The organism is Mesorhizobium sp. WSM4836 (assembly GCF_055811815.1).
Genome location: NZ_JBVVQF010000002.1, coordinates 1 through 115343, shown reverse-complemented (window position 1 = coordinate 115343; position 115343 = coordinate 1). Strand labels below are relative to the sequence as shown.

The window sequence follows — 115343 nt, the reverse complement described above, 5'->3', positions numbered from 1 at the left end:
AAGGGCGATCTCAACGGCATCGTCAGGGCGAGGACGCTGGCCCGCGCGACGATCCGCAACATCCGCCAGAATCTGTTTTTCGCTTTCCTCTACAATGTGCTCGGCGTGCCGGTTGCTGCCGGCGTGCTTTATCCGCTCACCGGCACGCTGCTGTCGCCGATGATTGCGGCGGCGGCGATGAGCCTGTCTTCGGTGTCGGTGATCGCCAACGCATTGCGGCTCAGGACGGTGAAACTCTGAGTAAAACTTCCAAATAGACCCTGTTCAAAAAAGGAGATGATGAATGACCTTGGCCAAGAAGATCGTGCTGATGATGATGATGGCGGGAATGCTGCTTGCCGTTTTCCTCGAAAGCGTTCCGGCGCAAGCCGAGGAGATGAAGCACGACATGGGCGCAATGGGCGCACAGAGCCCCTCGACCGAGGGCTACAAGGCGGCGATGGACAAGATGCATACCGACATGACGGCAATCGAATATTCCGGCAATGCCGATGTCGATTTCGCCCGCGGCATGATCCCGCACCACCAGGCGGCCATCGACATGGCCAAGGTCGAGCTCGCCAATGGCAAGGATCCGGAAATGCGCAAGCTGGCCGAAGCAGTAATCGCCGCGCAGGAAGCCGAGATCAAGCAGATGCAGGACTGGCTTGCCGCCCATCCGGTGAAGTAGGCGTCACGTTGTCGGGGAATCCAGGCGGGAGGCTTCGCCTGGATTTCTGCTTCACCTGTATTTCCCTTGGCGGCTATGGTGCTATCCGGGCCTCGGACTGGAGCATGCCATGCCATCGACGATAAGAACGACCACCCTGCCCTGCGGCGAAGCTGTGCCGGTGCTCGGCCAGGGCACCTGGAAGATGGGCGAAGATGCTCGCCGCCGTCGCGACGAGGCCAATGCCCTGAAGCTCGGGCTGGATCTCGGCATGACGCTGATCGACACCGCCGAAATGTATGCCAGCGGCGGTGCCGAAGAGGTGGTGGCGGAGGCCATCGCCGGGCGCCGCGACGAGGTTTTCCTGGTCTCCAAGGTGCTGCCGTCCAACGCCTCGCGCACCGGCGTGAAACGGGCCTGCGACAACAGCCTGAGGCATCTCGCCACCGACCGTATTGATCTCTATCTGCTGCATTGGCCGGGCAGCGTGCCTTTGATGGAAACGGTAGAGGCGTTCGAAGCGTTGAAGGCAGCCGGCAAGATCCGCCATTGGGGCGTCAGCAATTTCGATACCGATGAGATGCAAGAGCTCACCCGATTGCCGGCCGGCGGCAATGTCCAGACCAACCAGGTGCTCTACAATCTGTCGCAGCGCGGCGTCGAGTTCGACCTCGCCCCGTGGAGCCGGCAACGCGGCATGCCGCTGATGGCCTATTCGCCGGTCGATCAGGGCGTATTGGCGCGCAACGCCATGTTAGACGCCATCGCCGCCCGCCACGGTGCGACGCCGGCGCAGATCGCGCTTGCCTGGGTGATGGCGCAGGGCGGGGTGATCGCGATTCCCAAAGCTAGCCGCCCGGAGCATGTACGCCAGAATGTCGCGGCGTTGGACATCGAGCTCACGAGCGAAGATTTCGCCGAAATCGACCGCGGTTTTCCGCCGCCGAGGCGGAAGTCGGGCCTGGCGATGATTTGAGGGTGAAGCTGCCAATCTCCCCCCACGAGGGGGGAGATTGGCTGTCATCCCCGCTTTCGCCAATCTCGAACGTTGGAACGCCGGCCGGCATTGGGGCAGCAACAATTACCTCCCAACTATCCCCTTCAGCCGGTACAGCGCCTCCAGTGCTTCCCTTGGCGTCATCTCGTCGGGATTGATCTCCGCTAGCGCTTCACCCAGCCCATCACTCCTTGCCGGCTTCGACGCTTCCCGCTTCGCTGCCACGGAAAACAGCGGCAGGTCGTCGACCAGGCGGTTGGCCTTGCCCGAAACCTCGCCGGCTTCAAGCTGGTGCAGCACTTCCTTGGCCCGGCCGACGACGGCTTCCGGCAGGCCGGCCAGCCGCGCTACCTGGACGCCGTAGGAACGGTCGGCAGCACCCTTGCCGACCTCGTGCAGGAAGACCACGTCGCCCTCCCATTCCTTGACCCGCATGGTGACGTTGGAGAGCCGCGGCAGTTTTCCGGCGAGCGCCGTCATCTCGTGGAAATGCGTGGCGAAGATCGCCCGGCAGCGGTTCTTCTCGTGCAAATATTCGACCGCCGCCCAGGCGATCGACAGGCCGTCGAAGGTGGCGGTGCCGCGGCCGATCTCGTCGAGGATGACCAGTGCGCGCTCGCCGGCCTGATTGAGGATCGCCGCCGTCTCGACCATCTCGACCATGAAGGTCGAGCGGCCGCGCGCCAGGTCGTCGGAGGCACCGACACGCGAAAACAGCCGGTCGACGACGCCGATATGGGCTGATGCCGCCGGCACGAAGGAGCCGGTCTGGGCGAGGATGGCGATCAGCGCGTTCTGCCTGAGGAAGGTCGATTTGCCGCCCATATTGGGGCCGGTCAGCAGCCAGATCGCGCCGTTTTTGGCATCGCCCTCTGGTGACAGGTCGCAATCGTTGGCGACGAACGGTCCTTCGCCCGAACGCCGCAGTGACTGTTCGACCACCGGATGGCGCCCGCCCGAAATCGCGAAGGCGAGGCTCGCATCGACCAGCGGCCGGCACCAGGCCTCGCTTTCGGAAAGCAAGGCAAGTGCGGCCGAAACGTCGAGCACGGCGAGCGCTTCGGCGCCGGCGCGGATCGTGTCGGCCTGGCCGACCACTTCCGCCGTCAGCGCCTCGAAAGCGGCAAGCTCGATCGCCAGCGCCCGGTCGGCGGCATTGGCGATCTTCGATTCCAGTTCGGCGAGTTCGGTGGTGGTGAAGCGCATGGCGTTGGCCATGGTCTGGCGATGGATGAAGCGCGCCTTGGCGCCGTCGCTGCCGGTCATGATCGCATGGTGGTTGGCGGTGACTTCGATGTAGTAGCCAAGCACATTGTTGTGCCGGATTTTCAGCGAGCGGATGCCGGTTTCATCGATCAGCGAGCGCTCCAGCCCGGCGATGACCTTGCGCGATTCGTCGCGCAGCGCTCGCATCTCATCGAGTTCAACATCGTAGCTGGAACGGACGAAGCCGCCGTCGCGTTTGAGCAGCGGCAGCTCGTCACCGAGCGCCTGCGTCAGATGCTCGGCCAGCGGGCGTGGCAGCGCCTCGATCGCCACCAGCGCCGCCGCCAATTCTTGCGAAAGGGCGGTTGTCCCAAACAGTTCGGCAATAATGCCGGCTGCCTCGAACCCGGCACGCAGCGCGCCGAGGTCGCGCGGGCCACCGCGGTTGAGCGCCAGCCGCGACAGGGCGCGCGGCATGTCGGCCACGCTCTTCAGGTTCGCCCGCACCGCCTGGCACAGTCGTGTCTCGGACCGGAAGAACGACACCGAATCCAGCCTTGCGACAATTGCCGCCGGGTCGGTCAGCGGCGCCATCAGCCGGTCGGCCAGCAGCCGCGCCCCACCGCCGGTCACCGTGCGGTCGATGGCCTTGAACAGCGAACCCTCGCGGCTGCCGGACAGGGTGCGCAGCAGTTCCAGATTGGCGCGTGTCGCCGGATCGATGAACAGCGTCGAACCCTGCTCCTCGCGCTCGGGCCGCGACAGCGGCGGCCGCTCGGCCTTCTGCGTCTTTTCGACATAGGCGATGGCGCCTGAGATCGCCGACAGCTCGGCGCGGGAAAACGTGCCGAAACTGTCCGGCGTCGCCACCTCGAAGAAACGGGCGATGCGCCCCGCGGCCGACGCCGAGTCGAACAGGCTCGGCGGCTGCGGATTGGCGACCCGGCCGAGCACGTCGAACACCGGTTTCAGCTCCGGATCGTAAAACACCGGCTCGGCGACGATCAGCTCGCGCGGGTCGACGCGAAAGACATCGGCGAGCAGCCGGTCGGCGGTGGTCTCGGCAACACGGAAGGCGCCGGTCGAAATCTCGATCCAGGCCAATGCAAAATTTCCTTGATTCCCTGTGGCGCTGCCGCGCTCCCCGCCTCTTGGCTCGGCCCCGCCCTTGACCCGGCCAAGCGCCATCAAGAAACTCGATTCCGACGGCGCCAGCAATTTGTCCTCGGTGATGGTGCCGGGCGTCACCAGCCGCACCACGTCGCGACGCACCACCGATTTGCCGCCGCGCTTCTTGGCCTCGGCCGGATCCTCGATCTGCTCGCAGACGGCGACGCGGAAACCCTGGCCGATCAGCTTCTGCAGATAATCATCGGCGGCATGCACCGGCACGCCGCACATGGGGATGTCGAGCCCCTGGTGCTTGCCGCGCTTGGTCAGCACGATGCCGAGCGCCCGGCTTGCCTTCTCGGCATCGTCGAAGAACAGCTCGTAGAAATCGCCCATGCGGTAGAACAGCAGCGAATCCGGGTTCGCCGCCTTGATCTCGATATACTGCTCCATCATCGGCGTCGCCGGCGCGAAGGCCGGCGTGGCGGTGTCGCTTCGAATGGGCGTCTCGTCGTTCACGAAGCTGCTTCCAAAATTTTGCAAGCCATGCTTGGCGGTTTACAGCGGCGAAGTGTAGCCTTAATCCCGAACCTTCCACAAAAGAAAGCATTGCACCCGTCTCAGGCGGTGCCGCACGGGTGAGGAAATCGAAAACATCATGGCCAGGAAAACCGAAAACCCCGGACCCTCCGTCAGTGCCCAGGAGGCGCTGGAATTCCACGCCATGGGCCGCCCCGGCAAGCTGGAGATCGTCGCCACCAAGCCGATGGCGACCCAGCGCGACTTGAGCCTCGCCTATTCGCCAGGCGTCGCCGTCCCCGTCCTCGCCATCGCCGAGGATCGCAGCCGCGCCTTCGACTACACGGCGCGCGGCAACATGGTCGCCGTCATTTCCAACGGCACCGCCATCCTCGGCCTCGGTAATCTCGGCGCACTGGCCGCCAAGCCGGTGATGGAAGGCAAGGCGGTCCTGTTCAAGCGCTTCGCCGATGTCGATTCCATCGACCTCGAGGTCGACACCGAGGATGCCGACGAATTCATCAACTGCGTGCGCTTTCTCGGGCCCTCCTTCGGCGGCATCAACCTCGAGGACATCAAGGCGCCGGAGTGCTTCATCATCGAGCAGCGGCTGCGCGAGCTGATGGACATACCGGTCTTCCATGACGACCAGCACGGCACTGCCATCATTTCGGCCGCCGGCCTGATCAACGCGCTGGAAATCACCGGCCGCGACATGAAGACGACGAAAATGGTCTGCAACGGCGCCGGTGCTGCCGGCATCGCCTGCATCGAATTGATGAAGGCGATGGGCTTTGCGCCAGAAAATATCATCCTTTGCGACACCAAGGGCGTCGTCTTCCAGGGCCGCACCGAAGGCATGAACCAGTGGAAATCGGCGCATGCCGTGAAAACCGGCGCGCGCTCGCTGGCCGAGGCGCTGGACGGCGCCGACGTGTTCCTCGGCCTCTCGGCCAAGGGCGCGTTGACCACCAGGATGGTGCAGTCGATGGCCGAGAAGCCGATCATCTTCGCCATGGCCAATCCCGATCCCGAGATCACGCCGGAGGAAGTCGCCGAAATCCGCACCGACGCGATCATGGCCACCGGGCGTTCGGACTATCCGAACCAGGTCAACAACGTGCTCGGCTTCCCCTACATCTTCCGCGGCGCGCTCGACGTACGGGCCACCACCATCAATGACGACATGAAGATCGCCGCGGCGCTGGCGCTCGCCGAACTGGCGCGCCAGGACGTGCCCGACGACGTCGCCGCCGCCTACCAGGGCATGCGGCCGAAATTCGGCCCCAACTACATCATCCCAGTGCCGTTCGATCCGCGCCTGATCTCGGCGATTCCGATCGCCGTCGCCAAGGCAGCGATGGAGTCCGGCGTCGCGCGCAAGCCGATCCTCGACCTCGACCGCTACGCGCAGGAGCTTTCCGCCCGCCGCGATCCGATCGCCTCGACGCTGCAGCGCATCTACGACCGCGTGCGCCGCCAGCCCAAGCGCATCGTCTTTGCCGAGGGCGAGGAGGAGCAGGTGATGCGCGCCGCCGTCTCCTATGTGAACCAGCGGCTCGGCACCGCCATCCTGCTCGGGCGCGACGACATCATCAAGGAAAACGCCAGGAACGCCGGCATCGACCTCGGCAAGCAAGGCATCGAGATCATCAACGCGCGGCTGTCGCGGCGCAACTCGGTCTACACCGACTATCTCTACGAGCGCATGCAGCGCAAAGGCTTCCTGTTCCGCGACTGCCAGCGGCTGATCAACACCGACCGCAACCATTTCGCCGCCTGCATGGTGGCGCTGGGCGATGCCGACGGCATCGTCACCGGCGTTACCCGCAACTATTCGACGGCGCTCGGCGACATCCGCCGCGTCATCGACGCAAGGCCCGGCCACTGCGTCATCGGCGTGTCGATCGTGCTCGCGCGGGGTCGCACCGTCCTCGTCGCCGACACCGCCGTGCACGACATGCCGAATGCTGAACAGATCGCCGACATAGCCGAGGAGGCCGCCGGCTTCGCCCGCCGCATGGGCTACGAGCCGAGGCTCGCCATGCTCGCCTATTCGACCTTCGGCCATCCGCAGGGCGAACGCTCCGAGCGCGTCCAGGAAGCGGTGCGCATCCTTGATAAGCGCCGCGTCGATTTCGAGTATGACGGCGAGATGGCCGCCGACGTGGCGCTCAACGCCCGCGCCATGGCGCAGTATCCGTTCATCAGGCTGACCGGCCCCGCCAACGTGCTGGTCATGCCGGCTTTCCACTCGGCCTCGATCTCGACCAAGATGCTGCAGGAGCTCGGCGGCTCCACCGTCATCGGCCCGCTGCTGGTCGGCCTGAACAAGCCGGTTCAGATCGTCTCGCTGAACGCCAAGGACTCAGACATCGTCAATATGGCGGCGATCGCGGCGTATAGCGCGGGGGCTTGAAAGAGCGGGGCAGCGGCACCTTCCTTCTCCCCTTGTTGTGGGAGAAGGTGGCCGAGCGAAGCTCGGTCGGATGGGGGGTGCTCCAGCTTGGCGCCGGCAGCACTCCGTCCAACACCCTCAACCGTCTCGGCGCTGCGCGCCGATCCACCTTCTCCCACAACAAGGGGAGAAGGTAAGAAGCGTCCCTACAACAACTCCGCCTGCTCGGCCTCGCGGCGCAGATTCTGGCGTGGCCTTGGGCCGATTTGCTGGATGACCAGCCCGGCCGCCAGCGAGCCGAGATCGCCGCACTGCTTCAGGCTGCGTCCTTGCGTATAGCCGTAGAGGAAGCCGGCGGCGTAGAGGTCGCCGGCGCCGGTCGTGTCGACCAGTTCGCGGATCGTGGTCGCCTCAATGGTGACGGTCTCGCCGCCGCGCACGATGACCGAGCCCTTTTCCGAACGGGTAACCGCGGCGATCTTGCAATCCTTGCGGATCTGCGCCAGCGCCTCGTCGAAGGACGCGGTCTGGTAGAGCGACTTGATCTCGTGGCTGTTGGCAAAGACGATGTCGACGGTGCCGGAGCGCATCAGGTCGAGGAACTCGTCGCGGTAGCGGTCGACGCAGAACGAGTCCGACAGGGTCATCGATACTTCGCGCCCGGCCGCGTGGGCGAGCTTGGCCGTCTGCCGGATCGCTTCCTTGGCGCGCGGCGGGTCCCACAGATAGCCCTCGAAATAGGTGACCGCCGCGCCCGACGCCTTGTCGGCCTCGACGTCCTCCGGGCCGAGCTCGACGCAGGCGCCGAGATAGGTGTTCATCGAGCGCTCGCCGTCCGGCGTGACGAAGATCATCGAGCGCGCCGTCGGCGGTTCGCCGTTGAGCGGTTTTGTGTCGAAGGCGACGCCTTGGGCATGGATGTCATGCGCGTAGATTTCGCCGAGCGCGTCGTTGCAGACCTTGCCGAAGAAGGCGGCGCGACCGCCGAAGGAGGCGACGCCCGCCGCCGTGTTGCCGGCACTACCGCCCGAGGCTTCGATGGCCGGGCCCATGCGGCTGTAGAGCAGTTCCGCGCGCCTCGTATCGATCAAATTCATCGCGCCCTTGATGATGCCGTTGGTCTCCAGGAACGCCTCGTCGCATTGGGCGATGATGTCGACGATGGCATTTCCGATACAAAGCACGTCATAGTCCGGCATCAATTCATGTCTCCGCCAAAAACCCACCGGCTTTCTGCCACGCCGGGCGCGGGCGGGTCTAGCCGTTTGATGCGGCTTTGCCTAGTCGACAATGCGGCGATCCGACGAATGTCAGCATAGCGACCATCGTTGGATGACGACCGAAGCATTTCCCGTGTGCCTGGCTTAGAAGCATGGCCGAGATGAGCGATGCCCAGAGGTTCCAGCCGGCCATGTCCATGAAAACCGACACGAGGATCGAGCTGGCGCTGCTCGTCGTATTGGCGGTGCTGTGGGGCGCATCCTACAGCTTCATCAAGATCGGCGTCGCGACGATCCCGCCGGTGACGCTGATCGCCGCGCGAACCCTGATCGCGGGTGGCATCCTGTTCGCGCTGATCCGCTGGCGCGGGCTGGCCTTGCCGGGCGATGCCGCAAGCTGGCGCCGGTTTGCATTCCAGGCTTGCCTCAACAGCGTCGTGCCGTTCACGCTGATCGCTTCGGCCGAGCGCTCGCTGGACGCCGGGCTGGCCACCATCCTGAATGCGACCTCGCCGATCTTCACCTTCTTGCTGACCGCCCTCATCACCCGCCACGAACCGGCGACCATGCGCAAGCTGTTCGGCGTCGCGGCGGGAATAGCCGGAATATGCCTGGTTGTCGGCGCCCCGGCGCTTGGCGGCTTCGGACAGCAATTGTTGCCGCAACTTGCTGTGGTCGCGGCGACGATCTGCTATGCCGGCGCGGCCGTTTTCGGCCGCGGCTTCAGGGGGGCTCGACCCGATGCTGCCGGCCGCCGGTTCGATGCTCTGCGGCGCCGCGATGCTGATCCCGTTGAGCCTTGCGTTCGACCGGCCATGGACCCTGGCGCCATCGACAGCTTCGGTCCTTGCGCTGCTCGGGCTTTCGGTGTTTTCAACCGCGCTTGCCTTCTCAATCTATTTCCGCCTCCTCCATACGCTGGGCTCCGTCGGCACCACCTCGCAAGCCTATCTGCGGGTGCCGATCGGCGTCGCTATCGGAGCCGTGTTCCTTGGCGAAAGCCTTGCTCCGAGCGCGTGGTGGGGAATGGCACTGGTCGTCGGCGGCGTGGCGGCGATGACCATTCCCCAGGCGAAGGTCGCGCCCTAGGAAGCCGCGCTTGCGACTTGGGCAGTCTCCGCCTATTCCGGAGGTATCAGCCACGGATACGTTTGACATGGAACTGGAAACGCCGTGATCCTCGACGCCGCCCGCGCAGCCTTGAGCCGGCTGTTCTCGCCCGAATTCCGTTCCGTGTTCCTGAAGACGCTGGGGCTGACTTTGCTGGCGCTGGCGGCGCTTTGGTTCGGGATAAAGAACCTGTTCGAATGGCTGGCCTGGCCATGGATCGATGCATGGTTGCCAGCGCTTCCTTCCTGGGCCGGATGGCTGGGCGCTGTCGTCGCCGGGATCGGCCTTGCGCTAGGTTTGGCGCTTTTCATCGCGCCGGTGACGGCGATCATCGCCGGCCTGTTCCTCGACGACGTCGCCGAGACCGTTGAGCGAACCGACTATCCCAACGATCCGCCCGGTCGCGCCGTGCCGGCGCTGCGCTCGCTGGTGCTGGCGATCCGCTTCAGCGGCGTCGTCGTCCTCGGCAATATCATCGCCCTGCTGCTTCTGCTGGTGCCGGGCATCAACATTGCCGCCTTCTTCATCGTCAACGGCTACCTGCTCGGGCGCGAGTTCTTCGAGTTCGCCGCCATGCGCTTCCGCGCGGAGGCCGAGGCCAAGGCGCTGCGCAGAAAACACGCGGTCACCGTGTTCCTGGCCGGGCTGGTGGTCGCCGCCTTCCTCGCCGTGCCGCTGCTCAACCTTTTGACGCCGCTGTTTGCCGCCGCCATGATGGTGCACCTGCACAAGGCGATCTCGGCGCGGGAAGGGGTTTAGAGCCTGTTCCATCCCGATACAGTCGGGATGGGGCTCTACCTTTTTTGTTTGATCATGATCTCTTCCGAAAACCGGCTTCCACTTTCGGGATCATGATCTAGCGCAGCAGAAAGCCGCGCCCCAGTTCATCGTCGTCTTCGACAATGAATTCGGCTCGGCCTGAGTAATAGGCGCGGCCGCCGACGCGGGCGATGATGGCGTCATGCGGTCCGGCTGTGGCCGTGCGTACGACCGCACCGGAAAAGCGCGAGCCGGCGATGCTCTCGAACAGCCGTGTCCGGCCAATCTCGATCTGGCCCTTGGCGTGCATGGCCGCCAGCCGCGCCGTGACACCCGAGCCGGTCGGCGAACGGTCGACCTCGGCATCGGCGAAGACGCAGATGTTTTTGGTCGGCGTATCGGAGAACGCATCCTGTCCGTCGGTCAGGATGGCGCCGTAGAGGAAGGCGAGATCGGCATGGTCGGGATGCGACAGCGGCAATTCGGCCTTCAGCTTATTGGTCAGCGCGGTCGCCGCATCGACGAAATCGCGCAAGCGGTTCCTGCCGAATTCGAGCCCGAACTCGCGGCAGTCGGCGAGCGCATAGAAGGCGCCGCCATAGGCGATATCGAAGCCGACCGGACCATAGCCCGGCAGCTCGATCCGCTGGCCGCGCGCAAGCAGAAACGCCGGCACGCTTTCGAAGGACACCGCACCGGCCTTGCCATCCCTTACCTCGACCGCAGCCGAAATCAGCCCGCATGGCGCCTCGATGTTGACGGTCGTCAGCGGCACGCGTAGCGCCACCAGCCGCTCGTCGACGGCGTAGCGGCCGAGCGCGACGATGGCGTGGCCGCACATCGTCGAATAGCCCTCATTGTGCATGAACAGCACCGCGAGGTCGGCGCCCGGCAGGTCGGGCTCCACCAGCAGCGCACCATACATGTCGTAATGGCCGCGCGGCTCGAACATCAGGATCTTTCTGAGATGATCGAGATGGTCGCGCACATAGGCACGCTTTTCGAGGATCGTGCCCTTGGGAATATCGGGGTAGCCGCCGGTGACGATCCGCAGCGGCTCGCCGCCGGTGTGCATGTCGACGACGGTGAGCGTCATTCGCCGGGCCCGACCTAGGCTGAAGATTTGGCAAACAGCGCCTGCAGCTTGCCGAACGGCATGGCGGCGCGGGTGAAACCGAAGGTGCCGTCCTGCTGGATCTCGCGCGCCGCGGTCTCCAGCATGCCGAAGGCGAAATTGGTGAGCCATGGGCCGAGCGAGACGCGCTTCACCCCCGCCATGGCAAGGTCGGCGATGGTGAAGCCGGGCCTGGCCATGACGTTGACCGGCTTGGTCAGTGACGAGCAGACGGTTCGCACCATCTCGATGTCGCGCAGCCCCGGTGCATAGAGCACGTCGGCGCCGGCCTTCTCGAAGGCCTGCAGCCGCTTGATGGTATCATCGAGGTCGGGCTTGCCCCACAGGAAATTCTCGGCCCGCGCGGTGAAGACGAAATCGCGTTTCAGCGCCCGTGCCGCTTCCGCCGCCGCGGCGACGCGCTCGACCGCATGCGCAAAATCATAGATCGGCTTGTCGGGCTCGCCGGTATGGTCCTCGATCGAGCAGCCGGCAAGGCCAGCCGCCTCGGCGGCGAATATGGTCTCGCCGGCACTTGTCGCGCTGTCGCCCTTGCCCTTTTCGAGGTCCGCCGAAACCGGCAGCACGGTCGCCGCCGACACTTCACGGCAATGATGGATCATCGCCTCGAACGTCACCGCGCCATCGGGCAGGCCGCGCGAAAAGGCAAAACCGGCGCTGGTCGTCGCCAGCGCCTTGAAGCCGAACGAAGCCAAAAGCTTGGTCGTGCCGACGTCCCAGGAATTGGCCATGACGAAGATCGAGGCATGCAGCTCGCGAAAAATCTTGCCCTTATCCATGGATGCTCCCCTCCAATGCAGAATGTGAGGCAATTCTAGCCCGGCGGAAGGCGCCGGGCAAACAATTGCGGTTGGCTCAGAAGCGTTTGGCGTTCCCTTCTGCCAATTGGTCCAGCGCGTCGGAATCCTTGACATAATGCGAAGCATTTTTGTCCCAATGATAGGTGACGGAAATGTCGCGCGACGACGCCTCCGGCGGCGGCTGGCCGTCGCAGCTTTCTTCGCCCGGCAGCGTCGCGTCTGTCACCGTGACCTTGATGGCTGCATAGGGCTGGCCGCCGGCGATCGCCTGGAACGCCGCATTCTGCGTCCTCCTATGGGTGCAGAGGTTTTCGTCGAACGTATAGATCATGTCGATCAGCTCGAACCTGTCGTTGCGGACCATGATCAGCGGCGTGATCCCATAGCCCTGGCTCGAATTGAAATGCATGCTCATGGTGATGATGGCGTCGTCACCAGGCCCGATCGGCAGCTTGCCCGGATCGCGAAGATAGGTGATGCGGTCGACGGCGACATTGACCGCGTCGAGCAGGGCCGGCTTGCCGGTGATATCGTAGAGCGCCAGCACGGCATAGCCCTCGGCGCTGTCGGGCGAGTCGCCGAGGTCGAACAGCATGGTCAGCCGCTCCTTGCCGCCGGCCTTGATGCCGAGCACGCCGGCATTGGAAAGACCCGACGTCGCCGGCGGCGAGCCGCCGTAGTCCGGTCCAGCGATGTGACGCATCTCGATCGGCATCGAACCCCGGTACAAGCCGTCCTTGTCCGCGGCCAGATCGGGAATGACCATCCTTGCGAGATCGATATAGGTGACATCACCGTGGCCGGAGACGGCGCTGCCGAGTTCCGGGAAGCTGACAGCCTCAGCGCTGGCCATCGTCCAGAGACAGGGCAGCAGCAGGCAGGCGAAGAGGAAACGAGGGAAGGTCATGCGCGCGCTCGTTGTGTCGGGCGCGCGCAAGCTAGAGTATTTTGCGGCCAAGAGGAAACACTTGGCGTTGCGTCACTATGTTGCTTCGGCTTGGCTCGCCAAGGTCTGCTGGAAAACCGGCACCAGCTGATCCATGGCGGCTGCGAGCCACGTGCCGAGTTCGTCGGGCAGAGTGTCGTGGACCCAGACCAGACGGCTGCGGCCCTCGCCCTCGGCAAAGACCTGCATGGAGGTATTGTCGTGGGTAACCTCGTCGCCGAGCCATCCCCACACGATCCGCCGGTTCTGCTCGTCGCGGGCGATCAGCCGCTCCCGCACAATCTTGCCGTCGGCGAACATAAGCGCCCGCACGTCGCCCTCCTCCACCCGGCAGTCGACGAAAACGCCTGGGGCTATCCGTTGCGCGCCGCCAGCGAAGTCGCCCACCGTCGCCCATACGCTTTCCGGTGAAGCATCTACGATGATTTCCCTGACTATCGAAGCCATGTTCGCCTTCCCTCTAACAGGTAGACCTGTCTGTCTACATATGGATGTATACAGACCTGTCTGCTATACGGTCAAGGGATGTCCGCAGCCCGAATCAACCATCGCCCCGAAAGCCTTGCGCGCCGTCGCATCCTCGATACGGCGACCGTGCTGTTTTCTCTGGAGGGGGTGCGCGCAATCGGCATCGACCGCATCATCGCCGAGGCCGGCGTTGCGAAGGCGACGTTCTATCATCACTTCGCGGCCAAGGACGATCTCGTCCGCGCCTACATCGAGGAGCTCAGCAAGCGAGGACGGGCGGCAATCGCGAGCCTTGGCCGGCGGCCACATCGCCAGATAATCCTTGCTATATTCGATCTTATTGCCGACGCGGCGGATCAGCCGGGCTATCGCGGCTGCCCGTTCCAGAATGCCGCTGCCGAATATCCCGACCGCAGCAGCCCGGTTCGCCAGGCGATCGATCAGCATCGTCACTGGAAGTGGGGTATCCTTAGGGATCTGCTGATCGCGGACGCAAATCCCGATCCGGACCGCACCTCGGACGCGCTAACGGTGGCGGCCGACGGCCTCCTTGTCGTCAGTCATCTCGACAGGCCGGCCAATCTGCGCAGCCTCATACGCGACACGGTCGACCGGGTACTTGGAGCCCCACGTACGGTCTGAGACCAGGCCCGTATGCAGCCTGCGCAAAGCGATCAGTGGATCGGCACCAGCCCGGCCAGTTCACGCATGTCGTCGAACAGGATGCCGCCGGCTTCGATCAGTCCATCGCGGTCGGAAAGCGGGTCGCCATGGTAGGAGTAGACGCGCATGCCGGCAGCGGTGCCGGCTGCAGTCCCTGCGACGCTGTCCTCGATGACGATGCAGTCGGCGGGGGCGAAGCCCATCGTCGCTGCCGCATGCAGGAAGAGGTCGGGGAACGGCTTGCCGCGCGAGACCATGGTCGAGCTGAACAGCGCATGCTCGAATAGCGGCAGCAGCCCGGTCTGGCCGAGCGTGATGTGCATTTTGGACACCCGTGCCGACGAGGCGACGCAGGTGGCGATGCCGGCGGCGTGTACGGTTTCGATGAACTCGCGAACGTAGGGGACGGCCTCGACGCCATGCGCGAACAGGTCCGGCAGGCCGGCGTTCCAGCGCTCGACGAACTCGGCGCCGAGGCTGACGCCGGTCGCCTCGACTTCCTTCTGCACCGAGACCATGCTGCGGCCGGAAAAATTCTTGCGGCAATATTCGAAGCTGGCCGGAAAGCCGGCCGCGGTCAGCCATTCGGCGAGGCGTCGGTTGGCGAGGTTCTCGGTGTCGACCAGAACCCCGTCGCAATCGAAGATCACGAGTTTGGGTATCTTCATTTTCGATGCGCTCATCAGCCCGTGCCGGTCGATCCGAAGCCGCCCGAGCCGCGCGTTGTGCCGCCTGCCAATGTGCGCTCCTCGACGGTCGCCTGCGTCACCGGGGCGAAGACGATCTGGGCGATCCGCATGCCGCGCGTCACCGCGAAATCCTCGTCGCCGAGATTGATCAGCAGCACCTTGACCTCGCCGCGATAGTCGCTGTCGATGGTGCCGGGCGTGTTGAGGCAGGTGAGTCCGTGCTTGAAGGCGAGGCCGGAACGCGGCCGGACCTGGCCTTCGACGCCCTCCGGAATTTCCAGGACCAGCCCGGTCGGCACCAGCGCGCGCTTTCCCGGCAGAATCAAGAGCGGCCTGTCGTCCGGGACGGCGGCGCGCAGGTCCATGCCGGCGGCGCCCGAGCTCTCATAGGCAGGAAGCGGCAATCCCTCGCCATGCGGCAGCCTGACGAAGCCGACAGCCGGACCGATGACGGAGGTAGGATAAAGTGCTGCGCGCATGAGGCTGATCCTATCGTCGCGAACGCCGGTTCAGTCAACTCGGCGGCAATGCTATCAACGGCTTTCTTTCAGCACAGTTCCGCTTCAGCGCAGTTCCATCGGAACGACCGTGGTCTCCTTGATCTCCTCCATGACGAAGGAGGCCGAAACGTCCGACAGCGCCACCTTGGCGATCAACCGTTGATAGAGCCGGTCGTAGGCTTTGACGTCGGCGACACGGGCGCGCAGGACATAGTCGAGATCGCCGGACATGCGGTAGGCGCCGGTGATCTCGGCAAAGCCGGTCACCGCCGCCCGGAATTTTTGCAGCCAGTCGGGATCGTGGTTCGAGGTGCGGATCAGGATGAACACGGAAAGGCCGAGCCCAAGCTTGTCGGCGTCGACCAGCGCCACCCGGCCGGTGATGACGCCGTCTTCCTCCAGCCGCTTGACCCGGCGCCAGCAGGCATTGCGCGACAGCGATATTCTTGCCGAGAGCTGGTCGACGGACAGCGTGCCGTCTCGTTGCAGCTCGGCCAGCAGTCTCCGGTCTATTTCGTCGATTCCCGGCGTCATGTGGGATGTTTGTCCCAAAATCTGGCTTGAGACAAGGACAATTTGGGACCGATGAACCGAACGCCCGTGCCAGGATATTCATCGTCGGCTCTTCATGCCGGCAGGAGGGATCGACATGACCGCACGGCTCGCAAGACTTTTCACCTCTCACCCGGCCGCAGTCGGCGAGAGCTATTTCGGCCATATGGCTTTCGCCGCATGGTTCTCGTCGCGATTGTTCATGGCGGCCTTTGCCGCGCTCATTCACGCTTTCTTGCCGTTTTTGTTCGAGACCACGGCCAGCGGTATCATCCGTGAGCTCTACGAACGGACGCACAACAGGGGCACCCACGCGGCCAAAGAGCCTTCCGCTCTCATGGATCGCGTTTAGAGAACAGTAGACGCAATGTGCCGGTGGGCGGCCTATCTCGGCGAAGCAGTCTTTCTCGAAGACATCGTCACCGCGCCCAGCCACTCGCTGATCGCCCAGAGCCATTGCGCCCAGGAAGCCAAATCGCCGACCAATGGCGATGGTTTTGGTTTGGCCTGGTACGGCGATCGGCCGGAGCCCGGCCTCTATCGCGACATCCTGCCGGCCTGGTCGGATCCCAATCTGAAGAGCCTCTGCCGACAGATAAAATCAAGCCTGTTCCTCGCCCATGTCCGGGCGTCGACCGGTGGCGCCACCAGCCGCATGAACTGCCACCCGTTCATTTCGGGCCGCTGGTCGTTCATGCACAATGGCCAGATCGGCGGTTTCGAAAAGATCCGTCGCGCGCTGGAAAATTCGCTCTCTGACACCGCCTTCGACCAGCGCGAGGGCACCACCGATTCCGAGCTATTTTTTCTGCTGATGATCGACGAGGGTCTCTCGGATGACCCCGAAGGTTCGATGTCGCGCGCCACTAGCCGCGTCATCGACGCCTCGCGCCACGCCGGCTTTGAGCCGACGCTGAAAGTGACAGCGGCTTTTTCCGACGGACAATCGCTTTACGCGGTGCGCTATACGAGCGACGGCCACGCGCCGACGCTCTACACGTCCGTTTTTCGCAATGGCGGAGGCCGTTGCGTCGTGTCGGAACCCTTCGACCGCGACGGCGGCGACTGGCAGGCGATTCCCCCCTCGAGCTTCGTCACTATTGGCAGCGACGGCATGAGCATTCGTCCGTTTGCGCCAGCCACAACCAGGCTGGCGTTGGCAGGCTGAATGTCGAGCCAGGCTTGAAGCCGCGCCGCAATCCGCCATTTTCAGGATCGCGGCGCGATAGCCCGGAGCATTTACGATGAATATCGTCTTTTCCTCGACCACCAAGCTGGCCGCGGCCATGCGCGACCGTACGGTCTCCGCAATAGAGGTGCTGGACGCGCATCTGGCGCAGATCGACAGGCACAATGCGGCGATCAACGCCGTCGTAACCCTCGATCGGGACGGTGCGCGGCAACGCGCCGGCAAGGCCGACGAGGCGCAAGCGCGCGGTGAGGCCCTTGGGCCGCTCCACGGCGTGCCGTTCACGCTGAAGGACACGCATGAAACCGCCGGCATGAGAACCACCGTCGGCTTCCCGGCCTTTGCCGACTATGCTCCGAGGGCAGACAGTCCGGTCGTTGCCCGGCTGAAGGCGGCAGGTGGGATACTGGTCGGCAAGACGAACGTGGCGACAATGCTCGGTGACTGGCAGTCGAGCAATCCGCTATTCGGCCGCACCGGCAATCCCTGGAATCTCCAGCGCACCGCCGGCGGCTCCAGTGGCGGTGCGGCGGCGGCGCTCTGTACCGGTATGACGCCGTTCGAGGTCGGCACCGACATGCAGGATTCGATCCGGCTGCCCGCTGCCTTTTGCGGCGTCTACGGCCTCAAACCGACCGAGCACCGCGTCTCGCTCGCCGGCGCCTTCCCCGATCCAGGCGGGGCGCCGCGCAGCGTGCGGCTAATCTCCTGCCTCGGACCGATGGCGCGCAGCGTCGAGGACCTGGCGCTGATCCACAGCCTCATTGCCGGGCCGGATGGAAGCGACACCGATCTTCCGCCGATACCGGTCGAAACCATGCCGGAGCTGGATCTCAGGAATTTGCGCATTGCCGTCGCGCCGTCCTTTCCAGGCTTGCCGGTGGCCGGCGAGATCAGCGCGGCGGTCGAAAGCCTGGCAAAAGAGCTTCAGGCGGCGGGCGCCATCGTCGAGGAAGCCGAATTGCCGGAGCTCGACCTGCATGACGACCTGAAGCAAGGCGGAGCGCTGATCGGCATGATGCTGGAGGCGGCGCAGCCCGAACCACCGGAGAAGCCGACGCCGGTCTCGCGCTGGTTCGAGGCGCTCGCCCGTCGCGACCGCGCCGTCCTGGCGTGGGAACGGTTCTTTGACGGCTGCGACGCCTTGCTGTGCCCCGTCGCCATGGTTCCCGCATTTCCGCATTGCGAGCCGGGAACGCCGATCGAGGTCGACGGCAGCGAGCAAAGCTACTGGATGCTGCCGGCCTATGGCGCGGTGTTCAATTACAGCGGCCACCCGGCACTGTCGCTGCCCTGCGGACACGACAGCAATGGCCTGCCCATCGGACTACAGCTTGTTGGCAAACGCTGGTCGGAGTCGCGCCTGCTCGGGATCGCCAGGGCAATCGAGCCGCTAACCGGCGGCTTTCGCCGCCCGCCCGGTTATTGGGTAAACCGCCCCAGCCCGTAGGGATCAAGCAGCGGATCGCGCTCGCCGTCGAGGACTTCGCGGGCGGCGAACAGGCCGACGGCTGGGGCCAGCGTGATGCCGGAATGCATGACCGCGACGTAGACGCCGCGCACGCTTTCGGCGCAGCCGATGATCGGCAAGCCATCGACCGGCGTCGGCCGGTAGCCAATAGTGTGGAAATCGAGTTCCAACCCGTCCGCGCCGCGCAGCATGGCCTTCATCTTCGCAAACAGGTCGCGGGCAGTCGCCGCGGCGTCCATGCCGGGATCGGCGCCGCCGAAATCCGAACCGGCGATGACGCGGCCTTCCGCCGTCTGGCGCATATGCAGTCGGTCGCCCATCACCAAGCCGTTGAGCAGCTTTTCGGTGGGGCGCGAATGCACGATCAGGCCGGGTGGCGTCTCGATCGGCAGTTCTATCCCGGCTGTTGCCGCTAATGCCGGAGAGCCGGCTCCGGCCGCGATCACCACCTCGTCGGCAGCAATCCGCCCGCCGGATGTATCGACGCCGGCAATCCTGCCGTTGGCCTGCACAAGCGCGGTCGCGGTAACTCCCGTCAGCAGCCGTGCGCCGCGCCCTTCGGCGCCGGCCAGCAGTGCTTGCGTGGCGGCGACCGGCTCGGCGACACCTTCCTCGGCGACATAAAGGGCGAAATCGGGAAGCTCGGTTACGTTAGGCTCGATGCGCACCGCCGTGGCATGGTCGACACGCTCGATGCCGTAGCCCCAGGCGGAATGCTCGGCCGCATAGGCTTCGAGCTCAGCACGTGGCAGGTCCCAGCACAGGCCACCGCACCATTGCAACGGGATGCTGCGCACCTCGTTCGCCAATCGCGACCATTCGGCCATCGACCGAGTGCGCAGGCGGAAATAGACCTCCGGATTGCCCCAACTGGCATTGATCCAAGCAAAGGAATTCGGTGTCGCGACACCGCCAGTGCCGCCGTCGGCAATGACCGTCACCTTCGCTCCAGCCCTGGTCAGGTGCCAGGCGATGGAGGCGCCGACGATGCCGGCGCCGATGACGATCACTTCTTTCGCCGCTGTCATGCTTCACTCCTCGTTCCAACGTCACCACTGCGATGCCATTGCCCGTGGGTTCTGCCAAGAGCGCGCGGTACCAAATATGCTTCTTGACTTTAATACGTACGTACGTATTATACCGGCATGGCCAGACATTCACTTCGCGAAAAACTTCTCGACGCCGGTTTCAAAACCATCTGGAGTTCCGGCTATTCGGCCGCCGGTGTGCGCGACATCGTCGCCGCGGCCGATGCCCGCCCGGGGTCCTTCACCAATCATTTTGCCTCCAAGGAGGCGTTCACCGGCGAGGTGCTGGACCGCTATTTCGCCTATGTGAGCGGTTTGGTGGAGCAGGCCCTCGCCCGGGACGGCACGCCCCCGGTCGGGCGCTTGCGCCGCTATCTCGAAATCATCACGTCGAAGCTGGAGGCGCATGATTGGGCACGGGGCTGCATGATCGGCAATCTAAGCCTCGAGACGGCGGCTCACAGCGAGGCGCTGAGGCTGCAACTCGTCGCCGTTTTCGAACGCTGGCGTAAGCCCTTCGCCGAATGCATCGCCGAGGGCCAGGCGGCCGGCGACATCACCGACGCGTTCGATGCCGAGGATCTCGCCGATTTCCTGTTGAGTTCCTGGCAAGGCGCGATGCTGCGCATGAAGGTGGAGCGCAGTCCCGAACCGCTCGAGCGTTTCAAGAATATCGTCTTCAAAACAGTCTTCGCAAAAAAGGAGCTGATCCGATGAACCCGAAACTCGAAAAGCGCACAATGTTGCCGCGCTCGCAAGTCGCGGTACTCGATTCCACCATCTCTTATGTCGAGGCAGGTACTGCCGGTCCGACTGTGCTCTTCCTGCACGGCAACCCGACATCGTCCTACATCTGGCGCGACATCATCCCGCATTTGGCGCCGTTCGGCCGCTGCATTGCGCCCGACCTGATCGGCTATGGCCAATCCGGCAAGCCTGACATCGACTATCGCTTCTTCGACCACGTCCGCTATCTCGACGCTTTCATCGAGACGCTTGGCATCACCGACATGGTTGTCGTCGCGCAGGACTGGGGCACCGCACTCGCCTTCCATCTCGCGGCAAGGCGGCCGCAGCGGATCCTCGGCCTCGCCTTCATGGAATTCATCCGCCCTTTCGAGAGCTGGGACGATTTCCACCAGCGTCCGCAGGCGCGCGAATTGTTCAAGGCAATGCGCACGCCCGGCGTCGGTGAAAAGCTTGTCCTGGAAGACAACGTCTTCGTCGAAAAGGTATTGCCGGCCGCTGTGCTGCGCACCATGAGCGATGAAGAAATGGCCGCCTACCGGGCGCCGTTCCCGACGCCGCAATCGCGCAAGCCGATCCTGCAGCTGCCGCGGGACCTGCCGATCGAAGGCCAGCCTGCCGATGTCACCGCGATCAGCGAGCACGACCATCGGGCGCTCCGGCTTTCCTCCTACCCGAAGCTGCTTTTCTCAGGCGATCCGGGCGCCCTGGTCTCGCCGCAGGCGGCACGGGACTTCGCGGCGGGCCTGAAGAACTGCCGGTTGATCGATCTCGGACCCGGCGCGCATTATCTGGAGGAGGACCATGCCGACAGGATCGGCTCCGCAATTGCCGAGTGGATTCCCGAGATAGCCTTCGAGAGCCATACGGCCGAACCGGCCTGACGTCGGGACGTGAACCGGCGGCTGCGGCAGCCGGAGAGGTCGACAGCTCAGCACTCCGCTGCTAGAAGCCCGGCCTCACACGGAAATCCTGAAAATGTCCGAAATGATTACAGAAGCGGTATCGCGCCGCCGCACATTCGCGATCATTGCCCACCCCGACGCCGGCAAAACGACGCTCACCGAAAAACTGCTTTTGTTCGGCGGCGCCATCCAGCTTGCCGGGGAGGTCAAGGCCAAGAAGGACCGCATCCAGACCCGGTCGGACTGGATGAAGATCGAGCGCGAGCGCGGCATTTCGGTGGTCACCTCGGTGATGACCTTCGAATATGAGGACACAGTGTTCAACCTGCTCGACACGCCCGGCCACGAGGATTTCGCCGACGACACCTATCGCACGCTGTCGGCGGTCGACAGCGCGGTGATGGTCATCGACGCCGCCAAGGGAATCGAGCCGCGCACCCTGAAACTGTTCGAGGTCTGCCGGCTGCGCGATATTCCGATCATCACCTTCGTCAACAAGATGGACCGCGAAAGCCGCGATCCGTTCGACATCCTCGATGAGATCGAGCAGAAGCTGGCGCTTGATACCGCACCGATCACCTGGCCGATCGGCCGCGGCAAGACCTTTTCCGGAACCTACCATCTGGCGTTGAACGCGGTGCGCAAGGGCGACGCCGAAAAGGAGCGCACGCCGGTCAACGGCCCCGATTCCAACCGCGTCGCCGGCCTGTTGCCGGAGAACGAGCGGGAGACCTTCATCGAAGAGCTGGAGCTGGCGCGCGAGGCCTGCCGCCCGCTCGATCTCGAAGCCTTTCGCGAAGGCCATTTGACGCCGGTCTATTTCGGCTCGGCGCTGCGCAATTACGGCGTGCGCGACCTGATCGAGGCGCTCGGCGCCTATGGGCCGCCGCCGCGCGCGCAGGAAGCCGACAGCCGCAAGGTTGAGGCGACCGAGGACAAGATGACCTCCTTCGTTTTCAAGATCCAGGCCAATATGGACCCCAACCACCGCGACCGCATCGCTTTCGTCCGCGTCTGCTCCGGCAAGCTCGAGCGCGGCATGAAGGCCAAACTGGTGCGCACGGGCAAACCGATGAGCCTGTCGGCGCCGCAATTCTTCTTCGCCCGCACCCGCGTGACCGCCGACGAGGCGTTTGCCGGCGATGTCGTCGGCATCCCCAACCACGGCACGCTGCGCATCGGCGACACGCTGACTGAGGGCGAGGAGATCCTGTTTCGTGGCGTGCCGAATTTCGCGCCTGAAATCCTGCGCCGCGTCCGCCTCGGCGATGCCATGAAGGCCAAGAAACTCAAGGAAGCGCTGCACCAGATGGCCGAGGAAGGCGTCGTGCAATTGTTCTCGCCGGAGGACGGCTCGCCGGCCATCGTCGGCGTCGTCGGGGCGCTGCAGCTCGACGTCTTGAAAGAGCGCCTGAACTTCGAATACACGCTGCCGGTCGATTTCGAGATGTCGCGCTTTTCCGTCTGCCGCTGGATATCGGCCGACGACAGGGCCGAGCTCCAGCGCTTCATCGAGGCGCATCGCGGCGACATTGCCCGCGACCTCGACAACGATCCGGTATTCCTCGCCCAGCACGCCTTTTCGCTCAACTACGAGGCCGAGCGCTGGAAGGCGATCCGCTTCGCGGCGGTCAAGGATTATCAGGTCCGCGACAGAGCGGCTTGACGCGGCGCTTTCCTTCTCCCCTTGCGGGAGAAGGTGTCGCCGAAGGCGACGGATGAGGGGTGTTCCAGGAAACACCAACGCTTCAATCCGCTGGAACACCCCTCATCCGTCTCGACGCTGCACGCCAATCCACCTTCTCCCACAAGAAGGGGAGAAGGCAAGATCGCCTTCATTCACCCCTTGGCCGCCTCTTCGATCTTGGCGATGTCGATCTTGCTCATCTGCATCATCGCCTGCATCACGCGGCCGGCCTTTTCCCTGTCGGGGTCCAGCAGCAGCCTGGGCAACTGCTCGGGAACGACCTGCCAGGAGAGGCCGAATTTGTCCTTCAGCCAGCTGCACTGGCTGGGCTCGCCACCGCCCGCGATGAGCCTGTCCCAGAAATAGTCGACCTCTTCCTGCGTCTTGCAGTCGATGGAGAGCGAGACTGCCTCGGTGAACTTGAATTGCGGGCCGCCGTTGAGCGCCTGGAACTGAACGCCGTCGAGCTCGAACGAGACCATCAGCACCTTGCCCTCATTATCGCCGCTGCTTTTGGGCCAGCGCATCACACTCAGCACCTTCGAATTCTTGAAGATAGAGACGTAATGCTTCATGGCCTCCTCGGCCTGGTCGTCGAACCACAGGCAGGTAGTGATCTTTTGCATGTCTTGTTCCTCGGGCTGGTTTTGGCTTTGCTTTCACTCGTGAAACGGCTGGCTGGCAATTGATGCTCCTCCCTGCCGTCTGCCCAAGGACGCTCGAGCAAACCACGATCCGACAACACCTCTGACTTTTACGGTCTGGACCGGCTGCGTCTTTGGCTGGCCGCTCGTTCCGCTCCCTGGCGCAGCGCAAAATTGTGGCCAGACCAGAGCGTGGCGTCTATAAGACCTGCGGCTCAATTCCGGTTTTCCGCGCCCCCGGCTGGCGTGACGCAGACAGCAAGGACAGTTCAATGCCCGCCTACCGTTCCCGCACCACCACCCATGGCCGCAACATGGCCGGCGCTCGCGGCCTGTGGCGCGCCACCGGGATGAAGGATTCGGATTTCGGCAAGCCGATCATCGCCGTGGTCAATTCCTTCACTCAATTCGTGCCCGGCCATGTCCATCTGAAGGATCTCGGCCAGCTGGTTGCCCGCGAGATCGAAAACGCCGGCGGCGTCGCCAAGGAGTTCAACACCATCGCCGTCGACGACGGCATCGCCATGGGCCATGACGGCATGCTCTATTCGCTGCCGTCGCGGGAGTTGATCGCCGATTCCGTCGAATACATGGTCAACGCGCATTGCGCCGACGCCATGGTCTGCATCTCGAATTGCGACAAGATCACGCCGGGCATGCTGATGGCGTCGCTGCGCCTCAACATCCCGACTGTCTTCGTCTCCGGCGGCCCGATGGAGGCCGGCAAGGTGGTGCTCGCCGGCAAAAGCCAGGCGCTTGACCTGGTCGACGCCATGGTTGCGGCTGCCGACGACAAAGTCTCCGACGAGGACGTCAAGACCATCGAACGCTCGGCCTGTCCGACCTGCGGTTCCTGCTCGGGCATGTTCACCGCCAATTCGATGAACTGCCTGACCGAGGCGCTCGGCCTGTCGCTGCCCGGCAATGGCTCGACGCTGGCGACACATGCCGATCGCAAGCGCCTGTTCGTCGAGGCCGGTCACCTGGTCGTCGATCTTGCCCAGCGCTATTACGAGCAGGACGACCACACCGCGCTGCCGCGCAGCATCGCCTCAAAGGGCGCCTTCGAGAACGCCATGACGCTCGACATCGCCATGGGCGGCTCGACCAACACGGTGCTGCATATCCTTGCCGCAGCACATGAGGGCGAGGTCGACTTCACCATGGAGGACATCGACCGGCTGTCACGGCGGGTTCCGGTGCTGTGCAAGGTGGCGCCGGCCAAGGCCGACGTCCATATGGAGGACGTGCACCGCGCGGGCGGCATCATGGCGATTCTCGGCCAGCTGGATAGCGCCGGACTGATCAACCGCGACCTGCCGACGGTGCACACGGCAAGCCTCGGCGAAGCGCTCGACCATTGGGATATCTCGCGCACGAGCAGCCAGAATGTCCGCGATTTCTTCCTGGCCGCACCTGGCGGCGTGCCGACGCAAGTCGCGTTCAGCCAGGACCGCCGCTGGGACGATCTCGACACGAACCGCGAAACCGGCGTCATCCGCTCGGCCGAACATCCTTTCTCCAGGGATGGCGGCCTTGCGGTGCTGAAAGGCAATCTGGCGCTCGACGGCTGCATTGTGAAGACCGCCGGCGTCGATGAATCGATCCTGAAATTCACCGGTCCGGCAAGACTGTTCGAAAGCCAGGACGCCAGCGTCAAGGCGATCCTGTCGAACGAGATCAAGGCCGGCGATGTCGTCGTCATCCGCTATGAAGGGCCGCGTGGCGGCCCCGGCATGCAGGAAATGCTCTACCCGACCAGCTATTTGAAGTCGAAAGGCCTCGGCAAAGCCTGCGCGCTGATCACCGACGGGCGTTTTTCCGGCGGCACCTCCGGCCTGTCGATCGGCCATGTCTCGCCGGAAGCAGCGGAAGGCGGGCTGATCGGGCTGGTCAGGGAAGGCGATACGATCGAGATCGATATCCCCAACCGCACCATCAGGCTTGCTGTCGACGACGCGGAACTCATCGCCCGTCGCGCGGCGATGGAGGCCAGGGGAACAGCTGCCTGGAAGCCCGAGGAAAAGCGCAAGCGCAAGGTGACGACGGCCTTGCGCGCCTATGCGGCGATGGCGACAAGTGCCGCCAAAGGGGCGGTGCGGTATGTGCCGGAATAAGTGTGCTTCTTCAAGGGGATGACGGCGGATGGATTTTGACCTTGTGGTGCGCGGCGGGACGCTGCCCGACGGCAGGATCGCCGATATCGGCATCATCGGCGAAAAGATCGCGGCTATAGAGCCCGAGCTGAACGTCAGCGCCGGCACGGCGATCGATGCCCATGGCAATCTGGTCTCGCCGCCTTTCGTCGATCCGCATTTCCATATGGACGCGACGCTTTCGCTCGGCATTCCGCGCATCAATGTCTCGGGCACGCTGCTGGAGGGCATTTCGCTGTGGGGCGAGCTGAAGCCGCTTCTGACCCACGAGGCGGTGCGCGACCGAGCGCTCGCCTATTGCGATTGGGCGGTGTCGATGGGCCTGCTCGCCATCCGGACTCATGTCGATGTCTGTGATGACCGCCTGCTGGCGGTGGAAGCGCTGCTCGACGTGAAGAAGACGGTCGCCCCCTACATCGACCTGCAACTGGTCGCCTTCCCGCAGGACGGCCTCTATCGCTCGCCGACTGCGCGCGAAAACACCGTCCGCGCGCTCGACATGGGCGTCGATGTCGTCGGCGGCATTCCGCATTTCGAGCGCACCATGACCGACGGCACGCGCTCCGTCACCGAGCTCTGCGAGATCGCGGCGAAGCGCGGCCTGATGGTCGACCTGCATTGCGACGAGACCGACGATCCGCTGTCGCGCCACATCGAGCAGCTTGCCTTTGAGACGTGGCGGCTTGGGTTGCAGGGCAGAGTGGCCGGCTCGCACCTCACCTCGATGCATTCGATGGATAATTACTACGTCTCGAAGCTGTTGCCGCTGATTGCCGAGGCTGGCGTTTCGGCGATCCCCAATCCGCTGATCAACATCATGCTGCAGGGCCGCCACGACACCTTTCCCAAGCGCCGCGGACTGACGCGGGTCAAGGAGATGCTGGCGCAAGGCATCCGCGTCGGCTGGGGCCAGGATTGCGTGCTTGACCCCTGGTATTCGCTGGGCACCGCAGACATGCTCGACGTCGCCTTCATGGGCCTGCATGTCGCGCAGATGTCGAGCCCTGCCGAGATGGCGCGTTGTTTCGACATGGTCACCAACGTTAATGCCGCCATCATGGGCCTCGACCACCTTGGCCTGGCGGTCGGAAAGCGCGCCAGCCTGGTCGTTCTCGACGCCGGCAACCCGCTCGAAGCGCTGCGCCTGCGCCCAGAGCGTCTCTGCGTCATTGCCAAAGGCAAGGTGGTGGCCGAGCGGAGCCGCCAAGACACGCGGCTTTCGATCGCCGGAAGGCCGGGCACGGTGAACCGGCGCCACGCTTAAAGCGCGTCGCATTTGAACGGACCCATGCGACGCGCTTTGAGGTTTTGTTTTAAGCATGTCGTTATCGCAAAACCGCTGCACACCCTCGGGTCAAGTCCGAGGGCATGCTTTTGCGCGACATGCATTAGACCAGCCGATTTCCGGCGCTGGTCTTACCGAATTCTCGATTTTCGTCTCGTCATGGCCGACGCTTGCGACTACGACGCGCGTCACCGTACGACGGCGAGGAACCGGTAAGGGAATGGCGCAGCCCGCAGCCCAGAATTCGAGGATCAGGAACGTGCTGCTGGCCGGCATCCTGCTGATGCTCGCCGGCGATTTCCTGTTTGCGCTGAACGACGCGATGGGCAAGTGGCTGGTCGCCAGTTTTTCCGTCGGCCAGGTCGTGCTGATCCGCTCGATCGGCGCGTTTTTCATACTCGGGCCGATGATTGCACATCAGGGTGCGGCCAAGCTGTTTCACATGGAGCGGCCGGAACTCCAGATCCTACGCGTGGTGATGACGACGCTCGACACGGCGCTGTTCTACGCGGCGGTCGTCTATCTGCCGCTCGCCGATGTGATGAGCTTCTACATGGCCGGGCCGATTTATGTGGCGGCGCTGTCGCACTTTTTGCTCGGCGAAAGGGTCGGCTGGCGCCGCTGGGCGGCGATCCTGGTCGGCTTCTGCGGCGTGCTGATCATGCTGAAGCCGTCCTCGGCGGCGTTCTCGTTGTCGTCGATGTTCGCCCTCGCCGGCAGCATTTCCTTTGCCTTCGCCATCATCCTCAATCGGCGGCTGCGTGGCACCAGCGACACCTCGCTGGTCACCTGGCAAACCATCGGCACGCTGCTGGTCGGCGCTGCCTTGACCCTCGGCACCTGGAAGACGCCGTCCTCGCTCGATTTCGGCGCCATGCTGCTTCTCGGCATCGTCTCCTGCGGCGCGCATCTGATGATCACCAGGGCGTTGAAGCTGGCGCCGGCCTCAACCTTGGCGCCGCTGCATTACAGCCTGCTGTTGTGGGCAGTGGTCTTCGGGCTGGCCTTCTTCGGCGACGTGCCTGGGCCGCGCATCCTGGTCGGCTCGGCCATCGTCGTGCTGGCCGGCCTGTTCATCTTCCACCGCCAGAAAGTGGTCGACACCGTGCGGCCCGAAAACGTGCCGAAGGGCGTGAATTAACCCCGGCGCACCGCCGCGAGATGGCGCGAAAACTCCGGCGTCTCCATCAGCGTCTTGCAGCGTGCAAACCGGCCGTCGGCATAGGCGCGGAAATCGTCGGCCGGATTTTTGTTGGCAAGCTGGATCAAGCCCCACAGCGTCCACAGCAGGTCGCACATCGCCTTGTAGATGACGATGCGGCCGCGCTCCGCCGGCCTCGGCTCGCCGCCGAAATAGGCCAGCATCATCTCTTCTTCCTGCGCGGCGTCGAATTGCCCTTCGACGCTGAGGTCGCCAAGGTCCCAGAGCGGATCGTTCATGCCGGAATATTCCCAGTCGACGATCCACATCCTGTCGCCGGTATCGAGAAAGTTTTCGCAGAGCGGGTCGCAGTGGCAGGCGACGATCGGCAGAGGATGAGCAGCAAGTGCCGAGCGTACGGTTTCCGCCTCGCGGACCACATCATGGTAGCCGGCAGGCAGGGCGACATCCTTGGTCGATAGCACTTTCAGATAGTCGTCGATCATCGCGAACAGCTCGAAACGGAATGGGAACACCGCGCCGGATGTGTGAAGTTTGCGAAAGGCCTTGCCGGCGCGTGTCGGGCTGCCCGGTCGGGTCTTGAATTTTTCCGGCGACATCGTCTCGGCGCCGGCAATGAAGCGGGTCACCAGCACGCCGGTCTCGGCATCGACATGCAGCACTTCCGGGCTGACGCCGGCCTTCGCCGCTTCCCGCGCCGCCACTGCCTCGTTGGCGCGGTTGATGTATTCCTCGGTACCCTTGCCGGGGATGCGCAGGCAGAAATCCTTCCCCCTGAAGACGAGGTTGGTGAGACCGCCGAGCCGTTCCACCGGGCCGTCATAGCCGGCCAGCATCGGAATGGTTGCAAGTGCGGCGCGTGCTTGGTCATCCGCCACGGCTTTCGCTCCTTTCCCCGTATTATTGCGACGACGACGGTTCCACAGTTTTCGCCGTTTGGCTATGATCGCGTTGCGGATCGATACCAGGCGACGGAAAGCGATGACGGACAGCAAACAGCAGAGCGCACTCGTCGCAGCCTATGCGGCGAAGCGGCCGGAAGACGTCGCGGCGCTCTACGACAGGTGGGCGGGCACCTATGACGCCGATATGTCGGCGGCCGGTTATCGCCATCCGACGATCTGTCTTGCCTTGCTGGCCCGCCATCTGCCGCGCGGCGCCGCACCTCTACTCGATGCCGGCGCCGGTACCGGGCTCATCGGCGAATGGCTTGCCATCACCGGCTATCCGCAGGTCGAGGCGCTCGACATCTCGGAAGGCATGCTGGCGCAAGCGGCGCGCAAGGGCGTCTATTCAGCGCTGCACTGCCTGGCGCTTGGCGGACCGCTGCCCTTCGTCGACGACGCCTACGCCGGGATCATCTCAGCCGGCGTCTTCACGTCCGGCCATGTCGGAGCCGAGGGGCTGGACGAGTTGATCCGCATTTGCTGGCCGGGCGGGGTAATCGTGCTGACCGTGAAGAACACGCTGTGGGACACGGGTTTTGCCGCACGGATCGCCGAGCTCGAGGCGCAAGGCACCGTCACCCGCGCCGAGGAGACGCCGCCCTATGTTTCGATGCCAGGCGAGGCCGATACCGTGCCGAGCCGGGGGCTGGTGCTCATCGTGAGGTGAGGCTGAAACCGGAAGGCTCTACGCCTTCACCTTTGCTCCTGCCGGATCGTAAAGCGGCTCGAGGTGGATCTTAGCCGGCGTCCGTTCCATTGCCATCACCAGCTCGTAGTCACCGGAGGTGAGGAAATCATCGCTGACGCCATCCGCAATGCGCACATAGCCGTAGCCGATGTTCTTGCCAATGGTGTAGCCATAGCCGCCGCTGGTGAGATAACCGACCGCCTCGCCGTTGCGCAGGATGGTCTCGCGCCCGAGCAGGACGACATCTGGATCGTCGACGGTGAAGCCGGCAAAGCGTTTCCTGAGCGTCGAGCCATCGAGCTTTTCGAGCGCCCGCCGGCCGAGGAAATCGGTGTTTTTCCTGAGCTTCACCGCCCAGCCGAGGCCGGCCTCCTGCGGCGTGTCGTTGGGCGTGATGTCAGCGCCCCAGGCGCGGTAGCCTTTTTCCAGTCGCAGCGATTCCAGCGCTCGGTAGCCGACCGGACGGATGCCGTGCTTCTCGCCTGCCGCCATCAGCGCGTCGAAAACCTCGCCCGTCGCCGCGATCGGCGCATGCAATTCCCAGCCGAGCTCGCCGACATAGGTGACGCGCAGCGCCCGCACGGCGTGGCCGGCAATGGCGATCTCGCGAACATGGCCAAACGGAAAGGCGGCGTTCGAGACGTCGGCATCGGTCACCGCTGACAGCACGTCGCGGGCGCTCGGCCCCATCAGCGACAATGTGCCGAAATCCTCGGTGACGTCGGTCAGCGTCACGTCGAACTCCCTGCCGATATGATCGGCAATCCAGGAGAAATCGTGCGTGCGGAAACCGGTGCCGGTGACGATGTAGAATTTCTCCTCACCGAGCCTCGCCACCGTCAAATCGGCCTCGATGCCGCCGCGCGTATTGAGGAGCTGCGTGTAGGTCAGCCGGCCGACGGGCTTGGCAACGTCGTTGGCGCAGATCCAGTCCAGCGCCTTCAGCGCGTCGGCTCCGGCCATTTCGTATTTAGCAAACGACGATTGGTCGAAAATGCCGATCTTTTCGCGCACATGGCGATGTTCGTCACCGACGGGTGAAAACCAGTTCTGCCGGCCCATCGAATAGATGTCTTTCTGCTCGACGCCTTCCGGCGCGAACCAGTTGGGCCGCTCCCAACCGAGCTTCGAACCGAACACGGCGCGATGTTTTTGCAACCGCTCGTATAAGGGCGAGACGATGCGCGGCCGGCCGCTGACATATTCCTCATGCGGGAAGCCGATCGTGTAGTGCTTGCCATAGGCTTCCAGCGTGCGATCGCCGACCCATTGCCGGTCACGATGCAGATCGGAGAAGCGGCGGATGTCGACCACCCACAGATCGAGCGGCGCCTCGCCCTCGACGACCCATTGCGCCAGCACCCAGCCGGCGCCGCCGCCGGACGCGATGCCAAAGGCATTGAAGCCGGCGCCGACGAACATATTGGGGCATTCCGGCGCCACGCCGAGGATGAAATTGCCGTCCGGCGTAAAGCTCTCCGGCCCGTTGATCATCTGCTTGACGCCGACGTTGGCGAGCGCCGGAACACGCTCGATCGCCTGGGTCATATGCTGCTCGAAATGATCGTAATCATCGCCGAACAGCCGGAACTCCCAATCGTCCGGCACATCGCCGCCCGGCAGACCGGTCGTCCAGGCCTGCGGGTTCGGCTCGTAGCCGCCCATTACCAAGCCGCCGACTTCCTCCTTGAAATAGGTGCGGCGGTCGGGGTCGCGGATCGTCGGCGCGTCGGTCGCCAAGCCGTCGATCCTTTCGGTGATGATGTACTGGTGCTTCACCGGCTGCAGCGGCACGTTGATGCCGGCGAGCGCACCGACCTGCCGCGCCCATTGCCCGGCGCAGTTCACCACCTTGTCGCAGGCGATATCGCCCTTGCTGGTCTTCACCGCGGTGATGCGGCCGTCTCTCATTTCGAAGCCGGTGACCCGCACCTCCTCGAACAATTTTGCGCCATGCATGCGCGCACCCCTGGCCAGCGACTGAGTGATGTCGGAAGGGCTTGCCTGACCGTCGGTCGGCAGCCAGGACGCGCCGACGAGATCGCCGGGTTCCAGCAGCGGCCACATTTTTTTGACTTCGGCCGGCGATAGCAAATGCATGTCCATGCCGAAGCTCTTTGCCGTCGTTGCCAGCCGCTTATACTCGGTCCAGCGGTCGGCATTGGTGGCCAGCCGCAGGCAGCCGGTCATCTTCCAGCCGGTGGCGAGGCCGGTTTCGGTTTCCAGCCCTTTGTAGAGATCGACCGAATATTTGAGCACCCGCGTGATCGACGCCGACGACCGCAACTGTCCGACCAGCCCCGCCGCATGCCACGTCGAGCCCGAAGTCAGCTTGCCCTGTTCCAAAAGCACGACGTCGGCCTTGTGGTCGCGCGCCAGATGATAGGCCGTCGAACAGCCGATGATTCCACCGCCGATGACGACGATCCCGGCCTGGGCGGGCAAGGTCATGTCCGCGTCCCGTATTTTGTCCTGTAGTTTTCCAGGGCGGCTTCGAGCCGCGCCAGGTTTTCGTCGGCGTAGGCGGCGTAGTCGACGCCGGGCGCGTCGAGGTAGAGCTCGGAAACCATGCCCCACATGGCCTCACGCAGCAGCGACGCGCATTGCATGGCAGCGTGCGAGCGCCGTATCGCCGGGTCCGGCTCCTTCATGAAATAGGCGGTCATGAAAGCGAAGGACTCCTCGTCGCTCATGCCGGCATTCGAAGCCGCGCCGGCAAGATCGAACATAGCGGTGTTGAAGCCGGCATATTCGAAATCAATGAGCCACAGCCTGTGACCGTCGTCGATTATGTTGGCCGGCAAGAGGTCATTGTGGCCGAAGACGATCGGCAGCAGTTTTTGCGCGCGCTCGAGCTCGTCCGCGAGCGTCAGCAGGCGCGGCAATTCGCCCAGCTTGCGGCTGCGGCCTTCCTCCAGCGTGCGCGCATAGTCGCGAATGACATGGAATACCCAGAACATGAAGCCGGCGCCGGAGACATGGCCGGGCATTACCCGGTGGAAGCCGCGCAGCAACGCGGCAACGCGGCCGAGATCGGCGCGCACGTCCTGCGCGACATAGGCCTTGGCGCCGAGATACTCCGTCACCATGACGCCGGGTCCGGTGTAGTGGACGGCCGGAGCGAAGCCTGCCGCGTGCGCTGCCCGCGCGGTCATCATTTCGCGCTCGCGAAAGACATGGTGGAACGGATAGTCCTGGCCGATCCGCACGACGTGCCGTCCGGCCGCGTCCTTGATCAGATAATTGGCATTGCTCAGCCCGCCCGGCAGCGGCGCGATATCGATGCTGCCGGTCCAGCAAGGCAGCGCGCGGATGCGGTCTTCGACAGTCACGATCTCGTCCAACATTGGGTCAATTTTCCACGCATGTCACGGCTGGCCAGCGATGACAATCGGACGGAGGAATGGAGGCAACGCGAAGATCTCGTCGGTGCAGATCTCGGGATCGGTATCCCGCACCGCACCGACGAGCCCCTTTGTGCCGGGTTCTTCGACGCCGGCATCCGCCCCCGCGGATCCTGAATTTCGGTACCCTTGCGCCCGACAATTTACCGGGCGTTCGGGCAGGCGATTTTTCGTGCGGCTCAGCCGTCGTCCTCCGTTCCGAGCCTGTCACAGCGGTAATGTCGCGCCACGCTGGAGGCGTTGTCAACGCGAAATTGTGGTATTTTCTGCGTTTTTGCCCGAATTTTGCAAAATTCCTTGGAGTTAGTGGCATTTATGCCGTAGAAACGGTCAATGGTGCAACAATCCGACCGGATGCAACCGATGGTCCACTCGAAGCGGCATGGCGAAATCCTGCGCCTCCTCAAGGAGGAAGGCACCGTCACCATTGCCAGCCTGGCCGATCGGCTGGGCGTCTCGCTGGAGACGGTACGCCGCGACGTCAAGCCACTGACCAGCGACGGTTCCATCCTCAAAATGCACGGCGCCATCGGCCTGCCGTCGATTGCCGGCGAAGCGCCGTTCGAGCGGCGCATGCGCGAGAACGCCGATGCCAAGCGGGCAATTGCCCGCATGGTCGCCGCCACCATCCGCGACGGCGAGTCGATCATGCTCGACACCGGCACGACTACGAGCTTCCTGGCCCGAGAACTGCTCGGCCACCGGCGGCTGACGGTCGTCACCAACTCCTCCGACATCGCCCGCACACTGGCCACCGTCAACGGCAATAAGGTGTATATGGCCGGCGGCGAGCTGCGCAGCGATTCCGGTGCTGCGTTCGGCGTCTCGGCCATCGAATTCGTCAGCCGCTTTTCCGTCAGCCATGCGGTGATATCGACCGGCGCGGTCGATGCCGTCACCGGCGTCATGGACTATGATCTGGAAGAGGCCGAGTTCGCCCGCATGGTGCTGTCGCGCGGCCAGCGCTCGCTTGTCGTCACCGACCACAGCAAATTCGGCCGCCAGGGCCTGGTTCAGGTCTGCGGCTTCAACGGCTTTTCCGAACTCGCCACCGACCGGGCGCCGCCACACGACATCGCAGCCGCCCTCGCCCAGGCCGGCGCGCGGCTCAGCATTGCCGACGGCGGAAGCCAGGGCTGAGCTCTATCGGGAGATATCGGCACCAGCACCCACTTCCCAGCGCCGCCTCTGCCGTGTTTAGTCCGGCCATGGCTTTCACCATTCGCCAATTGCAGTTCTTCATCGCTGTCGCCGAGCAGGGCACAGTGTCGGGCGCCGCCCAGAACCTGTCGATCTCGCAATCCTCGGTCACCGAGGCAATCAAGGAGCTGGAGCACGATCTCGGCGTCGAGCTGTTCGAGCGCCACCCGCGCGGCTTGAACATCACCCACAAAGGCCACCAGTTCCTGCGCCATGCGAGGAAGATCCTGGCCGACGTTTCCGACGCGCGCCGCGCCTTCTTCGGCGAACGGATCGCGGCAAGCGGGCGCCTGCAACTCGGCGTCACCTCACTGGTCGCCGGCTATGTGCTGTCCGATCTTCTTGCCCGCTACCGCCGCGCCAATCCGGGCGTCGAGGTCTCGGCGATCGAAGACAATGGCGACTATCTCGAGCACCTGTTGATCGGCGGTAAGCTCGACATTGCCGTCATGGTCACCTCGAACCTGCGCGACCGCACCGCGCTGCAGTCCGAAATCCTCGAAGTCTCGGCCTACCGGCTGTGGCTGCCGCTCGGCCATCCCTTGGCCGGTGCCGACATCATCGGTATCGGCGACATCGCCTCGGAACCGTTGATCATGCTGACCGTCGACGAGATCGAGGAGAACACCGGAAAGTTGCTGGCCGCGATCGGCGCCAAGCCGCATGTCGCCTTCCGCACCCGCTCGGTCGAAGCGGTGCGCAGCCTCGTCGCCACCGGCGCCGGCGTGGCGCTGCTGCCCGACCTCGTCTACCGGCCATGGTCGCTGGAAGGCGACCGCATCGAATCGCGCGATATTTCGGGGTCGTTGCCGGTCGTCCAGGTTGGCATGGTCTGGCGGCGCGGCTCCGGCCTGCCGCAGGCGGCGCGCGACTTCATCGGACTTGCCCAGTCGCAGCGCATGGTGCGCCGCTAGTGTGGCCTACTCCAGGCTGACGTGGCCAGTCTTGCCTTGCGCCTTGTGATGGAAACTGCTTCCGCCTTGAACAGCCCGATCGGAGCGACCTCGAAGCGGTTGGCGCCGGCAAGCCTGACGGCGCGGCGGAACGTCGGGCAATCCATCGGCCGGACAGCCGGGCATCGGGCGGCATGACGCAATCCTTCTCGGATCGCGGTCAGGCGCTGGATAGTCCGGTCCAGTTCGTCCGCCTTGGCATCCAGACGCACTCGCTCCATCTTCGTCAGGCCGTCGGCCGATAGCATCGCGCCGATCTCGTCCAATGCGAATCCGCCGGCGCGCCCGAGCGCGATCAGGGCGAGCCGTTCGATGACGACCGGATCGAACAGCCGCGCAGGCCGCAACGGCCGACCGAGACGATGAGCTTCTTCTCCTCATAGTAACGCAACGTCGAGGCGGGTAAGCCGCTGCGGCGCGACACTTCGGCAATGTCCATGTGATTCATGCTTGACCTCAAGCCGACTTGAACTCGTAGAATGCTCGCGAGGATCGGTGAGAGCAACAGAAAAGCGAGGTTTCCGCCATGCCTGAATCCACCCGGCCGAACGCGCAGCAAGCAGCGCTCTGGAACGACGCCAGCGGAAAGGCCTGGGTCGAGATGCAGCCTATCCTCGATCGTGTGTTAGCACCGTTTGAGCGACTGGTGGTCGATGCCGGCTATCCGGGGGAAGGGCGCAACGTTCTCGATATCGGCTGTGGCGCCGGCGCCACCACCTTGGCCATGGCGCGCCGCCTCGGCAATGACGGAATTTGCGTCGGGCTCGACATCTCGCGGCCGCTTGTCGCCTTGGCGACGGAGCGCGCGCGGGCGGAAGGACTGCCAAACGCAAACTTTGAAGCGGGCGATGCACAGACCCATGCGTTCGAAGCCCGGTGCTTCGACGCCGTGGTCTCGCGCTTCGGCATCATGTTTTTCGACGATCCCGTGGCTGCATTCACCAATATAAGGCAGGCCGCAAGGCGCGGCGGCAAGCTCGCTTTTACCGCTTGGCGCGATCCGGCCGAGAATGATTTCTTGACGACCGCCGCGCGAGCGGCTGCGCCCTTCTTGCCGCCGACAATCGCGCCGCATCCCGATGCGCCGGGGCAGTTTGCCTTCGCCGACAGCGCCAAGGTAAAGCGCGTCCTTGAAGCGAGCGGCTGGTCGTCAATCGAAGTCGAACCGGCGGACGTCCGGTGCCGGATGTCCGAAGGCGACATGATGGCTTATGTCACCCGGCTAGGGCCGGTTGGTGCCGCGCTCCGCGAGGTTGACCGGGCCACGGGCGAAAAAATCACCGCGGCATTGCCCACTGCATTTGCGCCTTTTGTAATGCATGGTGAAGCTCGGTTCACTGCCGCCTCCTGGCTGGTGACGGCGCTGGGTTGACGACGGGCGCTTATATCGGGGAAACCGATATCGGCTTTCTGATAAATGAATTTGCGAAACCGGGAATTTCACAGCACCTTTCGCCCAGGGGAACAAAGCCACGCCCTGAGAGCGCGGCCCCTAGCAATGGGAGATCGATAATGAATGTATTCCTGAAGTCGTGCACGGCGCTGACTGTCGCGCTGACTTTTTCCGGCCAGGCGGTCGCTCAGGTCAAGGAACTCGGCAAGGGCGAAGGCGAGGTCAACATCGTCGCTTGGCCGGGCTATATCGAGCGCGGCGAAACCGACAAGGGCTATGATTGGGTCACTTCGTTCGAGAAGGAAACCGGCTGCAAGGTCAACGTCAAGACCGCCAACACTTCCGACGAGATGGTCTCGCTGATGAACGAGGGCGGCTTCGACCTGGTCACCGCCTCGGGCGATGCCTCACTGCGCCTGGTCGCCGGCAAGCGCGTCCAGCCGATCAACACCGACCTGATACCGAGCTGGAAGACGGTCGACGACCGACTGAAGGATGCGCCCTGGTTCACCGTCGGCGGCGTCCACTATGGTGTTCCCTATCAGTGGGGCCCGAATGTGCTGATGTACAACACCGACGTCTTCAAGGAAGCGCCGAAGAGCTGGAACATCGTGTTCGAGGAAATGAAGCTGCCCGACGGCAAGTCTAACAGGGGCCGTGTCCAGGCCTATGACGGACCGATCCACATCGCCGACGCCGCCAATTACCTGATGGCTCACAAGCCGGAGCTCGGCATCAAGGATCCCTACGAACTGACCGAGGACCAGTACAAGGCCGCGCTTGACCTGCTGCGGGTCCAGCGTACGCTGGTCGGACGCTATTGGCACGATGCCGCCATCCAGGTCGACGATTTCCAGAACGAAGGCGTCGTCGCCTCGGGTTCATGGCCCTACCAGGTCAACACGCTGATCGCGGCCAAGAAGCCGGTCGCCTCGACTATCCCCGAGGAGGGCGTCACCGGTTGGGCCGATACCACGATGATGGAGGCCGATGCTGCCCACCCGAACTGCGCCTACATGTGGATGGAGCATTCGCTGTCGCCGAAAGTGCAGGGCGACGTCTCCGCCTGGTTCGGTTCGCTGCCGGTGGTGCCCGCCGCCTGCAAGGGCAACGAACTGCTCGGCGAAGAAGGCTGCAAGACCAACGGCTACGACAATTTCGACAAGATCAAGTTCTGGAAGACGCCGGTCTCAAAATGCGCCACCCAGAACGACCAGTGCGTGCCCTATTACCGCTGGGTGTCGGACTATATCGGCGTCATCGGCGGGCGGTGAGTTGCGTCACCTACGAAGCTCGGCGCTGCCCCTCACCCTCACCCTCTCCCCGTGAAGAACGAGGGGTCGCCAGCGTTGGAGCGCCTCCCTTCTCCCCGTCCACTATAGGGGGAAGGTGCCGGTCCACCCTCCGCAGCTGCTGCGGAGGACGGGCCGGCGGATGAGGTGCGGCGCAACCGCCTGAGATTTGATGAGCCTGACAGATCAGGACAGCCCCATGACCTCCGCCGTTTCCTTCCAAAACGTCTCCCGCCATTTCGGCAGCGTGCGTGCCGTCGACGCAGTCGATCTCGACATCGTGCCGGGCGAGTTCTTCGCTATGCTCGGGCCTTCCGGCTCGGGCAAGACGACGTGCCTGCGCCTCATCGCCGGGTTCGAGCAGCCGACGGCTGGGTCGATCTCGATCTTCGGCGAACGCGCCGAGGGCGTGCCGCCCTATCGCCGCAACGTCAACACCGTGTTCCAGGATTATGCGCTGTTCCCGCATCTCAACGTGCTCGACAATGTCGCCTATGGGCTGATGGTCAAGGGCGTCGGCAGACCGGAGCGGCAGAAGGCGGCGGAAGAAGCGCTGGCGCTGGTGCGGCTTCCCGGTTACGGCGCCCGTCGCCCCGGCCAGCTTTCCGGCGGCCAGCGCCAGCGCGTCGCGCTCGCCCGTGCGCTGGTCAACCAGCCCAAGGTGCTGCTGCTCGACGAGCCGCTCGGCGCGCTCGACCTCAAGCTGCGCGAAAACATGCAGGAGGAGTTAAAATCGCTGCAGAAGGCGCTCGGCATCACCTTCGTGTTCGTCACCCACGACCAGGGCGAAGCGCTGTCGATGGCCGACCGCGTCGCCGTCTTCAACGACGGCAAGATCATGCAGATCGGCACGCCGGAAGACATCTACCAGCGCCCCAAGACCCGCTTCGTCGCCGATTTCGTCGGCTCGTCCAACGTGCTGCCGCCGGATTTCGTCCAGCGCTATGCCGGCCAGCATCGCTGGGGGAGTCTCAGGCCCGAATCCATCAGTATTGGCCGGGCCAACGGTGAAGGCGTTGCCGCCCGCCTGGTATCGACCAATTATCTCGGCGCCACGACAAGACTGGCGCTCGATGCAGAGGGCTTGCGGCTGCATGCCATCGTGCCGGCGGGTGCTGCCTTGCCGCGGGAAGGCGAGGCGGTGGTGCTCACCTTCAACCGCGAGCATTTGCATTTGATGGAGGAGATGGGATGATGAAGGTTTGCGCAGTGCACCCTCCTCTGTCCTGCCGGACATCTCCCCCGCAAGGGGGGAGATTGGCCGGCAGGACAGAGGGGGGTGTGAAGGATCTCGGCCTTGCTGCCATTGATCCAGTCGACACCGGCGCGTCATGACAATCGCCGCGTTCAACTCCAATCCCGCGCCTGCCATCCTGCCGGGAAACGGCGGTCCGCGCGGCGCGCTGTCTGATGCCTTCTGGCGCAAGCCTAAGCTGCTGCTGGCTTTGATGCTGCTGCCGCCGGTTCTGTGGCTCGGCATCGTCTATATCGGCTCGCTGTTCGCGCTGCTTTTGCAGAGCTTCTTCTCGATCGACGAATTCTCCGGCCTGATCAACCGGCAGTTCACGCTGAAGACCTATGGCGACCTGCTGCAGGCCGCCAATCTCGACATCATCCTGCGCACGGTGACGATGGCGGCGCTGGTGACGCTCGCGTCGGCGGTCATCGCCTTTCCCATCGCCTATTACGCGGCGCGCTATGCGCGCGGCCGGTGGAAGGCGCTGTTTTATCTCGGCGTCATGCTGCCGCTGTGGTCGAGCTACCTGGTCAAGATCTATGCCTGGAAGCTGATCCTCGCGAAGGAAGGCATCCTGACGTGGCTGCTGGCCAAATTGGATCTTCTGTGGCTGCTCGACGGCTGGCTGTCGCTGCCGATCGTCGGCGGCAACTCGCTGTCGGTCTCCTCAACCGGCACCTTCATCGTCTTCGTCTATGTCTGGCTGCCGTTCATGATCCTGCCGGTGCAGGCCGCACTCGAGCGCGTGCCGGGCAATTTGGTCGAGGCTTCGTCCGATCTCGGCGCCTCGCCCAGCCAGACCTTCCGCAACGTGCTGTTCCCGCTGGCGCTGCCCGGCATCGTAGCCGGCTCGATCTTCACCTTCTCGCTGACGCTCGGCGACTACATCATCCCGCAGATCATCGGCACCTCGCGGCTGTTCATCGGCCAGGCCGTCTATTCGCAGCAGGGCACCGCCGGCAACATCCCGCTCGCCGCCGCCTTTACCGTGGTGCCCATCGTCATCATGGGCTTCTACCTCTGGGGCGCCAAGCGCATGGGGGCTTTCGATGCGCTCTGACCGTGGCCCATCCGCGCCGATTGGCCTGAAGCTCGCCGCCACCGGCGGCCTGCTCTTCCTGCACCTGCCGATCCTGCTGATCTTCGTCTATGCCTTCACCACGGAGGAGAAGAGCTTCGTCTGGCCGCCGCCGGGGCTGACGACGCAATGGTTCGCGGTCACCTGGAACCGGCCGGACGTCTGGCAGGCGCTGTCGCTGTCGGTGCGCGTCGCGGCGATCTCGACCACCATCGCGCTGGTCCTCGGCACGCTCTGCGCCGCCGCCGTGTCCCGCACAAAATTCTTCGGCCGCGAAACCATCTCGCTGCTGGTCATCCTGCCGATCGCGTTGCCCGGCATCATCACCGGCATTGCGCTGCGCTCGGCCTTCGCGCTGGCCGAAATCCCGTTCTCGTTCTGGACGATCGTGCTCGGCCACGCCACTTTCTGCGTGGTTGTCGTCTACAACAATGCGGTCGCCCGTTTCCGCCGCACGTCCGGCTCGATGATCGAGGCGTCGATGGACCTCGGCGCAGACGGTTTCCAGACCTTTCGGCATGTCGTGCTGCCCAACATCGCAACCGCGCTGCTGGCCGGCGGCATGCTTGCCTTTGCGCTGTCCTTCGATGAGGTCATCGTCACCACCTTCACCGCCGGCCAGCAGCAGACGGTGCCGATCTGGATGCTCGAAGAGTTGATCCGTCCGCGCCAGCGTCCGGTCACCAATGTCGTGGCGATGGTGGTGGTGCTGGTGACGCTGCTTCCCATCCTCGCTGCCTATTACCTGACCCGCGACGGCGACCAGATCGCCGGTTCGGGCAAATGATCTCGTTCATAAGGGAGAGACTTCCATGGACACGCAGATGCTGATCGGCGCGACATTCGAAAAAGGCACCGAGACCGAAGAACCGATTCTCAACCCGAAGACCGGGGCGACCATCCTCAACCTGCCCGAGGCCAGCCCGGCGCAGATCGAGGCGGCAGTGCTTGCGGCCGAAAAGGCCTTCGTCACCTGGTCGCGCACAACACCGGCGCAGCGCGCCGGCTATCTCCTGAAGATCGCCGATCGCATCGAGGCCGCGGCAAAGGATTTCGCGGCGCTCGAGGCGCTGAACTGCGGCAAGCCGATCAATGCCGTGCTCAATGACGAGATCCCGGCGATCGTCGACTGCTACCGCTTCTTTGCCGGCGCGGTCCGCTCGATGCCCGGCCAGGTCGCCGGCGAATATATTCCCGGCCACACCTCGATGGTCCGCCGCGACGCCATCGGCGTCGTCGCTTCGATCGCGCCGTGGAACTATCCGCTGATGATGATGGCCTGGAAGCTGGCGCCGGCGATTGCCGGCGGCAACACCGTCGTCTTCAAACCGTCGGAACAGACGCCGCTGACCGCGCTGAAGCTGGCGAAAATCCTTGCCGAGATCCTGCCGGAAGGTGTCGTCAACGTCGTGCTCGGCCGCGGCGACAGCGTCGGCAACACGCTGATCAACCATCCGAAGGTCAACATGATCTCGATTACCGGCGACGTCGCCACCGGCAAGAAGGTACTGCAGGCCGCCGCCAAATCGGTCAAGCGCACGCATCTCGAGCTCGGCGGCAAGGCGCCGGTCATCGTCTTCGATGACGCCGATCTCGGTGCGGTGGTCAACGGCCTGCGCGCCTTCGGCTATTACAATGCCGGCCAGGACTGCACCGCCGCCTGCCGCATCTATGCCGGCAAGAAGATCTACGACAAGCTCGTCGCCGACCTCTCCTCTGCGGTCTCTACCATCAAGTATGATCGCCCCGACGATACCGAGAACGAGATCGGGCCGCTGATTTCGCGCCGCCAGCGCGACCGCGTCTCGAGCTTCGTCGAGCGCGCCTCGGAGCTCCAGCACATCGAGATCACCACGGGCGGCAAGCCGGGCGAGGGCTCCGGCTTCTTCTATCAGCCGACCGTCGTCGCCGGCGCCCTGCAGGAGGACGAGATCGTGCGCCGCGAAGTGTTCGGCCCGGTGGTCTCGGTCACCCGCTTTTCCGAAGTCGACGAAGCGGTGAACTGGGCCAATGACTCTGACTACGGCCTGGCGTCATCGGTGTGGACCAAGGATGTTTCGCGCGCCATGGCGACGGCCGCCCGCCTGCAATATGGCTGCACCTGGATCAACACCCATTTCATGCTGACCAACGAGATGCCGCATGGCGGATTGAAACAATCCGGCTACGGCAAGGACATGTCGCTCTACGCGCTGGAGGACTATACCGCCGTCCGCCACGTCATGGTTGCGCACGCGTAGCGCCCGCGAGGAGACGGCCTATCCTTCCGCCTCCTCCGCCTCGCCTGCGGCGGGCGCCACGAGCAGCACAGCGGCGCCTAGGAGCGCGGCAATGAAGGAGCCGGCGAGGATGCCGACCTTGACCGCGTCCTGCAGAGCGACGTCGCTGGCGAAGGCGAGCAGGTCGATGAACAGGCTCATGGTGAAGCCGATGCCGCAGAGCAGCGAAATGCCGACCATGTGCAGCCAGCCGGCATTGATCGGCAGATCGGCGAAGCCGAGCCGGATGGCAAGCGCGGAAGACCCGAACACGCCGATCAGCTTGCCGGCGACGAGACCGGCGGCGACGCCGAGCGTCAGCGGCTCGACCAGCGCGCCAGCGCTGAGACCGCCGAGCGAGACGCCGGCGTTGGCAAAGCCGAAAATCGGGATGACGAAAAAGGCGACGATTTTGTGCAGGCCGTGTTCGAGCCGGTGCAGCGGCGAATGGTCGAGATCGTGGCCGCTGCCCGGCGATATCTTCAATGGGATGGTGAGGGCCAGCGCAACGCCAGCGAGCGTCGCGTGGACGCCCGATTTGAGCACCAAAACCCACAGAACGATGCCGAGCACGATATAGGGCAGCAGCGTCAGCACGCGCATGCGGTTGAGCACCACCAGCAGCGCGATGACGGCGAAGGCGCCGCCGAGATAGGCGAGCGACAGCCCGCTGGTATAAAATACCGCGATGATGAGCACGGCGCCGAGATCGTCGATGATGGCGAGCGCGGTGAGGAATATCTTCAGCGAGCCCGGCACGCGGCTGCCGAGCAGCGACAGCACGCCGAGCGCAAAGGCGATGTCGGTGGCGGTCGGAATCGCCCAGCCGGACAGAGCGGCTGGATTGTTGCGGTTGATGGCGACGTAGACCAGCGCCGGCACCGCCATGCCGCCGACGGCGGCGATGCCGGGCAGCACGCGGCGCGGCCAGGTCGAGAGTTGGCCGTCGAGCATCTCGCGCTTGATCTCAAGGCCGACCAGCAGAAAGAACACCGCCATCAAGCCGTCATTGATCCAGTGCGAGACGCTGAGCGGTCCGAGATAGGCATGGAGGGCGGAGAAATAGGCTTCGGCCAGCGGCGAATTGGCGACGATCAGCGCAAGGGCCGCCGAAGCCATCAGGATGAGGCCGCCGGTCGCCTCGCTGTCGAGGAATTCGCGCAGCATGGAGACCAGCCGCTTTTCGTCCAGCATGTCGCCTCCGTCGTATCAGCGGCAAGGTCCGACACCGCCAAGCGATGATGCGTAACAGCGCTGGCCGGGCAAGCCTGTAGTCAGAGCCTTTTAGCGCGGCGCGCGCTTAGCGAGGATGCGCTGCAGGGTGCGGCGATGCATGTTCAGGCGGCGTGCGGTTTCCGAGACATTGCGGTCGCACATTTCGTAAACGCGCTGGATGTGCTCCCAGCGCACCCGGTCGGCCGACATCGGATTTTCGGGCGGCGCGGCACGTTCGCCCGCCGTACGGGTCAGGGCTGCAAAGATGTCGTCGGCGTCTGCCGGCTTCGACAGATAGTCGATGGCGCCGAGCTTCACCGCCGTCACTGCAGTGGCGATGTTGCCGTAGCCGGTGAGAATGATGGCACGGGCATCGTCGCGCTTCTCGCGAATGGCAGCGACGACGTCGAGGCCGTTGCCGTCGGCCAGCCGCATGTCGACCACCGCATAGGCCGGCGGATTGGCGCGCGCCTTGGCAACCGCTTCCTCGACGCTTTCCGCCGTCTCGACCACGAAACCCCTGCTTTCCATGGCGCGGGCAAGCCGCGTCAGGAACGGCTTGTCGTCGTCAACGATCAGCAGCGAGGTGTCCTCGCCTTCGACCATTGCGCCAATCGTTTCGTCAGTACTCATCGTGCTGAAAATCCTGCTGCCTGATTTTTACGCAAATATAGTTTCGCAACGCTATTGTCCAATTTAGGCCGTGTCGAACATGGTGGCCGAAGCCTGCTCGGGATTGAGGAAGACGCTGCGCGGCCATGATATCCGCACGATAGCGCCCTCGCCGGGCTCGCTCGAATTGCGGAAATCGAGCGTCGCGCCGGAGCGTTCGAGCAAGGTCTTGGCGATGAACAGGCCGAGGCCGAGCCCACCGCCGGCTTCGGTGCCTTGTCGCGTCGACATATAGGGTTCGCCAATGCGGTCGATAATCTCCGGCGGAAAGCCCGGCCCGTCGTCGATGATCGAGAAGCTGACGGCGGCCTCGTTCCAGTTCCAGCGCACGGTGACGTTCTTGCGGGCGAAGTCGACGGCGTTCTCGACCAGATTGCCGAGGCCGTAGATGACGCCGGGATTGCGCCGGCCCACCGGTTCGGGGCCGATGCGCTCGCCGGGCCGAAGCTTGATCGAAATGCCGAAATCGCGGTGCGGCGCCGTCACCTCCTCGACCAGCGAGGTCAGCGGCAGGCGCGAGAGGTGCACCTCGCTCTCGGAGGAAAGGCTGGTCAGGCGCTTCAGGATTTCGCGGCAGCGCTCGCTCTGCGAACGCAGCAGCTTCACGTCCTCGCCGTATTTCAGATCTTCACCAAGCGCCTTCTCCATCTCCTTGGCGACAAGCGTGATGGTGGCGAGCGGCGTGCCGAGCTCGTGCGCGGCGGCCGCGGCGAGGCCGTCGAGGGCCGAGAGATGCTGCTCTCGCTGCAGCACCAGTTCCGTGGCGGCAAGCGCGTTGGCAAGCAGCCGCGCCTCCTCGGCCACCCGGAAAGCATAGATCGCGGTAAAGGCGATGGAGCTGAACACCGCCATCCAAATGCCGGCGACATAGACGAACGGCATCGCCAACGGCGCGCCCTCATGCCAGGGCAGCGGCAGGTGGTAAAAGACCAGCAGCGTCGCCGCCACGATCACCAGCGCGCCGAGAATGGCGGTCAGCCGCAGCGGCAGCGACGTCGCCGAGACGACGACGGGCACGGTCATCAGTAGCGAAAACGGATTGGTGAGGCCGCCGGTCATGTAGAGCAGGCCGGCAAGCTGCAGGCTGTCGAAGGTCAGGATGGCGAAGGCCGAGAACGGGGTAAGCCGATGCGCCGCCGGATAGCGGAAGGTCAGCAAAAGGTTCATCCAGGCCGAACAAGCAATCAGCGCAAAACACATGCTGACCGGCAGCGGAAATTTCAACCCGTAAGCGACGACAAGCACGGTAAGGCTCTGGCCGACGATGGCAAGCCAGCGCAACCTGATCAGCGTGTTGAGGCGCAGCCGCTGGCTTTGCTGGAAGTCGGGTGCGTGCAGAATGTTTATCATGGCTAAGGATTATAGAGGGGAAACAGCCGGAGGTCTTTTCCGAAAAAACCGCCGCAGCTGGCCTTCGGTTCTGGATGACAGTCCGGGAACCATCAGGTACCGCGCGGCTTGGCGCGGCTGGTGGCGGCGGCGAGAAGCGGGTTCTCCGGCCAGACATGCCTGGGATAGCGGCCGCGCATCTCTGTCCGCACATCGGCCCAGGAGCCCCGCCAGAAGCCGGGAAGGTCGCGCGTCGTCTGGATCGTCCGGTGCGCCGGCGACAGCAATTCGAGCGTCAGCGGCACAGTGCCGTTGGCGATCGCCGGATGCCGATCGAGGCCGAACAGCTCCTGCACGCGGATCGCCAACACCGGCCATTCGCCGTCATAGCGGATCGGTAGCCGACTGCCCGACGGCGCGTCGAAATGGGTAGGCGCCAATGTGTCGATCTTGCGCTGCAATTCGTGCGGCACCAGCGTCGTCAGGGCTTGCGAAAGCATGCTGGGGTCAATCGCCGCAAAGGATGCGGCACCGGAAAGGAACGGCAGCAGCCAGTCGTCGAGGCGCTCGACGAGCGCAGCATCGGAGACATCGGGCCATGGCGCGCCAAGGCCGCGATGCAGCCAGCCGAGCCGCTGCCGCAAAGTCTCCGCCTCCCTGTTCCACGGCAACAGCGACAGGCCGTGTTCGCACAAGGCGTCGAGGATGGCGCGATCCGCGTCGGCACCGGTCGGCGCCGGCAGCATGCGTTCGGACAGGGTGATGGCGCCGAGGCGAACCGTTTCGCGCACCCGCACCGCGCGCCTGTCGCGATCGAAGCTCACCTCGCGGCGGGTCTCGATCTTTTCCGCCAGCGCGGCACGTATATCGGTCTCATCGATGGCTGCCGCCGCGGTGATGCGGGCGTTCTGTGCCTTGCCCTGCAGGTCGGCGACGACGAGCCAGGTCTCGCCGGCCAGCGGATCGGAGGCGTCGAGCATGGCGCCCGAGCCGTTGGCAAGTACGAAGCGGCCACGCTCGCCGCGCGCTTTGGCAACGCGGTCCGGCCAGGCATGGATAAGGAGCGAGCCGGCGGTGCTGCCCTCCCCCTTGAGGGGAGGGTCGATCCGCGTAGCGGATCGGGGTAGGGTCGGTTCGGGCACGCCATCGGCGACCCCGCCCCGTCTCCCTCGTCTCGCTGCGCTCGGCTCGCTCGCCGACCCTCCCGTCGAGGAGGAGGGTGAAGCGTGCTTTGCCAACCTCTCGGCCAGCTGCCGGGCAGCGGTGGCACGCGGCGATCTTTCGGCGCGAAAGCGCATCAGCCGCCGTTCAAGATCGGCGCCGTCGCCGCCAAGGCCGCGCTCGGTCAATAGTACGGCGAGCATCGCCGCCTCGAGCGCCTGTCCGGTCCTTGCCGCCTCGGCGACCATGTGGGCGAGCCGAACCGGTAGCGCCAGCCTGCGCATTGCGGCACCGGCCTCCGTCAGGCGTCCTGCCGCATCGACAGCATCGAGGGTGCGCAGCAGCGCCCTCGCCTCGGTGAGCGCCGGAGCCGGCGGAGGGTCGAGGAAGGACAGGCTGGTCGGGTCCGCGACGCCGAAAGCGGCGCAATCGAGCAATAGCCCCGAGAGATCGGCTTCGAGGATCTCCGGCGGCGTGAAAGGCGGCAGTGCCGCCGTCTGCTCGGCCCGCCATAGCCGGATGGCGACGCCCGGCTGTGTGCGCCCAGCGCGGCCGGCGCGCTGGTCGGCGGAAGCGCGGGAAGCGCGTACCGTCTCAAGCCGCGTCAGGCCGCTCGCCGGCTCATAGCGCGGAAGCCGCGACAGGCCGGAATCGATGACGACGCGCACGCCGTCTATGGTGATGGAGGTTTCGGCGATCGACGTCGCCAGCACGACCTTTCGGCGGCCGGGCGGCGCCGGCTTGATCGCCGCGTCCTGCGCCTTGTTGTCGAGCATGCCGTGGAGCGGCACGATGTCGGTGTCGGCGCCAATCTTGCCCACCAGCCGCTCGGCGGTGCGCTCGATCTCGCGCTGGCCGGGCAGGAAAGCGAGCACGCTGCCCTCCTCCCCGGCAAGCGTCGCGCGGATCGCCTTGGCCATGGCATCCTCGATGGTGACGCCGGCCGTCCGCTCGTCATAGCGGATGTCGACCGGAAAGGCGCGGCCTGCGCTCTCGATCACCGGCGCGCCGGACAGCAATCTTGCGACACGCGCACCGTCGAGCGTCGCCGACATGACCACCAATCTGAGATCGGGCCTCAGCGCACTTTGCACGTCGAGGGCCAGCGCCAGCCCGAAATCGCCGTCGAGCGAGCGTTCGTGGAACTCGTCGAACAACACCGCCGCGACACCGGGCAGCTCGGGATCGTCGAGGATCATGCGGGACAGCACGCCTTCGGTGACGACGAGAATCCTGGTCTTTGCGGAAGTGCGGTTTTCCATGCGCATGGCATAGCCGACGGTTTCACCGGGCTCTTGGCCGAGCAATTCGGCCATGCGGCGGGCGGCAGCGCGGGCAGCGAGGCGGCGCGGCTCAAGCAGAATGATCTTTCCGGCGCCGGGCCATTCAGCGTCGAGCAGCGCCAGTGGAACCAGCGTCGTCTTGCCGGCACCGGGCGGAGCCACCAACACGGCGTTGTTGCCTTGGTCGAGCGCTTCGCGGAGCGTCGGCAAGACAGCGGAGACCGGCAGTTCCGGCAAGGGTTTTGTGGTCATTGTCCTATGATGCAGCCAGTTGGCGCCGATCGCATATCAGCGGTGGCTGTCGCCGCGCAACCTTGGCACCAGCTCAAAGTCGGGTCCGCGAAAAGGGGTTCCAGCGCACCGTGCCAAGCCGCACCTCCTCGCGCACCATCGTCAGCAGGCCGGAACCGCCGACCACGGCGAGCCCGACCAGCGACAGAAAATCCGGATATTCCCTGAAGAACAGCGCACCTAGAACCACCGCCCAGACGATCTGCGAGTAATGCGTCGGCGCGATGCGGTTGGCCGGTGCGTATTTGACCGCCAGCAGATGCAGCAGCTGGCCGCCGGCGGTGAAGGCGCCGGCCAGCACCAGCCAAGCCCATTGCCTGCCATCCGGCAGTGAGAACGAGGTAGCCGCCGCACCGACGCCGTTGAAGAGCAGGCCGTAGCCGATCAGCACGCCGAGCATCGTCGTGCGCTTTTCCTGCGCGGCGAGCGAACGCATCAGGATGACATTGGTGGCGGCCAGGAAGGCGATGATGAACGCCGCCAGATGGCCAAGATGCAACTCGCGAAACCCCGGCCTGACGACCAGCATGACACCGGCAAAGCCGGCGACCACCGCCAGCCACCGCCATGGGCCGACCTTCTCCTTGAGGACCAGCGTGGCCAGGATGGTGACTAACAGCGGCGCCAGGAAGATCAGCGCATAGACTTCCGCCAGCGGGATGGTAGTGAAGGCGTGGACGCTGAGCACGCCAGAGGCGATGCCGGCCCAGGCGCGGGCCTGCACCGCCCAGGGCCGGGTCGTGCGCCAGAAATCGCGCCAGCGCTCGCCTGGCGGCCTGGCAAAGAGCAGAAAGCAGCCGGCAAACAATGTCGAGAAGAAGCCGATCTCGAAGACGTTGAACTGCCCGCCCAGGCTTTTGACAACGGCGTCGCTGCACGAATAGCTTGCGTAGGCGATGAGAGCGAGCAGAATTCCGTTGGGCACGTTTTTCCGTTTCCGGGAGAGATGAGAGTGAAGATATTGGCGCTTGGCGCGCATCCGGACGACATCGAGATCTTCATGTTCGGTACGATGGCGGCCTATGCCGCGCAAGGCGCAGAACTCTTTTTTGCCATAGCCACGGATGGCGCCAGGGGCGGCTATGGCGATCCGGCCGCGCTTGCCCGCACGCGCCGCAAGGAGGCGGCGGCGGCGGCCGGCCTGCTTGGTGTGATGCCACGCTTCCTCGACTTTCCCGATGGCGCGCTGGTGGCGGATACCGCGCTGATCGGGGCGCTGAAGGCGCTGATCGGCGAGATAGGGCCGGATCTGGCGATCACGCATGCGCCGAACGACTATCATGGCGACCACCGCGCGCTATCGGATGGCATGCGCATCGCCGCATCATTCTCGGTGCCGGTGATGCATGCCGACACGTTCGGCGGCACCGGGTTTTCGCCAACGCACTACGTCGATGTCTCCAGGCATTTCGACCTCAAGGCGGAGGCGATCCGGGCGCACCAGTCGCAGGATCCCGAGCGTTTCGTCGACGCGGCGCGCACGCAGAACGCCTTTCGCGCCGGCCAGTGCAACGGCCCAGCTGGATCGTTCGCCGAGGCCTTCCGCTTCGAGCCGGTCTTCCCCTTCGCCGATATCCGCGCGCTGCTGCCGCCCGCCCCAGTGATCCGTCCGGTGGCGGTCAGCAACAAGACGGTGACCTAGGCAGGCCGCCGCAACTTCTCACGTTGCTTCCTATCGAGCATGCTGCGATGCAGCAACGAATTCGCTTGCCTTGTTTAGTAAAAATTGCATCACTAAACAAATTACTAAACATCCGGTGCGCCGCCGCATCGTTGTGTTTAGGCCCCGGAGGAGGGGTTTAGCTGCTCTTGAGACCGTCATCCGGACGCGTTTCGCAAATGGGAGGAAGGCATGAAATCGACCTTGAAACTGACGTTGGGACTGGCCTCGACACTCTTTGCTTCGACAGCCGTTTCGAACGTTGCGCAGGCAGAAGATCTGACGCTTTGCTGGGCAGCCTGGGACCCGGCCAACGCGCTTGTGGAATTGTCCAAGGACTTCACCAAGGAATCCGGCATCGGCATGAAGTTCGAGTTCGTGCCGTGGACCAACTATGCCGACCGCTTTCTCAACGAGCTGAATTCGCACGGCAAGCTGTGCGACCTGATCATCGGCGACAGCCAGTGGATCGGCGGCGCCGCCGAGAATGGCCATTACGTCAAGCTGAACGACTTCTTCGACAAGGAGAAGATCAGCATGGACGATTTCGTGCCGGCGACTGTCGTCGGCTACTCGGAATGGCCGAAGAACTCGCCGAATTACTGGGCGCTGCCGGCTATGGGCGACGTTGTCGGCTGGACTTACCGCAAGGACTGGTTCTCCAAGCCGGAGCTACAGAAGGAATTCAAGGAAAAGTACGGCTGGGATCTCGGCCCGCCGACGACTTTCGACCAGCTGAAGCAGATCGCCGAATTCTTCCAGAAGCGCGAGATCGACGGCAAGACCGTCTATGGCGCGTCGATCTACACCGAGCGCGGCTCGGAAGGCATCACCATGGGCGCCATGGACGTACTCTACAGCTTCGGCTTCCAGTACGAGAACCCGAAAAAGCCCTACGAGATGGAAGGCTTCGTCAACTCCGATAAATCGGTAAAGGGCCTGGAGTTCTACAAGGCGCTCTATGATTGCTGCACCCCTCCCGGCGCCTCGAACAGCTACATGGGCGAAGGCGTCGATGCCTTCAAATCCGGCCAGGTGGCGATGCATATGAACTTCGCCTTCACCTGGCCAGGCCTGCAGAAGGACGAAAATGTCGGCGGCGACAAGATCGGCTATTTCGTCAATCCCAAAGGTCCCGACGGCGACCAGTTCGCCCAGCTCGGCGGCCAGGGCATCTCGGTGGTCTCCTATTCCGACAAGCAGGAAGCCGCGCTCAAATACATCAAATGGTTCGCCAACAAGGACGTGCAGTCCAAATGGTGGTCGCTCGGCGGCTATTCCTGCCTCAACGCGGTTGTGAAGGACCCGGGCTTCCCAGCCAGCCAGCCCTATGCGCAGACCTTCCTCGACTCGATGGCAATCGTGAAGGACTTCTGGGCCGAGCCGAGCTACGCGCCGCTGCTGCAGGCGTCGCAGAAGCGCTTCCACGACTATGTCGTCGCCGGGCAAGGCTCGGCCAAGGATGCCCTCGACGGCCTCGTCAAGGACTGGACCGAGGTCTTCCAGGACGACGGCAAAATGTAACCGGCTCCTCCCGAGCCCATGACCGAACCGTCCCGTGCCGCCCTTGGCACGGGACACAGTTCAGATAAATTCCATCGTCGAGACGATCCAAGTGACCGAAGCAGGACTGACCATGCTCAATCGGACGGCGGACAGCGTTGCCCGGGCTACGCCTGAGCCGTTGGCCCGCAAGGTCCGGGGCATCAGCGACAAGGGCCTCGCCTGGCTGTTCATCTCGCCGACGATCCTGTTGCTTCTCGCCATCAACATCTTCCCGCTGTTCTGGGCGATCTATCTGTCCTTCACCAATTTCCGCGCCAATCGTCCCAACGAGGTGGTGAAGAACCTTGGGCTGGCGAACTACAAGCGCATCCTCGCCGACCAGGACATCTGGATCGCCATGCAGACGACGGCGCATTTCGTGTTCTGGACCATCCTGCTGCAGACGCTGATCGGCTTCACGCTGGCTTGGCTGATCGACCGCAAGTTTCGCGGCCACGCCTTCTGGACGACCATCATCCTGGTGCCGATGATGCTGTCGCCGGCGGTGGTCGGTAATTTCTGGCGCTTTCTCTACGAGCCGCAGATCGGGTTGTTCGCCTACGCCGTCTCGTTCGTAACCGGAATTCCGGCAACGCAGATCAGCATGCTCTCCAATGTGTCGCTGGCGCCATGGTCGATCATCATCGTCGACACCTGGATGTGGACGCCTTACGTGATGCTGATCTGCCTCGCCGGCCTGCGCTCGATCCCCGAGTACATCTACGAAGCGGCCGAGGTCGACCGTGCCTCCAATTGGCGGCAGTTCTGGTCGATAACGCTGCCGATGGCGCTGCCCTTCATCATGCTGGCAGTGCTGTTTCGCGGCATCGAGAACTTCAAGATGTTCGACATGGTTAATTTGCTCACCGGCGGCGGGCCGGGATCGACCACCGAAGTGGCCTCGATCACGCTGAAGCGGCAGGCCTTCGAAAGCTGGCGGACGGGCTATTCCTCGGCCTTCGCCATCATCCTGTTCGTCGCGGTGTTTGGCCTCGCCAACATCTACGTCAAGGCGCTGAACAAGGTGAAGCAGAGATGAGCCTGACGTCAGCCCATTCCGTTGTCGCACCTTCGGCCACGTCGAAGCGCATCGCCGGCACGATCATCGTCGCCTACGCGCTGATCTCGATCGTGCCGCTGCTGTGGATTTTCGCCACCAGCTTCAAGACGCCGCCGGATTCGATCGCCTATCCGCCGAAGATCCTGTTCCAGCCCAGCGTTGAGGGCTACTGCAACCTGTTCACGACGCGGACCCGGCAAACACCGGAATACATCAACTCGCTGGGGCCGGCGACGGGCCTGTGCGACGAGACGGTGCGCAAGCGCAACATGGTGATCGCCGGCCCGTCGAACTTCATGCCGCGCTTCTTCAATTCGCTGATCATCGCCTTCGGCTCGACCTTCTGCGCGGTGTTCCTCGGCACGCTGTCGGCCTACGGTTTTTCGCGCTTCAAGGTGCCGCTTGCCGACGACCTTCTGTTCTTCATCCTGTCGACGCGGATGATGCCGCCGATCGCCGTCGCGATTCCCATCTACCTGATGTATCGCGAGCTTGGCCTGTCGGACACGGCTCTCGGCATGATCCTGCTTTATACCGCCGTCAACGTGTCGTTGGCGGTGTGGCTGCTGAAAGGCTTTATCGACGAGATCCCGCGCGAATATGAAGAAGCGGCGATGATCGACGGCTACACCAGGCTGCAGGCGTTCTGGCGCACCGTGCTGCCGCAGGCGACCACCGGCATTGCCGCAACCGCCATCTTCTGCCTGATCTTTGCCTGGAACGAATATGCCTTCGCCGCGCTGCTGACCTCGGGCACGGCGCAAACGGCGCCGCCCTTCATCCCGACCATCATCGGCGAAGGCGGCCAGGACTGGCCGGCGGTCGCGGCCGGCACGACGATCTTCCTGGTGCCGATCCTTGTCTTCACCATCCTGCTTCGCAAGCAATTGCTGCGCGGCATCACCTTCGGCGCGGTGCGTAAATGAACATGACCGCAAAACGCAAATCGCGCTGGCCCGTCTGGGCCAGGCGCGGGCTGATGGAAAATGTCGCCACCGCGATCATCGCGATCGGCTTCCTGATGCTGTTCCAGCCCATCGCGCTGGTGCTCTACACCTATTCCTTCATCACCATGCTGGCCGGCACGGCGATGTTCATCATCGTCTCGAAATTTCCGGAGTAGACGATGGCCGAGATCAGGGTCGAACATCTGAGAAAGGCATTCGGCGATTTCGTCGCCGTGCAGGATTCCAACTTCGTCGTCGAGGACGGCGAATTCTTCGTCATGCTGGGGCCGTCGGGCTGCGGCAAGACGACGACGCTTCGCATGATCGCCGGGCTCGAACTGCCGACCGGCGGCAAGATCCTGCTTGGCGGCGAGGACGTCACCATGCGGCGTGCCCGCGAGCGCGACATTGCCTTCGTGTTTCAGCTGTTCGCGCTCTATCCGCACATGAATGTGAGGAAGAACATCGGCTTTCCGCTGCTGGCGCAAGGCATGCCAGGCGCTGAAATCCGGGCCAGGGTGGAAGAGACGGCGAAGCTTTTGCGGATCGACCATCTGCTCAACAAATCGGTCTCCGGGCTTGCCGGTGGCGATCGACAGCGCGTGGCGCTCGGCCGCGCTATCGTACGGCGGCCAAAGTGTTTCCTGATGGACGAGCCGCTGGGGACCCTTGATACAGAATTCCGCGATTTGATGGTCCATGAGCTGCGCGAACTGCACAACCGCATCCACGCCACCACCGTCTATGTCACGCATGACCAGATGGAAGCGATGTCGATGGCCGACAAGATCGCGGTGATGAACCATGGCGTCATCGAGCAGTTCGGCACGCCGCGCGAGATTTACGACCGGCCGGCGACGATGTTCGTCGCCGACTTCATCGGCTCGCCGCCGATGAATTTCCTCGGCTTCGGCGGCGGCCTTTCGAAGGGCGCCAGGGAAATTGCTGTGCAAGGCGCGAAGGTGGCCGTGCCGGAGGTGCGCGAGGATGTCGCGCCGGCCGAGATGGCGCTTGGCATCCGGCCGGAGCACATCCGTTTCGATGACGCTTCGAAACTGCGCGGCGCCATTTACGGCACCGAATATCTCGGCACCACGCAGATCGTGGCGGTGGAGACGGCGGACGGCATCATCAAGGCCAGGGTGCCGGCCGAAATCCGGCTCAATCCGGGCGATCATGTTGGACTGGCGCTGAGCAGCGCCCGGCTGTCGCTGTTCGCAAAAGGATCCGGTCGTGCGGTGCGCACCGAAATCCATGACTCGGTCTCCCAAGGGAGAGCGCATCATGGCTGACGTTCACGTCAAAAGCGTGACCAAGGTTTTTGGCGAGCATATCGCGGTCGACAATCTCGACCTGCATATCGCCGACGGCGAATTCGTCGTGCTGCTCGGGCCGACCGGCGCCGGCAAGACGACGACGCTCAGGCTGATCGCCGGGCTGGAGCGGCCGGAAGCGGGCTCGATCCATATTGCCGGCCACGACACGACGACGCTGTCGCCGGCCGAGCGCGACACCGCTTTCGTCTTCCAGCAATATTCGCTCTATCCGCATCTGTCGGTCTACGACAACCTCGCCTTTCCGCTGCGCTCGCCGGCGCGGAAAATGCCGGAGGACCAGATCCGCCGTCGCGTCGAGGATGTGGCCAGGATGGTGCGCATCCACCACAAGCTGAACAATCGCTCGACCAAACTCTCGGGCGGCGAGATGCAGCGCGTCGCCATCGGCCGCGCTTTGGTGCGCAAGCCGTCGATCTACCTGATGGACGAGCCGCTGTCGTCGCTCGACGCCAAGCTGCGTGCCGATCTCAGGCTCGAGCTGAAGCGCATCCAGGCCGAACTCGGCGCCACAATGCTCTACGTCACGCACGACCAGATCGAAGCGATGACCATGGCCGACCGCATCGGCATTCTCGCCGACGGCGTGCTGGTGCAGATCGGTTCGCCACGGGCGATCTATTCTGAGCCGGCAAACCTTCATGTGGCCGCCAGGCTAGGCCAGCCGGCAATCAATTTGCTGCCGGTCGGACTGCTGCCGGATGGCGGCGCGCCGGCGGGAACGACGACGATCGGAGCGCGCACCGAACATCTTTCGATCGAGAAGGCGGCGAACGGCCATGCCGACGGCGTCGTCGATTGGGTCGAGCATCTCGGCGACCAGAATCATCTGCACGTGACGGTGGGGACCAGGAAGCTGGTGACGCTGACTGACCCCGACACCGACCTGGCACAGGGCGACAGGATCATGATCCGCTATCGCTCGCCGCTGTATTTCGGCGCCGATGGGCGACGGCTGATGTGAGCGATGCGCCAGTGTTTTCGTGGCACCTTTCAACCGGCAATTTCGGGCACCGGACTGGACCAATTCGATGAAGCATTTTTTCAATCGCAGGGATACGATCGTAACTGAGGCCCTGGACGGCTTTCTCGGCACGACCGGCGCCGGCGATCTCGCTCGCCTCGACGGCTATCCCGAGATCAAGGTCGTCCTCCGCGCGGACTGGGATAAGACCAAGGTCGCGGTCATTTCCGGCGGCGGGGCCGGGCACGAACCCGCGCATGCTGGTTTCGTCGGCGTGGGCATGCTGACGGCGGCAGTATCAGGAGAGATCTTTGCTTCGCCGAGCGTGGAAGCAGTATTGGCCGCCATCCGCGCAGTAACCGGTCCGGCCGGGTGCCTGCTGATCGTCAAGAACTATACCGGCGATCGCCTCAACTTCGGACTGGCCGCCGAGAAGGCGCGCGCGGAGGGCTTTCGCGTCGAGATGGTGATCGTCGCCGACGACATTGCCCTGCCTGATATTGCCCAGCCGCGCGGCGTTGCCGGCACCTTGTTCGTCCACAAGATCGCCGGCTATCTGTCGGAAGCCGGCGTTGATCTGGCGGCGATTGCCGCGGGGACGCGGGACGCGGCGGCGGACATCGTTTCACTCGGCATATCGCTGTCATCCTGCTCGATCCCCGGTCAGAGCCATGAAGAGAGCTTCGGCGCCGACGACGCCGAGCTCGGCCTCGGCATTCATGGCGAACCGGGCGTTGAGCGGATTGCGGTGCAAAGTGCCGAAAGGCTGGTTGCGATCATGTCGGACCGCCTTGCGGCGCGGCTCGATCCCGCCAGCGAATACGCCTTGCTGATCAATAATCTCGGTTCGGTGCCACCGCTGGAAATGCTGCTTGTCGCCAATGCGGTGTTGGCATCACCGCTGGCGCGAAAGGTGACGCTGACGATCGGGCCAGGGCAGCTTATGACGGCGCTCAACATGAACGGCTTTTCCCTGTCGCTGATCCGGCTCGATGCGGCGCGCGAAGCAGCGTTGCGGGCGCCGACAGGTCCTCACGCCTGGCTGCCGGCAAGAGCCGTTCGCCCAGTGAGCGTCATGCCGATGGCCAAAGCCGCCGGCCCGGGCAGCGCGTCGAAAGCCAGCCAGGACGCACGCACCGGGCGGCTGGTGGTCGCGCTCTGCGAACGGCTGATCTCGCTTGAAGGCGCGTTGAACGGACTGGACGCAAAGGCGGGAGACGGCGACACCGGATCGACTGTGGCGGCCGGCGCGCGCAGCGTGCTTGGCCGCCTTGAGACACTGCCGCTGGCTGACCCTGCCGCAACGCTCGCCGCACTGGGCGACATCCTGGGCGCCAGCATGGGCGGCTCCAGTGGCGTGCTGCTGTCGATCTTCTTTACCGCCGCCGCGCAGGCGTTGGCGTCTGGCGCAACTTTTCCCAAGGCGCTTCTCGCCGGTCTCGATCGGATGTCCTTCTATGGCGGCGCGAAGATCGGCGATCGCACGATGATCGATGCCCTGGAGCCCGCCTTGAGGGCGCTGGATAGGGGGAGTCTGGAAGATGCGGCGGTCGCGGCGCAACGCGGAGCCGAGGCCACCGCTGCCATGCGCCAGGCCAAGGCCGGGCGGTCCGTCTATATTGGCAGCGAGCTCAACGGCGTGGTCGATCCCGGCGCCTTTGCCGTCGCCGAGGTCTTCACTGCCCTCGCTGCGTTGCTCGAACCCGCTTGACTGGGGGCAAGAATGCTTCAATTGCCGGATATGCAATTTTCTCGTACTGCCGGCAGCGCGGGGGCCAGGAGCATGGGTGACATGGCGGCAGCGGATCTGTCCAGGCTGATCGAGGCGGCGGCAAACACGATCGCCTCCCATGCCGAAGAGCTGACCAGGCTGGACCAGGCGATCGGCGACGGCGACCATGGGCTCAACATGAAACGCGGCTTCGAGGCAGTGCGGGTCGAGGCCGGCGCGTTCGCGGCAAAGCCGTTGCCCGAGGCGCTGAAGGCGATCGGCACCAAACTGGTGATGACCGTCGGCGGAGCCTCCGGTCCCTTGTTCGGCACCCTGTTCATGGCGCTCGGTAAGGAGATTTCCGCCGCGCCGGATCGCGCCGATCTGGCGGCGGCCTTCGGCAAGGCGATTGAAGCGGTGGCCGCCAGAGGCAAGTCGCAGGCTGGGCAAAAAACCATGCTCGACGTGCTGCAGCCGGTGCATGAGGCGCTCGTGCAGGGAAAGACGGCAGCGGACATCGCCAACATCGCCGACAGTGCAGCCGAGGCGACCGTGCCGATGAAGGCGCTGCGTGGGCGCGCCTCATTCCTTGGCGACCGTTCGATCGGTCACATGGATGCCGGCGCACGCTCGACCGCGCTTCTGGTGCGGGCCGTAGCCGAGACAATCGAGGGGCGCGCATGAGCAATGTCGGCATCGTCATCGTATCGCATTCGCCGCTGGTCGCCGAAGGCACCGCCGACATGGTGCGGCAGATGGTCGGCAACGAAGTGCCGCTTGCATGGTGCGGCGGAAATGGCCATGGCGGGCTCGGAACCAATGTCGAGGCGATCATGGGCGCCATCGACAAGGCCTGGTCGGAGGCGGGTGTCGCGATCCTCGTCGATCTCGGCGGCGCCGAGACCAATAGCGAGATGGCGGTCGAGATGATCGGCGAGCCCCGCGCCCAGAAGATCATCGTCTGCAATGCGCCGATCGTCGAAGGCGCGGTGATGGCGGCGACCGAGGCTTCCGGCGGCGCCTCGCTCAAGGAAGTGGTGGCGACGGCGCACGAATTGTCGCCGTCGTGAACGAACGGGAAATTTGACAAGCATGTCCGCAGCAGCCGAAGCCAGCGTCCTGATCACCCATGAGGTGGGACTGCATGCGCGTCCTTCGGTGAAGTTCACCAAGCTTGCCAAGACGTTTTCGGCCGACGTCGAGATTGCGATCGCCGCCAACGGGCCGTGGCTCGACGCCAAGAGCATCGTCAAGGTGATGGCGGCGAAGGCGCCGAAAGGCACTGTCCTGCATATCAGGGCCAGGGGCGACAGCGCCGGCGAGGCGGTCGGCGCGCTGGTCGAGTTGGTGCGGCGCGATTTCGACGAAGGCAAGGACCATGCCCGAACCGCTTAGGCTGCAGGGCATCTCGGCATCGGCCGGCTATGCCGAGGGGCCGCTGTTCGATCTGGACCAGGCTGCTGTGCGTTATGTTCGCAAGGCAAGTGCCGCGGACGAGAAGGTGGCGCTCAAGGCCGCCATCTCCATTGCCGCAGCCCGGCTCGCAACATTGATCGAAACCAGCGACAGCGAGGCGGCCGGCATCCTCGAGTTCCAGCTCGCCATGCTGGAGGACGACGCGCTGACCGGTCCGGCCTTTGCGCACATTGCCGCGGGCATGGCCGCTGATATGGCTTGGCGGCAGGCACTCGACGCCGAGATAGCCGGCTATGAAACATCCGAGCAGGACTATTTCCGGGCGCGCGCGGCCGACATGCGCGATATACGCGACCAGGTGCTGCGCGCGCTGACCGGAGGCGGCGATATTGCCGCGCCGGCCGGTGCGATCTTCTATGGCGAGGATATCGCACCGACGCGCTTCCTGGAAACGGACTGGAGTGCCGGCGGCGGCATAGCGCTGAAAGCGGGAAGTGCCGCAAGTCACGTCGCAATGCTGGCACGCTCGCGCGGCGTGCCAATGGTGGTGGGGCTTGGGCTTGCGGAGCGTGGGGTGGTCGGTACTTCGCCGGCTCACCTTGCCGGGCTCGCGCTGCTCGATGCGGAGCATGGCGGCATCGTGTTGGCGCCTTCGAAAACGGAGATCGACGCATTCCGGCGATCGTCGTCGTCTTTCGCGGCGCATCGCGGCAAAGCGGCCGCCTATCTGACAAGGCCGGCAGCAACGAAGACCGGCATAGCGGTCCGCGTGCAGGTGAACATTGCCGATCCGTCCGATGTCGACCGCATCGATGCTGGGGCGTGCGACGGTGTCGGGCTGATGCGGACCGAATTCCTGTTCGGCAAGACGCTGCCGGACGAGGCGACCCAATATCACGCCTACCGCAAAGTGCTGGAATGGGCAGGCGACAGGCCGGTGACGATCCGTACTGTCGATGCCGGCGGCGATAAGCCTGTGCCGGGCCTGACCGTCGAGGAAGGTAATCCATTCCTTGGCCTGCGTGGCATCAGGCTGTCGCTGGCGCGCCCGGAGGTCTTTCGCGTGCAGATCCGCGCCTTGCTACGTGCCGCCATGCACGGCAATCTGAAGGTGATGTTCCCGATGATCGCCGTTCCGGAAGAGTATGAACACGCCACGGCACTGTTCGCTGAAGAGCAGGCTGGCCTTTTGGCGCGCGGCATCGCGCAAAAGATGCCTCCGCTTGGCATCATGGTCGAGGTGCCTTCGGTGGCGATTGCGCCGGAGGCATTCGCCAAAGCCGCCTTCTTCTCGATCGGTTCGAATGATTTGACCCAATACGTGATGGCCGCCGCTCGCGACAATGCCTCGGTCGCACATCTGAATTCCGTCAGGCACCCGGCCGTGCTCCGGCTGATCGCGTCGGTTACCGCCTTCGGCCGCGCGCATAATGTCCCGGTCAGCCTGTGTGGCGATGCCGGCGGCGACCCCGCCTCGATCCCGGCGCTGCTCGAAACCGGCCTGCGTGACCTCTCCGTCGCTCCCGCCCAACTCGCGATGGCCAAGGCGGCCATCGCGGACGTTTCAATCTAGGCCCCGACATGGCAGACAAGGCGCCGCAATCCGGCCCCGAAGAGGCGATCCGCGCCTACAAGACGATCCTGTCGCAGGTGATCGACCAGCGCCCGTCCGGCATGCGCCAGCGCCTCGCCGACGCGCTGGGCAAGCATCGCAGCTTCGTCACGCAGATTTCCAGCCCCGCCTATTCGACGCCGATCCCGTCGAAGCATTTGCCGGCTATCTTCTCCGTCTGCCATTTCAGCCCGGCTGAACGCGATCATTTCCTTGAGGCCTACCATCAGGCGCATCCGGGAAAGATGTCGTTGGCTGCAGGCATGCGCAAGACACGCCATATCTCGCTGATCGTTCCCGATTTCGGCGACGACAAGCAGAACGCGGCGCTCGACCGGGCGGTCAATGATTTCATCCAGAAGATCACCAGCATCGCCGGCAAGGGCAGCTGACGCTGGGCTATTTCGGGAGGACAGCCATGAAGAAATTTCTGAATTCGGTCGACACGGTGCTGACCGAGAGCATTGACGGCTTCGTTGCCGCGCATGTCGATATCCTGGCGCTTGGCGAGGAACACAAATTCATCCGCCGCAAACTGCTCACACCGGGCAAGGTGGCGCTGATCTCCGGCGGCGGCTCGGGTCACGAGCCGCTGCATGGCGGGTTCGTCGGGCACGGCATGCTGGAAGCCGCCTGCCCCGGCCAGGTATTCACCTCGCCGACGCCTGACCAGATGATGGCGGCGGCTGAAGCCGTCAATACGGGCGCCGGCTGCCTGTTCATCGTCAAGAACTACGAGGGCGACGTGATGAATTTCGACATGGCCGCTGAAATGACGGAAGGCGTGATGCAAATCGTGACCAATGACGACGTCGCGGTCGAAAACTCGTCCTACACCACCGGCCGGCGCGGCGTCGCCGGCACGCTGGTGGTCGAGAAGATCGTCGGCGCGGCGGCCGAACAAGGCATGGCACTGGAGCCTTTGAAGGCGTTGGGCGAGCGCGTCAACGGCGCGACGCGCTCGATGGGCGTGGCGCTGACCAGTTGCACCGTGCCGGCGGCGGGCAAGCCGACCTTCGACATCGGCGACGGCGAGATGGAGTTCGGGGTCGGCATCCACGGCGAGCCTGGGAGGCGGCGCGACACATTGAAAAGCGCCGACGCGATCACCGACGAGATCTGTACCGCGATCCTCGGCGATCTGGGCGACAGCGCCAGAGGCCAGGCGCTGCTCTTCGTCAACGGCTTTGGCGGTACGCCGCTGATGGAGCTTTATCTGATGTACAACAGCGCCCGCAAAATCTTCGAGAAGCACGGCGTGACGGTGGCCCGGTCGCTGGTCGGGTCCTATGTGACCTCGCTCGACATGGCCGGCTGTTCGATCACGCTGAGCATGCTCGACGACGAGGCGGCTGTTTGGTGGGATGCACCGGTACATACGGCGGCGCTGCGCTGGGGCATGTAGCGGCGGACAATGCCCAGAAATAGTCGGTGATAAGACTGATATCGGCAACGCCGCGCTTCGTCAGACACTTGCCGGACCAGTTCTCAGTGCGATGCCTCAGTGCGCCTGGCCAGTCACGGCAATGAAACGGCGGTCGCGCCCTTCAAATCCCTGGCTGAAGCGCTGCACGAGCACCGCAAGCACGCCCGGTTTTCCATCCGGGGTGAATGCGTAAGCTTCCGACAGGCTGTAGGAAGTCGGGCAATTCCTCGAACCGGGCACCGCTTTGTCTTCATGCAGCAGCTTGATCAGCTTGCCGTCCTGACCATGCAGCGTCAGGCGAAAGCCGAGCGCCTTGCCGGTCGTTTCGCCTTGCTGCGTCCCGTCGAAACTCGCTGAACAATCCGCCGTGCTGTCGGCAAGGATCTGCTCGAGCTGGATTGTCGAGATGCCAAGCTCGTCATAGGCCGGCGAAAGCCATTTCTGCGAAACCTGCTCGAGGCGCGCAATGTCGTTGTAGGCGACCAAGTCGTCGGGAAAGGTGAATTTGTCTAAGCCCGTCCGCTCGCCGCGCGGCGCGATGGCATATTTGGCCAGCAAGGGCGCCGCCAGCTCGGCGGCCTGTGCCCGCGCCTGCGCAAGCGTCAGCGTCGCATCCTCCGTCTCGTCGACGACGAGGATCGGCTTGCCGCCGACGAACTCATCGGTGCGGATGTCGATGATTTCGATTTCCGACCAGCCCGAATCCGAAGCACCGGCGTCCAGCGTGCCGTACTGTTCGAAGGCGAAGTAGTTGCCGTCTGGCGAAAAGCCGATGATACGCCGTGCCGCCGCATCGCCGGCCTGAGCAGCTGAAGCGAGCACCAACGCCAGTGTCGCAACGACAGCAAATCCAAGCCCGTATCGCAGTTTCATCGCGCCCTGCCCCAATGTCGAAAACTCGGTCGATACCGGCCCCGCAGACCACGACGACCCTGCATTTGCGGCCGAATTAGAACGGCGGCAAACGAAAAGCACAAATACATGGTTACGGAGAGCAGCATACGCTATTTCAAGGACAGCAAACATTCCTGGGGAGGAAAGATGGCGTCACGCTACCACGAGGTCTATGACGGCTGGAAACGCGACCCGGAAAAATTCTGGGCCGACGCCGCGGGCGCAATCGACTGGTTCTCGCCCTTCGAGACGGTGTTCGACGCGAATGCCGGCGTCTATGGCCGATGGTTCAATGGCGCCTCGTGCAACACCTGCTTCAATGCCGTCGATCGCCATGTGGCGGGCGGCCGTGCCGACCAGATCGCGTTGATCCATGACAGCGCGATTTCCGGCACAATCAGGAAATTCACCTATGCCGAGCTGAAGCGCGAGGTGGTCGCGCTGACCTCGGTGCTCAAGAACCGCGGCATCCAAAAGGGCGATCGCGTCATCATCTACATGCCGATGGTGCCGGAAGCAGCCTTCGCCATGCTTGCCTGTGCGCGGATCGGCGCCGTGCATTCGGTGGTTTTCGGCGGCTTTGCCTCGCATGAGCTCGCCACCCGCATCGACGACGCCAAGCCGAAGCTGATCATCTCCGCTTCCTGCGGCCTGGAGCCCGGGCGTGTCGTTGCCTATAAGCCGCTGCTCGACAAGGCGATCGAGATGTCGCGGCACAAGCCGGAAAGCTGCCTCATCCTGCAGCGCGACCAGCTGCGCTGCGAGCTCAGGGAAAATTACGACATCGACTATGCCGACGCCGTGGCGCGTGAGCGGGCCGCCGGCGCCAATGTCGACTGTGTCCCGGTGCTTGCCACCGATCCGCTCTACATCATCTACACGTCGGGCACGACCGGCCAGCCGAAGGGCATCGTGCGCGACAATGGCGGCCATATGGTCACGCTGAAATGGTCGATGAAAAACGAGTTCGGCGTCAAGCCGGGCGAAGTGTTCTGGGCGGCTTCCGATGTCGGCTGGGTGGTCGGCCATTCCTACATCGTCTACGGCCCGCTGCTGCATGGCTGCACAACCATCCTGTTCGAGGGCAAGCCGGTCGGCACGCCCGATGCCGGCACCTATTGGCGGGTGATCGCCGAGCATAGTGTCGTCGCGCTGTTCACCGCACCAACCGCCTTTCGCGCCATCAAGGGACAGGATCCGAAGGGCGAATTCGTCCCGAAATACGATCTATCCAAATTCCGCACGCTGTTCCTCGCCGGTGAGCGCGCCGATCCGGAAACCATCAAATGGGCGGAGCAGAAATTGAACGTGCCGGTGGTCGACCATTGGTGGCAGACCGAGACCGGCTCGCCGATGACCATCAACCCCGCCGGACTGGGCCTATTGCCAGTCAAACATGGCTCGCCCGGCGTGCCGATGCCCGGCTACGACATTCGCGTGCTGGACGATGCCGGGCATGAGGTCAGGCGCGGCACGTTGGGCAATGTCGTGGTGAAGCTGCCGTTGCCTCCCGGCTGCCTGCCGACGCTGTGGAATGCCGACGAGCGGTTTCGCCAAGCCTATCTCGAGGAATTCCCCGGCTTCTACAAAACCGCGGATGCCGGCATGACGGACGAGGACGGGTATCTCTATGTCATGGCCCGCACCGACGACATCATCAATGTCGCCGGCCACCGGCTGTCGACCGGCGCCATGGAGGAGGTGCTGGCCGCGCATCCCGACGTTGCCGAATGCGCCGTCGTCGGTATTGCCGATGCGATGAAAGGCCAGGTTCCACTCGGCTTCGTCGTGCTGAATGCCGGCGTCGAGCGCGACGCCGGCATCATCGAAAACGAGGTCGTCACGCTGGTGCGCGACCGGATCGGCCCGGTCGCTGCCTTCAAGACGGTGGTGACGATCAAGCGCCTGCCTAAGACGCGCTCCGGCAAGATCCTGCGCGGCACCATGCAGAAGATCGCCGACAAGGAGGAATGGGCCATGCCGGCAACGATCGACGATCCGGCCATCCTCGACGAGATTACCGCCGCGCTGAACCGCCGCGGCATCGGCCTGTAGGGACGTCGAACACCGGCCCGAAAGCTCGGGTATGGAATGACCGGCGCCAGACATGGTATCCACGCGGTGTGTCGTCATGTTGCTTCGGAATCGAGACGCACACACAGCCATGCGAGATGCCATACGTGACCCTGTTCCAGCGATCGAAAAAGCCCCAGGCCGCGGCGCGCCGGCGGCTGGAGATCGATATGCAGGACACGGTCGTCTACGCGATCGGCGACGTGCATGGCTGCTATAAGGAACTCCGCGCCCTGGAGCAGAAGATCCTGCTCGATTCGGCGTCCTTCGAAAGGCGCAAGCTCATCATCATGCTTGGCGACTATGTCGATCGTGGACCTCAGTCGGCGCGTGTGCTCGATCATCTGCTGACGCCGCCACTCGACGGCTTCCAGCGCATCTGCCTTGCCGGAAACCACGAAGTCGCGATGCTGGACTATCTCGACGGCATCCTTTCGAGGGAGTCGTGGTTGGCGGTGGGTGGCCTGCAGACGCTGTTTTCCTACGGCATCGACCCGTCGCGCATGGCCGATCTCTATGGATCAAGCGAGCAGGTCGACCGGCGCATTCGGGAGATCATTCCAGCGGGCCATGCCAGCTTCATGCGCGCGCTGCCGGTCATGCTCTATTCGGCAAAATTCGTATTCGTTCATGCCGGCATCAGGCCCGGCATCGAACTGGCCGCGCAGGACGAGGACGATCTGCTGAACATCCGCTCGGAGTTCTTCGGGGCCGCGCATCTTCTCGACCGCTATGTCGTGCACGGACATACCCCGGTCGACGTTCCGAAGCTCGAGGGCCGTCGGCTTGGCATAGACACCGGCGCCTTCCAAACCGGCCAGCTGACCGCCCTCAGGATCGTCGACAACCGCGCTAGGTTGATATTTTCCTGAGCGCGATATCGTCGCTCAGGCGGCTGCCCTGGCGCGCGCTTCCGATTTTTCCAGATAGTAGCTCGAATATTTGTCGAAGAATTTTTCCGAGCCGCCGATCGCGCCATACTTGGCCAGCTTCTTCAGTTCGACCTTGTTCAGCACCGCGCCAATGATCTTCTTGGCGATGTAGGGCTCCGAGCTGAGCATGGATTGCACCATCGCACGCGGCGTGCGTCCCCACTCGGTGACCAGCACGAAGCCGTCGACAAGCGGAGCGAAGGCCTTGGCGTCGACGACGGGCCCGAGCGGCGGCAGATCGACGACGATGTATTCGAAGGTTTCCTTGGCGTTGTCGATGAAACGCCGCATGCCGGCTGAAGACAGAAGCTCGCTGGTATGCGAAAACTGGCCACGCAGGACGGCCGGGATGATAGCCAGCTTGGTCTGCCGGTCGATCTTGCCGACCGACTGCCAGGTCTGCCCGCTCACCACAGCTTCCATCAGGCCCTGCTCGGCCTCCATGCCGAGGCTGCGGCTGAGGCCGGGATTGCGCAGGTCGCCGTCGATCAGCAGCGTCTTCGATCCGTTGACGGCAAGCAGCCCGGCAAGATTGGCCGCCACCGTCGACTTGCCTTCGCCGGGAAGCACCGAGACCACGCCGATGACCCGGCTGCCCTGGCCCTCCATCACGACGTCGAAGGCGATCTTTGCGTTGCGCAGCGTCTCGGAAAACATCGATGCCGGTGCATCGACGGTTACCCGCATCCGCGCACGTTTTTCGGCTGCCGACAATGTTTTGGAGGGCTGGGATTTGGAGGACTTGGCGGTCTTGGATTCAACGACTTTGACGTCAGGCTGACCGCCATTGCGCTGGTCGTCCTTGCCAGCCTTGCCGATAACCGGGAGATAGCCGAGGAATTTGAGGCCGACTCGGTCGCGTACATCCTCGCCGGTCCTGAAGAAGCGTTCCCTGAATTCATTCAGACCACCAACCCCTGCCCCCATCATTATGCCAAGCGCGAGCGAAAGCCCCAGCACGATGGCCGTTCGCGGGCTTGCGGCCGACTGCGGCATCGTCGCGTCCGAGATGACCCGGATCTTGCCGACCGGGAAGGATTGCTGCTGGGCGGCCTCCTCATAGCGGTTCAGGAATGTCTGGTAGAGCGTCGACAGCGCCGTCGCCTTTTGGTCCAGCTCACGCAGCTTGACCTGCGACTGGTTGTCGATGGAGCTCTTGCCAGCCGCCAAGGCGACATTTGCGCGGAGCGCGGTTTCTCGCGCCAGGGCAACCTCGTATTCGTTGCGGTAGCTTTCGGTCAGTTGCTTCAGCTCGCCGAAAATCTGCGCCGATATGTCGGCCTTCTCCTTGGCGAGCGCGACGGCCTGCGGATGTTGCGGGCCGAAGTTCGCTTCGACGTCCTGCTGCCGCTTGGCGACGGTGAGATAGCGGTTCTTCAGCGTCGTGATGACGGAGCTGCTCGGCTGGTCGTTCGATATCGCGGCGTCCTTGAACGCATTGTCCGAGCCGCTTTCGACGATCGACTTGTACTGCTGGTAGCGGGCGCCGGCCCGTGCGGTATCGGCCTGCGCGACGATCAGCTGGGTGTTAAGATCGGACAATTGCTTGTCGCTGATCAGCTGGCCGTCATTGACGGCCAGTCCATGCTCGGCCCTGAACTTTTCGACCGCCAGCGCGGCCGCCTGGGAGCTCTCACGAAGCTCGGTCAGCCGGCCTTGTAGCCAGACCGCCGCCCGCTCGGTGGCGTCGAAGCTGGCATCGAGCTGATCGGCGAGATAGGCGTCGGCATAGGCCTTGGTGATGGCGGTCGCAAGCGCCGGATCCGTCGCCTGGAAGGAGATGCTGATGACAAAGCTTCGGCCGATCCGCTCGGCGTCGAGTTGGTTCTGGAGTTTGAAGATTGCATAGTCGCGGGGCGACGACGCGGTGATCGCATCACGCGTCGCAGCGTCAAGCTGAGTGACATCAGTTGTGCTCGCGGCGCGCTTGGGGCGGACAGACTGGATGATACCGCGTACAAAGCCTGCGACCTTCGATAGGGCCGATGTCGGAGGGTTCATGAAAGCATCGTTGTGATCGAGCTTCAGCTTGTCGACGACCACCCCCGCCAGCCTGGCTGACTGCAGTATTTCGATCTGGCTCAGAACGGCGGAGTCGGTCTGCATGCTGACAGACGCCGCCGAAATGTCGTCGACGACCTTGTTCAATCCTTCGTCGATCAGCACGCTGCTCGTCGCCACATAGGTAGGAGGCGTGGTCTGCAAATAGAGCACGCCGAGAAAGAGACCGATGACGGCGCAGATGGCAACCACTTTCGCTTGCCGCGCGGCCATGCCAAGCAGGCGCTCGATGTCGATGAAGTCTTCGGCGTTTGCCGCATTTGAAGCCGGCAATGGCGTCCTCTTGTCGACAGGAAAATTGGCATAGTTCATCTTCGGTCCAATTCTAGTTTGCAGGCGCTACCGCCTCGAAGATCGGGACATAGGGTGCAAACCTTGCGCCGGACAGTGCGTTGCGCGCGGCGCAACGCACTGTTCTGCGTCATCAGCCGCACCCACAATGCCTCAAAAAAATGGACATTATGCGGCTTCTTCCCGACGCTGATGCGACAGGACGAATTCCTGCAGCATCTCGAAGATCGGGCCCTTCATATCCTCCCGTGCCAGCGCGAAAGCGACATTGGCCTGGATGAAGCCCTCCTTCGAACCGCAATCGAACATGCGGCCGTTGAAAGGCTGGGCGAAGAAGGCCTGCGTCTGTGCGAGACGCACCATTGCGTCGGTCAGCTGTATCTCGTTGCCGGCGCCGCGTTGCTGGCTTGCCAGCAGCGAGAATATCTCGGGCTGCAGGATATAGCGGCCGTTGATGTAGAAGTTCGAGGGCGCATTGGCCGGTGCCGGCTTTTCGACCATGGCCGTCACCTCAAAGCCGGTGCCGACCTCCGCGCCGCGCCCGACAATACCGTATTTGCTGGTCTCGGTCGGATCGCAACGCTCGACGGCGATAACGTTTGCGCCAGTCTGCGCATAAAGATCGGCGACCTCGGCGAGACACCCGCGCCCGCCGAAGGACACCATGTCCGGCAAAAGCAATGCGAAGGGCTCGTCACCAATGACTTCGCGCGCGCACCAGACGGCATGGCCGAGGCCTTGCGGCGCCTGCTGGCGGATGAAGCTCGTCGCGCCGGCGACGGGAAGCAGGCTTTCAAGCGATTCGAGTTGCGCCTTCTTGCCGCTCTGCTCCAGGGTTCCGATCAGTTCAGGATGCAGGTCGAAATAGTCCTCGATCACCGCCTTGTTGCGGCCGGTGACGAAGACGATGTGCTCGATGCCGGCCTCGAACGCCTCGTCAACCGCGTATTGCACGACAGGCCTGTCGACCACTGGCAGCATTTCCTTCGGCATGGACTTGGTCGCCGGCAGGAACCGCGTTCCAAGCCCCGCCACCGGTATGACTGCCTTCCTGACTTTTTTCATTGCATATTCCTTCTGAGGAGATCGATTTCAACCCTGTCGCAGGCGGCGAAATTTGTCTTCATTCGCCTGCAGCCCTTCACCTCCCCGCCACCACGGCAAACTGTGCCGCTACCCTTCGCAGCCGGACGGCGATCGGCATGCCCATATGCCGAACCGCCGCCGGATCGCTGAGCGCCGTCCATATCGCCTTGAGCGGCGATCGCGCCTTGATGTGCTGAACCAGCGACAGGAATGATGCCGCCCGCCGCAGGCTGCGAGCGCGCCGGGCGAACGCCGCCTCGGCCGCACCATCCATGGAATGGGTCGCGGCGAAGGTGGCATCGGCCCTGCGCATCGCCTCGACGTGATGAAGTTCGAGCACCCGGGAGATGGAACCCGTGCGAATGTGGTAGATGTAGCCCGTGGTCGGCTCGACCACGCATTTGCCGCCTTTGGCCAGAGCACTGGCCAGGAGCATATAGTCTTCGCCAATGATCAGGCTTTCATCGTAACGAAGCCCGTTCTCATTCAGGAACCGGCGCTGGAAGATCGGCTTGAGGTAGCCGAGATTAAACCTCGATTCGAAGAGGACGTTGCCGCCGATGAAATCCGCCAGCGAGATTTCACCGAGCCGGTCCAGATAGTCGGCCGGGAACATCGCCTCTTCGGCAACGCCATCCTCGCGAACGATCTGCAGATTATCGACCGCGATCTCGGCGCCCGCTTTCTCCGCGCGTTCGATCATGGTGCAGATTCGCCCAGGATAGACCGCGTCGTCCGAATCAAGGACCGCGACCCACCTGCCGCGGGCAAGCTCAAGGCCGGCATTCCTGGCGCCGCCGGGACCACGGTTTTGCTCAAGCGCGACAACGCGTACGATGTCTTCGGGGTAGGATCTCGCCAGATCGAGCGTCCGGTCGCGCGACTTGTCGTCGACGACGATGACCTCGACGCTGACATTGCGCTGGGCGATGGCGCTGGCAATCGCCCGATCGATGGTCGCCTCGGCATTGTAGGCGGCAATCACGAAGCTCACGTCAGGCTGCACGCTTGCCCCCTTGCTGCGATGAAGACAGGCCATATTGGCGGATTTCACGAACCCCGACGAGGCCGCTGACGACGCCGACGTGCATAAAGCCGCGAAGCAGGCTGCGGTTCCGGCGCACGGGATCAATGGCAACCGGAATTGCCGATAGGAAACTGTAGGCGGCCTTTGCCGTGGCAATGCCGACCTGCTTGAGCCGGGCAAGGCCGTGTGCGTTGCGCCCCAGGAGATGACCATGCGTCTGTCCGACGCGGAACCGGCGGCGGCCGAGCCAGTCGAATGCTGCCCTGGCAGGTGGCACCGCTTCGTCGACCCAAGCCTCCGGCGAAAAGGCGATGCGGCCGCCGGCCTTGACCATCTGGTCGAAGAACTCCGTATCTTCGCCGCCGGTCTGGCCACGTGCCAGGCTGAAGCGCCGGCCGCGCAGGCTCTCAGCGCCAATCCTGAGCAGGACGTTGCAGGTGTAGCCGGTGCGGATTTCGCCGCGCACCCAGACCGGCGCGGTCGAGTGGAAATCGCCTTTGCTCATCCAGGCGGGGGCATCGGGCTGGTAACGGGCTTTCACCGGCCCGAGCACGGCCGCAGCACCAGTTGCTTCCGCCGTCGCCACCAATTCGGCAAGCCAGCAGGCGGTGGCCGTCTCGTCGTCGTCAATAAAGGCGACGAAATCCATCGCACTGGCATCGAGGCAAGCGTTGCGCGCGATCGAGATGTTGCGTGCCGGGGCGTGCCGGTAAGTCATCGCCAGCTTCAACTCCCCTGCCAGCTTGGCGACCAGCGGTTCGGCAGTCGGCGTATCATCGTTGTCCGCGATGATGACACCGACGTCGAATCCCGCAGGCATATCCAGGGCCGCTATGGAGCGAAGCGTGTCGGCAAGCTCCGGCCGGCGAAATGTGCAGACGCAGATATCGATGCTTCGATTTTTCCTAACCGGGTCCATCACGCTACCCCGCGCTGCGGTCGCGGTGCGAGCAGTTGCAGCCAGAAACCGACCGACCAACCGAAATGCATGACCATTGCCGAGACCCCGGCAAGCGCAATGTCCGGTTTGCGCTGACTGAAGGCGGTCCAAAAGCCGTAGCCGAGGCAGACCGACGCCCATAGCAAAAGCGGCACGGCCGCCTGCCAGTGGACGAAGGAAAAGGCGGCGAGAAGAACCACGGGGAACACCAGAAGCGGCACCATCTGCCGGACCTTCGGGATCATGCGGTGCTTGAGAACGTTCTTCGCCCGGCCACGGCCATAGCCGAGGTACTGAAAATAGAGGCCCTTCAGCGAGGAGCGCGGGTAGTAGACCATTTGCGTCTTGCCGGTCATCCAGATGCGGTAGCCGGCCCGGCGGAGCCGATAGTCGAGCTCGGCATCCTCATTATGGCTGAACGTCTCGTCATAGCCGCCGACCGCGGTGAAGGACGACATCCGCATCAGCGCATGGTGGCCATGATCGACCCATTCCCCAGCCGAAAGATGCCGGTGCTTGGAGCCGCCGGTGCCGAGCCTGGAGTTCTGCGCCGCTGCCGCCGCTTTCTGCACCATGCCGCTGCCACTGGTCAGCATCGAGACGACGACCGAGTCCGCACCGGTGGCCTGCGCTTCTTCGGCCAGCCGGTCGCAATAATCCGCAGGATAGCCTCCGTGGGCGTCGATCCGAATGAGATAGTCGACGCCATCCCCGAACCTGGCGACGGCGAGATTGATCGCGGCGCTCTGCAAGCGCTTTTCATTGTGGAGCAGGATCACCTGCTGATCTTTTGCGGCGACGTCCGCGACGATCGTCCTGGTGCCGTCGGTACTGCCGCCGTCGGCAACGATGATCACGGCGCCCAGCCTCTCGGCCGCAGGGCGGAGCTCTCGAAGCAACGCGCCGATATGGGCCGCCTCATTCAAGCACGGAACCACGATCATGCAGGAAGGGAGCGTTTCGGTTTGCGTCATCGGCAGTCCTCTATGCCAATGCTTCGGCAGCATATGGACCGGGAGCCGCAGTCAGGCCGCGGAGTTTCTCGACGAGCGCCCGGCAGTCGGCGCGGTCGTAGCTCCAGGTGCGCGGATTGCGGGCGAGAACACGCGCCCTCAATGTCTCGAACCGATTCTGCTCCATCGTGCCGACGGCGGCTTCAAGCGCCTCGGGCGTGGCTTTTTGCAAAAGAACGCCGATGCCTTGGCTGTCGAGGAACCGGCCGGTTTCGGTGTTTCCCATCGAAATCGGCACGGCTCCGAAGCGGCAGCCCTCATATAGCCGGTTGGGCAGCAGCCATTCGGAGTTCAGGCCCTGCTCAAAAAAGTCGATGGCCCAGGAAAAGTGAACCTCGCGGTAAATCGCCGCCATATCCTCGGGATTGCGGTAGGGCCCGCCAAACGAGAGCCAGGGTTCCGATTCAACAAAACCGTGGAAATCGGGAAATTCGGACAGCGCCGGGCGGCCCCTGAGGACGATTTCAAAGCGGCCGTCGAGGCGGCGCGAAAATTTCGCAAGAAGCTCCAGGGACCGACGGCAGCGGAGCGCACCGAACCAGCCGATCCGCCACGGCGGCGCAGCGGGATTCTCCGCCGTAATGCGGTCATCCAGCGAAGCCGCGGCCAGCTCGAAATACTTGTTTTCGAGCAGCTCGACCGGCGCGGCAATCTGTCCGAACGGCTTGAAATAGTTGGCGATGAAGGCCGGAGAGCTGGTCACTAGAAGCTTCACATCCCTGGCCAGGAAGCGTTCCGCTCCGCGCATCGCCCAGCCCAGCGGATCGTCGCGCAGCAGCAGGCGATGGATGTCCAGGCACTCGTAGACGATCGGCACTGTTGCCTGGAAGGCCGATCTGGCCCGACGGGCAAGCGCCAGCATTTCCAGATTGCGCGCGATAATAAGGTCGGGCCTTGGCATTGGGCCCAGCTTCGAACCGGTCGAGACCACCGCCTTCATGATCGCTGCCAGACGTTGGGCGAATCGGCCATCACGAGTCGGGCCAAGATCGATCGGCTGCAAGCCCTCGACATCGGCAACCGCGCTTGTCGTACGACGAAAGCCCGCCAGCGTAACCTGGGCGCCGCCCGCCTTGAGCATTATGATCCGCCGGCGCACTGCCGGGTCGGAGACGTCGTGTACCAAGTACAAGACATGCAGCATGAAAACTCGACCGCTGTTGGCCCGCCCGCGACGATGGTAGTACAGCTCTTGCTGCATCGCAACATTTTTGGTTGCAGCGTAGCAAAGATCCACCTTTTTTTGTTGCACTGCAAAATCGATGGGTTAATCTCGCTCTGCTTGGGCCGCATGAACCGCGCGTTGGCCTGCCATCGGGCTGCGCGCCAATAATCACGACGCGAGGACCATCCTTGGCGTGCAGCATTTTCGGCCAGCTCGCCCGCAATCCACCTCCTTTGGCACCCGTCGACGGAACCACGGGACTACTCACGAAATGAGGTCATTCCATGAAGATCGCGGTTGAAAACACCGTCTGCCTGAATACCGGCGATGCAGCGATTCTCCTGGCGATTCGCCATGTTTTCAAGACGATCGTGCAGGAGGACATCCAGTTCTACGTCTTCGACAGTCAGCCGGAGGTGGCGGCAAGGCTCTATACGAAGAAGGAGTATCCTGATCTCGAATTCCACAAGCTGCTGTCGGAATCGCTGTTCCGCTACAAATACGACAGCGGGCTGAAGAACCTGTTCAAGCCCATCTACAATCGGCTCCTCCTCAAGGCCCTTCGGCGGTTTGGCATCCGCGGTATTCTCGGGCGTTTGTTCAACTCAAGCAATCGCCGTGGTCTCGACATCTACAAAGACGCCGACCTCGTGGTCACGACAGGCGGAACCTATCTCGTCGAGACCTACAATCTGGAACGGCGCCTCAATCAATTCCGGATCGACGCGATTCTGGGCAAGAACCCGGTCTTCTTCACGCAATCGCTCGGCCCGTTCCACAAAAGTTACAATCGCCAGGAGTTGAGCCCGATATTCGATCGGAGCCCTCTTATCCTGCTGCGCGACGAACGTTCGCGAGGCCACATTGTGGACATGGTGAAAGACCCCGGCAAATGCCACGTCGTTGCCGACGCCGTCTTTGCCCTCGCCGATACCGACAGGATCGGGAAATTTTTGGCCTCCGGCCAGCCGGCGACCGTCACCGGCCGGGTCGCCATTTCCGTTCGCCACTGGAACTATGTCAGCGACGGCGAGGGTGGCATGCGCCGCTACATCGACTCAATCCGCGAGATCGCGACCATCCTGGTCAGGGATCATGCCAAGGAGGTCACCTTCGTCTCCACCTGCCAGGGCGTGCCGGAATACGCGCATGATGATTCCAAGACGGCGCGGACGGTCGTTGCCGAACTCGATCCGGAGATCGCCAAGCATGTCAGCGTGGACGCTTCGTTCCACACGCCGGAGCAACTGATGGCACTGGTGAAAGGCTTCGACTTCGTCGTCGCAACGCGCATGCACATGATGATCATGTCGCTCTGCGTCGGCACGCCGGTGCTGCCGATCGCCTATGAATTCAAGACCAAGGAACTTGCCAAGCGGATCGGCGTCGCCGACCTGCTGCTCGACATCGACACGGTAACGCCCGAGGAAGCGAGCGAGAAGCTCGGCAGACTTACCGCCAATCTCGACCTCTATCGCAGGACGAGTCTTCAGGCAGTGCTTGAGGAGCATGCGTCGGCGATGTCGGCAGGTGAGCTTTTGAGGCCGGTGATTGCCGGCCTAGCGGGCGTTGCGCAAGGCGCTGGAAAGCGTGGTGAACAGGGCGCTGCGCGACTGGCGAAGGGCAAGCATGAGGATCAGGCCGATCGAATAATTGAGGGCAACCGCCAGGGCCACCGCGAGCAGGCCTGACTGGCCGGTCAGCGATGCCGGCAATTCCCGGTATACGGACCAGGCAAGCAGCGAAGACGCGATGAAAAGCCCCTGCATGATCAGGAAGTCGGCTGCGGTCACCGGGCCGACCCGGTGGACAAGAACAGCAAGCACCGGGACGCGCAGCACATAGCCGCTGATCGCGTAGGCCGCCGCGACACCGACGGCGCCCCAGTGCAAGCCGATGATGAAGGCGGCGACCGTCGTCAGCGACGAGTAGATGCCCCAGTGGAACATGGTCTTGGTCTTGCCCTGGCAGATGAAGATCCAGCCCGTGGTGCTCGAGACGGACTGGATCAGGCTGGCGATGCCCAGCCAGGCGAAGATCGGTGCCACCGCCGTCCAGCGCTCGCCGAAGAGAAGCCCGACGACCTGGTCCGACGTCAGCGTCAGCGCGGCGATGCCAGGCATGGTGATGGCCGCCAGCATCCAATTGGTTCGCACATAGATGTCGCGAAACCGCGCCTTGTCCTCATGGATGCGGCTCAGCAGCGGCACCATCACGCGTGTCAGCGGCTGGTTGATATTCTGCAGCGGGAACAGCAGGAGCTTGTAGGCGCGGTCATAATAGCCGAGCTCGATCGCGCCCGAGTATTTTCCGATCAGGATGTTGTCGAGATTGCGCGAGAAGAAGTTGGCCAGATTGAAGCCGGTCAGATTGGCGCCAAAGGACAATATGTCCGTATCGACCTTCAGGTCCGGCCGCGACGGCGTCCAGCGCGCCACCTGCCATGCAGCGGCCAGCGCGACAACAGCCGAAACAGCCGGGCCGATGACCAGCGACCAATAGCCCAGCCCCACATAGGCGGCGACTGCTGTAGTCGCAAGTCCGGCAGCGGCGGTTATCATGTCGTTCAGCGCGAGCTGGCCGAAGCGCAAATGGCGGTTCATCAGCGCCAGCGGCACCGCGGCGAGACTGCCTAGCAGCAGCGGCAGGGCGGAGCCGATGGTGATCCCGACCATGCGTTGATCGCCGTAGAACGCGGCGATGGCGGGCGCCAGGCATGTCACAACCACGGCGCTGCCCAGCCCGACCAGCGCACTGATCCAGAATACCTGGTTGAGCTGCTCAGCGCTAACATCCTTGCGCTGGACCACTGCTTGCTGCAGGCCAAGGTTCTGCAGCAGCCCGACAAAGGCCACGATCGGCCCAACGGAAGCCACCAGGCCAAAATCCTCGGGGACGAGCAGACGAGCGAGGACGATGACCGAGAGAAACTGAATCGCCATCTTGAAGCCTTGCGCGCCGATCGTCACCACGCCGCCGCGCAGGGCGACGCGACCGAACTGGGGGGGCGGGTTGGCGTTCATGCGGGGCGCCTGGCTTCGGCCAGCTGCATCACGATCTGCGCAAAACGTTCGTTGAGCACGTCCGCGTTGAAATCCTGCTCGATCTTGCGGCGCGCCGCACTTGCGATGCGTTCGCATTTGTCCGGGTTCTCGGCCACCCAGACAAGCTTGCGGGCAAACGTCGCAACGTCTCGCTCCGGTGCGAGGAAGCCTGTCTCCTGATCCTCGACCAGTTCGGGGATGCCCGAGTGATACGTGCTGACAACGATCAGCCCGGCGGCCATAGCCTCCATTAGCGCGACCGGAATACCCTCGAGATCGCCGTCTCGCGCGGCAACGCTTGGCAGCAGGAATACGTGGGCATCGCGCAGGCGCTGCTTGACCTCGGCGTGCGGACGCGGCCCGAGGAAAGTCACCCGGTCGGCAATGCCGAGATTTGCAGCGAGCATCTTCAACTCTTCCAGCAATTCGCCGCCGCCAATCACCGAATAGACCCAGTCGCGCCGCGGCAGGCTGGCGAGCGCCCGAAGGGCGAATTCGATGCCCTTTTTTTCGGTCAGCCGGCAGACCGAGATGAAGGACAGTGTATCCCGGTCCCAGGAACGCCAATGGTAGCCGATCTCACCGGGCCGCACGCCCATATGGTGAACCATGACCTGCGCGGGGGGTGCGCCGACGCCGATCAGGGCGTCGCGGAAAAACGCGTTCACCGGCAGCTGGAGAACGCCCTTTTCGAAGACGACCTTGTAGCGCGTGAGCGTTTTGTCGTGCAGCGGTTCGCCGACATCGCGGCCATGGAATATGGTCACCAGCGGAGCGGAAATCCGGCCTCGTTTCATGGCCCGGGCGACGCGCATGCCGTTGTTGCCGAAATGCGCGACGATCACGTCGGCGTTCTGTAATTTGCGCGCAAAGGCGATGTCGATTGCGGTCGAGAGTTTATCCCAGAACTTGCCCGACCATTTCCTGAGCGTCGGGCGGAAGCGCCCCAGTCCGCCCCACCAGCAGACGACCTTGCCAGGCAGCGCCTGCCAGCGGCGATCGTCGATGTTGCTGTCCTTGCCGAAGGACATCTCATTGCAGACGACGCCGACTTGCATGCCGCGCTCAAGGCACCCCTCTATCTGGTCGAGGACGAATGTCTCCGATAAAGAGGGGAATTTATCAACTACGAAGCAAATCTTCATCGAATGGACGATCTTTCGGGGCCGGTCGGCGATCTGCTCGCGCGGATGAGGGCTGACGCCTGTCGCGGCCGTGCGAGGCGCTTCAAGTGTCTGGTGTTGTGCGTGTCGTTGTCCCAAAGCAGCTCCCACCTCGGTCAGGCGCGAGAGCCGGCTTTTGGGCAACGTGGATGGTTTTGGACGACATGCATCAGGCGGCACGCTCCAGCGCGCCTTGCCTGGCGCGGTCGAGAACGCCGAGGAAGGTCGCGAACTGAATGTCGGGATTCATCTGCGGCCGCTCCGAAAACAGCTGCGCCGCCGCCGACAGCCGGTCGTACTCGGCCTTGTCGCTCCATAGCCGCCTGACCGCGGCGACCCAGTCGTCGAGCGGTGCGTCGTAGTCGAGCACCACGCCGCCGGCGCCAATCGCTTCCGGCAGGCCGCCGCGGCGGGACCCGACGACCGGAATACCGCTGCAATGGGCCTCGGATGCCACCCGCCCCCAGGCTTCTTCCCATTTGCTGGGCGCCAGCAGGATCTTGGTGCGGCCATAGACGGTCTTCATGTCGCTGGTGCGGCTTTCCAGCCTGACGTTGCGCAATGGCGCGATGATCTGTTCGATTTGCGCCCGATGGCCGTCGTCGAGCTTCCAGCTTTCTACCAACAGGAACGGAATTTCGGGGCATTGGCCGGCGATGCGCACGGCGAGTTCGAACCCTTTTTCATTGTAAGGATTGATCAGCGTGACGAATTCACCGGTGGTCGGCGTGCTGTAGAGCCCGGGATTGATGGTCGGCGGGATCACCGTCGAGTCGATGCCGAACTTTTCCTTGTAGGTGCGCGCAGTGAATTCGGAGTTGGCGATATAAAGTGCCGAATGCAATTCGCGCAGGTCGCCGGCCAGTTCGTGGAATTCGACGTTCCGCAGATAGACCACCAGCGGCACGCCGAGCGCCTGCAGCGCCTTTCCGATCGGCACCGATTTGTGGCACTGCACGACGGCGACATCGGGATCGAGCCGTTCGACCGCGAAGCGCGCCGCCTCCCAGGGAAACCATGCCCGCACGACCGGATAGCCGGGATAGCTGTCGACGACCGCACGCTGGCGAAGCAGCTTCATCTTGGCGCGCGCCTTGAAGCCGAACATGCCGTCACCGAACAGCGCCGCCAGAACCGAGGCGTCATGACCGTGCTCGCGCAGCTGCTCGACCAGATGATGCGTGCTCGACTGAACGCCACCGCTGAACTGCGGCGTGTAGCCGTTGCCGCCCGCAAACAGAACTTTCATGGACCTGGCTCCTTGCTGGACCGCCCTATCGTCACGCCGCCATTCTGCCGATGCTGTGGTATTCGATGCCGTGGCGGGCGATGACCTTGGGGTCGTAGAGATTGCGTCCGTCGAAGATGACGGGCGTGGTCAGCGCGTTCTTCAGCGCATCGAAGGACGGCGCGCTGAAGCTTTTCCACTCGGTCACGATCAAGAGGGCGTCGGCGCCTCGCAGGGCGGCCTCCTTGGTGCCGCACAGTTGCAGGTCGTCGCGCAGCCCGTAGATCGCCTGGCATTCCTGCATCGCCTCGGGATCGTAGGCCTGCACATTGGCACCGGCGGCCCAGAGCGCCTCCATCAGCGTGCGAGCCGGGGCCTCGCGCATGTCGTCGGTATTGGGTTTGAAGGCCAGGCCCCACAGCGCAAAGGTCTTGCCCTTGAGATTGCCCTTGAAATAGCGGTCCACCTTCTCGAACAGGACCGACTTCTGCAGGTTGTTGCGCTCCTCGACGGCGCGCAGCAGCCTGGCGTCGAACTTGACGGCTTCGGCGGTCTTGATCAGGGCGCGCACATCCTTCGGGAAGCACGAGCCGCCATAGCCGAGGCCCGGATAGATGAAGTGGTAGCCGATCCGCGGGTCGCTGCCGATGCCCTTGCGGACCTCCTCGATGTCGGCGCCCAGTTGCTCGGCCAAATTGGCCATTTCATTCATGAAGCTGATCTTGGTCGCCAACATGCAATTGGCCGCGTATTTGGTGAACTCGGCACTGCGCACGTCCATCACGATCATCTTTTCGTGGTTGCGGTTGAACGGCGCATAGAGCTCGCGCATCACCGCCTCGGTGTCCTCGTTGCTGGTGCCGACGATGATGCGGTCGGGCTTCATGCAGTCGCTCACGGCGGACCCTTCCTTGAGGAATTCCGGATTGGAGGCGACGTCGAAAGCCAGATCCTCGCGCCCGCGCGCCTTCAGCGTCTCGGCGATCCTTGCCTTTATCCTTTCGCAGGTGCCGACCGGCACGGTCGACTTGCCGACGACGATCTTGGGCGCGGCCATCTCACGACCGATGGCCTCGGCGACGGCCAGCACATATTTGAGGTCGGCCGAACCATCCTCGCCCGGAGGCGTGCCGACGGCGATCATCTGAATCTGGCCATGCTTGATCGCCGCGGCGGCGTCGGTGGTGAACTTGATGCGGCCGGCGGCATGGTTCTCCTTGACCATGTTTTCGAGCCCGGGCTCGAAGATCGGGACATGACCCTGGTTGAGCCGCTCGACCTTTTTTGCATCGATGTCGACGCAGACCACCTGATGGCCGACTTCGGCAAGCACCGCCGCCTGTACAAGACCGACATAGCCGATTCCAAAGACAGTCAAATTCATTCGGTTTCATTCCTGTTCAAGGCTTCGGGCCTGTTCAAGCTTCGGTTTTCCGACCAACTTCCGCCCAGCCGGTTCGGATGCGCTTCTAGTTTGTGTTGCATGCCAACGATTCCGGGAATTGGCAGGGCTGGCCGAGTGCGGTGAATGCAACGCGATCTACCTGCATGGTGAGCTTGCGGCCCGGATCGGAGAACGGCCCCATCCAGCCCTTCATCGTATCGCTGCCCCACAGGCTGAAATAGATCCTTTGCGAATGGGTGGGCAGCTTCGCCGGATCGGTGATCTCGTGGACAAGCTTGCCATTGACGTACCAGCGTAGCCGGTCCTTTTCCCAGACGAACGCGTAGTCGTTGAAGGCCTTGTCGGTGCCGCCGGCGACGTCGACCAGTTTCTCGTTCTTGCCTTTGCCGGCTATGTAGGCGTTGACCTGAACCTTGGATGTGTCCTTGGTCAGCACCTCGAAATCGATCTCATCATGCGGCTGCTTGTCGGCATCGCCGACGAAGCTGAAGAATGCCGCGTTGACGCCGGAGCCCGTGTCGGTCTTCATCCGCGCCTCGTAGGTGCCGTAGCCGAAGCGCTGCTTGGTCTGGATCTCGGCGCAGGCGAATTCGCGATCCTTCAGCTTGCGCTTCTCGAAACCGAGCGTCAGCATGCCGTCGGAAAGCCCGATCAGGCTTTTGGACCAGGTGCAGTTCTGATGCTTGCCGTTCGTCCAGCCGTCGGAAATGTACCAGCGCGCGCGACTGAGGCTGGTGAAATCATCGACAAAGGACGGCGCGGTCGGGAGATCCTGGGCACGCACGGGCACCAGGCCCGCAACCAGGCCGACGAGAACGAGCAGCAGAAACGAGCCGTCTGAACGGAGCCGCCGCAGCTTGCCTGGGATCGGGCGCGTGAACGGGGTGCCGCGGGTTGCCGGGGCGGACGTGCTTTTAGGATCTGCATTCATATCAAACTCACCTTGTGCTGTGCGCCCCCAAAGCGATCGTTCGAACCGTGACGAAACAACCTGATCTTGACCTCTGTCGCTCCAAAGCTCCCGGTTGTGCCTAAAACCATTGCGCCGACCCGGGGTGTTCGCTCAGCCCGTGCCGGAATCGGCGGGCTTCACAAAATCGGTCGTTATGTCGGGACCGTTCTGCCGCTTCTCCTCGAAGATTTCATCCAGCGAATGACGGAGATCCTTCATCATCTGCATCTGGCGCGACAGCGCCGCGATGCGCCGCTCGCAATTCAGGATCGACCTGGTCAGTTCGCCGACTTCAGAAGACCTGCGAGAGGAGACAGCTCCGTTCTCCATGGCCTCGACCAGAAAGGCGGCATTGGTAGCCGTTGTCCTGTAGCGGTTCTCAAGTCCGCTCTTCTCCGCTTCGACTTCGGCCGCGATCTGGTCCAGCAGCTTTGCCAGGCGATCGAGGCGCGAGGTGTCGGTCTGCGTGTCGCGCGCCGGATCTCTCGATCGGAAGCGAAAGATCGAGGCCATGTAGTCAGCGCCCCATCATCGTCGAGCCGGTGACCGGTCTTGGCACCCATCCACATTCAAAAGACATTTCTTGCATCGTCCAGCTCCTCCGACAGGGGATGTCTCGGGCCAGTTCGGCTGGCCGCCCAAAATTGCTGCACCGCAACATAGATTGCCATTCCCTGGGCGCATAGGCAACCACCTAGATCGTAAACTCATGAATCTCGTTGAAATGGTGCGAGCCGACAGAAGGGTAAGGGCGTGGCTACCGCGATCGCACGTGACTGGCCTAGCTTTCGCTGGCCGTACTGGTTCCGGCCATGAGGAACCGCAGCGGCGGCACGTGCTGACGGTTGGCAGCGAGGCCAGCGCGGCGAAACAGCGCATCCAGCTTGTCGGAGGCAACGCCGCGGACGACGGCTGCGAGGTTGGACGAGCCGGCTAAGGCGTAGGCCGCGGCCGGCGCCAGCCCGCGCTCAGCCTTCACGTCTAAAAACTTCCGCAACCGGTATTTGTCGCGAATGTGCCGCTCGTGCCTTCTCAGCGCAGCCTTCGATGCCTCCGGCAAACCGTCGATCGCAAGCAGTGCCAGGTCGGCATCGGCCAGATGTTTCAGATCCTGCGTCTTGTGCCGTCCACTCAGCGAATCGGCGCGCACGATCGCGCCGTAGCCACAGGATTTGATGACCTTGAAGCGCGCGCCATGGGCAACCGCGCGCGCATAGAGTTCATAGTCTTCACCCAGGCGCAGCTTCTCGTCGTAGCGCAGCCCATGCCGATCAAGAAAGGCGCGGCTGATAACTGGCTTGAGGAAGCCCAGTTCCCCTCGTTGCACACGGCGCCTGGAGATGTTGGCGTCGATGAAACCCTCGAAATCGAGGAATTCCGGTTCGGGCGAGAACGGTGGAGCAACGATTTTCGAAACGTCGGTTGCCGCGTCATCCCTGACAAGCATGATGTTATCTGCAGCGAAATCCCAATCGGTGCTGGCGAACAGTCTGTGAAACCTGCCGTCGAAAAAGAAATCATCAGCATCCAGGATGCTGATGAACGGCGACCTGGAACCAACTATCGCGGCGTTGCGGGCAAAGGAGGGGCCGCGATTGACGTCGAAGCGGATGACGGAAAGGCGGCCTGTGCCGTCGCCGGCCGCGCGGGCGACTTTCGCGGTATCGTCGGTGGACGCGTCGTCGACGACGACAACTTCCGCAACCTCCGCCTCGCGTAATGCCGATGCAATGGCAGCCGGGATTGTCCGCGCCGCATTGCGGGCGGCGATGATCACGCAGACCTGGGATGATGTCGATGACCTCATGGACATGCCTCTCGATTGCAGAAGTCGTTGCTGATTTCTTCGCCCTCCCCGCTCAATGCCTCACCGCCCGTCCGAAACGCATCGGCCCAAAGCCTATGCTGCAGGTGCGAAGCAAGCATCGCCAAAATCATCGGCGCAGTCCAGTTTTTCATTTGCTGGTGTCATGGCGCGGGTGGGCGGGCGGCGAGCCTCGATCGGATGGCTCCAGAAATGCGCTTGGCAGAGCCGTTCCTAAACGCTGCATCAGAGCGTTCGACTGGCGGAAACCAATTGCTGATCCTCGCCGACCGGATGGCGGCCACGCAGAGCGAGCGCGTCGAGGCCCGCAGCGTCAAGGAATTGAAAGAACAGGAATGCCGGTGTTGTTGAGGCGAGCAATTCGTCAGAGGACGGCGAGCTTAACCACAGGTCAGATGGACATCGCAGGCCCCGGCCAGGCCTGAAATCAGTGAAGGCCTCTCCTGGCGCTGAATTTCTCGCCTTCGGCCGCTTCGTTCGAACTCAGCTTTCGTTCAGCGTCGCGAATTTTGTTGGCCGGGATCGGGGCATTTCTGACGACCATGGCAAAGACCAGCAGAAAATAACCCAGTTGGATGACTATGGCGCAGCCGATGACACGAAAAAGCGTCGTACCGAGCGAGGCTCCGCCCAAGTAGGACCAGACGATCACGATCGCCAGCGCAAAACACATTCCGATAATGAACTTTGGCAGTGACATACCCGATAGCCCATCAACCGGCTCGGGAAAAAATGTCGACAAGCCCACCCCGAGCACCTCCCTTAAACTCTGCGAGCTTATTAGGTTGCCCGCTTCTGGCCGGTTGCTTCCGGCCTAGCCCATCTGTCCATAGTCCGACAGAAACAATTTACAACTCTATTGAGCCGCGCAATAGGCGGCAAGGGCAGCTGCGGAATAATTTTAAACGAATCCTCGGGATCGACTCTGCCATGGTGCAATGCACACGTCGGCATCACCACTGATTGCCGGATTTCGACTCGCTCCAGTAAGATTTATGATATTGGCCAGTATTCTATCGTAAGATCAGTCGTTATTTTGAAATCAAAATGACGACAAGCTTCACAGCAGGGGTATAAACAGCGATTCGCCCAAAATCAGCCCCAAATTTGGACTAGTTTTTCCAAAATTGCCCATAATCTGTCTCTTTTGCGACATAAAGGCGAATTTTTGTGCAGGACAAGTTTATTATGTAGTCAGTTCATGACGCGACTATTACAACCGTCTGGGAAATTGTGTGTTGCGCTGCAGCATTTTTTTGGTATCGTGCGGTAAACCATCCGTTCAACGTATGGAGTTTACGCATGAGGGACGTAGCCAAGCCGGCCGATGCGGATTTTTCGCAGGCCGGCGTCGATTTTCCGCCACCGATCGGCGGCCTGCTCAAACGCAGCTTCGATATTGCCGGTTCGCTGATCGGCCTGGTCGCTCTCAGCCCGCTGTTTGTGATGATAGCGCTGCTTGTCAGGTTTTCGGATGGCGGGCCGATTTTCTATGGTCATAGCCGGATCGGCCGCGGAGGACGGATTTTTCCGTGCCTCAAGTTCCGCACCATGGTTCCAGACGGCGAGCGGGTGCTTGCTGCCTATCTCGCCGCGAATCCGGAGGCCAACGCCGAATGGATAGCGACCCGCAAGTTGAAGAACGACCCGCGGATCACGCGCGTCGGAGCGGTGCTGCGGAAGCTCAGCCTCGATGAGTTGCCGCAGATCATCAACATCCTGCAGGGCGATATGAGCTTGGTCGGGCCTCGTCCCGTGGTGCGCGATGAGCTGGAGATCTATGGCAATTCGGCCGTCTATTACCTGAAATCGCGCCCCGGCCTCACCGGGCTCTGGCAGGTCAGCGGACGCAACGATGTTTCCTACGACAGCCGCGTCGCGTTCGACAGGCACTATGTTGAGAACTGGTCGATGTTCGAAGACATTCGCATCATCATCAAGACCGTACCTGCGGTCTGGATGTCGCGAGGCTGCTACTGACGGCCGCTTGCTGGCCGTGCATCGAGGAGCGACTGTCCAGAATTCGGGCCCGAGCCCCTGACTCAGGCATCGGCAGCTCATCGGGCGGGGCAAACCAGATCGGAAACGCTCAGTTGAAAGCAGATATAATCGATATCTTTTGCACCGGCATTCTCTCCAGACGCATGCGGCGAGTACGGCTTTTGACGACTTGCCTCACGATGGCGACCGGCCTGACGCTGTCGCTAGCCCTGCCACAGTTTGCCTTCGCCGACGACTATCGGCTAGGAGCACAGGACAAGCTGACCATCCGCGTGGCGGAATGGCAGACCGTCGAAGGCACGTTCCGTGACTGGTCGGCCATCAATGGAGAATACACGGTCGGCCCCGCTGGAACCTTGTCGGTTCCCTTCGTCGGCGAGATGCCCGCATCCGGCAAGACGACTTCGGAGATCGCGGCATCGCTCGGCGAGGCGCTACAGCGCAAGCTCGCTCTGGCCGACAAGCCGGAGGCTTCCGTCGAAATGGCGCAGTACCGGCCATTCTACATCTCTGGCGAGGTGCAATCGCCCGGCCAGTACCCTTGTGCGCCTGGGTTGACCGTGCTGAAAGCGATGAGCATTGCCGGCGGAGCCCGGCGGAACCCGGAGAGTGGACAGCGCTACGACCGCGACCTGATCAATGCCAAGGGCAATTTCGACGTACTGCAAGATCAATTGGTCAGGCTGACCGTCAAGCGCGCCCGCGTCGAAGCGGAACTAGCGGACAAGCCGACATTCGCGGTGCCGAAAGAGGTGGCCGACGATCCGAAACTGCCCAGCATCGTTGCCGATGAGACGGCGATCCTGGCGGCCGACCAGAAGAAACTCAAGCTGCGCTTGCAGGCGCTCGACGATTTGAAGGCGCTGCTGCAGAGCGAGATCGATTCGCTGCAGAAGAAGATCGTCAACCAGCAGAAGCAGGTCGATCTGGCGAAGGAGCAACTCAACGGCATCGGCTCGCTGGCGCAAAAGGGGCTGGTCGTCAACACGCGGGTTTTGAACTCGCAGCAAACCATCGCCGACCTTGAAGGCCAGATCCTGGATTACGAAACGGCGATTCTCACGGCCAAGCAGTCGATCAGCAAGGCCACGCAGGACGCCATCGATCTGGAGAACACCCAGAACTCCAGCCTCGCGACCGACCGGCAACAGACGGAAGCCGATCTCAACGAGGTGATGCTGAAGCTGAATATGGAAAAGGCCTTGATGTCCGAAGCCTTGTCGGGCAGCCCCATGCCGCAATTCTATGGCAACAACGAACCAGCGGCCTTGTCATTTTCCCTGGTGCGGGTGGTCGACGGCAAGACCAGCGAAATCACCGCCGATGAAGGCACACCGGTGCTGCCGGGGGACGTGATCAAGGTCAAACCGGCGCCCCTGGCTATCCAGTAGCTTCCTTCCACCGGAGCACCAACCCCGTAGGCAGCGGTCTGCGGGGTTTTTGGGTTTGGAAATTATGGATCAGAAAACAAGGCAGCTCGCTCTAGCCTCGCACGGCGTCCGGTTCCTCTAGATGGTTCACGGCGCTCCACCGGGAAGTAGCGACGGCCGGCACCCTCACCAGCTTGAAGTAGCTGTAGTACAGCAGGAATGATCCCATGATGTAGGGGTTGAGGGTCTCGACCTCGACGAAGGAGCGGATGAACAGAAGCACCATGATGCCGGCAAGAATCACGGAGTCGGCTTGCCATGTCCTGAATATCAGCGCCGAGACGTGACCCCAGAGCGTGCGCAGGATGATCAGCGAAAGCAGTGTCGCACCGACGAAGCCGAGTTCCACCAAGGTCTCGATGTAGGTGTTGTGGAAGTGGAAGCCGCTTCGGGCGGCGATGTAGAATTCGTTCCACAGCCGCTCGGCCTCGGAGAAGCCCTGCACCCAATAGGCCGCGTAGCCGACGCCGAGCATGGGCGATTGCTGCGCGGCATTCCAGCCCTGTTGCCAGAGGTAGGTTCGTCCGGTGAGCGTCGAGTCCTTGCCGAAAAGGCCAAGGACAAAGTCCATCAGTCCGAGATTCAGCGCAATTACGGTGCAGGCGACCAGCCCGCCCGCACCGATCATGAAAATCACCCGGCGATGTCGGAGCGAAAGCAGCTTGCCGATGGAAAGCAGGGCGACCAGAGCGAGAACCGCCGGGGTCGATGCCATGGAAGTGGCCGAATGCGATACGACCAGCAGATAGCCCGATAGAAGGACAACCGGCACGATCAACAAAAAGCTTATCCGGCCGCGCCTGAGAAAGGCGAGGTAGACAACGCAGAAATAGATGCCAAGCGACGCGACAAAGCCGATCTGGTTCTTGGAGCTGAACGCGCCGACGAAATTATACGTCCCATCGAGAACGTCGTAGGAATAACTCGCGACCTTGAGCGAGTAGAGCAGGACGACGAAAATCCCGATCAGGGCGCCTATGGTCAACGTCCGGACGCTGACGGTGCGTGCGGCAATGTAGGCGCAGGCGATATGGGAGCAGTATTGGACGGCCGTCCTTGCCGTGGTGCTGGGAGCCGCGGACCAGAACACCGAAAAGCAGACATAGGTTGCAAAGGCCAGCGGAAGCCAGGCGCTGGAAGCGTGCCTTAATATCTTCCGGTGGTCGACCAGGATGAGCGGCAGCCAGACTGCATAGTAGGCCAGGATCATGGCCTGGCCGAAAATGGTCGAGTAGGAGAACGCCCAGATCGAGACGGCAACGGCAAAGCTGCCATAGACCGTGTTCTTGTCCGGATCGATCAACAGAGATTTCGGAATCTTCATCTCGGTAGCAGTTTTCCGTCCTTGCAGCTCAATGCTGATTTCATGGGCCGCTCATGGGCCGATCCATCGGATCGATGGGAGCCTCCCCTGCAGGCGCTCGCATTGTGCAGTGCAATATAGAGCATCCGGCGCCGCCTGTCACCCAGATGACAACCGGGCGTCCAATTGCCCGTTATTGGCCCATCACAAGCTGTCGGAGGCTGCAAGTCCGTGCTTGAACTTGTCCGCCGTTGACTTCACATTCGCCGCCGATTGGGAGGAACCTACATGCCGATGAGTTTCGCGGGACGATTTGCCGGACGATCTGCTGTTATCACCGGCGGCGCCTCAGGCATCGGCCTGGCCGTCGCGCAAAGGATCACTGACGAAGGCGGGCGTGTTTCGGTCTGGGATCGCGATGCCGCCCAGATCGAGCAGGCCAAGGCCATTGTTCCAGGCCTGCACAGCGTCACCCTCGACGTCGCCGACCCCGTAGCGGTCGAAGCCGCCGCCGGAGAGACGATCGAAGCGCTTGGCGCGGTCGATGTCCTTGTCACCAGTGCCGCCATCACCGGACCGAACATGACGACCTGGGGGTATTCGGTGGAGGATTGGTGCCGGGTCATCGACATCAACATCAACGGCGTCTTCTTCTGCAACAAGGCGCTGGTCCCGCATATGCTCGAACGCACTTACGGCAGGATCGTCAACATCGCCTCGATTGCCGGCAAGGAAGGTAACCCGAATGCCTCGGCCTACAGCACCTCCAAGGCGGCGGTGATCGGCATGACCAAATCGCTCGGCAAGGAACTGGCCAAGACCAAGGTGACGGTGAACTGCGTCACGCCGGCGGCTGTGCGCACCGCGATCTTCCAGCAGATGAGCCAGCAGCACATCGACTTCATGCTGTCCAAAATACCGATGGCGCGGTTCGGCGAGGTCGAGGAGGTGGCGGCGCTGATTTGCTGGATCGCATCCGAGGAATGCTCGTTCACGACGGCTGCCGTCTTCGACGTCTCCGGCGGCCGGGCGACCTACTGAGGCGGGCCGGACGCAAACAGCCCGACCGGATCGCTGCGCCTCAGTCGTGAAGCTCCCGCGAGATCGGCGGGCCGATCGAAAAATCGCTGAATGTCACTTCGAATCCCTCGCGCTGCGGCGAGCAGCACATCATGCCGACATCGACCGTTTTCGACGGCGGGAAATAGGCAAGCCGCACCGGTTTCCAGTGCTTGTCCGTCGCGTCCAGATACTGGACGCGGATCGTCTCGGCATGGCGCGTCAAGCGGATCCTGATGCCGTCCGGATCGGCCGGAATATTGGCCAGCGACCAGTCGGAGGCATCGTTGGTGACGACGACGGAAAAATACATCAGCCCGTCGGTGTATTCGATGCCGGCCTTGATCCAGTGCGTTTCGCTCAGCCGGACCATAAGTCCGGCTTGGTCGTAAAGTACCTCATAGTGCCCCTTGACCGTGACTTCGGCGCTGAAATCGCCATCGACCTCACGATAGAGGAAATGGCCATCGTCGCGCCAGAAGCCGTAGAACGTCTCGCGCCAGAAGTCGGTCTCCTTGCCGGTCCGCACATGCACCGTATTGTCGCCGAACTGGTGGTGCGGCGGCGGATTGAGCCAGGTCAGGTCCGTATTTTCAGATGCCATCGATTTGCTCGCCTGCCCAGCTGGTCCCGGATGAGTGCCGCCGTGATCAGCCAGCGAAGGTATAGGCGGTCTTCACGGTGGTGTAGAACTCCGCGGCGTAACGGCCCTGCTCGCGCGGGCCATAGCTCGATCCCTTGCGTCCGCCGAAAGGCACGTGGAAGTCGACGCCCGCCGTCGGCAGGTTGAGCATGACCATGCCGGCTTCCGAATTGCGCTTGAAATGGGTGGCGTGCTTGAGGCTCGAGGTGCAGATGCCGGACGTCAGCCCGAACGGCGTGTCGTTGGCCACGACAAGCGCCTCGTCATAATCCTTGACGCGGATGACGTTGGCGACCGGTCCGAAAATCTCCTCGCGCGAGATGCGCATGGCGTTGGTGGTTTCGGTGAACAGCGCCGGTTGCAAGTAGAAGCCGCGGGTTTCGCGATCGAGCCGCTCGCCGCCGAAAGCAAGATCGGCACCTTCCTGACGGCCGATGGCGATATAGTCCTCGTCCTGTTTGAGCTGGCTCTGGTCGACCACCGGCCCGATCTGGGTCTTGGCATCGAGGGCGTCGCCGATGACCAGCTTGCCCAGGCGATCTTTCATCGCCTCGACGAAACGGTCGTGAATGCTGTCCGTGACCACCAGGCGGGACGACGCCGTGCAGCGCTGGCCGGTCGAGAAGTAGGCACCGTTGACGGCGCAATCGACGGCGACTGCTAAGTCGGCGTCGTCGAGCACGACAAGCGGGTTCTTGCCGCCCATTTCGAGCTGAAATTTGCGCATGTGCTCGACACTAGCGGCGGCGACGCGCTTGCCGGTGCCGACCGAGCCGGTGAAGGTGATGGCGTTGAGGTCAGGACTGTCGAGCATCGCCTGGCCGACCACCGAACCTTTGCCCATCACCAGGTTGAGCACACCCTTGGGCAGTCCGGCGCGGTGCAGGATGTCGACGATTGTCCAGGCGCTCTCCGGAACGAGTTCCGCCGGCTTGAAGACGATGGTGTTGCCGTAGGCCAGCGCCGGAGCGATTTTCCAGGCCGGGATGGCGATCGGGAAATTCCACGGCGTGATAATGCCGACCACGCCGACCGCTTCGCGGGTGATCTCGACGCCGACGCCGGGCCGCACGCTCGGCACCAGCTCGCCCGACAGGCGCAGCGTCTCGCCGGCGAAGAAGTCGAATATCTGGGCAGCCCGCACAGTCTCGCCGATACCTTCGACCAGCGTCTTGCCTTCCTCGCGCGCCAACGCCCGGCCGATTTCATCTTTCCGCGCGGTGATCTCGTCCGACGCCTTCCTCAGCACCGCATGCCGTGCCAGCAGGCCGGATCGGGACCACGCCGGAAATGCCGCTTTCGCCGCCGCGATGGCCTGCCGAACATGCTCCGCGCCCCCCGACGCATATTCGCCGACTACGTCGTCGAGATTGGACGGGTTGATGTTGCGGGAGCCGGCATCGCCTACCCACTCGCCATCGATGAGGTTCTTTCGAAACGGGATCATGTCGCTGTCTTCCTTGTCGTCCTTCGATCGCCGTCTATCTGGACCACCGACCGCCGCACCGCAAGGCCGAAGAAGGCAAACTTCTCCTGCTCGACAGGCATGTGATAGGTGTCGGTGGGGGAAAGACGATTCTAGTGTGGTGCGACGCGGATCGCACGGGAGGAAAAATATCATGTCCGACAGCGCCTTGCCGCTGGTGATCAGCGCACCCGAACCACGCACGCTCGACCTGATCTTCACGCCGGCTGCGCTGACGAAATTTCGATCGAAATACCGCATCGTCGAAACGTCGCCCGAAGATGTCAGAGCCCTGCCGGCCGATATCCTTGCCGAGGCCCGCTACATCGTCGGCCAGCCGCCGATCGCACCGGAGGCACTGGAAAAAATGAAGGCGCTGCGCTGCATCTTCAATGTCGAGAGCAACCTCATAAACAACATGCCCTATGAGACGCTGTTTTCGCGCGGCATCCATGTCGTCACCACCGGCCTGGTGTTTGCCGAACCCGTCGCCGAGCTCGGCCTCGCCATGGCGCTCAACCTCGCCCGCGGCATCGTCGACGCCGATCTCGCGTTTCGTCAGGGCAAGGAATTGTGGGGCGGCGACGGCAACCGGACGGCGCGGCTTCTTTCCGGCGCGGATGTCGGCATTATCGGCTTCGGCGATCTTGGCCGCGCGCTCAACCGGCTGCTGTCGGGCTTTCGCACGCGGACAAAAGTCTTCGACCCGTGGCTGCCGCCGTCGATCCTGATCGAAAATGGCGTCGAGCCGGCCCCTCTCGACGACGTTCTGTCGAACAGCGATTTCGTCTTCGTCGTCGCTTCGGTGACCAGCGAAAACCAGGGTTTCCTCGGTGCCGACGCGTTTGCCAGGATGCGCAAGGGAGCCGCTTTCATTTTGCTCAGCCGGGCCGGCGTGGTCGATTTCCCGGCACTGATGGATGCTGTCCGCAGCGGCCATATCGTCGCCGCCAGCGATGTCTTTCCGGAGGAGCCACTGGCGCGGGATCACCCGGTCCGCACATTGCCGGGGTTCCTGCGCTCCGCCCATAGGGCCGGCGCGCTCGACATCGCCTTCAAGCGGATGGGCGACATGGTGCTGGAAGACATGGACCTGATCGACCGCGGCCTGCCGCCGATGCGTTCGAAGCGGGCCGAGCGTGAGACCGTTTCGCGAATGCGTTCGAAGCCGGTCGACAAGAATTAAGCCGTCTGCCGACGGTCGCACATGCTCAGAGGGTGAAGGACCAAAACAGGCAGGCCAGTGTCGCTGCGGCGAAGACGACGAAGAACAGGCTTCGCAACAGGATGTTGCGGCGCAGCTCGTTGATGAAGAGATGACATCCGACGACGGCTGCGACAAACAGGAACCGCCAGTTCAGCAGTGCCGAGAGCACATCGCGCTGACCGAAAGCAAATCTGGCGGCGAGACATCCAATGATGACCGCAGACAACACGATGACCGTCCAGAAGATCGCATCGGCGGCATGTGTCAGGACGATGCCGGCGAGCCTGATCGGCAGAACCATCATCAGCAGTGCACTGAAAAAATAGACCGCCGCGAGCGGAATGAACGCCGCCGCATCGGCGACCTCGCTCAGGCGCTTGGCGCCGATCGCGCCATAGGGATAGCCATGCCTGGCCACCGCCAGGCTGAGTGCCATCAGCAACGCCGTCAGCACGGCGGCAAGCGCGAATGAGGTCAGGGCTTTGCTCATGGGGTTCCCGTTCCGAGCGAATCGAAGTCAGAACGTTGGTAGCCCATGGTTTGTAAATTGCTAGTAAGCATCATGCAGCGGCGCGGCGGAGTTCCTCGGCGCATTCACTCCGCAGCTTGCAGACGCCGCCCGTCGATAATGGTCTTGATCTCGGCGCGGCAAGAGCCGCAATTGGTGCCGGCGTGAAGGACCGCGCCGATCGCCACGACGCTGGTACAGCCCCCGCGCACCGCTTCCGCGATCTGGTTGGCACCGACCCCGAAACAGGCGCAGACGACGGCACCGCGGTCGACGCTTTTGCCGCCCGGTCGCCCGGCGACAATGGCCAACCGCGCCTGCCGATCGGCATGGTCAGCACCCAGTTGTTCGACCGCCCAGCCGCGCGACACAGCTACCGGGGCAGGCGCAAGATAGAGCGCACCGACCAGCCGACCGCCCGCGAAACGGGCGAAGCGATGGTGCCCGCCGGCGATGTCGTGATAAGCGAGCGTCTCCCCTTCCATGCCTAACAGGGAGGCGGCAAACGCGGTCCAGTCGCGGCTGTCCTGCAGCGCGATTTCGAGGCGCCAGCCGTTGAGACAGCGGGCGAGGCTCCAGTAATCGGCGTCCATGGATGCGGGCTTTTCGGCGAGCACGGCGAAGCCGAAGGCTGTGGCGGCGAACCGCTCGACGCGGGCGGCAACGTTCTTCGAGGCCGGCTGGCCTGAAATCGCATCGGTCGTCGGCGCGACCAATGCATCGATGCGCGCGCGGGCGGAGAACTGATCCGTCCAGTGCATCGGTACGAATACGGAGCCATGGCGTTGGCGCACCGTCACCAGCGCGCGGACCAGCACCTCGCCATGGGCAGTCGAGACGCGCACGATGTCGGCATCGCCGATACCGTAGTGCTGCGCATCCGCTGGGTGGATTTCGACGAACGGTTCGGCCATGTGCTGCGACAGGCGCGGGCTCTTGCCGGTCCGCGTCATGGTGTGCCAATGGTCGCGCACGCGCCCGGTGTTGAGCACCAACGGGTAGTCCGCGCTGGTGCCGGTTTGTGCGGCTGGGCGGATGGCAATGAAGCGCGCCTTGCCGTCGGGCGTGTAGAAATTGCCGTTGGCGAAGAAGCGAACGGGCTCACGTCGCGTCGTACCGACCCCCTCTGGCCTACCGGCCATCTCCCCCTCAAGGCGGGAGATCGGCAGCGTCTGCGACCCGCCCGCTCCTGAAACGTCTGAAATTGGTGAAGGCCTTGGTGGCGGCTGATCTCCCCCCTCGAGGGGGAGATGGCCGGCAGGCCAGAGGGGGTCGGCACGACCGGGCTCCACCTCGTTGGAGCGACCCGGAAAAGTCGAGACTTCACCACCGACCCCACCCCGTCCCGCTTGTTTCGCTTCGCTCAACGCGCGTGCCGACCCTCCCCTCGAGGGGGAGGGTGAGGCCGGCGCCGGCCATTGGAATGGCGCCAACTCCTCGTAGGTCTCTGCACCGATATCGCCATACGCGCCGATATCAAAATCGCGCGAGCCGTCATTATCGAAGCCCGACAACGCCGCGTGCTCGGCGAAGATGTCGGCCGGCGACACATGCGAAAACGCCTCGCCAAAGCCCATCCGCTTGGCGACTTCAGCGATGATCCACCAATCTGGCCTTGCCTCGCCGGGCGTGGCCAAAAAAGCCCGCTGGCGCGAGATACGGCGCTCCGAATTGCTGACGGTGCCGTCCTTCTCGCCCCACGCCGCCGCCGGCAGCCGGACATGGGCATGGCGGACCGTATCGGTCTCGCCCAGCACGTCCGAGACCACGACGAACGGGCAGGCCTTGATCGCCGCTTCGACGGCATCGGCATCCGGCATCGAATCGACGGGGTTGGTTGCCATGATCCACAGCGCCTTGATGTGTCCGTCGGCGACCGCTTGGAACATCTCGACGGCCTTGAGCCCAGGCTTTTGTGCAATGACCGGCGCATTCCAGAAGCGCTGCACGCGGTTGCGGTGCTCGGGGTTCTCGATCTCCATATGGGCGGCCAGCATGTTGGCCATGCCGCCGACCTCGCGGCCGCCCATGGCGTTGGGCTGGCCGGTCACCGAGAACGGCCCGGCGCCGGGCTTGCCGATACGGCCGGTGGCCAGATGGCAGTTGATGATGGCATTAACCTTGTCGGTGCCCGAAGACGACTGGTTCACGCCCTGGCTGTAGACTGTGACCGTCTTCGCCGTCGCGGCAAACAGGCCGTAGAAACGGGCCAGTTCGTCCTCACTGAGACCCGTGGCAGCCGCGATGCCGGCGAGATCGAGCGCCGAGGCGGCGAAGAGCGCTTGCCCGAAGCCGGTCGTGTGCCCGGTAATATAGGCGCGATCCAGTGCATTATGCTGGCCGAGATAGGCGAGCAGCCCCGTGAACAAAGCGACGTCGCCATCGGCCGCGATCGCCAGATGCATGTCCGCGATATCCGATGTCATGGTGCGGCGTGGGTCGATCAGCACCACCTTCATCTCGGGCCGCTTTTCCCGGGCGGCGGCAATGCGCTGGTAGAGCACCGGATGGCACCAGGCGAGATTGGAGCCGACCAGCACGATGAGGTCGGCAAGTTCCAGATCCTCGTAATTTCCCGGCACCGTGTCCGAGCCAAAGGCGCGGCGGTGGCCGGCGACCGACGAGGCCATGCACAGGCGCGAATTGGTGTCGATATTGGCCGAGCCGATGAAGCCCTTCATCAGCTTGTTGGCGACGTAGTAGTCCTCGGTCAGCAACTGGCCGGAAACATAAAAGGCGACCGAATCGGACCCGTGCTCGGCGATGGTTTGCAAGAAGGTCGAAGCGACAAGGTCGAGCGCTTGGTCCCAATCGGCGGGGCGACCGTGGATCTCCGGGTATAGCAACCTGCCGTCGAGGTCGATGGTCTCGGCCAGCGCCGAGCCCTTGGAGCAGAGCCGGCCGAAATTCGCCGGGTGGTCGGGGTCGCCGCGAACGGTTATTTCACCGTCCGCGGCGACCTTCGCCAGCACGCCGCAACCCACCCCACAATAGGGGCAGGTGGTCCTCACCTCGCGCGCTTCATCAATCTGCATGGTTCACGCCGCGCGGCTGGCCAGCGCTTCCAGCGCAATGAACAGCCGCTCGCCGTCGATCCGCACCGCAATGGTGCGCACCGCGCCCTCGTCGGCGCCGAGCGCCTTGCCTGTCTCCAGGGAGATCACCCAATTGTGCAAGGGACAGGTCACCGCCGTGCCATGGACGATGCCCTGGCTGAGCGGCCCGCCCTTGTGCGGGCAATGGTCGTCGATGGCGAAGACTTGATCGTCGGCCGTGCGGAAGACGGCGATCTTGCCTTCGGGCGTGGCGACGCAGCGCGCACCACGACGCGGAATGTCAGACAGGGAGCCGATCGATACCCAATTCATGTGGCCATACCTCTTTTGCACGTGTTCTTGTCCGAAAACCGCATTCCACTTTTCGGGAACACGCGCCTACTCCGCCGCCTGCGCAAAGCCGACCGAAGCCATCGGCCGGAATTCATGCTTGTCCTTGCCGGAAGCACGTTCCGACCACGGATCGACCTGGGCGAATTTCTGCGAGAAGACGAAGCGGTCGAAATAGGCTTTGCGCTTCTCGCCATCGTCCAGGATCTGGCGCTTGATCTCGGCGATGCCGACGCGCTTGGCCCATTTGTAGATACGTTCGAGATAGCGGCCCTGCTCGCGGTACATCTGCGTCAACGCCACGATATGCTCCAGCGCCTCGTCCTCGGTCTTGACCAGGCCGAGCACTTCGGTGCCCTTGATATCGAGGCCGGCGGCGCCGGCGAAATGGATCTCGTAGCCGCTATCGACGCAGATCACGCCGACATCCTTGCAGGTCGCCTCGGCGCAGTTTCGCGGACAGCCCGACACCGCCATCTTGACCTTGGCCGGGGTCCACGAGCCCCACATGAATTTTTCGATACGGATGCCCAAGCCGGTCGAATCCTGCGTGCCGAACCGGCACCAGTCGGAGCCGACGCAGGTCTTCACTGTGCGCAGTCCCTTGGCATAGGCGTGGCCGGAGACGAAGCCGGCCTGGCCGAGATCGGCCCATACCGCCGGCAGGTCTTCCTTGCGGATTCCGAGCATGTCGATGCGCTGGCCGCCGGTGACCTTGACCATCGGGATCTCGAACTTGTCGACGACGTCGGCGATGGCGCGCAATTCGGCGGCGTTGGTGACGCCGCCCCACATTCGCGGCACTACCGAATAGGTGCCGTCCTTCTGGATATTGGCGTGGACGCGCTCGTTGATGAAGCGCGACTGGTAGTCGTCGGCGTATTCGTCAGGCCAGTCGCAGACGAGATAATAGTTTAGCGCCGGCCGGCACTTGGCGCAGCCGCAGGAGGTCTTCCATTCCAGTTCCTGCATGACGGCGGGAATGGTCTTCAGGCCCTTGGCCTTGATCAGCCGGCGGACGTCGTCATGGCCAAGCGCGGTGCAACTGCACATCGGCTGGACGGCCGCGGGGTTGTATTTGTCGCCGATGGTCAGCACCATCAGCTTTTCGACCAGCCCGGTGCAGGAGCCGCAGGAGGCCGACGCCTTGGTGTGGGCGCGCACGTCATCGAGCGAGGTCAGGCCCTTGGCCGTGATCGCGCCGGTGATCTTTCCCTTGCATACGCCGTTGCAACCGCAGATTTCCGCATCATCCGGCAAGGCTGCAACGGCCGCCATAGGGTCCAGGGGGGCGCCTCCCTGGTAGGACTGGCCGAAGATGAGCGTGTCGCGCATCTCGGATATGTCGGTCTGCTTCTTCTTGAGGTCGTTGAACCAGGCGCCGTCCGCCGTCTCGCCATAAAGCACCGTGCCGATGATGCGGTCATCCTTGAGCACCAGGCGCTTGTAGACGCCGGCCGCGGCATCGCGCAGCACGATCTCCTGGCGATCATCGCCTTCGGCGAAGTCGCCGAGAGAGAACAGCTCGATGCCGGTGACCTTGAGCTTGGTCGGCGTGTCCATGTGGACGAAAGCCGCCGCCTCGTTGCCGGCCAGATGGCTGGCGGCGACACGCGCCATCTCGTAGAGGGGCGCGACCAGCCCGTAGACCTGGCCGTTGATCTCGGCGCATTCGCCGATTGCGTAGATGTCGGGATCGTTGCTGCGCATGCCGGCGTCGACGACGATGCCGCGGTTGACTGCAATGCCGGCTTCCTTCGCCAGCGCCGCATTCGGCCTGATGCCCACCGCCATGACGACAAGCGTCGCCGGGATGATGGTGCCGTCGGCAAGCTCCACCCGCTCGACCTTGCCGTTGCCTGATATCGCCTGGGTGTTTGCCTTGGTGATGACCTTGATCCCGCGCTGCTCGACAGCGCGCTGCAGGAGATAGCCGGCGGCCGGATCGAGCTGACGCTCCATCAGCGTTGGCATGACATGCAGCACGGTGACGTCCATGCCTTGCGAATTCAAGCCCGCTGCTGCCTCGAGCCCGAGCAGGCCGCCGCCGATGACCACCGCCTTGGCCCGCGACTGGGCGGCCAGCATCATGGCGCGGACGTCGTCGAGATCGCGATACGTGAGCACGCCCGGCAGGTCATGACCGGGCACCGGAATGATGAACGGCACCGAGCCGGTGGCGATGACGAGCTTGTCATAGGGCTCGGTCACGCCATGATCGGAGGTGACGGTCTTTGCCTGCCGGTCGATGGCGACGATCTTGTGACCCTTGTAGAGGGTGATGCCGTGCTTGATGTACCAGCCGTCGCCATGGATGATGATCTCCTCATAGGCCTTTTCGCCCGACAGAACCGGCGACAGCATGATGCGGTCGTAGTTCACGCGCGGCTCGGCGTTGAAGATGGTGACCTGGTAGCGCCCAGGCGCCTTTTCCAGGAGGTGCTCCAGCATGCGCCCAGGGGCCATGCCGTTGCCGATGATAACGAGTTTCTCGGTCATGTCCTGATCCACTCCGGTCTCACTCAGCCGCGTAGGAAAGGCCTGAAGCTTCGTCAGACGCCGTGCGCTCCATCCGCCGGATGGAAAAATGCATCCAGGCAAAGCAGGTGGCGACGATGACGAAGAGCAGCATGAAGCAGCTCGACCAGACGCCGGTGAGGTCGTTGAGCGCGCCGAAGACGATTGGCAGGATAAAGCCGCCGAGCCCGCCAATCATGCCGACAACGCCGCCGACCGCGCCGACACTCTGCGGATAGTAAGCCGGGATGTGCTTGTAGACGGCAGCCTTGCCAAGGCTCATGAAGAAGCCGAGCACACAGGCAACGGCTATGAAGGCGAGCGGGCCGACCTCGAAATGGAAGGCGATCGGCCCGCTGACACCGCGCACGACGTAGTCTGCCGAGGGGAGAGACAGAACGAGAGTCGCGGCGGCACTGACAGCGAAGGTCCAGTAGAGCACGGTGCGGGCGCCGATCCGGTCGGAAAGCACGCCGCCATAGGCGCGGAAAATACTTGCCGGAATTGAATAGGCCGCGCCGATCATGCCGGCGGTCGCAAGCCCGAAGCCGTAGACGCCGATCAGGTAGCGGGGCAGCCACAGCGAGAGCGCCACGAATGCACCGAAGGCGAAGAAATAATAGAAGGCGAAACGCCAGACCTGCAGGTTCTTGAGCGGCGCGAATTCCTGCAAGAAGCTTCCCGCGGGTGCAGCCTTGCCGACGCGACGCTCGCGGATGACCGGATCGTCGCCGGTCGTGAACCAGAAGACGGCGGCCATGACGACGAGTGCTGCCGCCCAGATCAGCGCGACCGACTGCCAGCCCCAGGACAGAAGCACGAACGGTGCCAGGAACTTGGTGACCGCGGCGCCGACATTGCCGACACCGAAAATGCCAAGCGCCGTGCCCTGCTTGCCGGCCGGGAAGAAGCGCGAGACATAGGCGACACCGACGGCGAAGGAACCGCCGGCGAGCCCAACGCCTAGCGCAGCGACCAGCATCTGCCCGTAGGTGTGCGCAAAAGCGAGCAGAAAGGTCGCGACCGCCGCCGCAAGCATGGTCGCGGTGTATACCAGCCGTCCGCCAAAACGGTCGGTCCAGACACCGAGTACCATACGTACGAGCGAGCCGGTGAGGATCGGCGTGCCGACGAGCAAGCCGAATTCCGTCTCGTTCAGTCCAAGCTCCTGCTTTATGCGAATGCCGATGATTGAAAATATCGTCCACACCGCGAAGCAGACGGTGAAGGCGATAGTGGACATGACAAGCGCCTGCCGGGGAGCACTGTCCTGGCTGGGCGCGGCTGGGAGATTTGCGGTCATTTTCTGGCTCCGGTCAGCGGCGTGGGAGGCACCGCCCTTGTCCTGTTCGTTCGCGACTGTCAGCGGCGCGGCATCGCCGCCAGCGCGCTAGCGGCCGGAAAATCGCGGTGCGTGAAGTCCTCGAGGGACGCGCAAGTTCCGATCCGTTTCATCATCGTCGTCTCCGGTTGGGCGCCGCTTGGACCAGCGCCGTCGATTGCGTCAAAACAAAAAAGCCGCCGGCCAGGTCTTCGCGTCCGGCGTTCCGGGAGCGTGTGGACCTGAGCGGCAGCTTTGCCTGTGGCGCCCGCCATTGGACGCCGTGTCACTTGGCCCTTGCGGACCTACATTTTGAAAAGCAGGAAGCGTGCCAATTCGTCAGCGCTCTGAATTATCGAATGAAATCAATGAGAACCGCAGCCGCGCGACTTTTGGCCAAGCTCGGCAGCGGATCAAGATTAGTCAGAATGCCTTGCACAGCAGCATAATATTTGTGCAATGCGGTAGATTGCCCATTGCCGATGCAGATTGCCAATGATGATGACGAGTTTTCCGGTTACTGCCTTACTCCGCGGCTTCGACGAAGCGGTGACGTTCGTAGAGGAATTTCAGCACCGCCTCGCGGCAGCGCAAGAAAGTGCGGTCGGAGGAAAGCTCGATGCGCCGGCGCGGCCGGGCCAGCGGCACGGCAAGAACCTCGCCGATCGTTGCCGCCGGGCCGTTGGTCATCATGACGATGCGGTCGGACAACAGCACCGCCTCGTCGACATCGTGGGTGATCATGATCGTCGTCGAGCCGAGCCGGGAATGGATATCCATCACCGCGTCCTGAAGATGGGCGCGCGTCAGCGCGTCGAGCGCGCCGAAGGGCTCGTCGAGCAGCAGGATCTTTGGCTCCATGGCCAGCGCCCGGGCGATGCCGACGCGCTGCTTCATGCCGCCCGATATCTCCGCCGGACGTTTGTCCTTGGCATGCGCCATCTGCACGAGATCCAGATTGCGCATGATCCAGTCATGCCGTTCGGCCCGGCTCTTCCTCCGGCCAAAGACCTTCGATACTGCCAAATTGATGTTTTCGTAGACGGTCAGCCATGGCAGCAGGCTGTGGTTCTGGAACACCACGGCGCGTTCGGGGCCGGGGCTGTCGACCTCCTTGTCTTCGAGCAGCACGGCGCCGGCCGAGACCTTGGTCAGCCCGGCGATCAGGTTGAGCAAGGTCGACTTGCCGCAGCCTGAATGGCCGATGATCGAGACGAATTCGCCCTTATCGATGGTGAGGCGGATGTCCTTCAGGACGTCGCTGACCTGGGTGCCGCGGGCGAAGGATTTGTCGATGTGGTCGAGCTTCAGATAGGCCGTCATGGCGCTCTCCTCACTTTGCCGTTGTGCCGCGGGTGACGAAGACGCCGACCGCCGCGACCAGGCGGTCGAGGCAGAAACCGGTGACACCGATATAGGCGAGCGCGACGATGATGTCGGGCAGGCGCGACGAGTTCCAGGCGTCCCAGATGAAGAAGCCGATGCCGACGCCGCCGGTCAGCATTTCGGCGGCGACGATGGCCAGCCACGACAGGCCGATGCCGATCCGCAAGCCGGTGAAGATGTAAGGCGCGGCCGCCGGCACCATGATCTTCACGAAGAACTCGAACTGGTTGAGCCGGAGTATACGGGCGACGTTGCGGTAGTCCTCGGGGATGTTGCGGACACCGACCGCGGTGTTGATGATGATGGGCCAGATCGAGGTGATGAAGATGACGAAGATCGCCGACGGGCTGGAATCGCGGAACGCCGCCAGCGACAGCGGCAGCCAGGCGAGCGGCGGCACCGTGCGCAGGATCTGGAAGACCGGATCGAGGCCGCGCATCGCCCAGATCGACTGGCCGACGAGGGCGCCGAGCGCGACGCCGACGATTGCCGCCAGGCCGAAGCCCATGGCGACGCGCTGCAGCGACATCAGCACCCGCCAGGCGAGCCCGATATCCTGCGGGCCGTTATCGAAGAACGGATGGGCGATCAGGTCATAGGCCTCGTTCCACACCTGGCTCGGCGGTGGCAGGCTGGCTGTGGGCGACGAACAGGCGACCTGCCAGACGACGAGCATGATGGTGATGACAATGACCGGCGGCACCAGCGTGCTGGCCAGCCTGGCGCCGATCGCGGCCGGGTCGAAGCGGCGCCGCGCCCTGGCGGTGAAAGCGATGACCTCGGCGGGCTTGGCCGGCGCGGGGAACGGCTTCACCTTGCTGTCCTCGATGGCTTGGATAGACATTTTTTCGAAAAACTCCTTGGCGGCACGCAAGGCAGGCGGCGCTGCCGCCGCCTGCCGCGCATCTATGTCAGGCCGACACCTTGATCTTCAGGCTGTCGAGATAGGCCGACGGGTTCTCCGGATCGAAGATCTTGCCGTCGAAGAAGGTTTCGGGGCCGCGCGACGACGACGTCGGAATATCGGCCGCGGCGACACCAAGATCCTTGGCCGCCTCGCGCCACAGATCCTCACGGTTGACCTGGCCGACCAGCGCCTTGATGTCGGTGGTCGGCGCGAACTTGCCCCAGCGAATGTTCTCGGCGAGGAACCAGCTGTCGTGGCTCTTGAAGGGATAGGACACGCCGCCCTGCCAGAACTTCATATAGAGGTCGGTGCCGTTGGCGACGCGGCCATTGCCGTAGTTGATGTCGCCCTTGAGGCGGCCGATGATGTCGGCGGTCGGCACGTTCATCCACTGCCGCTTGCCGATGATGGCGGCCATCTCGCCCTTGTTTTCTTTTGCTTCGCACCATTGCTGGGCCTCCATGACGGCCATCAGGATCGCCTTGGTGGCGTTCGGGTACTTGTCGATGAAGGCGGCGCGCAGGCCGAGCGCCTTTTCCGGATGGCCCTTCCACAGTTCGCCCGTGGTGGCGGCGGTGAAGCCGACGCCCTGATGGACGAGCTGCTCGTTCCACGGCTCGCCGACGCAGAACACGTCCATGTTGCCGACCTTCATGTTGGCGACCATCTGCGGTGGCGGCACGACGATGGTCGAGACGTCCTTGTCGGGATCGATGCCGCCGGCGGCCAGCCAGTAGCGCAGCCAGAGGTCGTGCGTTCCGCCCGGGAAGGTCATGGCGGCCTTGACCTCCTTGCCCGACGCCTTCTTGGCGGCGAAGGCTTCCTTCAGCTTGGAGGCGTCGAGACCGACGCCGGTGCCGGCATATTCCTGGGCGACGGAAATGCCCTGGCAGTCGTAGTTGAGCCGCGCCACGATCGCCATCGGCAGCGGCTGGTTGTTCTGCGTCACCTTGCCGGTGTGCATCAGATAAGGCATCGGCGTCAGGATATGGGCACCGTCAATGCCGTTGGCTTCGCCGCCGAGCACCAGATTGTCGCGCGTTGCGCCCCACGAGGCCTGCTTGAGCACCTCGACATCGGGCATGCCGAATTTCTCGAACAGGCCTTTCTCCTTGGCAATCATCAGCGGCGCGGCGTCGGTCAGCGCAATGAAGCCGAGCTTGGCGCCGGTGACTTCCGGCGCGGCGGGCGCCGCATAGGCGCCGGAGGGCAGCAGCGCACGCGCAGCGGCCAGCGTTGCCGCGGTGGCCGCGCTGATCCTCAGGAAATCGCGGCGGCTGATCGCCGTCTGCGCGGGATGGCTCTTGATGCGTTTCGTCATCGTCATCTCCGGTTGGGCGCGGCTTGGATCTGCGCCGTCGATTGCGTGAAAACAAAAAAGCCGCCGGCCAGGCCTCGCGCGTCCGTCCATCCGGGATCGCGTGTTGACCTGAGCGGCAGCTTTGCCTGTAGCGCCCGCCATTGGACGCGTATTCCGTGACTCGAGAAGAGTCTGCCTTTTACAAAGCAGGAACCGTGCCAGTTTCGGAATGGATGAGAAACATCAATGATATCAATTATGTGCCAAAATCGCCGGCGCCCCGGCCCGCCGGGCGAGCAAGCCAAAGATTGTTCATTAGCGCCGTTGCACGCACATTTTTTGTGCAGTGCACAAGAATGGCGCGGAAATGATCAGGCTTCGGCGCGCGACAACTTCTGGCTCGCAATGTAGGCGTCGATCTCGTCGGGATCGAAGATCTGGCCATCGAAGAAACCGTCGGGACCGAGCACCAGGCTTGCCCCCGCCGAACCAACTGGAGTCGCGGCCTTCAGCGCGCCCTCGACCTTGGCATTGGCACCGGGAAGCGCCACGCCAAGCGGCTTCAACGCCGAGCGGTAGAGATCGGGACGGTAGCAGTCGCGGGCAATAGCGAGGTTTTCCGGCGTGTGCGCGACATGCCCCCAGCGCACCATCTGCGTGTAGAACCACAGCGCATGGCTCTTCCACGGGAAGTTCGCCGCCTTGTCGAAGGGCAGGAAGAAGTCGTCGACGCTCAGTTCCGCGCCGCCGCCGAGCGCAAGATGGCCGCTGAGGATCGACATCTGCAGCGCCGGCGCCAAGCCAAGGAAAGCCGGCTGCGCCATCAGGGCCGCGAGTTCGCCGCGGTTCGCCGGATCCTGGCACCAGCGCGCCGCATGATGCAGCGCGCGCAGCAGGGCCGAAAGCGCGTCCGGCTGTTTTTCCGCCCAGGCCTTGCGCACGCCGACGACTTTCTCCGGGCTGGTCTTCCAAATGGCCGCCTTGACCGTGGCGATGCGGCCGGTGCCGGCGACGACCGAGGCGCTGTTCCAGGGTTCGCCGACGCAGTAGCCGTCGATCCTGCCGGCAGCGAGCGCGTCCGCCATGAAGGGGGGCGGCACGATGACGATTTCGATTTCACGCGATGGGTCGATGCCGCAGGCGGCGAGCCAGTAGCGCAGTTCGTAATTGTGTCCGGAGTGCGGATGGACGACGGCGAAGCGAAGCGGATCGCCGCCGGCATTTGCCCGTTCACGAATCAGCGCCCCCAACACCCTGCCGGCCCGCGCCGGATCGAGGTCGGGTCGGGCGCCGTGCGCGGCCATGCCCGCCCAGACCGCGTTCGAAACCGTCACGCAATTGCCGCCGAGGCCGAGCGAAAACGGCACGACCGTATCGGAAGCGAGCGGCGTCAGCCCCAGATTGCAGGCGATCGGCATCGGCCCCAGCATATGCGCCAGATCGAAATGGCCGATGGCGATGCGGTCGCGGATGTTGGCCCAGGACGTTTCCCGGTTGAGCGTGAGGTCGATGCCTTCGCGCAAGGCGAAGCCGATTTCCTTCGCCGCGACAAGGACAGCGCTGTCGAAGAGCGGCATGAAGCCAGCATTGATCCGGTGCTCGGCCGCCATTCTCAACTCTCCTCGGGATCCAGAAGGCCTGCCGCCGTCACCAGGCTCTGGGCGATTTCGCCGATCTTGCGGTTCTGGTTCATGGCGGTCTTGCGCAGCAGCGTATAGGCCGCGTCCTCCGACAGGCCGCGCGACTTCATCAGTATGCCCTTGGCGCGATCGATCACCTTGCGGCTTTCCAATTCGCTGCGGGCCTCTTCCAGTTCGCGCGCCATGCGCGAAAACGCGTTGAAGCGGCTGATCGCCATGTCGAGGATCGGCTTGACCCGCTCCTGGCGCAGGCCGTCGACGACATAGGCCGACACCCCGGCTTCCACCGCTGCCTCGATCGAAGCCTGGTCCGAGCGGTCGACGAACATGGCGATCGGCCGCTTCACCACGCGCGAAAGCTGGAACATGTTTTCGAGCATGTCGCGGTTGGGATTCTCGAGGTCGATGACGATGACGTCGGGTTCGATCTCGGCGATCCGCCGCGCTATGCCGGCGACGTTGTGGATGACCGTGACCTGCCGATGCCCGGCCTCCCGCAGCCCCGCTTCGATTATCGAAGCGCGGATGTGGTTTTCATCGATCACCAGGACAGTGAGGGATTTGCGCATCATGCCGCATTTTTTGCGCAGGCGAGGCGATTGTGCAATGCGGCATGGCGAGATTCATGGAAACGAAGGCGGTGCGCCGCCCGAGGGATTGGGAGCGACGGCCGCGGCTACGAACTTGAGGCCGCGACGCTGCTGCCAAGCGGAGCAGTCCATGACAGCTTTGCGCCGCAGATCGGGCGTTATCGCAAACGCTTACCTTACCTGTTAGCAGACATCCGCCACAGCAGTCTTCGTGGGACGCAGTTCCGGGGCCTTGGTCGACGGCGGAGTGCTCAGCAGACGACGCCAAGCAAGGCTGGCGCGGAGCTTCCCACTCAATGGATGTGAACGACCACGTAGCGTCCACCATAAGGCTGATAATACGTGCTGCCACAGTGCCACAACACGGTGCCGTTGATCGAGGTCCTCACACAGGCTGCCGGGAGCCTGGTCACGTAGACGGTCGAACGGCGGATCGTTCGGCGTGTGGTACGCCTGGCGACCCCTGCGGCGCTGCCTGGCGTGAGCGGACGGCCAACTTTCGCCTGCGCGTCGCCAACGAAAGGGGCGAACGGCACAGCCGCGTCGAGCAAACCGCCAAACATTAAGGCGACGACGATTCCGGCAGCACCTGTCAATCTCAAGCTAAGTCTGGTCATTTTATCCTCCCGAAAGCTTACCACTCCACGTGATTAAATCTGCAACCGATGCCCCACGCGCCTGACGCAGGCCTGCGTCGAACCAAAATTAGGGTGGGCCCGTTTCCCGACCTGCGGGCCGAGGCAGCGCGATTTTTAGTAGCTTAGAAGATACTAACTCTCGAATGCGACTTCTATCCGGATTGCGCATATTCCATCGGAACTGCTCGCAATGATAACGCGGCGCAATTTCTCGGCGGACGTTACGCCCTGGTCACGATCTCGCGGCTCGCTTGAGCGTTTCCTTGGGAGATTCACCGAAGAACAGGCGATAATTCGCCGCGAAGCGGCCCAGATGGTTGGCCCCCACGTCCATCGCGATCGTCGTAACGCTCAAGCCGTTTGCACGTGCGGTGGCAAGTAGCCGTCTGGCTTCGTTGAGGCGGAGCGCTCTGATAAATTCGAGCGGGGTTACTGAGAATGTGGTACGAAAAGCGTATTCCAATTGTCGACGGCTGACACCGATTTCCTTGCACAGTCGAATTATGGGTATGTCTTCCCGTATATGGGAGCGAATGAAATCCTCGGCCGCCGACGCTTGTCTGAGATGACGACCCATGGAACCGGTTGTCCCGGTTTCACGACCGGCTGCGCGCGCGAACGCGTCAGCCACCGCTCCTAAATAGTCCACAAACGCGCCTGGAGGCTGCTCCGGCAGAGCCGAATCGGTTGCAACTCTCCCGAGGTGATCCGCCATCGACTTCATCTGGCTTCGGATACTTTGTGCATCGCTGCTCGCAAGCCGAACTGCTGCTGGGCGATCGCTGATCGGCTCCATGATCACCCCGGCAGCAACCGCCTGGATTTCCGTCCAAATCGCGGTCGGAACAATGGCAACTGCGTAGGTGAAGCCGGGCTGGACTGTCGCCGTTACACTCGTGCCAGCCGGGATTGCCAGGATCATGTCGTCTTCGAGTGGGATGCCGCATATTGTAGACCCACAGGCTCGCTCGACGCCCACTAACCCCACGGAGCCTGGATCGAAACCGCCACTAGCGCGGAAAGCGCAATTGAATTGAGGCAGATCGAGCGCCCACTTGCCGGGCGACTGAATCTGCCTGATGCGCGACGGAAGCCAGCCGGGCGAAAGCCTGTCGATCTTCACGGGCAGACCAGAGGCGGCACTGCTAAGCTCGTCAGGGCCAAGCTGCACGTCCCTGTACGAAGGTGATGAAGGCCAGGCGCTCAAAAGAACGTCCTTTGCGCAAAGTGGATAGCGGCACGGTTGTATTAGGTGTAGCTTAGACGCAAATTGCGCGAGATCAATTGCGCGAGATCAATCGACACAAAAATGTCGCGCGACTGGTGGGGACCATGGACGCAGGGATCCCGTTCAGACGGGAGCGCCGAGAACATCGAGCGCTTTCGCCATGGTTATCATACAGCGCTGAGACCGGGGGAGCGAATGGCACAAAACGCCGATACGTCGATCCGTCACGTCCGCCCCAATTTGACCGACTGCAAAGCGAGGGTTAATCCGACGCTGCTCCAAATATGACGCGGGCGCACCGGCGGCGGCCGAGCCTGCGCTAGGGGAACTGGCGCTAGGAGGAGGACAAATGGGGACGAGCATGAAAAGATTTCGTTTGGCTGTCCTGGGAGCGGCAGGAGCATCCGTACTTTGTACGTTCAATGCATTTGCAGCGGATACAACCAAGCAGCAGGACGAAGGTTGGACTATTACTGTCGCCCCGTATTTATGGGCATCAGGCATCAACGGAGAAAGCGGCCTCTTCGGATTCCCGCCTCAGGATGTCGATGTGAGCTTCAGTGACGTGCTGCAGCACCTCAAATTCGGCTTTATGGGAGTTTCGGAGGCCCGCAACGGGCGTTTCACCATCAGCACCGATATAGTCTACGCGAGGCTCAACGCCGACATAGACAGCCCCCGGGGGATCCTCGCTTCAAACGTTGATGCGACCGTGAGCACTTTCATGGGGACGGCGCTTGGCGGCTACAGCCTATATTATCAAGACGGGACGAATATTGATGTGGTGGCCGGCGCCCGCCTGTGGTCGGCCGACAACCGTTTCGAGTTCCACGGCGGCGCCCTTGACGGTACCTCAGCGAGCGACGGCGACACATGGGTCGATCCGGTGATCGGTGCCAAATTCAAGGCCAATGTTGGTAACGGAGTCTACCTGGCCGGCTGGGGCCTGATCGGTGGCTTCGGCGCTGGGTCTAAGTCCATGTGGGATGTAATGGGTGGCGCCGGTTATCATTTCAACGAAAAGACTTCGATGTTTGTCGGCTATCGAGCTGTGCACGACAATTATAGCCACGATGGTTTTGTGAATAAGGTCACTCAGCAGGGGCCGATGCTGGGTTTCACCTATCAATTCTCGGTCGCCCAATAGAGGATCGGCGTGCAGTGGCTGGTTCGTGGCGCGTGCGCTTAGCTGGACTGCCAAGTGACGGCGGACAGGGCGTCGGCTTGTATTCGAAACCGGTGTGCTTATTGGTCGGAACACAGAAATGCTGACCCTGAAGACTTGGCTCTTCAGGGAGGGGTGACGTTGATACCCCAAAAGCATTTACCCAGAAGGGGAGAAGGGCGGAGAGCATGAGTATCGATCGAGAATTCCCGGCTGAAGCCGGCACAAGCAACAAGATCACGCGGCGCGACGCATTGATGGCTGGAACGGCGGCTGCCGTTTCACGATTTGCCGCACCCCTTGGCCTTTCAGGCGCGCTCGCCGGCCTCGCCGGCGCTCAGGCGGCGGCCCAGCCCTCGCAGCCCAACATCGTCTACATCGTGGCCGACGACATGGGATGGGGAGACATCGGGTTCAACGGCTCGGATATCAAGACGCCGAACCTCGACAAGCTCGCCCAGGGCGGTGCACGCTTCGACCAGTTTTACGCCCTGCCCATGTGCACGCCGACGCGCGCAGCGCTAATGACCGGCCGCTATCCGCTGCGCTACGGGCTTCAGACAGGCGTCATTCCGGCGGCGGGCACCTACGGGCTCCCTGTGGACGAGTATCTCTTGCCGCAGGTCCTGAAAGACGCCGGCTACAAGACGTCCATGGTCGGCAAATGGCATCTCGGCCACGCCAAGCCGGAGTTCTGGCCGCGGCAGCGCGGCTTCGACTATTTCTACGGCGCTCTGGTTGGAGAGATCGACCACTTCAAGCATTCGTCCCACGGCGTGAAGGACTGGTATCGCAACAATAAGCCGCTCAATGAAAGCGGTTTTGACAACACCCTGTTTGGCAATGAGGCCGTCCGGGTTGTCGAGCGTCACGAGGGCAAGAGCCCGCTGTTCCTTTACTTGGCCTTCACCGCACCACACACGCCGTTCCAGGCGCCGCAGGAGTATCTCGACCGCTTCAAGGGCATCGCGGACGAGAACCGGCGCAAATATGCGGCAATGATCTCGGTGATGGATGACGGCGTCGGCAAGGTGGTTGCGGCGCTCGAAAAGAAGGGCATGCGCGACAATACCATCATCATCTTCCACAGCGACAATGGTGGCGTGAAGAACTCGCTGTTTGCCGGCGATTCGAAGGTCGGCGGCGAGTTGCCCGCCAACAACGGACCCTATCGTGACGGCAAGGGCACACTCTATGAGGGCGGCACCAGGGTCGCCGCACTCGCCAACTGGCCGGGCAAGATCAAGCCGGGCGTAGTCGACGGCACAGTCCACGTTGCGGACATGTATCCCACCCTTGCCGCCCTAGCCGACGCCAAACTGGAGAAGAACAAGCCGCTGGATGGCATGAATGTCTGGGACGCCCTGAGCGAAGCAAAGCCCTCTCCCCGCGGCGAGATGGTCTACAATGTCGATCCTCTGGCGGGCGCCGTTCGCAAAGGCGACTGGAAGCTCGTGTGGAAGGCCTCACTGCCGCCGAAGACCGAGCTTTTCAATCTCTCCGAAGACAAATCAGAAGCGCACGATCTCGCGGCGGCGAACCCCGACAAGGTGAAGGAGCTGCAAGGGCGCATCACCGAATTAGCAAGCGAGATGGCGCCGCCGCAACTGCTTATGGAAATAGTGCGGCTGACCTTCTTTGCGCCGCCCGTCGTCCCCGATCCGTCGACACTGCTCAGCTTGGGGGACTGACGGCGGTATGGGCAAGCCGATCGCGTTGCCGGTGCGCGAGGACATGGTGTGGATTCCTGGCCGCCAATTCCTGATGGGCTCGAACCACCACTATCCGGAAGAGGCGCCGGCCCATCGCGTTGTCGTCGACGGCTTCTGGATGGATCGCACGACGATCAAGAACAGTGAGTTCGGGCGCTTTGTCGAGGCCAGCGGTTACGTCACGCTGGCTGAGCGTCCGGCAAATGCCGCGGACTATCCTGGAGCCATCGCGGATTCATTGGCGCCGGCTTCAGCGTTGTTCGTCAAGCCGCCGCGCGGCATCGATCGCAGCAATCACTACAACTGGTGGGCCCACGTTCGCGGCGCGAACTGGCGACATCCGCGCGGTCCTGCCAGCAGCCTCAAGGGCCTTGAAACGCATCCTGTCGTCCATATCGCATACGAGGACGCGCAAGCCTATGCGAGTTGGGCGGGAAAGGCGCTACCGACCGAGGCCGAATGGGAGTTTGCCGCTCGCGGCGGGTTGGATGGCGCCGAGTTCGTATGGGGCGGCGAACTAACCCCTGGCGGACAGCATATGGCCAACACGTACCAGGGCGAGTTCCCATTCCGCAACGATTGCGAGGACGGCTATGAATGGACCGCGCCGGTCGGCTCGTTTCCGGCGAACGGCTATGGGCTCTACGACATGGCTGGCAATGTCTGGCAGTGGACCACTGACTGGTATCAGGAGCACGGGCAGATGGACAGCCCATGTTGCACGACGACCAACCCGCGCGGCGGCCAGCGCGAGGCGAGTTACCATCTTGCGACGCCCGATATCAGGATACCACGCAAGGTCACCAAAGGCGGGTCCTTCCTCTGCGCTCCCAGCTGCTGCCGGCGTTACCGGCCGGCCGCGCGCATGGCGCAGCCTGTAGACACATCCACATGCCACCTCGGCTTCCGTTGCATCAAGCGTTCGGCGTAAGGGAGCTTGCCCTACGGTCGACGAGCATCATCGCGCCGAGAGATCCGAGGTAAAGTAAAGGGACAATGATGACGCAGTCTCTGTTAATAAATAGGCGGGCCAATGGAAGTATCTCGACTCTGTTCCTGCTTGCGCTGACGGCGTGCGGAGGAGGGCCGGAAGGCGTCCTTGCGCCCATCTCAGCGAACCTCGTGTCCCCGGCGGCATCGAATGTGACAATGTTGGTCGCGACCAGCCGCAAGCCTTCCGGCGACCCGGCAACGCTGTTTACAGGCGAGCGCAGCCCGGCGCTTTCTCTGACCGATCTGACCATTTCAATTCCCCCGAACCGTGGACCCGGGACGGTCGAGTGGCCGAAAAAGCTGCCGCCCAATCCCCAAAAGGAATTCGCTGTTGTTGCTGTGAAGAGCCTGTCGATTCCCGAGGCTCACAATTGGCTGCACTCTCACAATTCGAACGGCCATGTTCTCGTATTCGTACATGGCTTCAACAACCGCTACGAGGATTCGGTTTTTCGCTTCGCGCAGTTTGTGAATGACTCAAGAGCCAAGGTCACGCCCATCCTTTTTACGTGGCCGTCGCGTGCGAGCGTGCTCGGCTATAATTACGACAAGGAAAGCACCAACTTCTCCCGCACCGCATTCGAGCGAACATTGAAGGCTTTGGTTGACGATCGCAGCGTTACGGAGGTTACCGTCATGGCCCACTCGATGGGAACCTGGCTCGCCATGGAATCGCTCAGGCAAATGGCGTTGGAGGACGGGCAGGTTTCGCCCAAGATCAGGAACGTCATCCTTGCATCTCCCGACCTCGATGTGGATGTCTTCGGGCGCCAGTGGACTGAACTCGGGCCGAAAAAGCCGAAATTCACCATCACTGTCTCACGCGACGATCGGGCGCTTGCTGTCTCGCGCCTGATCGCAGGCGATATCGATCGGGTTGGACAGGTTGATCCATCAAAGGAGCCGTACAAATCCAAGCTGCAGGCGGCAGGAATAACCGTTATCGACTTGACCAACGTGAAGACGGGCGATCGCCTGAACCACAGCAAGTTCGCCGAGAGTCCGGAAATCGTTCAGTTGCTGGGGGCACAATTGGCCTCTGGTCAAACCTTGACAGACTCGAGAGTGGGCCTTGGTGACGGGCTGGGCCTGGTGATTGCCGGCACGGTGGATACGGTCGGCAAAGTCGCGGCAACGACGGTCAGCACTCCAATTGCGGGCATTGAGAGGAAAAACAATCGCTCCCCACCGGACGATCTCGGAACAATTCTGAAGGGGGATCCGACAACTGAGTGATCCGTAGTCAACTCACCAAGGCTCGAGCAATCGTTTGTCGGAACCGCTATGGTCTGCCACTGCCCAACGCGTCGCTTCGCTAAGGAAGCCGGTAGATGATCGCGCGGTGCCGGTGACTACGCGCGGCTTGGAGGTCACACCATGAACAACGCACTGCGCCCTCGACTTTCAATACTGTCATGCTTCGTCCTTGCGCTCATTTACCTCTTTCACGGTGTGTCGTGGGCGCAAGAGGCGCCAATCGATCTGCCCCCGGCAAAGGCAAAGCAATTTCTCGACCTGTTGTCCGACCCGGAAGTGAAGGCGTGGCTCGAAGCCAAGATCCCTCCGGCGACGGAGCAGCCCGAAACTTCCGTGGTCGACACATTGTCGGGCTTGGAGACGAAAATCCGTGACCGTCTCGGCGCGCTCGGTGCAGCCATCCCGCGCGTGCCTGAAGAACTGGCCAACGCCTCCTCGATCATCTCGCGCGACGTGAACTCTGGGCGGCCTGGGCTCGTGCTGGGTATCCTCGCTATCCTGATTGCAGTCGGCTTCGGGGCTGAGTGGCTGGTCCGCAGAGCACTTGCAAGAGCGCGGAGCGCAATTTCCCAAGCAGATGCAGTGCAGACGATCCTCTTCGAGACAACCGCGCTGCTGACCTTCACCATCGCGAGCGCCGGCTCGTTTCTGGCGTTGGAGTGGCCGCCGTTGCTGCGCAGGATTATTCTGACGCTGCTTCTTGCCTTTGTCGCATTCCGTCTCGTTCGCGCTGCCGCCCGATTGTTTCTCGCGTTTGGCGGCGAGGCGAGTGAGGCATCAGCCGGACCGAGGCCGCTTTTCGAGAACGAAACATCGACCAGTTTCTGGCTTTGGCGGGTCAGCTTCGTCGCTGGCTTCCTGTTCTTCGGCTGGGCGATCGCCAGCTTTATGCCCGGCATTGGTTTCTCCAAGGAGGTTGCGGGGCTCGCCGCATTTCTGTTCGGGCTGGGCATCCTGGCGACCGCGATCGACGTCGTCTGGCGCCGGCCTGGCTGGCGCGGCTCATTGCTCAGGCGATCCCTGCTCACCTTGTTCCTGGTCGTGCTCTGGGTAGTCTGGGTCGCTGGCCTGATCGGCGTGCTCTGGATCGGCATATTCGCCCTTGTTTTACCGACCACCGTGCGCGGCGTGGCTGCCGCGGCAACTGCGTTGGTCGGCAGATCGAAGCGCAGCGGCGCGATCGGCGTGATCATAGAGGTTCTGGTCGTCAGAGGAGCGGGAGCACTTGTCATCGCCGGGGCCGTCGCCTGGCTCGCCTACATCTGGCGTGTCCGGGCAGCACAATTTGCCGGCAACGAAACCGCCGGCTTTCTGATAACCGGGCTGCTCAACGCCATCATCATCCTGCTGGTCGCGGACCTGCTTTGGCAGCTTTCGAAGGCCCTGATCGAGTATAGAATGAGCGTCGCGCCAACGGAGGTGAGCAGTGCCGATCAGCTAGCCCGCGCCGGCCGGCTGCGGACGCTCCTGCCGATCTTCCGCAACACGCTTGCTGTCTTCATCGCCGCAGTCGCAGTGCTGACGATCCTGTCTGGACTGGGCGTCCAGATCGCACCGCTGATCGCCGGTGCTGGCATCTTCGGCGTCGCCATTGGCTTCGGCTCCCAGACATTGGTCAAGGATGTTCTGAGCGGAGTTTTCTATATGCTCGACGACGCCTTCCGCGTGGGCGAGTACATCCAGAGCGGCTCCTACAAAGGAACTGTCGAATCGTTCAGCCTTCGCTCGGTGCGGCTGCGGCACCATCGGGGCCCGGTCTATACAGTCCCGTTTAGCGAGCTTGGCGCCATACAGAACATGAGCCGCGATTGGGTGATGGACAAGATGACGGTCAACGTGACCTATGATTCCAATGTCGAGTTGGCGCGCAAGCTTATCAAGAAGATCGGCCAGGAGCTGGCGGCCGATCCGGAGTTCGCGGCCGACACGCTTGAGCCGCTGAAGATGCAAGGCATCGACAGTTTCGGCGATTTTGCGATCGTGCTCAGGATGAAGTTGATGACCAAGCCCGCCACCCAATTCGGCATCAAGCGGAAGGCTTACATGATGATCAAGAAGGCCTTCGACGAGAACGGCATCAAGTTCGCCTTTCCCACCGTTCATGTCGAAGGCGGCTCTGAAGAAGCCGCCGCGGGGCATCAGATCATTCAAAAGATGCAGGCGGATGCGGTTACAGCCGCGGCGGTAGCCTGACTTTCTCGAACTAGACTAACCAAATGAGTACATGTTGATAGGAGTTGCCGACGACTTCAAACTAGCCTGAGTGGCACCCGCCCGTCATAGGGCTGAAGTTCATCGCGTGAAGGGCTGGAATGGTGGGTGCCGTCCGATAGGTGAGCCGTCGAATGGCAGCTTGGCCACCAAACGTTCCCGAAACTTGCCGGTCCGCTTGCGGCCCGAAACGCAACGTCTGAGTAGCAGTTCGGGCGATGACCGCTCTTGGCGGATATCGTTGAAAAAGTCGGCCGCGTCTCGGCCACGACATCGACTGATGTCAGGCCGTGAGCAGACGTCTTC

General features: G+C 63.2%; 100 protein-coding genes and 2 pseudogenes (1 of these 102 running past the window's edge). 51 read left to right on the top strand and 51 right to left on the bottom strand.

Translation table 11 applies throughout. The features are described 5' to 3' along the window. The 3 genes from AC0L2P_RS02805 to AC0L2P_RS02795 form a co-directional block, all read left to right on the top strand. Positions 1-240, top strand: the end of a protein-coding gene (locus tag AC0L2P_RS02805) for a heavy metal translocating P-type ATPase (protein WP_473499742.1). It extends 2265 nt beyond the left edge of the window; only the last 240 of its 2505 coding nucleotides appear in the window; its start codon lies off the left edge, out of view; it ends in the stop codon at positions 238-240. 43 nt (positions 241-283) lie between these two features. Next, positions 284-670, top strand: a complete 387-nt coding sequence (gene copM, locus AC0L2P_RS02800) for a CopM family metallochaperone (RefSeq protein ID WP_473499741.1) — start codon at positions 284-286, stop codon at positions 668-670. Between the two features lie 109 nt (positions 671-779). Then, positions 780-1625 carry an aldo/keto reductase gene (locus AC0L2P_RS02795; protein ID WP_473499740.1) on the top strand — a complete coding sequence of 282 codons (846 nt, stop codon included), beginning with the start codon at positions 780-782 and terminating at the stop codon, positions 1623-1625. 105 nt (positions 1626-1730) lie between these two features. On the opposite strand, the gene mutS is transcribed toward AC0L2P_RS02795, so the two are convergent. Further along, positions 1731-4481, bottom strand: a complete 2751-nt coding sequence (mutS, locus tag AC0L2P_RS02790) for a DNA mismatch repair protein MutS (RefSeq protein ID WP_473499739.1) — start codon at positions 4479-4481, stop codon at positions 1731-1733. A gap of 139 nt (positions 4482-4620) precedes the next feature. Here mutS and AC0L2P_RS02785 point away from each other — a divergent pair, with 139 nt between their 5' ends. Continuing rightward, positions 4621-6900, top strand: a complete 2280-nt coding sequence (locus AC0L2P_RS02785) for an NADP-dependent malic enzyme (RefSeq protein ID WP_473499738.1) — start codon at positions 4621-4623, stop codon at positions 6898-6900. A gap of 185 nt (positions 6901-7085) precedes the next feature. Here AC0L2P_RS02785 and AC0L2P_RS02780 read toward each other — a convergent pair whose 3' ends face one another. Beyond that, positions 7086-8078, bottom strand: coding sequence for an adenosine kinase (locus tag AC0L2P_RS02780; protein ID WP_473499737.1), 993 nt, complete (start codon positions 8076-8078; stop codon positions 7086-7088). 212 nt (positions 8079-8290) lie between these two features. Here AC0L2P_RS02780 and AC0L2P_RS02775 point away from each other — a divergent pair. Together AC0L2P_RS02775 and AC0L2P_RS02770 are read left to right on the top strand one after the other, a co-directional pair. Beyond that, positions 8291-9188, top strand: a pseudogene (locus AC0L2P_RS02775) (EamA family transporter). A gap of 84 nt (positions 9189-9272) precedes the next feature. After that, on the top strand, positions 9273-9968 hold the full coding sequence (locus AC0L2P_RS02770) for a sulfate transporter family protein (protein WP_473499736.1): 696 nt from the start codon (positions 9273-9275) through the stop codon (positions 9966-9968). Positions 9969-10065: 97 nt separating this feature from the next. On the opposite strand, the gene AC0L2P_RS02765 is transcribed toward AC0L2P_RS02770, so the two are convergent. The 4 genes from AC0L2P_RS02765 to AC0L2P_RS02750 form a co-directional block, all read right to left on the bottom strand. Beyond that, positions 10066-11064 (bottom strand): proline racemase family protein, encoded by a 999-nt coding sequence (locus AC0L2P_RS02765; protein WP_473499735.1) that lies wholly within the window; start codon positions 11062-11064, stop codon positions 10066-10068. A gap of 14 nt (positions 11065-11078) precedes the next feature. Further along, positions 11079-11882: an isocitrate lyase/PEP mutase family protein gene (locus tag AC0L2P_RS02760; RefSeq protein WP_473499734.1), complete on the bottom strand. Its 804-nt coding sequence runs from the start codon at positions 11880-11882 to the stop codon at positions 11079-11081. A 76-nt stretch (positions 11883-11958) separates the two neighbouring features. Beyond that, positions 11959-12810 (bottom strand): hypothetical protein, encoded by an 852-nt coding sequence (locus tag AC0L2P_RS02755; RefSeq protein ID WP_473499733.1) that lies wholly within the window; start codon positions 12808-12810, stop codon positions 11959-11961. Between the two features lie 75 nt (positions 12811-12885). Beyond that, on the bottom strand, positions 12886-13296 hold the full coding sequence (locus AC0L2P_RS02750; protein ID WP_473499732.1) for an SRPBCC family protein: 411 nt from the start codon (positions 13294-13296) through the stop codon (positions 12886-12888). A 78-nt stretch (positions 13297-13374) separates the two neighbouring features. Between AC0L2P_RS02750 and AC0L2P_RS02745 the strand changes: the two genes are divergently transcribed. Continuing rightward, positions 13375-13959: a TetR/AcrR family transcriptional regulator gene (locus AC0L2P_RS02745; RefSeq protein WP_473499731.1), complete on the top strand. Its 585-nt coding sequence runs from the start codon at positions 13375-13377 to the stop codon at positions 13957-13959. 32 nt (positions 13960-13991) lie between these two features. On the opposite strand, the gene AC0L2P_RS02740 is transcribed toward AC0L2P_RS02745, so the two are convergent. The 3 genes from AC0L2P_RS02740 to AC0L2P_RS02730 all read right to left on the bottom strand — a co-directional run bounded on the left by AC0L2P_RS02740 (position 13992) and on the right by AC0L2P_RS02730 (position 15703). Next, positions 13992-14648, bottom strand: coding sequence for an HAD family hydrolase (locus AC0L2P_RS02740; RefSeq protein ID WP_473499967.1), 657 nt, complete (start codon positions 14646-14648; stop codon positions 13992-13994). Between the two features lie 14 nt (positions 14649-14662). Next, positions 14663-15148 (bottom strand): dUTP diphosphatase, encoded by a 486-nt coding sequence (gene dut, locus AC0L2P_RS02735; protein ID WP_473499730.1) that lies wholly within the window; start codon positions 15146-15148, stop codon positions 14663-14665. 84 nt (positions 15149-15232) lie between these two features. Continuing rightward, on the bottom strand, positions 15233-15703 hold the full coding sequence (locus tag AC0L2P_RS02730) for an Lrp/AsnC family transcriptional regulator (RefSeq protein WP_473499729.1): 471 nt from the start codon (positions 15701-15703) through the stop codon (positions 15233-15235). A 115-nt stretch (positions 15704-15818) separates the two neighbouring features. Here AC0L2P_RS02730 and AC0L2P_RS02725 point away from each other — a divergent pair, with 115 nt between their 5' ends. From AC0L2P_RS02725 to AC0L2P_RS02715, 3 genes are all read left to right on the top strand, one after another. After that, positions 15819-16073 carry a DUF6356 family protein gene (locus AC0L2P_RS02725; protein ID WP_473499728.1) on the top strand — a complete coding sequence of 85 codons (255 nt, stop codon included), beginning with the start codon at positions 15819-15821 and terminating at the stop codon, positions 16071-16073. Positions 16074-16088: 15 nt separating this feature from the next. Then, positions 16089-16889 (top strand): class II glutamine amidotransferase, encoded by an 801-nt coding sequence (locus AC0L2P_RS02720; protein WP_473499727.1) that lies wholly within the window; start codon positions 16089-16091, stop codon positions 16887-16889. Between the two features lie 76 nt (positions 16890-16965). Continuing rightward, positions 16966-18360 carry an amidase gene (locus AC0L2P_RS02715; RefSeq protein WP_473499726.1) on the top strand — a complete coding sequence of 465 codons (1395 nt, stop codon included), beginning with the start codon at positions 16966-16968 and terminating at the stop codon, positions 18358-18360. Here the strand turns inward: AC0L2P_RS02715 and AC0L2P_RS02710 are convergent. Beyond that, complete coding sequence (locus AC0L2P_RS02710; RefSeq protein ID WP_473499725.1) at positions 18333-19409, bottom strand: NAD(P)/FAD-dependent oxidoreductase; 1077 nt, start codon at positions 19407-19409, stop codon at positions 18333-18335. The two genes, AC0L2P_RS02715 and AC0L2P_RS02710, sit on opposite strands and share 28 nt — an antisense overlap. A 117-nt stretch (positions 19410-19526) precedes the next feature. Between AC0L2P_RS02710 and AC0L2P_RS02705 the strand changes: the two genes are divergently transcribed. The 3 genes from AC0L2P_RS02705 (at position 19527) to AC0L2P_RS02695 (ending at position 22727) form a co-directional block, all read left to right on the top strand. Continuing rightward, entirely contained in the window at positions 19527-20126 is a 600-nt protein-coding gene (locus AC0L2P_RS02705; RefSeq protein ID WP_473499724.1) for a TetR/AcrR family transcriptional regulator, read from the top strand. Then, a complete protein-coding gene (locus tag AC0L2P_RS02700; RefSeq protein WP_473499723.1) occupies positions 20123-21040 on the top strand; it encodes a haloalkane dehalogenase in 918 nt (305 codons plus the stop codon). The genes AC0L2P_RS02705 and AC0L2P_RS02700 overlap by 4 nt, the downstream gene beginning before the upstream one ends. Before the next feature lie 94 nt (positions 21041-21134). After that, positions 21135-22727, top strand: coding sequence for a peptide chain release factor 3 (locus AC0L2P_RS02695; protein WP_473499722.1), 1593 nt, complete (start codon positions 21135-21137; stop codon positions 22725-22727). 173 nt (positions 22728-22900) lie between these two features. On the opposite strand, the gene AC0L2P_RS02690 is transcribed toward AC0L2P_RS02695, so the two are convergent. Next, on the bottom strand, positions 22901-23374 hold the full coding sequence (locus AC0L2P_RS02690; RefSeq protein ID WP_473499721.1) for a VOC family protein: 474 nt from the start codon (positions 23372-23374) through the stop codon (positions 22901-22903). A 290-nt stretch (positions 23375-23664) separates the two neighbouring features. Between AC0L2P_RS02690 and ilvD the strand changes: the two genes are divergently transcribed. The 3 genes from ilvD to AC0L2P_RS02675 all read left to right on the top strand — a co-directional run bounded on the left by ilvD (position 23665) and on the right by AC0L2P_RS02675 (position 27974). Then, positions 23665-25509, top strand: coding sequence for a dihydroxy-acid dehydratase (ilvD, locus tag AC0L2P_RS02685; RefSeq protein WP_473499720.1), 1845 nt, complete (start codon positions 23665-23667; stop codon positions 25507-25509). 28 nt (positions 25510-25537) lie between these two features. Beyond that, complete coding sequence (locus tag AC0L2P_RS02680) at positions 25538-26812, top strand: amidohydrolase family protein (protein WP_473499719.1); 1275 nt, start codon at positions 25538-25540, stop codon at positions 26810-26812. A 241-nt stretch (positions 26813-27053) separates the two neighbouring features. Beyond that, positions 27054-27974 carry a DMT family transporter gene (locus tag AC0L2P_RS02675; RefSeq protein ID WP_473499718.1) on the top strand — a complete coding sequence of 307 codons (921 nt, stop codon included), beginning with the start codon at positions 27054-27056 and terminating at the stop codon, positions 27972-27974. Here the strand turns inward: AC0L2P_RS02675 and AC0L2P_RS02670 are convergent. Then, complete coding sequence (locus AC0L2P_RS02670; protein ID WP_473499717.1) at positions 27971-28873, bottom strand: phosphotransferase; 903 nt, start codon at positions 28871-28873, stop codon at positions 27971-27973. The two genes, AC0L2P_RS02675 and AC0L2P_RS02670, sit on opposite strands and share 4 nt — an antisense overlap. A gap of 103 nt (positions 28874-28976) precedes the next feature. Between AC0L2P_RS02670 and AC0L2P_RS02665 the strand changes: the two genes are divergently transcribed. Then, positions 28977-29609 (top strand): class I SAM-dependent DNA methyltransferase, encoded by a 633-nt coding sequence (locus tag AC0L2P_RS02665; protein WP_473499716.1) that lies wholly within the window; start codon positions 28977-28979, stop codon positions 29607-29609. Between the two features lie 18 nt (positions 29610-29627). Here AC0L2P_RS02665 and AC0L2P_RS02660 read toward each other — a convergent pair whose 3' ends face one another. Together AC0L2P_RS02660 and AC0L2P_RS02655 are read right to left on the bottom strand one after the other, a co-directional pair. After that, entirely contained in the window at positions 29628-32081 is a 2454-nt protein-coding gene (locus AC0L2P_RS02660; RefSeq protein ID WP_473499715.1) for a GcvT family protein, read from the bottom strand. After that, positions 32078-32962, bottom strand: coding sequence for a phosphotransferase (locus tag AC0L2P_RS02655; RefSeq protein WP_473499966.1), 885 nt, complete (start codon positions 32960-32962; stop codon positions 32078-32080). The genes AC0L2P_RS02660 and AC0L2P_RS02655 overlap by 4 nt, the downstream gene beginning before the upstream one ends. 435 nt (positions 32963-33397) lie before the next feature. Here AC0L2P_RS02655 and AC0L2P_RS02650 point away from each other — a divergent pair, with 435 nt between their 5' ends. Both AC0L2P_RS02650 and AC0L2P_RS02645 read left to right on the top strand, forming a co-directional pair. Continuing rightward, the gene (locus AC0L2P_RS02650; protein ID WP_473499714.1) at positions 33398-34174 is read left to right on the top strand and encodes a DeoR/GlpR family DNA-binding transcription regulator; all 777 of its coding nucleotides are present in this window, start codon (positions 33398-33400) and stop codon (positions 34172-34174) included. A gap of 68 nt (positions 34175-34242) precedes the next feature. After that, complete coding sequence (locus AC0L2P_RS02645; RefSeq protein ID WP_473499713.1) at positions 34243-35148, top strand: LysR family transcriptional regulator; 906 nt, start codon at positions 34243-34245, stop codon at positions 35146-35148. On the opposite strand, the gene AC0L2P_RS02640 is transcribed toward AC0L2P_RS02645, so the two are convergent. Further along, positions 35145-35534: a MerR family DNA-binding protein gene (locus AC0L2P_RS02640; protein ID WP_473499712.1), complete on the bottom strand. Its 390-nt coding sequence runs from the start codon at positions 35532-35534 to the stop codon at positions 35145-35147. The two genes, AC0L2P_RS02645 and AC0L2P_RS02640, sit on opposite strands and share 4 nt — an antisense overlap. Next, complete coding sequence (locus AC0L2P_RS02635; RefSeq protein WP_473499711.1) at positions 35483-35635, bottom strand: MerR family DNA-binding transcriptional regulator; 153 nt, start codon at positions 35633-35635, stop codon at positions 35483-35485. Before AC0L2P_RS02635 ends, AC0L2P_RS02640 begins: the two co-directional genes overlap by 52 nt. Before the next feature lie 78 nt (positions 35636-35713). Between AC0L2P_RS02635 and AC0L2P_RS02630 the strand changes: the two genes are divergently transcribed. The 6 genes from AC0L2P_RS02630 (at position 35714) to AC0L2P_RS02605 (ending at position 42427) form a co-directional block, all read left to right on the top strand. After that, entirely contained in the window at positions 35714-36559 is an 846-nt protein-coding gene (locus AC0L2P_RS02630) for a class I SAM-dependent methyltransferase (protein WP_473499710.1), read from the top strand. 140 nt (positions 36560-36699) lie between these two features. Further along, positions 36700-37854: an ABC transporter substrate-binding protein gene (locus tag AC0L2P_RS02625; RefSeq protein ID WP_473499709.1), complete on the top strand. Its 1155-nt coding sequence runs from the start codon at positions 36700-36702 to the stop codon at positions 37852-37854. Positions 37855-38071: 217 nt separating this feature from the next. Further along, a complete protein-coding gene (locus AC0L2P_RS02620) occupies positions 38072-39067 on the top strand; it encodes an ABC transporter ATP-binding protein (protein WP_473499708.1) in 996 nt (331 codons plus the stop codon). A gap of 136 nt (positions 39068-39203) precedes the next feature. Continuing rightward, the gene (locus AC0L2P_RS02615) at positions 39204-40169 is read left to right on the top strand and encodes an ABC transporter permease (RefSeq protein WP_473499707.1); all 966 of its coding nucleotides are present in this window, start codon (positions 39204-39206) and stop codon (positions 40167-40169) included. Beyond that, a complete protein-coding gene (locus tag AC0L2P_RS02610) occupies positions 40159-40974 on the top strand; it encodes an ABC transporter permease (RefSeq protein ID WP_352469946.1) in 816 nt (271 codons plus the stop codon). Before AC0L2P_RS02615 ends, AC0L2P_RS02610 begins: the two co-directional genes overlap by 11 nt. 25 nt (positions 40975-40999) lie before the next feature. Next, entirely contained in the window at positions 41000-42427 is a 1428-nt protein-coding gene (locus tag AC0L2P_RS02605) for a gamma-aminobutyraldehyde dehydrogenase (protein WP_473499706.1), read from the top strand. Positions 42428-42445: 18 nt separating this feature from the next. On the opposite strand, the gene nhaA is transcribed toward AC0L2P_RS02605, so the two are convergent. The 5 genes from nhaA to AC0L2P_RS02580 form a co-directional block, all read right to left on the bottom strand. Beyond that, positions 42446-43639, bottom strand: a complete 1194-nt coding sequence (gene nhaA / locus AC0L2P_RS02600) for a Na+/H+ antiporter NhaA (RefSeq protein ID WP_473499705.1) — start codon at positions 43637-43639, stop codon at positions 42446-42448. Positions 43640-43729: 90 nt separating this feature from the next. Then, entirely contained in the window at positions 43730-44293 is a 564-nt protein-coding gene (locus AC0L2P_RS02595) for an ActR/PrrA/RegA family redox response regulator transcription factor (RefSeq protein ID WP_473499704.1), read from the bottom strand. Positions 44294-44356: 63 nt separating this feature from the next. Then, positions 44357-45682 carry an ActS/PrrB/RegB family redox-sensitive histidine kinase gene (locus AC0L2P_RS02590; RefSeq protein ID WP_473499703.1) on the bottom strand — a complete coding sequence of 442 codons (1326 nt, stop codon included), beginning with the start codon at positions 45680-45682 and terminating at the stop codon, positions 44357-44359. A gap of 92 nt (positions 45683-45774) precedes the next feature. Then, positions 45775-48357 carry an ATP-dependent helicase HrpB gene (gene hrpB / locus AC0L2P_RS02585; RefSeq protein ID WP_473499702.1) on the bottom strand — a complete coding sequence of 861 codons (2583 nt, stop codon included), beginning with the start codon at positions 48355-48357 and terminating at the stop codon, positions 45775-45777. A gap of 73 nt (positions 48358-48430) precedes the next feature. Then, complete coding sequence (locus AC0L2P_RS02580; protein ID WP_473499701.1) at positions 48431-49321, bottom strand: DMT family transporter; 891 nt, start codon at positions 49319-49321, stop codon at positions 48431-48433. Positions 49322-49348: 27 nt separating this feature from the next. Between AC0L2P_RS02580 and AC0L2P_RS02575 the strand changes: the two genes are divergently transcribed. From AC0L2P_RS02575 to dhaK, 14 genes are all read left to right on the top strand, one after another. Beyond that, positions 49349-50038 (top strand): PIG-L deacetylase family protein, encoded by a 690-nt coding sequence (locus AC0L2P_RS02575; protein ID WP_473499700.1) that lies wholly within the window; start codon positions 49349-49351, stop codon positions 50036-50038. Between the two features lie 210 nt (positions 50039-50248). Then, positions 50249-51580 (top strand): ABC transporter substrate-binding protein, encoded by a 1332-nt coding sequence (locus AC0L2P_RS02570; RefSeq protein ID WP_473499699.1) that lies wholly within the window; start codon positions 50249-50251, stop codon positions 51578-51580. A gap of 112 nt (positions 51581-51692) precedes the next feature. Then, the gene (locus AC0L2P_RS02565; RefSeq protein ID WP_302893612.1) at positions 51693-52640 is read left to right on the top strand and encodes a carbohydrate ABC transporter permease; all 948 of its coding nucleotides are present in this window, start codon (positions 51693-51695) and stop codon (positions 52638-52640) included. Continuing rightward, positions 52637-53587, top strand: a complete 951-nt coding sequence (locus AC0L2P_RS02560) for a carbohydrate ABC transporter permease (protein WP_473499698.1) — start codon at positions 52637-52639, stop codon at positions 53585-53587. Before AC0L2P_RS02565 ends, AC0L2P_RS02560 begins: the two co-directional genes overlap by 4 nt. Then, the gene (locus AC0L2P_RS02555) at positions 53584-53784 is read left to right on the top strand and encodes a hypothetical protein (protein WP_473499697.1); all 201 of its coding nucleotides are present in this window, start codon (positions 53584-53586) and stop codon (positions 53782-53784) included. The genes AC0L2P_RS02560 and AC0L2P_RS02555 overlap by 4 nt, the downstream gene beginning before the upstream one ends. 3 nt (positions 53785-53787) lie before the next feature. Further along, positions 53788-54900 (top strand): ABC transporter ATP-binding protein, encoded by a 1113-nt coding sequence (locus AC0L2P_RS02550; RefSeq protein WP_473499696.1) that lies wholly within the window; start codon positions 53788-53790, stop codon positions 54898-54900. Then, positions 54893-55906, top strand: coding sequence for an ABC transporter ATP-binding protein (locus tag AC0L2P_RS02545; protein WP_473499695.1), 1014 nt, complete (start codon positions 54893-54895; stop codon positions 55904-55906). Before AC0L2P_RS02550 ends, AC0L2P_RS02545 begins: the two co-directional genes overlap by 8 nt. Positions 55907-55973: 67 nt before the next feature. Then, positions 55974-57617, top strand: a complete 1644-nt coding sequence (locus AC0L2P_RS02540) for a dihydroxyacetone kinase subunit DhaK (protein ID WP_473499694.1) — start codon at positions 55974-55976, stop codon at positions 57615-57617. Between the two features lie 81 nt (positions 57618-57698). After that, on the top strand, positions 57699-58301 hold the full coding sequence (gene dhaL, locus AC0L2P_RS02535) for a dihydroxyacetone kinase subunit DhaL (RefSeq protein ID WP_473499693.1): 603 nt from the start codon (positions 57699-57701) through the stop codon (positions 58299-58301). Further along, entirely contained in the window at positions 58298-58687 is a 390-nt protein-coding gene (gene dhaM / locus AC0L2P_RS02530; RefSeq protein ID WP_292659370.1) for a dihydroxyacetone kinase phosphoryl donor subunit DhaM, read from the top strand. The genes dhaL and dhaM overlap by 4 nt, the downstream gene beginning before the upstream one ends. Positions 58688-58709: 22 nt before the next feature. After that, positions 58710-59012 carry an HPr family phosphocarrier protein gene (locus AC0L2P_RS02525; RefSeq protein WP_473499692.1) on the top strand — a complete coding sequence of 101 codons (303 nt, stop codon included), beginning with the start codon at positions 58710-58712 and terminating at the stop codon, positions 59010-59012. After that, positions 58996-60606 (top strand): phosphoenolpyruvate--protein phosphotransferase, encoded by a 1611-nt coding sequence (gene ptsP, locus AC0L2P_RS02520; protein ID WP_473499691.1) that lies wholly within the window; start codon positions 58996-58998, stop codon positions 60604-60606. The genes AC0L2P_RS02525 and ptsP overlap by 17 nt, the downstream gene beginning before the upstream one ends. 8 nt (positions 60607-60614) lie before the next feature. Then, positions 60615-61037: a hypothetical protein gene (locus AC0L2P_RS02515; RefSeq protein WP_473499690.1), complete on the top strand. Its 423-nt coding sequence runs from the start codon at positions 60615-60617 to the stop codon at positions 61035-61037. Positions 61038-61063: 26 nt separating this feature from the next. Next, a complete protein-coding gene (dhaK, locus tag AC0L2P_RS02510; RefSeq protein WP_473499689.1) occupies positions 61064-62050 on the top strand; it encodes a dihydroxyacetone kinase subunit DhaK in 987 nt (328 codons plus the stop codon). 96 nt (positions 62051-62146) lie between these two features. On the opposite strand, the gene AC0L2P_RS02505 is transcribed toward dhaK, so the two are convergent. After that, positions 62147-62944, bottom strand: a complete 798-nt coding sequence (locus tag AC0L2P_RS02505; RefSeq protein WP_473499688.1) for a DUF2259 domain-containing protein — start codon at positions 62942-62944, stop codon at positions 62147-62149. A 168-nt stretch (positions 62945-63112) separates the two neighbouring features. On the opposite strand from AC0L2P_RS02505, the gene AC0L2P_RS02500 reads away from it, so the two are divergent. Further along, positions 63113-65020 (top strand): propionyl-CoA synthetase, encoded by a 1908-nt coding sequence (locus tag AC0L2P_RS02500; protein ID WP_473499687.1) that lies wholly within the window; start codon positions 63113-63115, stop codon positions 65018-65020. 116 nt (positions 65021-65136) lie between these two features. After that, the gene (locus AC0L2P_RS02495) at positions 65137-65910 is read left to right on the top strand and encodes a metallophosphoesterase family protein (protein WP_473499686.1); all 774 of its coding nucleotides are present in this window, start codon (positions 65137-65139) and stop codon (positions 65908-65910) included. A gap of 15 nt (positions 65911-65925) precedes the next feature. On the opposite strand, the gene AC0L2P_RS02490 is transcribed toward AC0L2P_RS02495, so the two are convergent. From AC0L2P_RS02490 to AC0L2P_RS02465, 6 genes are all read right to left on the bottom strand, one after another. Next, positions 65926-68343 (bottom strand): polysaccharide biosynthesis tyrosine autokinase, encoded by a 2418-nt coding sequence (locus AC0L2P_RS02490; protein ID WP_473499685.1) that lies wholly within the window; start codon positions 68341-68343, stop codon positions 65926-65928. 147 nt (positions 68344-68490) lie between these two features. Then, entirely contained in the window at positions 68491-69387 is an 897-nt protein-coding gene (galU, locus tag AC0L2P_RS02485) for a UTP--glucose-1-phosphate uridylyltransferase GalU (protein ID WP_473499684.1), read from the bottom strand. A 76-nt stretch (positions 69388-69463) separates the two neighbouring features. Further along, a complete protein-coding gene (locus AC0L2P_RS02480) occupies positions 69464-70447 on the bottom strand; it encodes a glycosyltransferase family 2 protein (protein ID WP_473499683.1) in 984 nt (327 codons plus the stop codon). Further along, a complete protein-coding gene (locus AC0L2P_RS02475) occupies positions 70404-71354 on the bottom strand; it encodes a glycosyltransferase family 2 protein (protein WP_473499682.1) in 951 nt (316 codons plus the stop codon). Before AC0L2P_RS02475 ends, AC0L2P_RS02480 begins: the two co-directional genes overlap by 44 nt. After that, on the bottom strand, positions 71354-72349 hold the full coding sequence (locus tag AC0L2P_RS02470; RefSeq protein WP_473499681.1) for a glycosyltransferase family 2 protein: 996 nt from the start codon (positions 72347-72349) through the stop codon (positions 71354-71356). Before AC0L2P_RS02470 ends, AC0L2P_RS02475 begins: the two co-directional genes overlap by 1 nt. 10 nt (positions 72350-72359) lie before the next feature. Beyond that, the gene (locus AC0L2P_RS02465; RefSeq protein WP_473499680.1) at positions 72360-73532 is read right to left on the bottom strand and encodes a glycosyltransferase family protein; all 1173 of its coding nucleotides are present in this window, start codon (positions 73530-73532) and stop codon (positions 72360-72362) included. A 305-nt stretch (positions 73533-73837) separates the two neighbouring features. On the opposite strand from AC0L2P_RS02465, the pseudogene AC0L2P_RS02460 reads away from it, so the two are divergent. Next, positions 73838-74890: pseudogene (locus AC0L2P_RS02460) on the top strand (polysaccharide pyruvyl transferase family protein); the annotation flags it as partial. Positions 74891-75112: 222 nt separating this feature from the next. Here the strand turns inward: AC0L2P_RS02460 and AC0L2P_RS02455 are convergent. From AC0L2P_RS02455 to AC0L2P_RS02420, 8 genes are all read right to left on the bottom strand, one after another. After that, positions 75113-76576: a lipopolysaccharide biosynthesis protein gene (locus tag AC0L2P_RS02455; protein ID WP_473499679.1), complete on the bottom strand. Its 1464-nt coding sequence runs from the start codon at positions 76574-76576 to the stop codon at positions 75113-75115. Further along, complete coding sequence (locus AC0L2P_RS02450) at positions 76573-77742, bottom strand: glycosyltransferase (protein WP_473499965.1); 1170 nt, start codon at positions 77740-77742, stop codon at positions 76573-76575. Before AC0L2P_RS02450 ends, AC0L2P_RS02455 begins: the two co-directional genes overlap by 4 nt. 187 nt (positions 77743-77929) lie before the next feature. After that, positions 77930-79009 (bottom strand): glycosyltransferase, encoded by a 1080-nt coding sequence (locus AC0L2P_RS02445; protein WP_473499678.1) that lies wholly within the window; start codon positions 79007-79009, stop codon positions 77930-77932. Between the two features lie 31 nt (positions 79010-79040). Continuing rightward, a complete protein-coding gene (locus AC0L2P_RS02440; protein WP_473499677.1) occupies positions 79041-80372 on the bottom strand; it encodes a UDP-glucose dehydrogenase family protein in 1332 nt (443 codons plus the stop codon). 85 nt (positions 80373-80457) lie between these two features. Then, on the bottom strand, positions 80458-81324 hold the full coding sequence (gene exoK / locus AC0L2P_RS02435) for an endo-1,3-1,4-beta-glycanase ExoK (RefSeq protein WP_473499676.1): 867 nt from the start codon (positions 81322-81324) through the stop codon (positions 80458-80460). A 132-nt stretch (positions 81325-81456) separates the two neighbouring features. Beyond that, positions 81457-81858 carry a single stranded DNA-binding domain-containing protein gene (locus AC0L2P_RS02430; protein WP_473499675.1) on the bottom strand — a complete coding sequence of 134 codons (402 nt, stop codon included), beginning with the start codon at positions 81856-81858 and terminating at the stop codon, positions 81457-81459. A 268-nt stretch (positions 81859-82126) separates the two neighbouring features. Then, the gene (locus AC0L2P_RS02425; protein WP_473499674.1) at positions 82127-83152 is read right to left on the bottom strand and encodes a glycosyltransferase family 2 protein; all 1026 of its coding nucleotides are present in this window, start codon (positions 83150-83152) and stop codon (positions 82127-82129) included. Positions 83153-83597: 445 nt separating this feature from the next. Next, positions 83598-83918 carry an exopolysaccharide production repressor exox gene (locus AC0L2P_RS02420; protein WP_473499673.1) on the bottom strand — a complete coding sequence of 107 codons (321 nt, stop codon included), beginning with the start codon at positions 83916-83918 and terminating at the stop codon, positions 83598-83600. 554 nt (positions 83919-84472) lie between these two features. On the opposite strand from AC0L2P_RS02420, the gene AC0L2P_RS02415 reads away from it, so the two are divergent. Continuing rightward, positions 84473-85150: a sugar transferase gene (locus AC0L2P_RS02415; protein ID WP_023717993.1), complete on the top strand. Its 678-nt coding sequence runs from the start codon at positions 84473-84475 to the stop codon at positions 85148-85150. 200 nt (positions 85151-85350) lie between these two features. After that, positions 85351-86562 carry a polysaccharide biosynthesis/export family protein gene (locus AC0L2P_RS02410; RefSeq protein ID WP_473499964.1) on the top strand — a complete coding sequence of 404 codons (1212 nt, stop codon included), beginning with the start codon at positions 85351-85353 and terminating at the stop codon, positions 86560-86562. A 91-nt stretch (positions 86563-86653) separates the two neighbouring features. Here AC0L2P_RS02410 and AC0L2P_RS02405 read toward each other — a convergent pair whose 3' ends face one another. Beyond that, positions 86654-87925 carry an O-antigen ligase family protein gene (locus AC0L2P_RS02405; RefSeq protein WP_473499672.1) on the bottom strand — a complete coding sequence of 424 codons (1272 nt, stop codon included), beginning with the start codon at positions 87923-87925 and terminating at the stop codon, positions 86654-86656. Between the two features lie 267 nt (positions 87926-88192). On the opposite strand from AC0L2P_RS02405, the gene AC0L2P_RS02400 reads away from it, so the two are divergent. After that, positions 88193-88945 (top strand): SDR family NAD(P)-dependent oxidoreductase, encoded by a 753-nt coding sequence (locus tag AC0L2P_RS02400; protein WP_473499671.1) that lies wholly within the window; start codon positions 88193-88195, stop codon positions 88943-88945. Between the two features lie 40 nt (positions 88946-88985). Here AC0L2P_RS02400 and AC0L2P_RS02395 read toward each other — a convergent pair whose 3' ends face one another. After that, a complete protein-coding gene (locus tag AC0L2P_RS02395) occupies positions 88986-89567 on the bottom strand; it encodes a DUF1349 domain-containing protein (RefSeq protein WP_473499670.1) in 582 nt (193 codons plus the stop codon). A gap of 46 nt (positions 89568-89613) precedes the next feature. Further along, on the bottom strand, positions 89614-91050 hold the full coding sequence (locus tag AC0L2P_RS02390; protein WP_473499963.1) for an aldehyde dehydrogenase family protein: 1437 nt from the start codon (positions 91048-91050) through the stop codon (positions 89614-89616). Between the two features lie 175 nt (positions 91051-91225). On the opposite strand from AC0L2P_RS02390, the gene AC0L2P_RS02385 reads away from it, so the two are divergent. After that, positions 91226-92257 (top strand): hydroxyacid dehydrogenase, encoded by a 1032-nt coding sequence (locus tag AC0L2P_RS02385; RefSeq protein WP_473499669.1) that lies wholly within the window; start codon positions 91226-91228, stop codon positions 92255-92257. A gap of 25 nt (positions 92258-92282) precedes the next feature. Here AC0L2P_RS02385 and AC0L2P_RS02380 read toward each other — a convergent pair whose 3' ends face one another. The 12 genes from AC0L2P_RS02380 to AC0L2P_RS02325 all read right to left on the bottom strand — a co-directional run bounded on the left by AC0L2P_RS02380 (position 92283) and on the right by AC0L2P_RS02325 (position 107594). Next, positions 92283-92768, bottom strand: coding sequence for a hypothetical protein (locus AC0L2P_RS02380; RefSeq protein WP_473499668.1), 486 nt, complete (start codon positions 92766-92768; stop codon positions 92283-92285). A 104-nt stretch (positions 92769-92872) separates the two neighbouring features. After that, a complete protein-coding gene (locus tag AC0L2P_RS02375; RefSeq protein ID WP_473499667.1) occupies positions 92873-95821 on the bottom strand; it encodes a nitrate reductase in 2949 nt (982 codons plus the stop codon). 3 nt (positions 95822-95824) lie between these two features. Next, the gene (gene nirD / locus AC0L2P_RS02370; protein ID WP_254816082.1) at positions 95825-96154 is read right to left on the bottom strand and encodes a nitrite reductase small subunit NirD; all 330 of its coding nucleotides are present in this window, start codon (positions 96152-96154) and stop codon (positions 95825-95827) included. A 66-nt stretch (positions 96155-96220) separates the two neighbouring features. Further along, positions 96221-98671, bottom strand: coding sequence for a nitrite reductase large subunit NirB (gene nirB, locus AC0L2P_RS02365; RefSeq protein WP_473499666.1), 2451 nt, complete (start codon positions 98669-98671; stop codon positions 96221-96223). Positions 98672-98690: 19 nt separating this feature from the next. Next, positions 98691-99992 (bottom strand): MFS transporter, encoded by a 1302-nt coding sequence (locus tag AC0L2P_RS02360; RefSeq protein ID WP_473499665.1) that lies wholly within the window; start codon positions 99990-99992, stop codon positions 98691-98693. Positions 99993-100535: 543 nt separating this feature from the next. Beyond that, a complete protein-coding gene (locus tag AC0L2P_RS02355; RefSeq protein WP_473499664.1) occupies positions 100536-101333 on the bottom strand; it encodes an ABC transporter ATP-binding protein in 798 nt (265 codons plus the stop codon). 10 nt (positions 101334-101343) lie between these two features. Beyond that, entirely contained in the window at positions 101344-102240 is an 897-nt protein-coding gene (gene ntrB, locus AC0L2P_RS02350) for a nitrate ABC transporter permease (RefSeq protein WP_473499663.1), read from the bottom strand. 67 nt (positions 102241-102307) lie between these two features. After that, positions 102308-103624: a CmpA/NrtA family ABC transporter substrate-binding protein gene (locus AC0L2P_RS02345; protein ID WP_473499662.1), complete on the bottom strand. Its 1317-nt coding sequence runs from the start codon at positions 103622-103624 to the stop codon at positions 102308-102310. 350 nt (positions 103625-103974) lie between these two features. Then, positions 103975-105213, bottom strand: coding sequence for a CmpA/NrtA family ABC transporter substrate-binding protein (locus AC0L2P_RS02340; RefSeq protein ID WP_473499661.1), 1239 nt, complete (start codon positions 105211-105213; stop codon positions 103975-103977). 2 nt (positions 105214-105215) lie between these two features. After that, positions 105216-105815, bottom strand: a complete 600-nt coding sequence (locus AC0L2P_RS02335; RefSeq protein ID WP_473499660.1) for an ANTAR domain-containing response regulator — start codon at positions 105813-105815, stop codon at positions 105216-105218. Positions 105816-106126: 311 nt separating this feature from the next. Beyond that, entirely contained in the window at positions 106127-106450 is a 324-nt protein-coding gene (locus AC0L2P_RS02330; RefSeq protein ID WP_473499659.1) for a hypothetical protein, read from the bottom strand. A 253-nt stretch (positions 106451-106703) separates the two neighbouring features. Continuing rightward, complete coding sequence (locus AC0L2P_RS02325) at positions 106704-107594, bottom strand: helix-turn-helix domain-containing protein (RefSeq protein ID WP_473499658.1); 891 nt, start codon at positions 107592-107594, stop codon at positions 106704-106706. 466 nt (positions 107595-108060) lie between these two features. Here AC0L2P_RS02325 and AC0L2P_RS02320 point away from each other — a divergent pair, with 466 nt between their 5' ends. The 5 genes from AC0L2P_RS02320 to AC0L2P_RS02300 all read left to right on the top strand — a co-directional run bounded on the left by AC0L2P_RS02320 (position 108061) and on the right by AC0L2P_RS02300 (position 115019). After that, on the top strand, positions 108061-108846 hold the full coding sequence (locus tag AC0L2P_RS02320) for a hypothetical protein (protein ID WP_473499657.1): 786 nt from the start codon (positions 108061-108063) through the stop codon (positions 108844-108846). A 206-nt stretch (positions 108847-109052) separates the two neighbouring features. Next, complete coding sequence (locus AC0L2P_RS02315; RefSeq protein WP_473499656.1) at positions 109053-110555, top strand: arylsulfatase B; 1503 nt, start codon at positions 109053-109055, stop codon at positions 110553-110555. A 7-nt stretch (positions 110556-110562) separates the two neighbouring features. Further along, entirely contained in the window at positions 110563-111507 is a 945-nt protein-coding gene (locus AC0L2P_RS02310; protein ID WP_473499655.1) for a formylglycine-generating enzyme family protein, read from the top strand. A gap of 68 nt (positions 111508-111575) precedes the next feature. After that, positions 111576-112805, top strand: coding sequence for an alpha/beta hydrolase (locus AC0L2P_RS02305; protein WP_473499654.1), 1230 nt, complete (start codon positions 111576-111578; stop codon positions 112803-112805). Between the two features lie 141 nt (positions 112806-112946). Next, entirely contained in the window at positions 112947-115019 is a 2073-nt protein-coding gene (locus AC0L2P_RS02300) for a mechanosensitive ion channel family protein (RefSeq protein ID WP_473499653.1), read from the top strand. Positions 115020-115343 lie beyond the last annotated feature (324 nt).

Bases quoted from the DNA above. Each gene is read 5' to 3' on its own strand.
- AC0L2P_RS02550 (WP_473499696.1), top strand. From the start codon at position 53,788: ATGGCCGAGATCAGGGTCGAACATCTGAGAAAGGCATTCGGCGATTTC.
- AC0L2P_RS02560 (WP_473499698.1), top strand. From the start codon at position 52,637: ATGAGCCTGACGTCAGCCCATTCCGTTGTCGCACCTTCGGCCACGTCG.
- hrpB (WP_473499702.1), bottom strand. From the start codon at position 48,357: ATGACCACAAAACCCTTGCCGGAACTGCCGGTCTCCGCTGTCTTGCCG.
- AC0L2P_RS02360 (WP_473499665.1), bottom strand. From the start codon at position 99,992: ATGACCGCAAATCTCCCAGCCGCGCCCAGCCAGGACAGTGCTCCCCGG.
- AC0L2P_RS02710 (WP_473499725.1), bottom strand. From the start codon at position 19,409: ATGACAGCGGCGAAAGAAGTGATCGTCATCGGCGCCGGCATCGTCGGC.
- AC0L2P_RS02675 (WP_473499718.1), top strand. From the start codon at position 27,054: ATGGCGCAGCCCGCAGCCCAGAATTCGAGGATCAGGAACGTGCTGCTG.
- AC0L2P_RS02570 (WP_473499699.1), top strand. From the start codon at position 50,249: ATGAAATCGACCTTGAAACTGACGTTGGGACTGGCCTCGACACTCTTT.
- AC0L2P_RS02660 (WP_473499715.1), bottom strand. From the start codon at position 32,081: ATGACCTTGCCCGCCCAGGCCGGGATCGTCGTCATCGGCGGTGGAATC.
- AC0L2P_RS02590 (WP_473499703.1), bottom strand. From the start codon at position 45,682: ATGATAAACATTCTGCACGCACCCGACTTCCAGCAAAGCCAGCGGCTG.
- AC0L2P_RS02690 (WP_473499721.1), bottom strand. From the start codon at position 23,374: ATGCAAAAGATCACTACCTGCCTGTGGTTCGACGACCAGGCCGAGGAG.
- galU (WP_473499684.1), bottom strand. From the start codon at position 69,387: ATGAAAAAAGTCAGGAAGGCAGTCATACCGGTGGCGGGGCTTGGAACG.
- AC0L2P_RS02515 (WP_473499690.1), top strand. From the start codon at position 60,615: ATGGCAGACAAGGCGCCGCAATCCGGCCCCGAAGAGGCGATCCGCGCC.
- AC0L2P_RS02455 (WP_473499679.1), bottom strand. From the start codon at position 76,576: ATGAACGCCAACCCGCCCCCCCAGTTCGGTCGCGTCGCCCTGCGCGGC.
- AC0L2P_RS02380 (WP_473499668.1), bottom strand. From the start codon at position 92,768: ATGAGCAAAGCCCTGACCTCATTCGCGCTTGCCGCCGTGCTGACGGCG.
- AC0L2P_RS02320 (WP_473499657.1), top strand. From the start codon at position 108,061: ATGAAAAGATTTCGTTTGGCTGTCCTGGGAGCGGCAGGAGCATCCGTA.
- AC0L2P_RS02445 (WP_473499678.1), bottom strand. From the start codon at position 79,009: ATGAAAGTTCTGTTTGCGGGCGGCAACGGCTACACGCCGCAGTTCAGC.
- AC0L2P_RS02695 (WP_473499722.1), top strand. From the start codon at position 21,135: ATGTCCGAAATGATTACAGAAGCGGTATCGCGCCGCCGCACATTCGCG.
- AC0L2P_RS02765 (WP_473499735.1), bottom strand. From the start codon at position 11,064: ATGACGCTCACCGTCGTCGACATGCACACCGGCGGCGAGCCGCTGCGG.
- AC0L2P_RS02345 (WP_473499662.1), bottom strand. From the start codon at position 103,624: ATGACGAAACGCATCAAGAGCCATCCCGCGCAGACGGCGATCAGCCGC.
- AC0L2P_RS02730 (WP_473499729.1), bottom strand. From the start codon at position 15,703: ATGACGCCGGGAATCGACGAAATAGACCGGAGACTGCTGGCCGAGCTG.
- dut (WP_473499730.1), bottom strand. From the start codon at position 15,148: ATGCGCGCAGCACTTTATCCTACCTCCGTCATCGGTCCGGCTGTCGGC.
- AC0L2P_RS02680 (WP_473499719.1), top strand. From the start codon at position 25,538: ATGGATTTTGACCTTGTGGTGCGCGGCGGGACGCTGCCCGACGGCAGG.
- AC0L2P_RS02375 (WP_473499667.1), bottom strand. From the start codon at position 95,821: ATGCAGATTGATGAAGCGCGCGAGGTGAGGACCACCTGCCCCTATTGT.
- AC0L2P_RS02595 (WP_473499704.1), bottom strand. From the start codon at position 44,293: ATGAGTACTGACGAAACGATTGGCGCAATGGTCGAAGGCGAGGACACC.
- AC0L2P_RS02630 (WP_473499710.1), top strand. From the start codon at position 35,714: ATGCCTGAATCCACCCGGCCGAACGCGCAGCAAGCAGCGCTCTGGAAC.
- AC0L2P_RS02310 (WP_473499655.1), top strand. From the start codon at position 110,563: ATGGGCAAGCCGATCGCGTTGCCGGTGCGCGAGGACATGGTGTGGATT.
- AC0L2P_RS02430 (WP_473499675.1), bottom strand. From the start codon at position 81,858: ATGGCCTCGATCTTTCGCTTCCGATCGAGAGATCCGGCGCGCGACACG.
- AC0L2P_RS02795 (WP_473499740.1), top strand. From the start codon at position 780: ATGCCATCGACGATAAGAACGACCACCCTGCCCTGCGGCGAAGCTGTG.
- AC0L2P_RS02780 (WP_473499737.1), bottom strand. From the start codon at position 8,078: ATGCCGGACTATGACGTGCTTTGTATCGGAAATGCCATCGTCGACATC.
- AC0L2P_RS02555 (WP_473499697.1), top strand. From the start codon at position 53,584: ATGAACATGACCGCAAAACGCAAATCGCGCTGGCCCGTCTGGGCCAGG.
- AC0L2P_RS02395 (WP_473499670.1), bottom strand. From the start codon at position 89,567: ATGGCATCTGAAAATACGGACCTGACCTGGCTCAATCCGCCGCCGCAC.
- AC0L2P_RS02750 (WP_473499732.1), bottom strand. From the start codon at position 13,296: ATGGCTTCGATAGTCAGGGAAATCATCGTAGATGCTTCACCGGAAAGC.
- AC0L2P_RS02620 (WP_473499708.1), top strand. From the start codon at position 38,072: ATGACCTCCGCCGTTTCCTTCCAAAACGTCTCCCGCCATTTCGGCAGC.
- nirB (WP_473499666.1), bottom strand. From the start codon at position 98,671: ATGACCGAGAAACTCGTTATCATCGGCAACGGCATGGCCCCTGGGCGC.
- AC0L2P_RS02500 (WP_473499687.1), top strand. From the start codon at position 63,113: ATGGCGTCACGCTACCACGAGGTCTATGACGGCTGGAAACGCGACCCG.
- AC0L2P_RS02625 (WP_473499709.1), top strand. From the start codon at position 36,700: ATGAATGTATTCCTGAAGTCGTGCACGGCGCTGACTGTCGCGCTGACT.
- nirD (WP_254816082.1), bottom strand. From the start codon at position 96,154: ATGAATTGGGTATCGATCGGCTCCCTGTCTGACATTCCGCGTCGTGGT.
- AC0L2P_RS02340 (WP_473499661.1), bottom strand. From the start codon at position 105,213: ATGGCGGCCGAGCACCGGATCAATGCTGGCTTCATGCCGCTCTTCGAC.
- AC0L2P_RS02300 (WP_473499653.1), top strand. From the start codon at position 112,947: ATGAACAACGCACTGCGCCCTCGACTTTCAATACTGTCATGCTTCGTC.
- ptsP (WP_473499691.1), top strand. From the start codon at position 58,996: ATGCCCGAACCGCTTAGGCTGCAGGGCATCTCGGCATCGGCCGGCTAT.
- AC0L2P_RS02525 (WP_473499692.1), top strand. From the start codon at position 58,710: ATGTCCGCAGCAGCCGAAGCCAGCGTCCTGATCACCCATGAGGTGGGA.
- AC0L2P_RS02605 (WP_473499706.1), top strand. From the start codon at position 41,000: ATGGACACGCAGATGCTGATCGGCGCGACATTCGAAAAAGGCACCGAG.
- AC0L2P_RS02610 (WP_352469946.1), top strand. From the start codon at position 40,159: ATGCGCTCTGACCGTGGCCCATCCGCGCCGATTGGCCTGAAGCTCGCC.
- AC0L2P_RS02665 (WP_473499716.1), top strand. From the start codon at position 28,977: ATGACGGACAGCAAACAGCAGAGCGCACTCGTCGCAGCCTATGCGGCG.
- AC0L2P_RS02335 (WP_473499660.1), bottom strand. From the start codon at position 105,815: ATGATGCGCAAATCCCTCACTGTCCTGGTGATCGATGAAAACCACATC.
- copM (WP_473499741.1), top strand. From the start codon at position 284: ATGACCTTGGCCAAGAAGATCGTGCTGATGATGATGATGGCGGGAATG.
- AC0L2P_RS02700 (WP_473499723.1), top strand. From the start codon at position 20,123: ATGAACCCGAAACTCGAAAAGCGCACAATGTTGCCGCGCTCGCAAGTC.
- AC0L2P_RS02355 (WP_473499664.1), bottom strand. From the start codon at position 101,333: ATGACGGCCTATCTGAAGCTCGACCACATCGACAAATCCTTCGCCCGC.
- AC0L2P_RS02725 (WP_473499728.1), top strand. From the start codon at position 15,819: ATGACCGCACGGCTCGCAAGACTTTTCACCTCTCACCCGGCCGCAGTC.
- AC0L2P_RS02495 (WP_473499686.1), top strand. From the start codon at position 65,137: ATGCCATACGTGACCCTGTTCCAGCGATCGAAAAAGCCCCAGGCCGCG.
- AC0L2P_RS02715 (WP_473499726.1), top strand. From the start codon at position 16,966: ATGAATATCGTCTTTTCCTCGACCACCAAGCTGGCCGCGGCCATGCGC.
- AC0L2P_RS02475 (WP_473499682.1), bottom strand. From the start codon at position 71,354: ATGGACCCGGTTAGGAAAAATCGAAGCATCGATATCTGCGTCTGCACA.
- AC0L2P_RS02650 (WP_473499714.1), top strand. From the start codon at position 33,398: ATGGTCCACTCGAAGCGGCATGGCGAAATCCTGCGCCTCCTCAAGGAG.
- AC0L2P_RS02315 (WP_473499656.1), top strand. From the start codon at position 109,053: ATGAGTATCGATCGAGAATTCCCGGCTGAAGCCGGCACAAGCAACAAG.
- AC0L2P_RS02400 (WP_473499671.1), top strand. From the start codon at position 88,193: ATGCCGATGAGTTTCGCGGGACGATTTGCCGGACGATCTGCTGTTATC.
- dhaL (WP_473499693.1), top strand. From the start codon at position 57,699: ATGGCGGCAGCGGATCTGTCCAGGCTGATCGAGGCGGCGGCAAACACG.
- AC0L2P_RS02450 (WP_473499965.1), bottom strand. From the start codon at position 77,742: ATGAAGATTTGCTTCGTAGTTGATAAATTCCCCTCTTTATCGGAGACA.
- AC0L2P_RS02635 (WP_473499711.1), bottom strand. From the start codon at position 35,635: ATGAATCACATGGACATTGCCGAAGTGTCGCGCCGCAGCGGCTTACCC.
- AC0L2P_RS02545 (WP_473499695.1), top strand. From the start codon at position 54,893: ATGGCTGACGTTCACGTCAAAAGCGTGACCAAGGTTTTTGGCGAGCAT.
- AC0L2P_RS02465 (WP_473499680.1), bottom strand. From the start codon at position 73,532: ATGCTGCATGTCTTGTACTTGGTACACGACGTCTCCGACCCGGCAGTG.
- ntrB (WP_473499663.1), bottom strand. From the start codon at position 102,240: ATGTCTATCCAAGCCATCGAGGACAGCAAGGTGAAGCCGTTCCCCGCG.
- AC0L2P_RS02505 (WP_473499688.1), bottom strand. From the start codon at position 62,944: ATGAAACTGCGATACGGGCTTGGATTTGCTGTCGTTGCGACACTGGCG.
- AC0L2P_RS02330 (WP_473499659.1), bottom strand. From the start codon at position 106,450: ATGACCAGACTTAGCTTGAGATTGACAGGTGCTGCCGGAATCGTCGTC.
- AC0L2P_RS02740 (WP_473499967.1), bottom strand. From the start codon at position 14,648: ATGAAGATACCCAAACTCGTGATCTTCGATTGCGACGGGGTTCTGGTC.
- AC0L2P_RS02425 (WP_473499674.1), bottom strand. From the start codon at position 83,152: ATGAGGTCATCGACATCATCCCAGGTCTGCGTGATCATCGCCGCCCGC.
- AC0L2P_RS02720 (WP_473499727.1), top strand. From the start codon at position 16,089: ATGTGCCGGTGGGCGGCCTATCTCGGCGAAGCAGTCTTTCTCGAAGAC.
- AC0L2P_RS02490 (WP_473499685.1), bottom strand. From the start codon at position 68,343: ATGAACTATGCCAATTTTCCTGTCGACAAGAGGACGCCATTGCCGGCT.
- AC0L2P_RS02705 (WP_473499724.1), top strand. From the start codon at position 19,527: ATGGCCAGACATTCACTTCGCGAAAAACTTCTCGACGCCGGTTTCAAA.
- AC0L2P_RS02480 (WP_473499683.1), bottom strand. From the start codon at position 70,447: ATGGCCTGTCTTCATCGCAGCAAGGGGGCAAGCGTGCAGCCTGACGTG.
- AC0L2P_RS02405 (WP_473499672.1), bottom strand. From the start codon at position 87,925: ATGAAGATTCCGAAATCTCTGTTGATCGATCCGGACAAGAACACGGTC.
- AC0L2P_RS02410 (WP_473499964.1), top strand. From the start codon at position 85,351: ATGGCGACCGGCCTGACGCTGTCGCTAGCCCTGCCACAGTTTGCCTTC.
- AC0L2P_RS02305 (WP_473499654.1), top strand. From the start codon at position 111,576: ATGACGCAGTCTCTGTTAATAAATAGGCGGGCCAATGGAAGTATCTCG.
- dhaK (WP_473499689.1), top strand. From the start codon at position 61,064: ATGAAGAAATTTCTGAATTCGGTCGACACGGTGCTGACCGAGAGCATT.
- AC0L2P_RS02785 (WP_473499738.1), top strand. From the start codon at position 4,621: ATGGCCAGGAAAACCGAAAACCCCGGACCCTCCGTCAGTGCCCAGGAG.
- nhaA (WP_473499705.1), bottom strand. From the start codon at position 43,639: ATGCTGGACGAAAAGCGGCTGGTCTCCATGCTGCGCGAATTCCTCGAC.
- AC0L2P_RS02470 (WP_473499681.1), bottom strand. From the start codon at position 72,349: ATGACGCAAACCGAAACGCTCCCTTCCTGCATGATCGTGGTTCCGTGC.
- ilvD (WP_473499720.1), top strand. From the start codon at position 23,665: ATGCCCGCCTACCGTTCCCGCACCACCACCCATGGCCGCAACATGGCC.
- AC0L2P_RS02385 (WP_473499669.1), top strand. From the start codon at position 91,226: ATGTCCGACAGCGCCTTGCCGCTGGTGATCAGCGCACCCGAACCACGC.
- AC0L2P_RS02415 (WP_023717993.1), top strand. From the start codon at position 84,473: ATGAGGGACGTAGCCAAGCCGGCCGATGCGGATTTTTCGCAGGCCGGC.
- AC0L2P_RS02540 (WP_473499694.1), top strand. From the start codon at position 55,974: ATGAAGCATTTTTTCAATCGCAGGGATACGATCGTAACTGAGGCCCTG.
- dhaM (WP_292659370.1), top strand. From the start codon at position 58,298: ATGAGCAATGTCGGCATCGTCATCGTATCGCATTCGCCGCTGGTCGCC.
- AC0L2P_RS02745 (WP_473499731.1), top strand. From the start codon at position 13,375: ATGTCCGCAGCCCGAATCAACCATCGCCCCGAAAGCCTTGCGCGCCGT.
- exoK (WP_473499676.1), bottom strand. From the start codon at position 81,324: ATGAATGCAGATCCTAAAAGCACGTCCGCCCCGGCAACCCGCGGCACC.
- AC0L2P_RS02565 (WP_302893612.1), top strand. From the start codon at position 51,693: ATGCTCAATCGGACGGCGGACAGCGTTGCCCGGGCTACGCCTGAGCCG.
- AC0L2P_RS02755 (WP_473499733.1), bottom strand. From the start codon at position 12,810: ATGACCTTCCCTCGTTTCCTCTTCGCCTGCCTGCTGCTGCCCTGTCTC.
- AC0L2P_RS02615 (WP_473499707.1), top strand. From the start codon at position 39,204: ATGACAATCGCCGCGTTCAACTCCAATCCCGCGCCTGCCATCCTGCCG.
- AC0L2P_RS02645 (WP_473499713.1), top strand. From the start codon at position 34,243: ATGGCTTTCACCATTCGCCAATTGCAGTTCTTCATCGCTGTCGCCGAG.
- AC0L2P_RS02440 (WP_473499677.1), bottom strand. From the start codon at position 80,372: ATGAATTTGACTGTCTTTGGAATCGGCTATGTCGGTCTTGTACAGGCG.
- AC0L2P_RS02760 (WP_473499734.1), bottom strand. From the start codon at position 11,882: ATGGATAAGGGCAAGATTTTTCGCGAGCTGCATGCCTCGATCTTCGTC.